Annotated in this window: 96 protein-coding genes, 6 tRNA genes and 1 pseudogene (2 of these 103 cut by a window edge); 51 read left to right on the top strand and 52 right to left on the bottom strand. The window is 41.0% G+C overall.

Annotated features, from left to right (window positions below; translation table 11 throughout):
- The 4 genes and pseudogenes from carA to NLF92_RS14250 form a co-directional block, all read left to right on the top strand.
- On the top strand, positions 1–669 hold the 3' portion of the coding sequence (gene carA, locus NLF92_RS01780) for a glutamine-hydrolyzing carbamoyl-phosphate synthase small subunit (RefSeq protein ID WP_254098225.1). It extends 465 nt beyond the left edge of the window; the window shows 669 of its 1,134 coding nt (coding positions 466–1,134); its start codon lies beyond the left edge, outside the window; it ends in the stop codon at positions 667–669.
- Positions 670–678: 9 nt separating this feature from the next.
- Positions 679–3,900, top strand: coding sequence for a carbamoyl-phosphate synthase large subunit (gene carB, locus NLF92_RS01775; RefSeq protein ID WP_254098223.1), 3,222 nt, complete (start codon positions 679–681; stop codon positions 3,898–3,900).
- Between the two features lie 123 nt (positions 3,901–4,023).
- Positions 4,024–4,500: a transcription elongation factor GreA gene (greA, locus tag NLF92_RS01770; RefSeq protein ID WP_254098221.1), complete on the top strand. Its 477-nt coding sequence runs from the start codon at positions 4,024–4,026 to the stop codon at positions 4,498–4,500.
- A 37-nt stretch (positions 4,501–4,537) separates the two neighbouring features.
- Positions 4,538–4,687 (top strand): annotated as a pseudogene (locus NLF92_RS14250) (MFS transporter); the annotation flags it as partial.
- A gap of 302 nt (positions 4,688–4,989) precedes the next feature.
- On the opposite strand, the gene NLF92_RS01760 reads toward NLF92_RS14250, so the two are convergent.
- From NLF92_RS01760 to miaB, 7 genes are all read right to left on the bottom strand, one after another.
- Positions 4,990–6,642: a SulP family inorganic anion transporter gene (locus NLF92_RS01760; protein ID WP_254098323.1), complete on the bottom strand. Its 1,653-nt coding sequence runs from the start codon at positions 6,640–6,642 to the stop codon at positions 4,990–4,992.
- Between the two features lie 138 nt (positions 6,643–6,780).
- The gene (locus tag NLF92_RS01755) at positions 6,781–8,079 is read right to left on the bottom strand and encodes a Xaa-Pro dipeptidase (RefSeq protein WP_254098219.1); all 1,299 of its coding nucleotides are present in this window, start codon (positions 8,077–8,079) and stop codon (positions 6,781–6,783) included.
- A 25-nt stretch (positions 8,080–8,104) separates the two neighbouring features.
- Positions 8,105–9,703 carry an apolipoprotein N-acyltransferase gene (lnt, locus tag NLF92_RS01750; protein ID WP_254098217.1) on the bottom strand — a complete coding sequence of 533 codons (1,599 nt, stop codon included), beginning with the start codon at positions 9,701–9,703 and terminating at the stop codon, positions 8,105–8,107.
- A 5-nt stretch (positions 9,704–9,708) separates the two neighbouring features.
- On the bottom strand, positions 9,709–10,566 hold the full coding sequence (gene corC / locus NLF92_RS01745; protein ID WP_254098215.1) for a CNNM family magnesium/cobalt transport protein CorC: 858 nt from the start codon (positions 10,564–10,566) through the stop codon (positions 9,709–9,711).
- A gap of 42 nt (positions 10,567–10,608) precedes the next feature.
- Positions 10,609–11,085 carry an rRNA maturation RNase YbeY gene (gene ybeY, locus NLF92_RS01740; RefSeq protein ID WP_254098213.1) on the bottom strand — a complete coding sequence of 159 codons (477 nt, stop codon included), beginning with the start codon at positions 11,083–11,085 and terminating at the stop codon, positions 10,609–10,611.
- A complete protein-coding gene (locus tag NLF92_RS01735; protein ID WP_254098211.1) occupies positions 11,085–12,155 on the bottom strand; it encodes a PhoH family protein in 1,071 nt (356 codons plus the stop codon). Before NLF92_RS01735 ends, ybeY begins: the two co-directional genes overlap by 1 nt.
- 89 nt (positions 12,156–12,244) lie before the next feature.
- Positions 12,245–13,663 (bottom strand): tRNA (N6-isopentenyl adenosine(37)-C2)-methylthiotransferase MiaB, encoded by a 1,419-nt coding sequence (gene miaB / locus NLF92_RS01730; RefSeq protein WP_254098209.1) that lies wholly within the window; start codon positions 13,661–13,663, stop codon positions 12,245–12,247.
- A 154-nt stretch (positions 13,664–13,817) separates the two neighbouring features.
- On the opposite strand from miaB, the gene NLF92_RS01725 reads away from it, so the two are divergent.
- On the top strand, positions 13,818–15,023 hold the full coding sequence (locus tag NLF92_RS01725; RefSeq protein ID WP_254098207.1) for an FAD-dependent monooxygenase: 1,206 nt from the start codon (positions 13,818–13,820) through the stop codon (positions 15,021–15,023).
- Positions 15,024–15,026: 3 nt separating this feature from the next.
- The gene (locus NLF92_RS01720) at positions 15,027–15,206 is read left to right on the top strand and encodes a hypothetical protein (RefSeq protein ID WP_254098205.1); all 180 of its coding nucleotides are present in this window, start codon (positions 15,027–15,029) and stop codon (positions 15,204–15,206) included.
- A 143-nt stretch (positions 15,207–15,349) separates the two neighbouring features.
- Here the strand turns inward: NLF92_RS01720 and NLF92_RS01715 are convergent, their stop codons facing one another.
- From NLF92_RS01715 to NLF92_RS01680, 8 genes are all read right to left on the bottom strand, one after another.
- Positions 15,350–16,819 carry an alanine/glycine:cation symporter family protein gene (locus NLF92_RS01715; RefSeq protein ID WP_254098203.1) on the bottom strand — a complete coding sequence of 490 codons (1,470 nt, stop codon included), beginning with the start codon at positions 16,817–16,819 and terminating at the stop codon, positions 15,350–15,352.
- 169 nt (positions 16,820–16,988) lie between these two features.
- A tRNA-Gln gene (locus NLF92_RS01710) sits at positions 16,989–17,064 on the bottom strand.
- A 25-nt stretch (positions 17,065–17,089) separates the two neighbouring features.
- Positions 17,090–17,165: transfer RNA gene (locus NLF92_RS01705), tRNA-Gln, on the bottom strand.
- Positions 17,166–17,169: 4 nt separating this feature from the next.
- A tRNA-Leu gene (locus NLF92_RS01700) sits at positions 17,170–17,254 on the bottom strand.
- 38 nt (positions 17,255–17,292) lie between these two features.
- Positions 17,293–17,369, bottom strand: a tRNA-Met gene (locus NLF92_RS01695).
- Positions 17,370–17,653: 284 nt separating this feature from the next.
- Positions 17,654–18,745: a redox-regulated ATPase YchF gene (ychF, locus tag NLF92_RS01690; protein ID WP_254098201.1), complete on the bottom strand. Its 1,092-nt coding sequence runs from the start codon at positions 18,743–18,745 to the stop codon at positions 17,654–17,656.
- 15 nt (positions 18,746–18,760) lie between these two features.
- Positions 18,761–19,345, bottom strand: coding sequence for an aminoacyl-tRNA hydrolase (gene pth / locus NLF92_RS01685; RefSeq protein WP_254098199.1), 585 nt, complete (start codon positions 19,343–19,345; stop codon positions 18,761–18,763).
- A gap of 5 nt (positions 19,346–19,350) precedes the next feature.
- Positions 19,351–19,980 (bottom strand): 50S ribosomal protein L25/general stress protein Ctc, encoded by a 630-nt coding sequence (locus NLF92_RS01680; RefSeq protein WP_254098197.1) that lies wholly within the window; start codon positions 19,978–19,980, stop codon positions 19,351–19,353.
- A 721-nt stretch (positions 19,981–20,701) separates the two neighbouring features.
- Between NLF92_RS01680 and NLF92_RS01675 the strand changes: the two genes are divergently transcribed.
- Complete coding sequence (locus NLF92_RS01675; RefSeq protein WP_254098195.1) at positions 20,702–22,237, top strand: TonB-dependent receptor domain-containing protein; 1,536 nt, start codon at positions 20,702–20,704, stop codon at positions 22,235–22,237.
- A gap of 243 nt (positions 22,238–22,480) precedes the next feature.
- Here NLF92_RS01675 and NLF92_RS01670 read toward each other — a convergent pair whose 3' ends face one another.
- From NLF92_RS01670 to NLF92_RS01655, 4 genes are all read right to left on the bottom strand, one after another.
- On the bottom strand, positions 22,481–23,434 hold the full coding sequence (locus tag NLF92_RS01670; protein ID WP_254098193.1) for a ribose-phosphate pyrophosphokinase: 954 nt from the start codon (positions 23,432–23,434) through the stop codon (positions 22,481–22,483).
- A gap of 39 nt (positions 23,435–23,473) precedes the next feature.
- Positions 23,474–23,549, bottom strand: a tRNA-Gln gene (locus tag NLF92_RS01665).
- 4 nt (positions 23,550–23,553) lie between these two features.
- Positions 23,554–24,477, bottom strand: a complete 924-nt coding sequence (gene ispE, locus NLF92_RS01660) for a 4-(cytidine 5'-diphospho)-2-C-methyl-D-erythritol kinase (protein WP_254098191.1) — start codon at positions 24,475–24,477, stop codon at positions 23,554–23,556.
- 12 nt (positions 24,478–24,489) lie between these two features.
- Positions 24,490–25,119, bottom strand: a complete 630-nt coding sequence (locus tag NLF92_RS01655; RefSeq protein WP_254098189.1) for an outer membrane lipoprotein LolB — start codon at positions 25,117–25,119, stop codon at positions 24,490–24,492.
- A 159-nt stretch (positions 25,120–25,278) separates the two neighbouring features.
- On the opposite strand from NLF92_RS01655, the gene hemA reads away from it, so the two are divergent.
- From hemA to kdsA, 5 genes are read left to right on the top strand one after another with little or no spacing between them, the layout of a single operon-like run.
- Positions 25,279–26,550: a glutamyl-tRNA reductase gene (gene hemA, locus NLF92_RS01650; RefSeq protein ID WP_254098184.1), complete on the top strand. Its 1,272-nt coding sequence runs from the start codon at positions 25,279–25,281 to the stop codon at positions 26,548–26,550.
- A gap of 15 nt (positions 26,551–26,565) precedes the next feature.
- Entirely contained in the window at positions 26,566–27,651 is a 1,086-nt protein-coding gene (gene prfA, locus NLF92_RS01645) for a peptide chain release factor 1 (protein ID WP_254098183.1), read from the top strand.
- 5 nt (positions 27,652–27,656) lie between these two features.
- Positions 27,657–28,565 carry a peptide chain release factor N(5)-glutamine methyltransferase gene (gene prmC / locus NLF92_RS01640; protein WP_254098182.1) on the top strand — a complete coding sequence of 303 codons (909 nt, stop codon included), beginning with the start codon at positions 27,657–27,659 and terminating at the stop codon, positions 28,563–28,565.
- 27 nt (positions 28,566–28,592) lie between these two features.
- The gene (locus NLF92_RS01635) at positions 28,593–28,958 is read left to right on the top strand and encodes a SirB2 family protein (RefSeq protein ID WP_254098181.1); all 366 of its coding nucleotides are present in this window, start codon (positions 28,593–28,595) and stop codon (positions 28,956–28,958) included.
- A gap of 15 nt (positions 28,959–28,973) precedes the next feature.
- Positions 28,974–29,819: a 3-deoxy-8-phosphooctulonate synthase gene (gene kdsA, locus NLF92_RS01630; protein ID WP_254098180.1), complete on the top strand. Its 846-nt coding sequence runs from the start codon at positions 28,974–28,976 to the stop codon at positions 29,817–29,819.
- Positions 29,820–29,884: 65 nt separating this feature from the next.
- Here the strand turns inward: kdsA and NLF92_RS01625 are convergent, their stop codons facing one another.
- Entirely contained in the window at positions 29,885–30,181 is a 297-nt protein-coding gene (locus NLF92_RS01625) for a hypothetical protein (protein WP_254098179.1), read from the bottom strand.
- Positions 30,182–30,382: 201 nt separating this feature from the next.
- Between NLF92_RS01625 and NLF92_RS01620 the strand changes: the two genes are divergently transcribed.
- From NLF92_RS01620 to fusA, 4 genes are all read left to right on the top strand, one after another.
- Entirely contained in the window at positions 30,383–31,285 is a 903-nt protein-coding gene (locus NLF92_RS01620) for a transcriptional regulator GcvA (RefSeq protein ID WP_254098177.1), read from the top strand.
- Positions 31,278–31,733 carry a DUF423 domain-containing protein gene (locus NLF92_RS01615; RefSeq protein ID WP_254098175.1) on the top strand — a complete coding sequence of 152 codons (456 nt, stop codon included), beginning with the start codon at positions 31,278–31,280 and terminating at the stop codon, positions 31,731–31,733. Before NLF92_RS01620 ends, NLF92_RS01615 begins: the two co-directional genes overlap by 8 nt.
- Positions 31,734–31,738: 5 nt before the next feature.
- Positions 31,739–32,845 (top strand): 23S rRNA (cytidine(2498)-2'-O)-methyltransferase RlmM, encoded by a 1,107-nt coding sequence (gene rlmM, locus NLF92_RS01610; protein WP_254098173.1) that lies wholly within the window; start codon positions 31,739–31,741, stop codon positions 32,843–32,845.
- A gap of 192 nt (positions 32,846–33,037) precedes the next feature.
- Positions 33,038–35,125 (top strand): elongation factor G, encoded by a 2,088-nt coding sequence (gene fusA, locus NLF92_RS01605; protein ID WP_254098171.1) that lies wholly within the window; start codon positions 33,038–33,040, stop codon positions 35,123–35,125.
- Between the two features lie 77 nt (positions 35,126–35,202).
- Here the strand turns inward: fusA and NLF92_RS01600 are convergent, their stop codons facing one another.
- Genes NLF92_RS01600 through NLF92_RS01590 form a run of 3 tightly spaced genes read right to left on the bottom strand, consistent with a single transcriptional unit; the run spans position 35,203 to position 39,355 of the window.
- A complete protein-coding gene (locus tag NLF92_RS01600; protein ID WP_254098169.1) occupies positions 35,203–37,395 on the bottom strand; it encodes a transglutaminase TgpA family protein in 2,193 nt (730 codons plus the stop codon).
- Between the two features lies 1 nt (position 37,396).
- Entirely contained in the window at positions 37,397–38,416 is a 1,020-nt protein-coding gene (locus NLF92_RS01595; protein WP_254098167.1) for a DUF58 domain-containing protein, read from the bottom strand.
- Between the two features lie 12 nt (positions 38,417–38,428).
- Positions 38,429–39,355 carry an AAA family ATPase gene (locus NLF92_RS01590; protein ID WP_254098166.1) on the bottom strand — a complete coding sequence of 309 codons (927 nt, stop codon included), beginning with the start codon at positions 39,353–39,355 and terminating at the stop codon, positions 38,429–38,431.
- A 190-nt stretch (positions 39,356–39,545) separates the two neighbouring features.
- Here NLF92_RS01590 and pgm point away from each other — a divergent pair, with 190 nt between their 5' ends.
- From pgm to NLF92_RS01565, 5 genes are all read left to right on the top strand, one after another.
- Complete coding sequence (pgm, locus tag NLF92_RS01585) at positions 39,546–41,183, top strand: phosphoglucomutase (alpha-D-glucose-1,6-bisphosphate-dependent) (protein ID WP_254098321.1); 1,638 nt, start codon at positions 39,546–39,548, stop codon at positions 41,181–41,183.
- 212 nt (positions 41,184–41,395) lie between these two features.
- Entirely contained in the window at positions 41,396–43,852 is a 2,457-nt protein-coding gene (locus tag NLF92_RS01580) for a glycogen/starch/alpha-glucan phosphorylase (protein ID WP_254098163.1), read from the top strand.
- A 112-nt stretch (positions 43,853–43,964) separates the two neighbouring features.
- On the top strand, positions 43,965–45,023 hold the full coding sequence (gene astE, locus NLF92_RS01575) for a succinylglutamate desuccinylase (protein ID WP_254098162.1): 1,059 nt from the start codon (positions 43,965–43,967) through the stop codon (positions 45,021–45,023).
- Positions 45,024–45,045: 22 nt separating this feature from the next.
- Positions 45,046–45,477: an HIT domain-containing protein gene (locus tag NLF92_RS01570; protein WP_254098160.1), complete on the top strand. Its 432-nt coding sequence runs from the start codon at positions 45,046–45,048 to the stop codon at positions 45,475–45,477.
- A 44-nt stretch (positions 45,478–45,521) separates the two neighbouring features.
- On the top strand, positions 45,522–45,842 hold the full coding sequence (locus NLF92_RS01565; RefSeq protein WP_254098159.1) for a heavy metal-binding domain-containing protein: 321 nt from the start codon (positions 45,522–45,524) through the stop codon (positions 45,840–45,842).
- 106 nt (positions 45,843–45,948) lie between these two features.
- Here the strand turns inward: NLF92_RS01565 and NLF92_RS01560 are convergent, their stop codons facing one another.
- From NLF92_RS01560 to NLF92_RS01545, 4 genes are read right to left on the bottom strand one after another with little or no spacing between them, the layout of a single operon-like run.
- Positions 45,949–46,164, bottom strand: coding sequence for a DUF2897 family protein (locus NLF92_RS01560; RefSeq protein WP_254098157.1), 216 nt, complete (start codon positions 46,162–46,164; stop codon positions 45,949–45,951).
- Positions 46,165–46,184: 20 nt separating this feature from the next.
- Complete coding sequence (locus tag NLF92_RS01555; protein ID WP_254098155.1) at positions 46,185–46,874, bottom strand: M15 family metallopeptidase; 690 nt, start codon at positions 46,872–46,874, stop codon at positions 46,185–46,187.
- A gap of 4 nt (positions 46,875–46,878) precedes the next feature.
- Positions 46,879–48,033, bottom strand: a complete 1,155-nt coding sequence (gene dapE, locus NLF92_RS01550; protein ID WP_254098153.1) for a succinyl-diaminopimelate desuccinylase — start codon at positions 48,031–48,033, stop codon at positions 46,879–46,881.
- Positions 48,030–48,389, bottom strand: coding sequence for a Spx/MgsR family RNA polymerase-binding regulatory protein (locus tag NLF92_RS01545; protein ID WP_254098151.1), 360 nt, complete (start codon positions 48,387–48,389; stop codon positions 48,030–48,032). The genes dapE and NLF92_RS01545 overlap by 4 nt, the downstream gene beginning before the upstream one ends.
- A 542-nt stretch (positions 48,390–48,931) precedes the next feature.
- On the opposite strand from NLF92_RS01545, the gene NLF92_RS01540 reads away from it, so the two are divergent.
- The 3 genes from NLF92_RS01540 (at position 48,932) to NLF92_RS01530 (ending at position 51,074) form a co-directional block, all read left to right on the top strand.
- Positions 48,932–49,993 carry a patatin-like phospholipase family protein gene (locus tag NLF92_RS01540; protein ID WP_254098149.1) on the top strand — a complete coding sequence of 354 codons (1,062 nt, stop codon included), beginning with the start codon at positions 48,932–48,934 and terminating at the stop codon, positions 49,991–49,993.
- A 79-nt stretch (positions 49,994–50,072) separates the two neighbouring features.
- A tRNA-Val gene (locus tag NLF92_RS01535) sits at positions 50,073–50,149 on the top strand.
- 406 nt (positions 50,150–50,555) lie between these two features.
- On the top strand, positions 50,556–51,074 hold the full coding sequence (locus tag NLF92_RS01530; RefSeq protein WP_254098147.1) for a hypothetical protein: 519 nt from the start codon (positions 50,556–50,558) through the stop codon (positions 51,072–51,074).
- A 4-nt stretch (positions 51,075–51,078) separates the two neighbouring features.
- On the opposite strand, the gene NLF92_RS01525 is transcribed toward NLF92_RS01530, so the two are convergent.
- Both NLF92_RS01525 and NLF92_RS01520 read right to left on the bottom strand, forming a co-directional pair.
- Complete coding sequence (locus tag NLF92_RS01525) at positions 51,079–52,038, bottom strand: DUF3080 family protein (RefSeq protein WP_254098145.1); 960 nt, start codon at positions 52,036–52,038, stop codon at positions 51,079–51,081.
- A gap of 74 nt (positions 52,039–52,112) precedes the next feature.
- Complete coding sequence (locus NLF92_RS01520; RefSeq protein ID WP_254098143.1) at positions 52,113–52,679, bottom strand: SRPBCC family protein; 567 nt, start codon at positions 52,677–52,679, stop codon at positions 52,113–52,115.
- Between the two features lie 310 nt (positions 52,680–52,989).
- On the opposite strand from NLF92_RS01520, the gene thrS reads away from it, so the two are divergent.
- From thrS to nagZ, 9 genes are all read left to right on the top strand, one after another.
- Positions 52,990–54,906, top strand: a complete 1,917-nt coding sequence (gene thrS, locus NLF92_RS01515; RefSeq protein ID WP_254098141.1) for a threonine--tRNA ligase — start codon at positions 52,990–52,992, stop codon at positions 54,904–54,906.
- Positions 54,907–54,926: 20 nt separating this feature from the next.
- Positions 54,927–55,466: a translation initiation factor IF-3 gene (infC, locus tag NLF92_RS01510; protein WP_254098319.1), complete on the top strand. Its 540-nt coding sequence runs from the start codon at positions 54,927–54,929 to the stop codon at positions 55,464–55,466.
- A gap of 111 nt (positions 55,467–55,577) precedes the next feature.
- Positions 55,578–55,775, top strand: coding sequence for a 50S ribosomal protein L35 (gene rpmI, locus NLF92_RS01505; protein ID WP_254098139.1), 198 nt, complete (start codon positions 55,578–55,580; stop codon positions 55,773–55,775).
- A gap of 16 nt (positions 55,776–55,791) precedes the next feature.
- Complete coding sequence (gene rplT, locus NLF92_RS01500; RefSeq protein ID WP_254098137.1) at positions 55,792–56,148, top strand: 50S ribosomal protein L20; 357 nt, start codon at positions 55,792–55,794, stop codon at positions 56,146–56,148.
- A gap of 160 nt (positions 56,149–56,308) precedes the next feature.
- A complete protein-coding gene (gene pheS, locus NLF92_RS01495; protein WP_432420200.1) occupies positions 56,309–57,292 on the top strand; it encodes a phenylalanine--tRNA ligase subunit alpha in 984 nt (327 codons plus the stop codon).
- Positions 57,293–57,303: 11 nt separating this feature from the next.
- A complete protein-coding gene (pheT, locus tag NLF92_RS01490) occupies positions 57,304–59,688 on the top strand; it encodes a phenylalanine--tRNA ligase subunit beta (RefSeq protein WP_254098133.1) in 2,385 nt (794 codons plus the stop codon).
- A gap of 4 nt (positions 59,689–59,692) precedes the next feature.
- Complete coding sequence (locus tag NLF92_RS01485) at positions 59,693–59,992, top strand: integration host factor subunit alpha (RefSeq protein ID WP_254098131.1); 300 nt, start codon at positions 59,693–59,695, stop codon at positions 59,990–59,992.
- 43 nt (positions 59,993–60,035) lie between these two features.
- Positions 60,036–60,617: a hypothetical protein gene (locus NLF92_RS01480; RefSeq protein ID WP_254098129.1), complete on the top strand. Its 582-nt coding sequence runs from the start codon at positions 60,036–60,038 to the stop codon at positions 60,615–60,617.
- A gap of 112 nt (positions 60,618–60,729) precedes the next feature.
- Positions 60,730–61,740, top strand: a complete 1,011-nt coding sequence (gene nagZ / locus NLF92_RS01475) for a beta-N-acetylhexosaminidase (RefSeq protein WP_254098127.1) — start codon at positions 60,730–60,732, stop codon at positions 61,738–61,740.
- A gap of 18 nt (positions 61,741–61,758) precedes the next feature.
- On the opposite strand, the gene NLF92_RS01470 is transcribed toward nagZ, so the two are convergent.
- Genes NLF92_RS01470 through NLF92_RS01455 form a run of 4 tightly spaced genes read right to left on the bottom strand, consistent with a single transcriptional unit; the run spans position 61,759 to position 67,589 of the window.
- Positions 61,759–62,307 carry a cob(I)yrinic acid a,c-diamide adenosyltransferase gene (locus tag NLF92_RS01470; RefSeq protein WP_254098125.1) on the bottom strand — a complete coding sequence of 183 codons (549 nt, stop codon included), beginning with the start codon at positions 62,305–62,307 and terminating at the stop codon, positions 61,759–61,761.
- Between the two features lie 4 nt (positions 62,308–62,311).
- The gene (locus NLF92_RS01465) at positions 62,312–63,463 is read right to left on the bottom strand and encodes a CsiV family protein (RefSeq protein ID WP_254098123.1); all 1,152 of its coding nucleotides are present in this window, start codon (positions 63,461–63,463) and stop codon (positions 62,312–62,314) included.
- On the bottom strand, positions 63,460–66,954 hold the full coding sequence (gene mfd, locus NLF92_RS01460) for a transcription-repair coupling factor (protein WP_254098121.1): 3,495 nt from the start codon (positions 66,952–66,954) through the stop codon (positions 63,460–63,462). Before mfd ends, NLF92_RS01465 begins: the two co-directional genes overlap by 4 nt.
- A 14-nt stretch (positions 66,955–66,968) precedes the next feature.
- On the bottom strand, positions 66,969–67,589 hold the full coding sequence (locus NLF92_RS01455; RefSeq protein WP_254098119.1) for a PilZ domain-containing protein: 621 nt from the start codon (positions 67,587–67,589) through the stop codon (positions 66,969–66,971).
- Positions 67,590–67,665: 76 nt separating this feature from the next.
- Here NLF92_RS01455 and NLF92_RS01450 point away from each other — a divergent pair, with 76 nt between their 5' ends.
- The gene (locus NLF92_RS01450; protein ID WP_254098117.1) at positions 67,666–68,856 is read left to right on the top strand and encodes an FtsX-like permease family protein; all 1,191 of its coding nucleotides are present in this window, start codon (positions 67,666–67,668) and stop codon (positions 68,854–68,856) included.
- Between the two features lie 32 nt (positions 68,857–68,888).
- Complete coding sequence (locus NLF92_RS01445; RefSeq protein ID WP_254098115.1) at positions 68,889–69,443, top strand: phosphoribosyltransferase; 555 nt, start codon at positions 68,889–68,891, stop codon at positions 69,441–69,443.
- 242 nt (positions 69,444–69,685) lie between these two features.
- On the opposite strand, the gene NLF92_RS01440 is transcribed toward NLF92_RS01445, so the two are convergent.
- A complete protein-coding gene (locus tag NLF92_RS01440) occupies positions 69,686–70,333 on the bottom strand; it encodes an energy-coupling factor ABC transporter permease (protein WP_254098113.1) in 648 nt (215 codons plus the stop codon).
- A 149-nt stretch (positions 70,334–70,482) separates the two neighbouring features.
- Here NLF92_RS01440 and NLF92_RS01435 point away from each other — a divergent pair, with 149 nt between their 5' ends.
- Positions 70,483–72,213, top strand: coding sequence for an aminotransferase class V-fold PLP-dependent enzyme (locus NLF92_RS01435; RefSeq protein WP_254098111.1), 1,731 nt, complete (start codon positions 70,483–70,485; stop codon positions 72,211–72,213).
- Here NLF92_RS01435 and NLF92_RS01430 read toward each other — a convergent pair.
- Positions 72,158–73,480 (bottom strand): glycosyltransferase, encoded by a 1,323-nt coding sequence (locus NLF92_RS01430; protein WP_254098109.1) that lies wholly within the window; start codon positions 73,478–73,480, stop codon positions 72,158–72,160. The two genes, NLF92_RS01435 and NLF92_RS01430, sit on opposite strands and share 56 nt — an antisense overlap.
- Positions 73,481–73,557: 77 nt before the next feature.
- On the opposite strand from NLF92_RS01430, the gene NLF92_RS01425 reads away from it, so the two are divergent.
- Positions 73,558–74,610, top strand: a complete 1,053-nt coding sequence (locus NLF92_RS01425) for a 2-dehydropantoate 2-reductase (protein WP_254098107.1) — start codon at positions 73,558–73,560, stop codon at positions 74,608–74,610.
- A 205-nt stretch (positions 74,611–74,815) separates the two neighbouring features.
- Entirely contained in the window at positions 74,816–75,667 is an 852-nt protein-coding gene (locus NLF92_RS01420; protein ID WP_254098105.1) for an HDOD domain-containing protein, read from the top strand.
- Here the strand turns inward: NLF92_RS01420 and NLF92_RS01415 are convergent, their stop codons facing one another.
- Entirely contained in the window at positions 75,668–76,474 is an 807-nt protein-coding gene (locus NLF92_RS01415; RefSeq protein WP_254098103.1) for a thioesterase family protein, read from the bottom strand.
- Between the two features lie 175 nt (positions 76,475–76,649).
- Between NLF92_RS01415 and NLF92_RS01410 the strand changes: the two genes are divergently transcribed.
- Complete coding sequence (locus tag NLF92_RS01410) at positions 76,650–77,474, top strand: alpha/beta hydrolase (RefSeq protein WP_254098101.1); 825 nt, start codon at positions 76,650–76,652, stop codon at positions 77,472–77,474.
- A gap of 151 nt (positions 77,475–77,625) precedes the next feature.
- Here the strand turns inward: NLF92_RS01410 and glgC are convergent, their stop codons facing one another.
- The 7 genes from glgC to NLF92_RS01375 all read right to left on the bottom strand — a co-directional run bounded on the left by glgC (position 77,626) and on the right by NLF92_RS01375 (position 86,169).
- Positions 77,626–78,879, bottom strand: a complete 1,254-nt coding sequence (glgC, locus tag NLF92_RS01405; protein ID WP_254098099.1) for a glucose-1-phosphate adenylyltransferase — start codon at positions 78,877–78,879, stop codon at positions 77,626–77,628.
- 194 nt (positions 78,880–79,073) lie between these two features.
- Positions 79,074–79,979 (bottom strand): hydroxymethylglutaryl-CoA lyase, encoded by a 906-nt coding sequence (locus NLF92_RS01400; RefSeq protein WP_254098097.1) that lies wholly within the window; start codon positions 79,977–79,979, stop codon positions 79,074–79,076.
- Between the two features lie 8 nt (positions 79,980–79,987).
- Complete coding sequence (locus NLF92_RS01395) at positions 79,988–82,072, bottom strand: acetyl-CoA carboxylase biotin carboxylase subunit (protein WP_254098095.1); 2,085 nt, start codon at positions 82,070–82,072, stop codon at positions 79,988–79,990.
- On the bottom strand, positions 82,069–82,869 hold the full coding sequence (locus NLF92_RS01390; protein ID WP_254098093.1) for an enoyl-CoA hydratase-related protein: 801 nt from the start codon (positions 82,867–82,869) through the stop codon (positions 82,069–82,071). The genes NLF92_RS01395 and NLF92_RS01390 overlap by 4 nt, the downstream gene beginning before the upstream one ends.
- A gap of 56 nt (positions 82,870–82,925) precedes the next feature.
- Positions 82,926–84,533 (bottom strand): carboxyl transferase domain-containing protein, encoded by a 1,608-nt coding sequence (locus NLF92_RS01385; protein ID WP_254098091.1) that lies wholly within the window; start codon positions 84,531–84,533, stop codon positions 82,926–82,928.
- A gap of 9 nt (positions 84,534–84,542) precedes the next feature.
- A complete protein-coding gene (locus NLF92_RS01380) occupies positions 84,543–85,712 on the bottom strand; it encodes an isovaleryl-CoA dehydrogenase (RefSeq protein WP_254098089.1) in 1,170 nt (389 codons plus the stop codon).
- A gap of 13 nt (positions 85,713–85,725) precedes the next feature.
- Positions 85,726–86,169, bottom strand: coding sequence for a MerR family transcriptional regulator (locus NLF92_RS01375; protein ID WP_254098087.1), 444 nt, complete (start codon positions 86,167–86,169; stop codon positions 85,726–85,728).
- A 121-nt stretch (positions 86,170–86,290) separates the two neighbouring features.
- Between NLF92_RS01375 and NLF92_RS01370 the strand changes: the two genes are divergently transcribed.
- Together NLF92_RS01370 and NLF92_RS01365 are read left to right on the top strand one after the other, a co-directional pair.
- Positions 86,291–87,505 (top strand): thiolase family protein, encoded by a 1,215-nt coding sequence (locus tag NLF92_RS01370; protein WP_254098085.1) that lies wholly within the window; start codon positions 86,291–86,293, stop codon positions 87,503–87,505.
- A 97-nt stretch (positions 87,506–87,602) separates the two neighbouring features.
- A complete protein-coding gene (locus NLF92_RS01365; RefSeq protein ID WP_254098083.1) occupies positions 87,603–89,078 on the top strand; it encodes a sensor histidine kinase in 1,476 nt (491 codons plus the stop codon).
- A gap of 6 nt (positions 89,079–89,084) precedes the next feature.
- Here the strand turns inward: NLF92_RS01365 and NLF92_RS01360 are convergent, their stop codons facing one another.
- Positions 89,085–90,554 (bottom strand): tryptophan halogenase family protein, encoded by a 1,470-nt coding sequence (locus NLF92_RS01360; protein WP_254098081.1) that lies wholly within the window; start codon positions 90,552–90,554, stop codon positions 89,085–89,087.
- A 157-nt stretch (positions 90,555–90,711) separates the two neighbouring features.
- Between NLF92_RS01360 and NLF92_RS01355 the strand changes: the two genes are divergently transcribed.
- Both NLF92_RS01355 and NLF92_RS01350 read left to right on the top strand, forming a co-directional pair.
- Entirely contained in the window at positions 90,712–92,217 is a 1,506-nt protein-coding gene (locus tag NLF92_RS01355; protein WP_254098079.1) for an MFS transporter, read from the top strand.
- A 101-nt stretch (positions 92,218–92,318) separates the two neighbouring features.
- Positions 92,319–93,977: an alpha-amylase family glycosyl hydrolase gene (locus tag NLF92_RS01350; RefSeq protein WP_432420199.1), complete on the top strand. Its 1,659-nt coding sequence runs from the start codon at positions 92,319–92,321 to the stop codon at positions 93,975–93,977.
- A 32-nt stretch (positions 93,978–94,009) separates the two neighbouring features.
- Here NLF92_RS01350 and NLF92_RS01345 read toward each other — a convergent pair whose 3' ends face one another.
- Positions 94,010–95,026, bottom strand: coding sequence for a LacI family DNA-binding transcriptional regulator (locus tag NLF92_RS01345; protein WP_254098075.1), 1,017 nt, complete (start codon positions 95,024–95,026; stop codon positions 94,010–94,012).
- Positions 95,027–95,178: 152 nt separating this feature from the next.
- Between NLF92_RS01345 and glnS the strand changes: the two genes are divergently transcribed.
- Complete coding sequence (gene glnS, locus NLF92_RS01340) at positions 95,179–96,837, top strand: glutamine--tRNA ligase (protein ID WP_254098073.1); 1,659 nt, start codon at positions 95,179–95,181, stop codon at positions 96,835–96,837.
- Between the two features lie 109 nt (positions 96,838–96,946).
- Here glnS and NLF92_RS01335 read toward each other — a convergent pair whose 3' ends face one another.
- Entirely contained in the window at positions 96,947–97,696 is a 750-nt protein-coding gene (locus tag NLF92_RS01335; protein WP_254098071.1) for a YciK family oxidoreductase, read from the bottom strand.
- A gap of 249 nt (positions 97,697–97,945) precedes the next feature.
- On the opposite strand from NLF92_RS01335, the gene NLF92_RS01330 reads away from it, so the two are divergent.
- The 3 genes from NLF92_RS01330 to sohB all read left to right on the top strand — a co-directional run bounded on the left by NLF92_RS01330 (position 97,946) and on the right by sohB (position 104,645).
- A complete protein-coding gene (locus NLF92_RS01330) occupies positions 97,946–100,555 on the top strand; it encodes a VolA/Pla-1 family phospholipase (protein WP_254098069.1) in 2,610 nt (869 codons plus the stop codon).
- A gap of 194 nt (positions 100,556–100,749) precedes the next feature.
- Positions 100,750–103,329: an acylase gene (locus tag NLF92_RS01325; RefSeq protein WP_254098067.1), complete on the top strand. Its 2,580-nt coding sequence runs from the start codon at positions 100,750–100,752 to the stop codon at positions 103,327–103,329.
- Between the two features lie 125 nt (positions 103,330–103,454).
- A complete protein-coding gene (gene sohB, locus NLF92_RS01320) occupies positions 103,455–104,645 on the top strand; it encodes a protease SohB (protein WP_254098065.1) in 1,191 nt (396 codons plus the stop codon).
- Between the two features lie 188 nt (positions 104,646–104,833).
- Here the strand turns inward: sohB and NLF92_RS01315 are convergent, their stop codons facing one another.
- Positions 104,834–105,172, bottom strand: coding sequence for a hypothetical protein (locus tag NLF92_RS01315; protein WP_254098063.1), 339 nt, complete (start codon positions 105,170–105,172; stop codon positions 104,834–104,836).
- 96 nt (positions 105,173–105,268) lie between these two features.
- Between NLF92_RS01315 and NLF92_RS01310 the strand changes: the two genes are divergently transcribed.
- Both NLF92_RS01310 and NLF92_RS01305 read left to right on the top strand, forming a co-directional pair.
- On the top strand, positions 105,269–106,021 hold the full coding sequence (locus NLF92_RS01310) for a Nif3-like dinuclear metal center hexameric protein (protein WP_254098061.1): 753 nt from the start codon (positions 105,269–105,271) through the stop codon (positions 106,019–106,021).
- Positions 106,021–106,773, top strand: coding sequence for a methyltransferase domain-containing protein (locus tag NLF92_RS01305; RefSeq protein ID WP_254098055.1), 753 nt, complete (start codon positions 106,021–106,023; stop codon positions 106,771–106,773). Before NLF92_RS01310 ends, NLF92_RS01305 begins: the two co-directional genes overlap by 1 nt.
- On the opposite strand, the gene NLF92_RS01300 is transcribed toward NLF92_RS01305, so the two are convergent.
- Entirely contained in the window at positions 106,770–107,255 is a 486-nt protein-coding gene (locus NLF92_RS01300) for a glutathione peroxidase (RefSeq protein ID WP_254098053.1), read from the bottom strand. The two genes, NLF92_RS01305 and NLF92_RS01300, sit on opposite strands and share 4 nt — an antisense overlap.
- A gap of 82 nt (positions 107,256–107,337) precedes the next feature.
- Here NLF92_RS01300 and NLF92_RS01295 point away from each other — a divergent pair, with 82 nt between their 5' ends.
- Positions 107,338–108,204, top strand: coding sequence for an NAD(P)-dependent oxidoreductase (locus NLF92_RS01295; protein ID WP_254098051.1), 867 nt, complete (start codon positions 107,338–107,340; stop codon positions 108,202–108,204).
- Between the two features lies 1 nt (position 108,205).
- Here the strand turns inward: NLF92_RS01295 and NLF92_RS01290 are convergent, their stop codons facing one another.
- Genes NLF92_RS01290 through NLF92_RS01275 form a run of 4 tightly spaced genes read right to left on the bottom strand, consistent with a single transcriptional unit; the run spans position 108,206 to position 112,960 of the window.
- Complete coding sequence (locus NLF92_RS01290; protein ID WP_254098049.1) at positions 108,206–109,963, bottom strand: sugar phosphorylase; 1,758 nt, start codon at positions 109,961–109,963, stop codon at positions 108,206–108,208.
- A 57-nt stretch (positions 109,964–110,020) separates the two neighbouring features.
- The gene (locus tag NLF92_RS01285; RefSeq protein WP_254098047.1) at positions 110,021–111,247 is read right to left on the bottom strand and encodes a glycosyltransferase family protein; all 1,227 of its coding nucleotides are present in this window, start codon (positions 111,245–111,247) and stop codon (positions 110,021–110,023) included.
- 19 nt (positions 111,248–111,266) lie between these two features.
- Complete coding sequence (locus NLF92_RS01280; RefSeq protein WP_254098045.1) at positions 111,267–112,097, bottom strand: HAD-IIB family hydrolase; 831 nt, start codon at positions 112,095–112,097, stop codon at positions 111,267–111,269.
- Positions 112,097–112,960 (bottom strand): kinase, encoded by an 864-nt coding sequence (locus NLF92_RS01275; RefSeq protein ID WP_254098043.1) that lies wholly within the window; start codon positions 112,958–112,960, stop codon positions 112,097–112,099. The genes NLF92_RS01280 and NLF92_RS01275 overlap by 1 nt, the downstream gene beginning before the upstream one ends.
- Positions 112,961–113,220: 260 nt before the next feature.
- Between NLF92_RS01275 and NLF92_RS01270 the strand changes: the two genes are divergently transcribed.
- A protein-coding gene (locus tag NLF92_RS01270; RefSeq protein ID WP_008126957.1) for a Tn3-like element ISKox2 family transposase crosses the window boundary here: on the top strand, positions 113,221–115,343 show its 5' portion. Its footprint extends 862 nt past the window's final position; 2,123 of the gene's 2,985 nt are visible here — the first part of the coding sequence; its start codon is at positions 113,221–113,223; its stop codon lies beyond the right edge, outside the window.

The following is a 115,343-nucleotide window of genomic DNA, read 5'->3' as shown; positions in this document are numbered from 1 at the left end:
TTAGATCTAGCCAAAGAAGTGACTTGCACAGAGATCCATAATTGGAATGACAGTGTGTGGAATTTAGGCGAAGGCTATGTCACTGATGTAAGCGAATTACCGCATCATGTCGTGGCTTATGACTTTGGTGCAAAAAGTAATATTTTGAGAATGTTGGTTGCCAGAGGGTGTCGCTTAACGATTGTACCAGCACAAACTTCTGCAGAAGAGGTTCTAGCCTTAAACCCCGATGGTATCTTTTTATCCAATGGTCCTGGCGACCCAGAACCATGTACTTATGCGATTGCCGCCATTCAGACGTTTTTAGAAAAAGGCTTACCTATTTTTGGTATTTGCTTAGGTCATCAATTACTTGCCTTGGCGAGTGGTGCAAAAACAGAAAAAATGAAATTTGGTCACCATGGTGCAAACCACCCAGTAAAAGATTTGAGCGCAAATGTGGTTATGATCACATCACAAAACCATGGTTTTGCAGTACAAGAGTCTTCTTTACCTGAGAATATTGAGGTGACGCATATTTCTTTATTCGATAAATCTCTACAAGGGATTCATTTGACGGATAAACCTGCATTTGGCTTCCAAGGTCACCCTGAAGCGAGCCCAGGTCCACACGATGCGGCCAATTTATTTGACCACTTTATTGAACTTATCGAACAACACAAGCAATAGGAAAGAAGAATGCCAAAGCGTACTGACATACAAAGTGTCCTTATATTAGGTGCAGGTCCTATTGTAATTGGACAAGCCTGTGAGTTTGATTACTCCGGTGCACAAGCATGTAAAGCACTACGTGAAGAAGGTTATAGAGTTATCTTAGTGAACTCTAACCCCGCGACTATCATGACCGACCCAGAAATGGCTGATGCTACTTACATTGAGCCTATTCATTGGGAAGTCGTCGAAAAGATTATTGAAAAAGAACGTCCTGATGTTGTACTACCAACGATGGGCGGACAAACCGCATTAAACTGTGCGCTTGATTTAGATAAACATGGTGTCCTTGCCAAATACAATGTCGAGCTTATCGGTGCGACAGCGGATGCCATCGACAAAGCCGAAGATCGCGAACGCTTTGATAAAGCGATGAAAGCCATCGGCCTGGAATGTCCTCGAGCTGAAATAGCACACTCCATGACGGAAGCTCACGATGTTTTATCTCGTATAGGTTTCCCATGTATAATACGTCCTTCTTTTACCATGGGTGGCTCCGGTGGTGGTATTGCTTATAACATTGATGAATTCAATGAAATCTGTACTCGTGGATTAGATTTATCACCTACCTCAGAACTCCTCATTGACGAATCATTGATTGGCTGGAAAGAATACGAGATGGAAGTTGTGCGCGATAAAGCGGATAACTGTATCATTGTTTGTACTATTGAAAACTTTGACGCTATGGGTGTTCACACTGGCGATTCCATCACGGTTGCACCAGCACAAACGCTGACTGACAAAGAATTCCAGATTATGCGTAACGCTGCTATGGCAGTTTTACGTGAGATTGGTGTCGAAACAGGGGGCTCTAACGTACAGTTTGGTGTATGTCCTAAAACGGGGCGCTTAGTCATTATTGAAATGAACCCACGAGTTTCTCGTTCCTCTGCATTAGCCTCAAAAGCGACGGGTTTCCCAATCGCAAAGGTGGCAGCTAAATTAGCAGTTGGTTATACCTTGGATGAACTAGCCAATGATATTACTGGCGGTTTAACGCCAGCATCATTTGAACCTGCTATTGATTATGTGGTTACCAAAATTCCACGTTTTAACTTCGAAAAATTTGCCGGCGCTAACGATCGCTTAACGACCCAAATGAAGTCTGTGGGTGAGGTGATGGCAATTGGCCGTAACCAACAAGAGTCTTTACAAAAAGCCTTGCGTGGCCTTGAAGTAGGGATGAGTGGTTTAAATCCAATCGTTGATTTAAATGACCCAGAAGCAAAAAACAAAATCATGTATGAATTACGTGAACCAGGTGCTGAACGTATCTGGTACATCGGTGACGCATTTAGAATGGGCATGTCGGTCGACGAGGTGTTTGAATTAACAAATGTTGACCGTTGGTACTTAGTGCAGTTAGAAGATATTGTTTTGGCTGAACATAAAGTAGCAGAACTCGGTCTTGCTGGTATTGATGCTGACTTTATGCGCAGTCTGAAGCGTAAAGGTTTCTCTGACTTGAGATTAGCAGAACTTGCTGGTGTAGCAGAAGATAGTGTACGTGCTGCGCGTGAAGCTTTTTCAGTGTTACCTGTCTACAAGCGCGTAGATACCTGTGCTGCTGAGTTCTCTACTTCTACTGCTTACATGTACTCTACTTATGATGAAGAGTGTGAAGCACAGCCTTCTGACAAAGATAAAATCATGGTTCTCGGTGGCGGTCCAAACCGTATTGGTCAAGGTATCGAATTTGATTATTGCTGTGTGCATGCAGCCTTAGCGATGCGTGAAGATGGTTACGAAACGATCATGGTAAACTGTAACCCAGAAACCGTATCTACTGACTATGATACATCTGATCGCTTGTATTTTGAGCCAGTGACGTTAGAAGACGTACTAGAAATTGTGCGTATCGAGAAGCCTAAAGGCGTTATCGTGCAGTATGGTGGCCAAACGCCACTTAAATTAGCACGTGCCTTAGAAGCTAACGGTGTACCGATCATTGGTACGTCTCCAGATGCGATTGATCGTGCCGAAGATCGTGAACGTTTCCAACAGTTGGTTGACAAATTAGCTCTGAAGCAACCGGCTAACGCAACGGTAAGTAATATGGAAGAAGCCTTAGCCCAAGCCGAAGTGATTGGCTTCCCGTTAGTTGTTCGTCCTTCCTATGTACTTGGTGGTCGAGCGATGGAAATTGTGTATGACCTCAAAGACTTGAAACGTTACTTAAATGATGCGGTAAAAGTTTCCAATGACTCTCCGGTCCTCTTGGATCGTTTCTTAGATGATGCGATTGAGATTGATATCGATGCTATCTGTGATGGCACAGATGTAGTTATCGGTGGAATTATGGAACATATAGAACAAGCTGGCGTGCACTCTGGTGACTCTGCTTGTTCATTACCCCCATACTCTTTAACTCCTGAAATCCAAGACGTAATGCGTAAGCAAGTTAAAGATATGGCTTTAGAGTTGGGTGTTGTGGGTCTAATGAATACTCAGTTTGCGGTCAAAGATAACGAAGTGTATCTGATCGAAGTGAATCCGCGTGCTGCTCGTACGGTACCATTTGTTTCGAAAGCGACAGGTCGTGCTTGTGCTAAAATTGGTGCGCGTGTCATGGCTGGACAGTCATTACTTGACCAAGGCATTACAAATGAAATTATTCCGCCGTTCTTCTCTGTAAAAGAAGTGGTGTTACCTTTTGCGAAGTTCCAAGGTGTCGACCCACTATTAGGGCCAGAAATGCGCTCTACGGGCGAAGTAATGGGTGTGGGTGAAACATTTGAAGAAGCGTATGCTAAAGCTAATTTAGGCGCTAGCTCACCATTGCCGACAGGAGGTAAAGCATTACTTTCCGTCAGGAATAATGACAAAGTACGTTTGGTTGAATTAGCTAAGTTAATGCTTGATAAGGGCTTTGAATTAGAAGCTACTCGAGGCACTGCTACGGCATTGTATGATGCTGGGATACACGGTGTGACAGTTGTCAATAAAGTATCAGAAGGTCGCCCCAACATTGTTGATGCATTAAAAAATGGCGAATATGCTTATGTGGTTAACACCACAGAAGGGCGTCAAGCGATTACCGATTCTGTCTACATTCGTAAAGAAGCTTTGTTAAACAAAGCGACTTATACCACTACGTTAAATGCAGCATTTGCTACCATCTTGTCTAAAGAAGCAGATGATCGTGCACGTGTAACTTCTGTCCAAGATTTACATAAACGCATGAATTAAGTGACAAGGCATATAATTCCTTTTATTATATGCTTATATTTTTTAAAAACGCGCAACTACGGCGCGTTTTTATATTTCTGTGAACCAAAAATTCTGTGAATCAAAATTTAACAGGGAACACATATGACACAATATCCAATGACGGCTCAAGGTGCAGAAATGCTGAGAGTTGAGCTTAATGAATTAAAATCAGTGCGTCGTCCACAAATCATTGCGTCGATTGCTGAAGCGCGAGAGCATGGCGATTTAAAGGAGAATGCGGAGTATCATGCTGCGCGTGAACAACAAAGTTTTTGTGAAGGACGTATTCAAGATATCGAAGCTAAACTATCAAATGCGCAGATTATTGACGTCACCAAGATGGAAAATACGGGGAAGATTATTTTTGGCACTACAGTAACGATTTTAAATTGTGATACGGACGAAGAAATCACCTATCGTATTGTGGGTGATGATGAAGCCGATATTAAAAATAAACTGATTTCTGTCAATTCACCTATTGCTAGAGGGTTAATTGGTAAAATGGTTGATGATGTTGCAAACATTCAGACACCTGCTGGAGTCATTGAGTTTGAAATCATTGACGTTCAATATATCTAAAACCTTACCTAAAACACCTGAGTATTTTCTTTTAGCCATGACCTTTATCATGGCTCTTGTCTTTGCCACATGGCAGGTACTACTCAACAACTTTGTCATTGAAAAAGCCGCATTTACGGGCAGAGAAATAGGGATATTGCAAAGCTTACGTGAAATCCCAGGCTTTTTAGCTTTTACTGCCATTTATTGGCGCTGCATTTGCTATGTGCTCACTGATCTTAGCGTATTGCATACCACTCAGACCGGTTATAGGAAATGAATTTGCATGGTCAAAATTGTCTTAACGATAGCCAGTAGACAAATTTCAAGTTCTTGACAATGAAGGTTGGGTTAAGGTCAATTCCTGACTATGCTAACGGTAAAACTCTTGAATTAGCCTCACAGTTATTGTCTCACAGCAACTATTTCACAGCGTGAAAAAATATACCGTTTGCCTATCCCGCCAATCAGTGACAATAACCTTCTACATCATCTCCTTTTTTGTCATCTTTATTTTTCGGGTTCCAACGCACCTAATGCCATTTCCAGTGCAGCAGTTCGAGATGACGTGAAGTTTTCATCACGCAAACGCGTTTCTAGTCCTAATTTTTGAAACTTTTCTTTGGCTAGGACTGTTTTTACCACCACAAACACTTTTTTATCCAAATCTAACGCTTCTTCAATTACATTCTCAAGCGATAACGTAATGGTATCGTCCAATATAGAAACATGGCTGATGTCAATAATCACCACATCGTGGTTGTTGATGTTTTTGCGCTCACGGGCGAGGGCTTTTGATACACCAAATATCATGGCACCGGAGAGATAGAAAAATAAGACTCTTCCTTGGGCCTGGTTTAACAAACGACGTTGTTCGCGGTTTAACGGGATTTGGTCATCTACATCTGACATCGCTTTGATATTATTGGATTGTGCAGCCGATAATTTTTCTATGGTAATAACATTAGCAATAAAGACACCGATACCAACAGCAACAATGAGATCGACAAAAACGGTAAGCAATAATACTGCATACATAATCAACGTTGAATGGCGAGATACTAAGTGCGCTCGTTTGATGAAACTCCAGTCGAGTATATCGACACCTACTTTAACGGCAATACCAGCGAGCACTGCTAGTGGGATTTCTTCAATCAGGGAAGCAGCGCCAAATACGGCTACAAACAAAACTACCACTCTGGCGACACCAGATAAAGCTGTGCGTCCACCTGATTGGATATTCACCACTGTACCCATAGTTGCACCTGCACCAGGCAAACCACCAAACAGCCCTGATACAATGTTGCCTAGACCTTGTCCGACTAGTTCTTTGTTGGAGTTGTGTTCTGTACGAGTCAAGTTATCAGCGATCACCGAGGTTAACATCGAATCAATACAACCTAACATCCCCAAAACTAAAGCATCTATCAGCATCGTTTGTAACTGAGCTTGTGTAAAATGAGGCAAGATCATAGAAGGTAGTGACACATCTATTTCACCGATCCGCTGCACAGGCATATGACTTAACACCAGTAATGATATGATACTGATTGCGATTAATGCGATGAGCTGTGGTGGAACGTTCTTTTTTACCTTCTCAGGAGTATAAAACAAAATGCCTAAGGTCATAGCAAACAGCACAAACTCATACCATTTAATATTACCTAACAAGTTGGGTAACTCACTGAGAGTTCCAATCACTCCTCCAGCAGGTGCAGATTGTCCCAGTGCAGGAGCTAGTTGGAGAATAATCAAAATGACCCCAATGCCTGACATAAAACCGGAAACTACGGAATAGGGCATAAGGGTGATATATTTCCCTAATCTCAAAAAACCAAAACCAATTTGGAATACACCGGCAAGCATAACAACCGTAAATGCCATGGCGAGACCATTTTCAGGGTTATTTGCAATCATAGCGCTAATAACCGCGGTCATTACCACTGTCATAGGTCCTGTTGGTTCAGAAATAAGTGTGGATGTACCACCAAATAACGAAGCAAACAAACCAATCAGAATTGCACCGTACAACCCAGCTTCGGCACCAGCACCAGAGGCAACACCAAACGTCAGAGCAAGAGGAAGAGAAACAATAGCAGCGGTCAGGCCACCTAGCATGTCGCCTTTGAGATTAGCGAAGGAAAGTTTATTTAGAGCTAGCATAGTAATCGTGGATTTCTCTAGGTAATTAAGCACTAATTTTGCGTATTGTTTCAAGTGTTTATCCTAAGATCAACACCGACCACCTATACGACTCGAGTATTATAAAAAAGCCTACCAAAGGGTAGGCTGTTTACGGTGTTATTCTTGAATAATCACACCATCTTTAATGATGATGTCAACATTTTCCAAGATTGAAATATCTTCGATAACATTACCTTTAACGGCTAAAATATCAGCAAGTTTCCCCGGTGTGACACTGCCTATGAGATGTTCTTTTTGGAGCAGTCTAGCGGGTTCAATTGTCGCTGTTTGTAATGTTTGCATGGGCGTCATACCGAACTTAACCATGCGAGAAAGTTGTTTTGCGTTATTGCCATGAGGATATACACCAGCATCAGAGCCGAATACCATTTTGGCTCCCGCTTTTAATGCTTGGTTAAAACTTTCTCTCTGGCGTTTGCCAACTGTCCGTTCTTTGGCGAGAGATTCTTCGAGGATACCAGCTTTTTCTCCTTCACCTAGGATATATTCAGTCACATAGATATCCATTGATAAATATGTGCCCATTTTGACGGCTAAATCTATCGCTTCAGCATCCAAAAAACTACCATGTTCAATGGAATCAACACCCGCTTTGATAGCGGCTTTGATCCCATTGGTCCCATGCGCATGCGCCGCTACAGTGAGCCCCCTAAGATGCGCTTCTGCAATTAAGGCTTGCATTTCCGTATCGGTAAACTGTTGCGCACCGACTTTCGTTCCCTTTGATAATACGCCACCTGTCGCGCAAAATTTAATGACGTCAGCACCGTATTTGATGTTTTGACGCACTTTGGTTTTTACAGCCCAAGGACCATCTGCTACGCCTTCACTGGTGACTGCGTACTCAAAAGGGAGTAAATTATTATCACAGTGACCGCCTGTTACTCCGATGGATGGGCCTGAAACAAACATACGCGGGCCCAAGACATCGCCTTCGTTGATTGCATCACGTAATGCGACATCCGCATATCCTGGAGCCCCAACATTTCTGACTGTAGTAAATCCTGCTAAAAGCGTTGCTTTAGCATTTTTAACGCCCGTAATGGCGCTTCGCGGAGTAGAACGAGTCAAGCGTCGATAACCATGTACATTAGCATCAGAGGTTAAATGCACATGCATATCCATCAGACCCGGTAACAAGGAATACCCAGGTAACGCTAGTACCTTGTCAGCATCAGTAGGTATGCTTTTGGCCGACTGTGGACCTACCCAGGTAAACTTGCCATCCTCGATGATCACCATCGGTTGAGTAATCTCAGTACCTGCCTCGACATCGATTAAGCGATCTGCAGTCAGTACAATTTTCTCAGCATAGGCACCATGAGTTGCACTAAGCCCTATCCAGAGACAAGCATAGCTTAGCCATTTTTTTGTTTTAGTTAGTTGCTTATTCATATTCATCCTAAGGGGTAAATTATCTTTATGATTGCATGTTTTGTGCTAAATGTTGACGTATAAATATCCAAACCAAGCTACCCAACACAGCGCTCAATAAGTACACAATGAATACACTATTACCGTATATTCTGTAAGGGGTTGCGTATTGTGTCAACGTCAATTCATGCTCTAGAGTGGCTGTTGTAAATTGCGGAAGTTGTACTTCTATTTCACCTAGGGCATTAATAATTCCTGTAATGCCATTATTCGTTGCCCGCACGACAGGTAAACCAAATTCTTTTGCTCTGACTTGGGCAATGTGCATGTGTTGTATTGGTCCAGCTGAGTCACCGAACCAAGCATCATTACTCACCGTAATAATCATATCAGTTTGTGCGGTGATATTCGCTCGAATTTGCCTAGGAAATACAATTTCAAAACAAATGGCTGGTAACAGATGGAGGTTGTTAGCTAGGAGATTGGGTTGGATGTATTCCCCACGGGTAAACGAGGACATAGGTAAATCAAAGATAGGAGCTAACCCTCTCAGCCACTGCTCCATTGGAATAAACTCACCTATGGGTAATAAATGGTGTTTGGCAAAGCGATTTTTATTACCATAATAATATTCGCCTAATTTACCACTATCATTTTGCGGACCCAGCACAATCAGGTTGTTATGGATCTGCGCGGTACGGATATCATAATTTACAATACCTGTTATGAGTGCTGTCTGGGTGTTTGTCGCCATATCATTGAGAGTGAAAAGCTCGCTTTGTGCAAAGTATTCCAGTTTTGGAATGGCTGCTTCAGGCCATACAATCAGATCGTTTTGCCACAAAGCATCAGTCAGTTCGATATACTTGTTTATGGTACGTTCATCTTCTTCTGGCAACCAACGTAAATTTTGTGGAATATTTCCTTGGACCAAAGCAATGTTAATTGTTTCTGGTGGTTCTGTGGAGCTTTGCTTAGCGTCATCAAAACTCACGAATAAGCCAAGGGGATAAAGCAAAGGCAAACACAACAACAAAGAGGTCGCGGGAAGTCTGCACTTTGTATTTGTAACCCCGGACTTTATTTGAGTATAAAAATACACAGGTAAGAAAGCCACAAACATTAATAACGCAGCTAAACCTGTTTCACCCACGAGTGAAAAAGTCACGTTTAACATAGTATTGTATTGGGTATAGCCCAGTCCAAGCCAAGGAAATCCCGTTAGTACCCAAGAACGGCACCATTCCGTAAAAAGCCAAAATAATGGAATCAAGAGTAGGGTGGTTATATCTGGTAGTTTTGTTTTTCGTGAACGACTGACTAACCAAGCAAATAGTGCGGGATAAAGTGCCAGATACGCACACAGTACTAACATCATTAACAACGAGACCAGCAAAGGTACACCGCCATAATCAGCTATACTAACGTGAACCCAACTAATACCAACGCCAAACCAACTTAAGCCAAATAAAAAACCTGTCATAAATGGTGTTTTAGATAACCAAGTACATACCGCAAATGGGATTAATAAAAGGATTACGATGCTATTTAGATAAGGGACCGTATAGGATAATCCAAGTAAAGCACCAGAGCAGAGTAAAGGAACAAGTTGTCTGTTGATGCTTAACTTAGAGGTCTGAGTCATTATTGTTAGGCAGACTCTGGAATAGTGACTTTTAATTGTAATAAACGGCGTTTATCAGAGTGGGTGATTTTAAATTCAAAGCCATTAATTTTAATTTTTTCGCCAGTTTCAGGCATATGACCAAATCCTTTTAAAACTATACCGCCAATGGTATCAGCTTCTTCGGTTTTGAAATCAGATTCAAAAAAACTATTAAAATCTTCAACTTCAGTTAATGCTTTGACTGAATAGGTATGTTTATTTAGAGGACGGATCCCATCAATGGCATTTTCTTCTTCGTCGTGTTCATCTTCGATCTCACCTACGATGAGTTCCAAAATATCTTCAATCGTGACAAGTCCAGAGACACCACCATATTCGTCAACGACTATCGCCATATGATAACGCTGTTGGCGGAATTCTTTCAGTAGAATATCGACTCTCTTGGATTCTGGAACGATAACCGCTTCACGTAGAATATCTTTTAATTCCAAGGTGCGACTGTTGTCAAAACCGTAAGCGAGTAAATCTTTAGCCAGCAAAATGCCTTCAATGTGGTCTTTGTCTTCGCTGATCACTGGGAATCTGGAGTGAGCTGAAGATATCACTTGGGGTAGGAACTCACTGACATCAGCATCGACATTAATGGTAATCATTTGGGCACGAGGGATCATGATTTCACGTACTTTAATGTTGTTGACGCTAATTACGCCTTCAATCATTTCTCGTGTTTGTGGATCGATGATTTCATTTTGTTGTGCTTCGGAGATAACATCAACTAATTCTTCGGTGTTTTGCGGCTCTGGATTAAAGGTATCTTTTATTTTATCGATCCAACCTTTAGGTGCAGAACCGTTACTAGAGTGGGGATTGTCGTCGCTCATAACTCTTCTTTTATTGTTTAAAAAATAATCACAAGTAGTAAATTAATGATCTTGATACGGATCGTCAATACTTAATTGTGCTAAAAGCGTAATTTCATGTTGTTCCATGATTTCGGCCTCATCATCATCTATATGGTCAAAACCTAGCAAATGCAAGGTGCCATGCACACATAAATGAATATAGTGATGGTCTAAGGGCTTATTTTGTTGTTTTGCCTCAGCAACAATCACACTGTGGCATAGTACTAAATCACCCAACAGATCACTAGGGATGAAATCTGGTAATTCAGCAGGAAATGATAGGACATTGGTCGGTTTATCTTTATCTCGATAACATGCATTTAATGCCTGTGATTCGCTTTCATCTACAAAACGCAGTGTCACTTCGCCTTTGTTATTATTGAATGTTTGGCAAACCAAAGAAATCGCTTGTTGTAATACCTCTAGACTGGGGATATCAGTCAATCCTAAGGGGTTTTGGATATCTATAGTAACTGCTGTTGTGTGATTGGTTGTCACTAGTGTTTATCCGATGGCGCGGCAGCTAATCGAGCTTGTTTTTCAGCTTCTTCTTTGCGTTTTTTTTCCGCTTTTAACTTCTCTTGCTCTGCATCATGCGCTTCATATGCTTGAACTATTCGCGCAACAACTGGATGTCTTACCACGTCATGAGCATTAAAGAAGTTGAAAGATATATCATCAACCCTTTGTAAAACTTCAATACTGTGACGTAAACCGGAACGCACACCACGAGGTAGATCAACTTGAGTAATATCCCCAGTAATCACTGCTCTAGAGTTAAAACCAATTCGAGTTAAAAACATTTTCATTTGTTCTGTCGTGGTATTTTGGCTTTCATCTAAAATGATAAAGGCATCATTGAGTGTCCGACCTCGCATATACGCCAAAGGAGCAATTTCAATGACATTGCGTTCAATGAGTTTTTCAACCGTTTCAAACCCTAACATCTCAAACAATGCATCATATAAAGGGCGTAAGTATGGATCGACTTTTTGGGATAAATCGCCGGGTAAAAATCCCAGTTTCTCACCGGCTTCTACAGCGGGCCTAGTGAGCAGTATACGACGTATTTCTTGACGTTCCAGTGCATCCACCGCGCAAGCTACCGCTAGATAAGTTTTGCCCGTTCCAGCAGGGCCTATACCAAAAGTGATGTCGTGATTGATAATGTTTGCGACATATTCGGCTTGGTTGGGGTTACGTGGTTTGACGATACCGCGTTTGGTTTTGATGTGAACTTGTTTGCCATACGGGTTACTATCGGCTGTTTCCGTTTGGTCAAGGACATTGGCTTCTTGGATAGATAAATGTACTTGTTCCGGTGTCAGTTCAGGGATTGCACCTCTGACCGGGGCTGTTTCTACATATAAACTTTGTAATAAACTGACTGTATTGATCGCTGCTTTTTTTTCACCTAACACTTTAAAATGATTATTATGATAGGTAATTTCTACACCTAAACGACGTTCTAATTGTTTGATATTGTTATCAAATGGACCACATAGACTCACTAAACGTTTGTTATCATCAGGGACCAGTAGAATTTCATTAGTGTCTAATTTGCTCAAAAAAGCATTCCTTATGTATTTTCAATTTTATTATAGTACAACGTATAGCAGCGTAGCGACAAACTGACACTGCTTGATTAAATACGTGATTAAGGGGTGACAATCTGCACGCCAAGGTTGTCATTTTTTTTCGCTAAAATAGATTGTGGTGATACGGCGATCCGTAACCCCATATCCGCCTCTCGTCGCACAACATTGCCGCGCAGTGAATTGCTAAAGACATCACTAATGTGGATATCGACAAACTCGCCTATCATGTCTGGCGTACCTTCGAAATTAACCACACGGTTATTTTCAGTACGTCCAGATAACTCCATTGGATTTTTTTTCGAAGGACCTTCTACTAATACTCGCTGTTCGGTATCAAGCATATTTCGTGCAATACGTTGTGCTGATTGGTTGATACGGTCTTGTAAAATGTATAGGCGTTCTTTTTTCTCTTCTTCGCTAACGTCATCCGGTAAGTCTGATGCTGGCGTACCTGGTCTAGCAGAGTAAATAAAGCTAAAGCTTAAATCGTACTCAATGTCGTTAATTAATTTCATGGTATCTGCAAAATCTTCTTTTGATTCACCTGGAAAGCCGATAATGAAATCAGAAGACATCGCTAAATTAGGTCGAACTTTGCGTAGACGACGGATTTTGGATTTATACTCGAGTGCTGTATGACCGCGTTTCATGAGATTCAAAATACGGTCTGAACCGCTTTGTACCGGCAGGTGTAAGTGATCAACTAACTCTGGAATCGAAGCATAAGCGTCAATAATATCGTCTGTAAATTCAACAGGGTGAGAGGTCGTGTAACGGATCCTGTCAATACCATCTATTGAAGCTATCAGCTCTAAAAGTTCTGCAAATCGACATATGCTACCGTCGTGGTGCGGGCCACGGAAAGCATTGACATTTTGCCCCAACAAGTTAACTTCTCTGACACCTTGCTCAGCAAGCTGTGCAACTTCTAGAAGTACATCATCTACCGGACGAGAGACCTCTTCGCCACGAGTGTAAGGAACAACACAAAACGTACAGTATTTGGAACAACCTTCCATGATGGACACAAAAGCGGTAGGGCCTTCGGCACGTGGTTCAGGTAAACGGTCAAACTTTTCAATTTCAGGAAACGATACATCAACCACGCTTTTTTCACCGCCTTTAATGTCTTTGATCATCTCTGGCAAACGATGCAGTGTTTGTGGACCGAATATAATATCTACATACGGTGCACGTTGACGGATATGGGCGCCTTCTTGAGAGGCAACACAACCCCCAACACCAATAATCAGTTCTGGCTTATCCTTTTTAAGGTTTTTCCAGCGTCCTAATTGATGAAAGACTTTTTCTTGGGCTTTTTCACGAATAGAGCATGTGTTGAGTAAAATAACATCAGCATCCTCGGCTTCTTCTGCGAGAGTATATCCATGGGTTGCGTCTAAAAGATCTGCCATTTTCTCTGAGTCATACTCATTCATCTGGCAGCCCCAAGTTTTGATATATAATTTTTGGCTCATACGTGCAAAATGCCTATGTTGAAACGTTAATTAACAATTCTTCAATTTTACTCTTTATTGAATCTAAAGACTAGTATTGCGCAACATTCTAGTGTCACGCATAATGTTGAATATATTCAGAATAAGATTGCCGCAATAAACATCGAGTAAAACTATGAGCCAAAAGACAAAATCTTCAAATACGACTAAACCAGCCATATCAGCTGAATATGTCGTAGTGGGAGGTGGTATGGTGGGTTCAGCAATGGCGCTTGGATTAGCCAAACAAGGTAAACAGGTGGTTTTAATCGAAGCGTTTCCGGCAAGAGAATTTGCCATTGACCAAGCCCCTGATTTACGAATGTCCGCCTTGGCTTTAGCAAGTGTCCAATTATTGGACAATTTGGGAGCTTGGGAGCATATTGCAGCTCTTCGAGTTCAGTCATATAACGCTTTATCGGTGTGGGATAAACCTTGGGCAAAGACGGTGTTTCATGCACATGAAGTCAAGCAAACTCGTTTGGGGTATTTTGTTGAGAATCGCATCACTCAATTGGGTTTGACACAGGCCTTAACCGATTATTCCAATGTGACTATTTTGCACACCAAAGTAGATAGAGCAGACACTCTTGAAGGGTGGGTTTATTGTGAGGACGGTAGTGTTGTCAATGCTGAATGGATTATTGCCGCAGATGGGGTGCATTCGGCTATCCGTAAACAAGCAGGGATTGGCACTGTTGCCTGGGATTATGAGCAACAAGCGCTAGGTATTTCAATTACATCAACTTATGCCGATGAACACACTGCTCAGCTAGCCCAAGGTATGACTTGGCAGGCATTTACTCCTGACGGGCCACAAGCATTTTTGCCGATGCATAATAATCATGCAAGTTTGGTTTGGTATCATCATCCTCAGCGCATAGCCGAGTTAAAAGCATTAGAACCAGCGGCCTTAAAAACTGAAATTTGCGCATCGTTTTCATCTTATCTTCAGGAACAAGTCGTCGATTTTACTGTCTTAGATAAAGCGAGTTTTGGATTAATGCGAATGCATGCCAAACGCTATATACAAGATAAAGTGATTCTGATCGGTGATGCTGCCCATAGTATTAACCCACTCGCGGGACAAGGTGTGAATCTGGGTTTTGCTGATGTAGCTTGCTTATTGGCAACAATTGAGCAGAAACGTCCGTTGGCTCGTGCTTATGAACTTCCGAGAAAACACGCGAACTTACAAATGATGACGGCTATGGATACGCTTTATCATTTATTTTCAAATCGTAATCCGCTCTTGAGTACATTACGCAATACTGGATTATTCCTTGCTGACAAAGGTGGAGCAGCCAAACAGGCAGTGATTAAAAAGGCAATGGGTGTATAGTTTATGACAATATTTATAATTATTGGTATTTTGTTTGTTGCCTTGGTGGTGATAATTCCATTGTTGGAGAAATCTGGTGCGCGTGTTTCTGATAAAACGACAAGTAAACTGGGGAAATGGTTTATGCCTTTGATTGGGGTAATGCTGGTCGTGCAATTAGTGATGATGATGTTTAGGAGTTAATCCTGAGTACTAATGACTTTTACAAATAGTAATCATCAATAAATGGTCAATCATCGTTCAATAAACAATATATTAATAAACAATAGCGCTGGCCTGATATAAGAGACCAGCGGTATTGTTTAAGTAAGTGATTTTTTAAAGCACTATTTATGGCTACTACCGACATCGCCTTGGGTATCCCAAATGCCGGTTTCTGTTTCACCTTGAATAATGCAGTCACCCTCTCTATAGGTCATGTCTGACTTATTTTCTAGACGCTTAACATAGTCTTTGGTCAACGCTACTATGGTGGGTGTCATCCACAAGATTGCAAACATATTGATCACTGTCATCAGACCCAAAGCCATATCTGCAGCTGCCCAAACCTTTGGTAAAGCTGCCATTGAGCCCCACAAAATCATGAGTAAATAACCTAGTGTATACAAACTACGGCCGACTTTATTATCGAGCTTAAACATATGTAAATTACTTTCACCGTAAGCGTAGTTTGCTACAACGGAGGTAAATGCAAATAAAGCGATAGCTGCAGCCACGAAATCACTACCCATATCACCTAAATGAAACTCCATTGCTGATTGGGTAAGGCGAATACCTTCCATTTGTTCACCAGCTGAGCCACCTGCGAGCAAAATGATAAATGCCGTCGCTGTACACAATACCATAGTGTCTACAAATACCCCTAGCATTTGGACGAATCCTTGAGATGCAGGGTGGTTGGGGTAGGGAGTCGCTGAGGCAGCCGCATGAGGCACACTACCTGAGCCTGCTTCGTTGGAATACAAGCCACGTTGTACCCCATTTGCAATGGCTGCTCCAAAAGTGCCGGCTACAGCTTCTTGCAAACCAAATGCTTGTAACACAATATCTGACAAAACAGTCGGGAGCATGTCAATATTAATCACGGTGATGACTAATGCTATTAGGACATAACTCACTCCCATAAATGGGACAATCCATTGAGCGAAGTTAGCAATAGCCCTTAATCCACCGACAACAATAAGTGCTGCAAGAATAATAATGACTAAGCCTGAGTACAGTGTATCAATGCCATAAGCATTGTTTAATGCGTCAGTGATGGTATTTGCTTGGACAGCGCTGAAAATAAAACCATAGCCCATAAACAAACACAGTGAAAAGAGTACCGCTAACCAACGTTTTTTTAATCCTTGTTGAATGTAATATGCAGGGCCACCACGATATTCACCATTGGAATCTTTGACTTTATACAACTGACCTAAAACACTCTCGGCGTAGCCTGTTGCCATACCCAAAAAGGCAATGACCCACATCCAAAAAATAGCTCCAGCGCCACCTAGGGAAATAGCAACGGCTACACCTGCTAGATTACCGGTACCAACTCGAGCGGAGAGGGAGGTGCATAATGCCTGAAACGATGATATCCCTGCTTTATCTGAGGCAGTTGAATTGCGCATAATAGAGAACATATGGCGAAAGTATTTTACTTGGAGAAAGCCTAAACGGACGGTAAAAAAGATCCCGCCAATCAACAACAGATAAATTAAAACTTTACCTTCGCCCCATAAAATATTGTTGATAAATCCAATAGTACTTACTACTAGATGATCTAGACCAGATAACAATGTATCTATCATGTAGAAACTCTTTTCGTTGCTGACAAATTAATAAGGGGTAGTTTAAGGTAAAAATACAAATAGATCATTGCTTTAGTGTTTATTGCTACGATTAATGCACAAATGTATTGTGCAAAAGGGGCACGATTCAAATACGCAAAAAGATGGTATGAAAATGGATGAAAATGTATGGCTGGGGTAGCAGGACTCGAACCTACGGATGGCGGGATCAAAACCCGCTGCCTTACCAACTTGGCTATACCCCAACAGGGAAGATACATTGTAATAAGATGGCTGGGGTAGCAGGACTCGAACCTACGGATGGCGGGATCAAAACCCGCTGCCTTACCAACTTGGCTATACCCCAACAATGGTGCGGAAGGAGAGACTTGAACTCTCACGCCGTGAAGCACTGGAACCTAAATCCAGCGTGTCTACCAATTCCACCACTCCCGCATTTCTTATTACGCATTACTTTTAGTGGTAAAAAGTAATGGTGGCTACGGCGAGATTCGAACTTGCGACCCCATCATTATGAGTGATGTGCTCTAACCAGCTGAGCTACGTAGCCATACTTGTCTGGGTTGCCCCAATCGAAGTGGTGCGTATTATGTATATAAGAAGAGCCTTCGTCAAACGTTTTTTGTGAAAAACAGCATAATTGCTGTATATTTCATCAAGGGCTCTGTTTTATGTACTTTTTAACACCAATTAAGAGCTAACAGCAAAAGAAAATATGATGCACAGCTCTAATTCTTGACACTTTATTCTTATGAAAATAAAGCATAAAAAAAGGGCTGAAATTTTAGTTCAGCCCTTTTTTGTGTCAGATATTAAATACTCAGAAGTCATATCCTAGACATTAAAACGGAAATGAATCACATCACCATCTTTTACAATATAGTCTTTACCTTCAAGACGCCACTTACCGGCATCCTTAGCGCCTTGCTCGCCATTTCCTGCAATATAATCATCATAGGCAATGACTTCGGCACGAATAAATCCTTTTTCAAAGTCAGTGTGAATTTTACCGGCTGCTTGTGGTGCCGTCGATCCTACAGGGTAAGTCCAAGCTCGCACTTCTTTTACTCCGGCTGTGAAATATGTTTCTAATGTTAATAGATTATAGCCAGAACGAATAACTCGGTTTAAGCCTGGTTCTTCAAGGCCCATTTCATCCAAAAACTCTGCCTTGTCGGCATCATCTAATTCAGAAATTTCTGATTCTATCGCCGCACATACAGCAACTACGACAGCATTTTCTTTAGCCGCAATATCTTTGACTTGGTCAAGATAAGGATTATCTGTAAATCCATCTTCATTGACATTGGCTACATACATAGTCGGCTTTAATGTCAGGAAGTGCATGTATTGTATAGCTGCGAGTTCTTCTTTTTCTAAAGGTAATGCACGTAGCAATAGACCTTCATCTAGATGGGGTTTAATTTTCTCTAATACTTTTAATTCGTATTTGGCTTCGCTATCGCCACCTTTAGCTTTTTTGCTAACGCGTAGTATCGCTTTTTCAGCAGTGTCTAAATCGGCTAACGCTAATTCAGTATTGATTACATCAATATCTTCTGCAGGATTGACTTTACCTGCAACGTGAACAATATTCTCATCATCAAAACAACGAACAACATGACCTATTGCATCCGTTTCACGAATGTTAGCCAAGAATTTATTGCCTAAACCTTCGCCTTTTGACGCGCCTTCTACGAGACCGGCAATATCTACGAACTCCATGGTGGTAGGCAAAATTTTCTGTGGATTCACAATTGCAGCCAATGCATCCAAACGTGGGTCAGGAACAGGGACAACGCCAGTATTAGGTTCAATAGTACAAAAAGGGAAGTTAGCAGCTTCGATCCCCGCTTTTGTTAATGCATTAAACAATGTTGATTTGCCAACGTTGGGTAAACCCACTATGCCACATTTGAAACCCATAATAATGTCCTAGAATTATTCAGCCGAAAAGCTATGCAAACGTTGTTGCGCAGCAATTAGGTCCTCTTTGATTAATATTTCTGTAGCCCTGATACTTTCATCAATGGCTGCGTCGATTTTTTCTTGTTCGTTTTTTGGGGCTTTGCCCAGTACATGTCCGGTAACTCGGCTTTTGTGACCTGGATGGCCGATACCAATCCGCAGTCTCAAAAAGTCTTTTTGATTACCGAGTGCCGCCACAGTATCTTTGATACCGTTTTGACTCGAACTACCTCCGACTTTGAACTTTGCAATACCCGGTGGTAAGTCAAGTTCATCGAAAGCTACTAAAATGTTTGCTACCTCAATCTTGTAAAAATTTGCTATGGCTGCCACAGCCTTACCACTTTTATTCATAAAAGTCGTAGGGAAGAGTAGACGTACATCTTGACCAGCTATGCGTGTGCGGCCAGTTAGGCCAAAGAATTTACTTTCAGGAGAGAGTGAACACGAATAAGCTCGTGCTAAAGAAGAAACAAACATTTCACCAGCGTTGTGGCGAGTGTTTTGATATTCGGGGCCTGGATTACCCAAGCCCACGATAAGACGGATGTCAGTCAACGATATTACTCGCTGTCTGCTTCACCTTCAGCAGCTTCATCTGCTGCTTTCACTTTAGCTGCTTTTATTGTAACAACAGCTAAGTCGTGTGACTCACCTTTGGCAAGTTCAACTGAAGATACACCTTCAGGGAACGTTACATCTGATAAATGTAATGTTTGACCTAGGGCAACATTAGTTAAATCAACTTCGATGAACTCAGGTAAGTTACCAGGTAAACACGCAACATCGATTTCGTTGATGTGGTGTTCAGCGTGGCCACCTTCAGTTTTGATTGCTGGTGCTGTATCTTCATTGATGAAGTGAACAGGAACTGTAGTGTGGATTGCTTTAGAAGCATCTACACGTAAAAAGTCAACGTGTAAGATTTTTGGCTTGTATGGGTGGCGTTGCATATCTTTAACGATAGCATCAACTTTTTCACCAGCAATATCAAGAGTTAAAACGTGTGAATAAAACGCTTCAAATTCTTGTGCTTGAACAAGTTTGTTGTGTGCTAATGTAACAGATACTGGCTCTTTGTCCGCACCGTATACGATCGCTGGAACTTTGTCTTCACGACGTAGGCGGCGGCTCGCACCTTTCCCTAAATCCGTTCTGACTTCTGCTTCTAAATGAAAGATTGCTTCAGACATAATAATGTCTCCAAAAAAATATTAAAAAGAGTTGGTTTTTGCGACCAAAACCAACATGTATGTTAGAAAGACTAACACCCTGTATTTCAAGGGCGACGAAGTTTAGCATTGGCACTATTGTGATGCAAATTATTGTTCTTAAAACGCAGAGAAATTACCCAGTCTTACAACTTTTTGCGAGAGTAATATAAGTTTTATTTATATAAAGCATTTGTTTTTGTGTTTACATTGATTTTGTTCTATTTTAATCTTGCATACGTATTCATTCAGTTACAAATTTCAAATTGCTCAATAAACATTGCTAAACAGTACAAATCTTGCGCTGCAATGTTAGAAAGATTAATACAGAAACAACAATAAACACAATTATAAAGATACAATAAAAAGAATATCAATTTAAGATATCAATATCGACACACCTTAGAATAAACTGCCATGTTGCCGACGCTATGTTCGAACAAGTGGTATGAGTTACTAGATAAATTACAGACATAAAAATTAACACTTAAACTTTCTATTTGTTTTCTTTGGGAGCAATGGTTTCTTAAATGTTACTGCTGAAATCAAAGAAGTCGACGGTACGGTTCGGTCTGTTGTTCGTAATGATGTCCAAGGGTTAATTGATAATGGCTACTACAGCCCAGATATCCAATTTTCTAACATCAATGGCTACACTAATGAAGTCCCTCAGTATTGGGGACAACCTGACGTCAACGATGATGTGAAATTATTTGTTAACTCTGCATTTGAAATCAATGACAATACTGAAGCTTACTTCTTTGGTAACTACGCACAGCGTACGGTTCAAGGTGGTTTCTTCTTCCGTAACCCGACTAACCGTGGTGGTGTTTATCGAGGTCCTCTGGTTAACCCAACCACTGGTTTACCCTCTGATGCTGATGATGCTGTTGCTTCAGTTCGCGTTGGTGATTTAGATGGTTTAGGCCAAGGCGGTAATTGTATCTCAGGTATTCCTCTTGAAAACGGTGTGCCAAACCCTGCTTTCTTGGCACAAGTCGTTGCTGATGCTAACTGCTTTAGTTTCTTAGAAACCATTCCACTAGGATTTGTACCGCGTTTTGGTGGTGAAAACGAAGATGTATCATTTACATTTGGTGTCCGTGGTTTGCTTGATGTGGGTACTGGCTTAGATTACGATTTCAGTGTGCAACGTGGTTCAAACCGCAGTGACTTTGCTATCAGTAATACGGTAAATGCCTCTTTAGGTCCAGATACGCCGCGTAACTTTACGCCAGGTGGTCAAGAGCAAACTGAAACGCTAGTCAACGCAAGCTTTGTCTATAACGTTGATGTTGGTTTTGAATCTGACTTGTCGGTAGCCTTTGGTGCTGAATACCGTAAAGAAGAATTTGATTTATTTGCTGGTGATCCAGCGTCTTATGCTTTAGGTCCATTGGCTGATCAAGGTTTCTCATCAAGCTCTAACGGCTTTGGTGGTTTCCCAGCAGATACTTCAGCTTCACAAGATTCAAACGCTATATATGTTGATTTAGAAGCCGATGTATCTGAAAACTTAACATTACAAACTGCCGTACGTTACGAAGATTTTAGCCAGTTTGGTGATACTACTGACTTTAAACTTGCTGGTATTTATCACGTATCTGATTCAGTGCGTATTCGTAGTGCTTATTCTACAGGTTTCCACGCACCAACTGCTGGCCAAGCAAACATTACTAATGTAACTACACAAAACGTCAATGGTGTGTTGATAGACCAAGGTACGTTACCTTTGTTCTCTTCAGCAGGACAATTAGCCGCTGATTTTATTGAGTTAGATGGTAACGGTCGTCCAACATTGGGCCCAGAAGAAGCAGAAAACTTCTCAATTGGTGCTGCATTTGATCTCGGTGATACAAGCTGGACTATCGATTATTACACCATTGAATTAACGGATCGTGTTGCAGCAATCGAAGATTTACTACCTAACTTACGTGCAAACGTATCTTGGGCACATAGTCAAGGTGACTACAACACATTGGTTCGTGCTAATTATTACGGTGGTTGGGATGATACTGGTAATGGTGTCAACGGTATCAGTTCGGCAGTGCTCGTCGATGTATCAGTATCTTATCAGTTAAACGAAAACACGCGTTTAGTTGCAGGTATTGATAACGTATTTGATACATATCCAGATAAAAACCCAAGTGCTGGTAGCTTAGGTCAGCTTTATTCTGAAGCATCTCCATTTGGTTTTAATGGGGGTACTTGGTACCTACAAGCACGTTATACATACTAAATCAGTATGTTAGACGAAAACCGCCGCTCTTAGTGGCGGTTTTTTTATGGGAGAAATACAGAAGATTAGATTGTTAATCCAATCATGGCTACATTTAGCAATGTTAAGATTGCAAAAGCGTACCAGTGCTATGTGTCAGTTATTGCTAAGAATCAAATTATTTATCGACACTGCATATTGTTTTTTTACAAATAAAAAAGGAGGCTAAAGCCTCCTTTTGTCTCATCCTAAACGTATGGGTTTCTAGCTTTCTGAGCCAAACATTGCAGAAATAGATTCTTCGTTAGAAATACGACGAATCGTCTCAGCCAACATATCTGATAAAGTTAGTTGCTTGACTTTACTCACTTTCTGCATCTTTTCACATAAAGGAATACTGTCAGTAACAATAATCTCGTCAATGACCGATGCTTCTAGATTTTCCGGTGCACGACCTGAAAAAATAGCATGTGTAGCATAGGCAAAGACGCGACGAGCACCGTGGTCTTTTAAAGCTTCTGCAGCTTTGGCTAGCGTACCACCGGTATCAATCATGTCATCGACAATGATACAGTCGCGATCTTTAACGTCACCAATAATATTCATGACTTTGGCTACGTTTGCCTTGGGGCGACGTTTATCAATAATCGCTAAGTCGATATCGTCTAGTAATTTTGCTGTTGCACGCGCTCTCACTACACCACCGATATCTGGTGAAACAACCACCGGGTCGTGGAAATCACGTTTTTGCATATCAGCCAATAAAATTGGAGTACCAAACGCGTTGTCTACTGGGACATCAAAGAATCCTTGAATTTGTTCTGCGTGTAAGTCGATAGTCAAGACACGGTCAACACCTACATTAGATAGGAAATCAGCCACAACTTTTGCGGTAATTGGCACACGTGCTGACCGTACACGACGATCTTGACGGGCATAACCAAAATAGGGAATAACCGCAGTAATCCGGCCAGCCGAGGCGCGTCTTAGGGCATCGATCATGACGATCAATTCCATTAGGTTATCATTAGTAGGGGCACAAGTAGATTGAATGATGAATACATCAGAACCACGAACATTTTCATGTATTTCTACAGAAATTTCTCCGTCGCTAAAACGACTGACAGTGGCATTACCTAGTTTTGTGTATAAGCGTTCAGCTACTTTATTAGCTAGCTCTGGGACCGCATTACCGGCGAAAATCTTCATGTCTGGCACAGGTAGTTTCCTTAGTGCGAAGGTTTATTATAAAAGATATGGCTGGGGTAGCAGGACTCGAACCTACGGATGGCGGGATCAAAACCCGCTGCCTTACCAACTTGGCTATACCCCAATTGTTAATCCTTGTCCCGAACGTCAAATATGGTCTTTATTTTTGTCAGCAGTGGTGATTCTGCTACACCTTTTGCAACAAATGCAGTGGTGTTATTGTCCAATATTTGTCGGTGTTTGAGTAATTCTAACACCTCAAGTGCAGTTTCTTCCTTGTCAAAAACGGCGAAAATACAAGCACCGGTTCCCGTCATTCTCGACGGTGCGTAGTGTAACAAGTGCTGTAATAAATATGCAACCTTAGGATACAAGTTTACGACTAATTCCTGACAATCATTTCGGGTATTAGCAAAATTATAGTGTGTAAAATCGATTTTCGCGGTATTTCTCGGCAAATTTTCATGCGAGAAAATCGTTTTTGTGGAAATGTGTTCATTTGGATGAACAACTAAATAGTATTGTTCTGATTCAGCACTATTGGGTACTGGGAAAAAATGTTCACCGACGCCTTCGGCAAAGGTAGTTTTACCGTTAATAAATACCGGCACGTCAGCCCCTAAGGACAATCCTAGTTGTGCCAACTCTGCCAATGAATAATGACATTCCCATAAATGATTCAAGACAACTAGCGTCGTTGCTGCATTGGTTGAACCGCCACCTAAACCGCCGCCCATGGGAAGTGTTTTATCGATATTAATAGCCACACCGCAAAGATTACCTAGACCATCTTCTGTGGCTTTTTTGTATAAGGCCTGTGCGGCTTTGACAATCAAATTGTCACACGATAATACATCTTTAAACGGTGTTAATAATTGAATTTCATCATCAGCATTAGGGGAAAATTGTAAGGAATCTCCATGATCCAGCATTTGAAATAAGGATTGTAGTTCGTGATAACCATCCGCACGTTGTCCGGTTATATGTAAAAATAAATTTAGTTTTGCAGGACTAGGCCATATTTCGTGTTGATAACGTGCTAATAAGCTCATGCAAGATTTCTCTTATAACCATTCTTTAATTTTGATACGAATACTCTGTTTGATATCACCGTCAACATCTACGGTAATTGAAAAAGGTAATGTTAGTTGACCGACATTCCGGTAGTCTTTGTAAGTAATAGAGACACTTTGAGGACAGCTAAATTGTGGGCAAAAAGGAGTAAATGTTTTGACCTTGCCTGTGACATACGAAGATTCATACATCGTAATGTCGCCCTGGCTAGGGTTCAAGTCAGCCTTAAACCATGAATTTAACTCGTCTAACGGTAACCACCATCCAGTGAGCTCAAAAAGTAAAACCTGTGGTGCTGAATTCGTGTAGGACTTCTCGCTTGTGGTAATCGTGATACCTTGCTTATCGCGTTTGGCGGTGAATACATTAATCCCTAAAAAAGTATTTACGGTCAGCTTATAATCTTCATTGTTTTGTTGCCAATAAAAATACGCAGATTGTTTTTTGGTAGGCTGAATAACAGCCAAGCGTCCATTGACCTGAAAAGTAGTTAACTCAGAGATGTTGGCAGTCGTGGTTAGACTTTTTGATGTTACAGTGGTGCATCCCGATTGCAGCAGTAAAGCTATAAGCAGTACAACGTTGCATAGGTATTTATAAAGTTGGAATGCACGAGGCAAAATAAACCTTCTTAACAATCAAAATTGTTCGTTGGTGTGATTTTTTAATATTGTATAACTCGAACAATCATCCTGTCTATGAGAAATACCTGTGCGTTAACCTTTTAATCAGGCAGGCTTTTTCGTACAATGCACCCGAATTAATTATGAACATGACGCATGACGATAATTGCCTTTGGCATTAACCACAATACCGCATCGGTTGACCTTAGAGAAAAGGTTGCTTTTACGCCAGACTCGTTGGCGGATGCTTTTGCGAGTTTAAAAAATATTCCAGACGTCAGTGGTTCCGTTGTCTTATCAACGTGTAATAGAACAGAGATCTATCTAGAAGCTGATGATAGTGCCAACAGTAACTTTGTTTATGAATGGTTAGCGAATTTTCATCAAATAGATGAGTACGATGTAAAAAAACACGCTTATTTGCATGAAAATGGACAAGCTTTAGAGCATATAATGAAAGTTGCTAGTGGACTCGATTCACTGATCTTAGGTGAGCCACAAATCTTGGGTCAGGTCAAACAAGCAGTGAGCGATGCTCGACATCATGCTGCTTTGACAAATGAGTTTCATAAGGTTTTTGAACACACGTTTCAGGTTGCTAAACGCGTTCGCAATGAAACCGAAATCGGGGCAAACGCCGTCTCTGTAGCTTTTGCAGCGGTTCAGTTAGCCAAGCAAATTTTTTCTCCCTTGCACAAAGCAAACGTTTTATTAGTGGGTGCGGGTGAAACCATCGAGTTAGTCGCCAAGCATTTACACGAACAAGGTGCAGTAAATATTGATGTAGCGAACCGCACTTTAGCAAAGGCTCAAGACATAGCACAAAAGTTTAATGGTCATGCGATTACTTTGAATCAACTTCCTTCACACCTGGCTTCTGCTGATATCGTAATAAGTTCAACGGCTTCTCAATTGCCAATTATTGGCAAGGGTATGGTTGAACACGCTTTGACCGAACGCAAACACAAACCCATGTTAATGGTTGATATAGCTGTACCTCGTGATATCGAAGGTGAAGTCGGGCACTTAGATGAAATCTATTTATACACTGTTGATGATTTACAGCAGATAGTACAAGAGAATTTAGCAAACCGTGAACAAGCGGCACTTGAAGCGTTAGATTTAATAAAAGTGCAAATTAGCCAGTATGAACAATGGCAACAGAGTCAAGCTTCTGTGGATATTGTAAAGGGCTATCGCGAAGCGAACCAACACGTTCGCGATAAACTTTTGGCAAAGTGCAAACAACAAATAGCGGACGGGCAAGATATAGACCAAGCACTTGATGAGTTTTCGTATAAGTTAACAAATCAATTAAGTCATGCACCAACCAAAATTTTAAGTCAGCTGATTGCCCAAGGTGATCCGGCGGTGTTAAACCTTTTAAAAGCAGTTTTGGGAACTAAACCCGATGCAAGCTCCAATTAAGATCTTAGGAAAACGATGAAACAGTCAGTTGTTGTAAAATTAGAAATGCTGGTAGAACGCTTTGAAGAAGTCCAGGCTTTGTTAAGTGATCCAGAAGTAATTGGTAATCAAGATAAATTTAAAGCACTGTCTAAAGAGTATGCCCAACTAGAAGATGTTGTTAAGCACTTTAGGCAATATCAGCAAGCGGTAGAGGATATTGTTTCTGCTCAAGAAATGCTCAAAGAAGATGATGCTGAAATGCGTGAGATGGCCCAAGAGGAGCTAAAAGCCGCTAAAACGACAGTAGAAGAGCTTGAGCAAACGCTACAGATTTTATTACTGCCCAAAGACCCTAACGATGATAGCAACTGTTTCTTAGAAATTCGAGCCGGCGCGGGAGGTGATGAGGCGGCTATTTTTGCCGGTGACTTGTATCGCATGTATTCACGTTATGCAGAAACCAAAGGTTGGCGTGTCGAGCAAGTTTCTGCGAATGAAGGCGAACACGGTGGGTATAAAGAAGTGATTGCCAATATTATTGGTGACGGCGCTTTTGGAGTACTGAAGTTTGAATCAGGTGGTCATCGTGTACAACGTGTTCCAGAAACAGAAAGCCAAGGCCGTATTCACACCTCTGCCTGTACGGTTGCGGTGCTTGCCGAAGTACCGGAGTCTGAAGCTATTGATATCAATCCAGCGGACTTACGCATTGATACCTTTAGGGCATCAGGTGCGGGTGGTCAGCACGTTAATAAAACGGATTCAGCTATTCGTATTACCCATATACCGTCTGGTTTAGTGGTTGAATGTCAAGATGAACGTTCACAGCATAAAAACCGTGCGAAGGCGATGTCTGTATTACAGTCTCGTTTAAATAACATTGAAGAAGAAAAACGTGCTGCAGAAGAAGCAAGTACACGTAAAAGTCTAGTTGGAAGTGGTGATCGCTCAGAGCGGATCCGTACTTACAATTATCCACAAGGGCGAGTGACTGATCACCGCATCAACCTAACATTGTACAAGTTAGATGATGTTGTAGCAGGCGATGTTGATGCTTTATTAGAACCGATTCGTCAAGAACACCAAGCTGATCTCCTTGCCCAATTATCAGGCGATTAAGCTTCTTGACTAACATACCTATGGCGCCAGACGCTCAGTGTCCAACTATTGGCCAAGCACTAGAGTGGGGAACACAAGAGTGCGAAGTATTAAAAAGTACGCATAGTGGCGCTCAAACGCAATACACTGACCAAGATGCTAAAACGGATACTCGGATTTTACTTTGTGCAGCACTTGACGTTTCCACCGCGTATTTATTCACTTGGTCAGACAAGCAGATTGCTGCAGACGCATGGCAACAATTTCAAACCTGGATAAATGTCCGAAAAACGGGTCAACCCGTTGCCTATATTTTGGGTAAACAGGCCTTTTATGATAGTGAGTTTCTCGTTGCGCCTTGCACTTTAATTCCTCGTCCTGAAACTGAGATCCTTGTAGACCTAGCGCTTGAAAAACACCGCTTAGCTGCTGGCCCTTGTCTTGATCTGGGGACGGGAACCGGGGCGATAGGCCTGTCTATAGCCATAGCTGAGCCAACCATACGTGTTGTTGCAGTAGATTTTGTTGAGGAAGCAGTGAAGCTTGCAAAATCGAACCAAGAAAGGTTACGCGTAGCTAATTTTGAGGTCTTTCAGAGTGACTGGTTTGCTACTGTTACGGGAAAATTCGCCGTGATTGTTAGTAATCCTCCTTATGTTGAACCGGATAGCCCTTATTTGCAAATTGGAGATATTGTGCACGAGCCAATGACTGCACTTACCGCAGTAGATAATGGCCTTGCTGATATAAAAACAATCATTACCGAAGCTCCTCAATATTTATTAAAGGATGGTTGGTTATTGTTAGAACATGGTCAACACCAAGGTCCAGCGATACAAACTGTTTTTGCTCAAAATAACTTTTCACATATCACTACAATATGCGATTATGCTGGGCAACCTAGAATTACTTACGCTCAATATGAATTCATTTAAAATAACAAAAAAGGCTTTTTTATGTACATGATGTTTAAACATTTACACCTGACAGCGCTTGGTTTATCACTGGTGTTAGTCACATTGCAGTTTATTGCGCATACATTTGATATGAAATTCAAAGATGCAAAGTGGTTAAAAATTCTACCGCATATTGTTTATACTGTTTTGCTTGGCTCAGCGATAGGATTGTGTGTAGTGCTTGAGCAATACCCCTTTGTCCACGACTGGGTGACGAGCAAGCTTATTGGTTTAGTGTTATATGTGTTGATGGCAACCTTGATTATCAAATGGGCTAGAAATAACGCTATGCGCGTCGTTGGTTTTATTGGGGCTTTGACGTGGGTCATGATCACGGTGCAAGTTGCCTTTTCCAAAACGCCATTATTTTAATTATTAGAGAATTTTATGATAACAGCATGCAAAGTAGGGCAACATACAGTTGCTAATGACCAGCCTTTCGTACTTTTTGGTGGAATGAATGTACTGGAGTCTCGTGATTTAGCATTACAAATTGCAGAACACTATGTCGCGGTGACTGAAAAGCTTGGGATCCCATATGTGTTTAAAGCTTCTTTTGACAAAGCTAATCGCTCGTCAGTACATTCCTATCGCGGTCCAGGCTTAGAGGAAGGTTTGCGTATTTTTGAAGAAATTAAGCAAACATTTAACGTCCCGATTATTACTGACGTGCACGAACCATATCAAGCTGCGCCGGTTGCAGAGGTTGTTGATGTTATTCAGTTACCCGCATTTTTGGCACGTCAGACCGATTTGGTGGTAGCGATGGCGCAAACTAACGCTGTTATCAATGTGAAAAAGCCGCAGTTTTTAGCTGCCCATGAAATGCGTCATATTATTAAAAAGTTTGCTGAAGCCGGTAATGAAAACGTTCTGTTGTGTGAACGAGGTTCATGTTATGGCTACAACAACTTAGTGGTTGATATGCTTGGCATGGACGAAATGAAAACGATGGCTCCTGTTATTTTTGATGCAACCCATGCCTTACAAAAACCTGGTGGTCGTGAGTCATCCGCAGATGGGCGTAGAGCACAAGCAGCTCAATTAGCCAGAAGTGGTATGGCACTTGGGTTGGCAGGATTATTTATTGAGGCGCATCCAGAACCTAATGAGGCGAAATGCGATGGTCCTTGTGCGCTACAGTTAGACAAACTAGAGCCTTACTTAGCGCAGATGCAAGCGGTAGATGAGTTAGTTAAATCATTCCCGCCATTGGATACTTCTGCGGATTGATATTTATGGCTAAAAAGTAGGCGTCAACAGCGTTTGCATTTAATATGGACACGCTGTTGCCTGGTTTATTCTGAGATGCCTGGAATGATTTTTTCGCTTGCCTCTGCTTGTACTAATTGTTGCTCAGCTAAAGCAAGCTTTGGTAATGTTTCTTCCTTTTCTTTTTGCAGGTGATGCTTTACATCACTCATGGCGTCAGCCACTGTGGTTGCGATGATGGTTTGGATTTCTTGCGCATTCAATGTTTCATTGTTATTTACTAATATGGCTTGTGCATTCGCGCTAAAGATAAATGCAGCGACGCTAACCATGGGTATCATTCTTTTTTTGCTTGCAATTTTCTTTGGTTTTACTGGTTTCATTACTTTTCTCATTTCAATATGTTGATGGAGCTTTGCCCCTACAAATCTCATGGCCTAGCTTAACTACTGTGATGTGCCAGTCCATGTGGCGCATGATAGGGTGTTTTTTGAACAATATGAAATGAAAAGAATTATCACTTTATCATAAAAAAAACTAATGTTAGTATGATTGTTATGTCATTGTTAAATAGGTGTAATTGAATGCGTAAAAGATACCCTCCGTTAAACGCTTTACGTGCTTTTGAAGCTGCTGCTAAGCATTTGTCTTTTACCAAAGCTGCCGATGAATTGTTTGTGACCCAGGCGGCAATTAGTCATCAAATTAAGTTATTAGAAGACTATTTGCATATGAAGTTGTTTTTGCGAAAAAATAGGACCCTTCTATTGACCGAGGAAGGTCAGGCCTATTACTTAGATATAAAAGAAATTTTTGCGCATATTCACGATGCTACTGAGAAGTTGATGTCAAAAGGGGCAAAAGGTGCTATTACCATTGGTATGCCAGCCAGTTTTGCTAGCCAATGGCTGGTACCCAGAATTAATTTATTTACAGCCTTGTATCCAGATATCGATGTGCGGATAAAAGCCGTAGATTTTGATGAAAATTATCTAGATGAATCGATTGATGTTGCTGTTTATTATGGGCGAGGGCGCTGGGCTAATTTACATTCTACAAAATTACAAACGGAAACGTTAACGCCCCTATGTTCGCCATTATTATTACAAGGTGAGAAAGCGTTGAACTGTTTAGATGATCTAGCGAAACATACCTTACTGCACGATGCGTCAAGATCAGTGTGGAAGCAATGGTTATCGCATTTTAAACTCACACATATTAATGTGAATCAAGGTCCTATTTTTAGTCACTCCATGTTAGTGCTACAAGCCGCCGCACTTGGTCAGGGTATCGCCTTGGGGAATACCTTGTTAGCTAAACCCGACTTGGATTCAGGGCGACTTATAGCACCGTTTGCAGAGTCTTACGATGCCAAAGACGGTTTTTATTTGGTTTCTGAAGCGGCGTTTGCTGACCAAGAAAAAATTACCATCTTCAGAGAGTGGATTGTGCAGCAAATAGAAAGCGAGGAACATGCCAATGCCTAGTGCTCTATTCGCCCATACTCTCTTAAACAGCAAAGCTTGGTCTATTGCCGGCATGGCCATTAGTGCTATTTATGGATTGTCATACCTTTTGCTCAGTGCCTGGTCTACCCACAACCCCATGGATACTGTGGTTGCCCAAAAAAGTATCGAGATAGCATTACATACACAGATTATTCATGCATTAGCTATATTAGTTTTAGGTGCTATTTCGTTTGTTCCGGTTCTTAACAGATATGCAAAATATTTTGTTTGGGTGCAATACTTTTGGATCCTTGGTGTCATCTTGTTTAATGGGATGATTTACTTGAAGCATCTAATGGGTATTACCGATTTTGGCATGTTAACCCCTTTAGGTGGTTTTTTGTTGATAGTAGGCTGGGTATTGTTGTTTGGCGTATTTGTCTCTCTCTTTTTTACAATCAAGCGTTACCATGCGACAGAAGGTTAAAATAAATGAAGATACTTGGGTTGTTATGTTATTGTCGAGCGGGTTACGAACAAAATTTAGCGCAAGAGTTGGAACATGCAACGGCCGCACAGGGCATATTTGGTTATGCTAGTGTAAAGCTAAATACCGGTGCGGTTTATTTTCAATTTTACACACCTGATGAATTGGCTCATTGTGAACAAAAAGTCCGTTTTGTAGATTTGATGTTTGCGCGGCAATTGGTATTTGTCTTTGCCCATTTACCACAACTCAACAGAACGGATCGTTTGACTGATTTCGCCGAAGTTTTACAAGGTGATGAATTTGGCACATTTACATCGGCTGTGGTTGAACATGCAGATACCGAAGACGGTAAGACCTTAGCGAAGTTTTGTCGAAAATTCGCTGTACCACTACGACAAATGTTAAGAGCCAAGGGGGTACTCCAAAATAAAACGGTAAAAGCCAAAAATTCTCAGCAAAATATTGTTGGCAAATGCATGCATACATTTTTTGTAGAGGGTGACCATGCTTACCTTGGGGTCAGTGTCCCGAGCAATCGCAGCCGCTTTGAAAATGGTATCTACCGCTTGAAATTTCCACCTGATGCGCCTTCGCGTTCAACGCTGAAATTAGAAGAAGCTATACGGTATTTTTTATCTCCTGATGAACAACAGACATTATTAGCTGAGCATACCACTGCGGTTGATTTAGGTGCTTGTCCAGGTGGATGGACTTATCAACTCGTGCAACGCAAGATGCAAGTAGAAGCGGTGGATAATGGGGCAATGGACGAGCGCCTAATGGCCACTGGTTTAGTGGACTACTTTGCCGCAGATGGTTTTAAATATACACCACAATATGGCAAGGTAAATTGGCTGGTTTGCGATATGATTGAGCAACCGGATAAAGTGGCGAATTTAATGACTCATTGGCTAGTTAATGGGCTATGTGAACATACCATTTTTAATCTAAAGTTGCCCATGAAACAACGTTTCACAGCTATGCAAGAAGCACTAACGCACATCGAGGCGAAATTACAAGAACAGCAAATGCATTATCGTATTGCAGCAAAGCATCTTTATCACAATCGCGATGAAGTAACGGTATGTATTGTGACTGAATCCATGTAATTTGGACAAATATAGCCTGGTTAATGCCGGTGAATAGTTTGCTTAAAAATCCTTGTATGCGCTTATCAGAGAATGCCTGTTTATTAATACACGATGAGTTTTTCAAGTTATTACAAAAAAAACTATCAAATACCCCCTTAAATGCTATATAATCCGCCCGATTTTTTTATGAACCAATTAAAAGTGAATACAATGTCTGATTTAGCTCATTACAGAAATATTGGTATTTTTGCTCACGTTGACGCGGGTAAAACAACCACTACAGAACGAATCTTGAAACTTACTGGTCAAATTCACAAGACTGGTGAAGTACACGACGGTGAATCTACTACTGATTTCATGGAACAAGAAGCGGAGCGTGGTATTACTATCCAGTCAGCTGCCGTAACATGTTTCTGGAAAGATCACAGATTCAACGTTATCGATACTCCTGGACACGTTGACTTTACAGTTGAAGTTTACCGTTCATTAAAAGTATTGGATGGTGGTATTGGTGTATTCTGTGGTTCTGGTGGTGTTGAACCACAATCAGAAACTAACTGGCGTTATGCTAATGAATCTGAAGTTGCTCGTATCATCTTCGTTAACAAATTAGACCGTATGGGTGCTGATTTTTATCGTGTTGTTAAACAAACTCAAGATGTACTTGCCGCAAATCCACTAGTGATGGTGTTGCCAATTGGTATTGAAGATGAGTTCGTGGGTGTTGTTGACCTACTTACACGTAAAGCTTATGTTTGGGATGACACTGGTCTTCCTGAAAACTACTCTATCGAAGATGTTCCAGCTGATATGGTTGACAAGGTCGAAGAGTATCGCGAAATGCTTATCGAAACTGCCGTTGAGCAAGATGACGACCTAATGATGGCCTATATGGATGGTGAAGAACCATCTCTTGAAGACATCAAACGTTGTATCCGTAAAGGTACACGTACAATGGACTTCTTCCCAACATATTGTGGTTCTGCATTCAAAAACAAAGGTGTTCAATTAGTTCTTGATGCTGTTGTTGATTACTTACCAAGCCCAACAGAAGTTGACCCTCAGCCACTGACTGATGAAGAAGGTGAGCCTACAGGACGTCATGCTATCGTATCTGCTGATGAAACATTCAAAGCATTAGCGTTTAAAATCACTGATGATCGTTTTGGTGCTCTTACTTTCGTACGTATTTACTCAGGAACGCTCAAGAAAGGCGACACAATCCTAAATGCAGCGACAGGTAAAACTGAGCGTATTGGTCGTATGTGTGAAATGCAAGCTGATGACCGCAACGAGTTAGATAAAGCGCAAGCTGGTGATATCATTGCGATCGTGGGTATGAAGAGTAATGTACAAACAGGTCACACTTTATGTGATCCTAAAGACCCAGTTATCCTAGAAGCGATGGTGTTCCCGGAGCCAGTAATCTCAATTTCTGTTAAACCTAAAGACAAAGGTTCAACTGAGAAAATGGGTATTGCAATTGGTAAAATGGTTGCAGAAGATCCAACATTCCGTGTTGAAACTGATGAAGATTCAGGTGAAACCATCTTATCCGGTATGGGTGAATTACACTTAGATATCAAAGTTGATATCTTGAAGCGTACATATGGTGTTGAATTAGAAGTTGGTCAACCTCAGGTTGCTTATCGTGAAACAATCACTCAAGAAGTTGAAGATTCTTACACGCACAAGAAACAATCTGGTGGTTCTGGTCAGTTTGGTAAGATTGATTACCGTATCAAGCCAGGTGAGCCGAACAGTGGTTTCACTTTCAAATCTGTTGTTGTGGGCGGTAACGTTCCTAAAGAATTCTTCCCAGCTATTGAAAAAGGCTTTAGTGGCATGATGGAAGAGGGCGTTTTAGCTGGCTTCCCTGTGTTAGATGTTGAAGTTGAATTATTCGACGGTGGATTCCACGCAGTTGATTCATCAGCAGTTGCTTTCGAAATTGCAGCGAAAGGTGCATTCCGTCAATCAATTCCTAAGGCTGGCCCTCAGTTGATTGAGCCAATCATGAAAGTTGACGTATTTACACCAGACGATCACGTTGGTGATGTTATCGGTGACTTGAACCGTCGTCGCGGTATGATAAAAGACCAAGAAGCTGGTGCAACTGGTGTGCGAGTTAAGGCTGATATCCCACTTTCAGAAATGTTTGGTTATATCGGTCACTTACGTACTATGACATCTGGCCGTGGTCAGTTCTCAATGGAGTTCTCACATTACAACCCTTGTCCACAAAACGTGGCAGAGGCTGTAATCGAAGAAGTTCGTGCACGTAAAGCTGAAAGCTAAGTTTGAAATAGCTACAGATAAAACAGTTACTAAAAACCTACTCTTTGAGTAGGTTTTTTTTTATAAAAATAACCTGCTCAGTGTCGATGTTGTTTGAGATATTGCTGCAATGCTTGCACATGCAAACGAAGTTCATTGTGCCCTATATGCGCCTTGTGTTCCTCATGACTTTTACGCATATACAAGTGACTTACAATTAGCTGAGTAATCGGGGACATGTGTTTAGCTAAGTCTGTATTTTTACCTTCCAACCATGACTGAAATCCTGTGGGAGGTAATTTTTGTATTTGAACATCTAAGGTCGGGTACTGTTGTAGACAAAGTTTTTTTGCTTTTACATATTGTTTTAACACTTTATCGGGTTGCGATTTCTGTCTCAACCCACTATAGAAGTAAATTGCGAATATACCGGCCATCACTCCTAGGAACAAAAAACCTCGAGTTATGGAGTCGTTTATCCCTAATTTTTTTAGGATATCGTCAAATAAATCCCCGTCCGTATTTTGATTGAACCTTGCGATTTCTTTTTCCCATCCAAACTCCAAATGATTCAGCCAGGATGAAAATTGTTGAGAAAAACCAACTTTACTATAATAATCCCAATCAAAAATTGAGGTGTCTTTGGCTGGGCTCTGTGTAAGTGCGTCACGTAATCCGGCACTAATCCGTGTTGGGGCAATCGTCGCTGTAGGATCTAATCGTATCCATCCTTGTTCACTATTGTAGGTTTCTACCCAAGCATGCGCATCATATTGATAGACCGACAAGGAATTATCATCTAAAAGTTCTCCCCCTTGGTATCCTGCTACTAAACGGGTTGGGTAACCCGCTAGTCTTAAAACATACCCTAGCGCACTGGCATAGTGAGAGCAAAACCCGCTTTTTACATCAAATAGGAAGGTATCAATCACATCGTTTGGCATCAATTCAGGCTCCAATGTATAACGAAAGTTTTCTGCTAATAAATAAGCGTCAAACGCTGCTATTAAACTGGCTCTGTCAGTATGAATTTTGCTTAATTCTTTCACCCATGCTTGGGTTCTGGGGTTACTTATCTTGGTCAATGTGGATTGGTGTTGAACAGTGCTATCTAAATTCTCTGTATCATTTACGGCATTGGGGGCATGAAAATTATCTGGGAGTTGAAGATATCTTGCCACATCTAGGTTGTGTTCTTTGAGAGGATAATGCAACACACTTTCCACGCGATAAAATCCGACAGCGTTGATTGGGTATTGGCTATGGACGGCAAAATCAGCAGTGGGGAAAAACGTTTGTTGGGTCCCCTCAGAGTGCACCTTGAAAGGTCTATCAAGACTCACTGCATAATGTGATTGGTTCTTTTGTAATTGAATACTGTATGTGACCTTTCTTATTTTTCCCAAGCTTTTATTGCTGGAATTAATGACATTTTCTTTTTTGGGGGCCAGCGTTGATGTTTTAGAGACGATGGTTTGTTGGGCTTTTTGTTGGTTACTAACAAACCACTTCACGCCATCAAATGCATCCACACTTAAACTACGCCAATACCGCTCGTGGTAATGTGGCACAGCAGAAGCTTCTGTAAACGTAGCAATAAACGCAAGCTCATTCGATTGCCCCAGTTTCGCAATATCGCCAGGTTTAATCGTATCAGTCAGTCCTGTAGTATCTTGTTTAGGCAATGGCATGTGCCACAAAGCAGGTAAAGTGGGGATAGCGAAAAATAATAGCAGAGCAATGGGCAGGGCCTGTAAACAGATCAGGACTACTTTTTTATTCATCTTTGCTAGGTTTTGTTTTGGTGCAAAGTGCGCGGCTAACGTTAAAAACAATAAGAAAAGCACCGTAATATATAACAATAGATGCAGAAGATCAGAGTGAAAAACGAATCCAATACCTAATAAGAATACTAGGCTTAATAAAATCGCTTGGAGATCCTTTTGTGTATGCAGCACCATTATTTTGAGACTACTCGCTAACACGAGCATATTGATCATCGTCTCTAATAGTGCCATTTTCGTGCTGGCATATATTAAAAAACCTCCTGCTAGAACAGCAATAATATTGAGCATTGTTGCACTAGGTACATGCTGATATAAACCTAAATATAAAAGAAATCGCAGAATCACAGCCAAGACACTGGGTAACAGGATCCAGATAGAAATCGCTTCATATAACGTTGCGATTAAAATAGTGAAGCATAGGGTGATGAGCAAAAAACTAATGTTTTGAGCTGCACTTCTAGGTTTGTTTGCTATCGACTCGCCAAAGGTATTAGGTGTATACATTTTAATGCTTCCCCAAAATACTTTGTGCGGTTTTGGGGAAACTTGCTAGTGCAGCTAGGCATTGCTCTTGATGTTCTTCCCCCTGACCAGGCTTGATGTGTACATGCGGTAAAAATAACCCGTATACAATATTGTTTTGTTGGCAATAATTAATCTGATAACTTAACTGTCCTAGGGCTTTTTCTATAGGCGTATCAATAGGGAGATGTAAATAGCCTTTGGGGTTCACATACCCACTAAATTCTTTCGTCATCATTTGGCCTGTCCGAGCCATTTGTTTCCAAGCCACTGAGTGTAAAGAATCGCCGATTTGGTATTTGTTTAATCCGGCAAATTCTTCATGTTGTTCATTCATTTTGCCCGATAATGACGAACTGTTTATATCAGAATGTAATTGAGGTATTTCATCCATGTGTAATTTACTCGCAATAGGGCTAGGGTACACAGTTATTAATTGGACAAACTGTAAATGCGTCCAACACCTAAACAGTCCTAATGGATAATCACATTGCAAAGTCATTCGGGGTAAGACGTAAATCCCTCTCGTTTGGGTAAAATATCTGACATTCGCGATATTTTCAGCGTCATCTAATTCGATAGATTGATAGCGAATCTTTTGCTTGGTTTGGGTTTGCATGAAGTTAATCCACAAAGTACCGCGAGCAGGTGTGCCTGTTTTACTAGGTAAAATATGCAAAGGAATAGCCGCAGTGGTCCCAGCAAAAATGGGTTTTATCATTCCTAAAGATACATAGAGACGGGAAAAATTGAGATAGCTAGCAAACATGTGAACAATAAATAAACTCAATAAAAAAAAGCTTAATAAACGCAGGATATTACTTTGGTAGTTTGTTGCGATTAAGAAAATAAAAATGGTGACACATAAGAACAGGTAACCAAATACAGTAGGTAAAATAAAGATAGATTGATTATCCAGTTGAAACGTATCCGCTTTAGGGATGCGCTTATTCAACCACGCCAAATGTTGCTTTTGAACAAACTGCCTGAGGGCATGCATCATTTTAGATTACCATTACACAGCTTTAGCCAGGAGAGGATCAATCGCATCTATTAATAACTCACTAAGCATTTGCTCATCGCTGAGTTCGGTCAGTCCTGAACGCAGACGATGTTCAGCTACACTAGGTAACACCGCTTGCACATCCTCGGGGATCACAAAATCCCGTCCTTCAAGAAAAGCCCAAGCTTTGGCTGCTCGTAACAACCCTTTGATGGCACGTGGGGATAGAGCGTTGGGAAATTCAGGTTGAGTCCGAGTGTGAGTGGCTAATCGTAAAATATAATCCAGCACCGCATCAGAAACATACATTTCGCGCACTTTTTTCTGAGCTTGTTGAAGCTCTACAATAGTTAGAGCGGTGGTCGCCGTCGCTCGATTATCATCATATTGTTCGAGCAACATACGTTTTTCGGCGGCATTGCTTGGATAACCAAGTTGGATACGCATCAAAAATCGGTCTAATTGAGATTCCGGTAAAGGGTAGGTGCCACTTTGAAAAGATGGATTTTGAGTCGCAATGACAAAGAAAGGCTGAGGGAGTGCATATGTGTCGCCATCGATACTGACTTGTTTTTCTTCCATAGCTTCTAATAATGCTGATTGGCTTTTCGGGCTGGCGCGATTAATTTCGTCAGCCAAAACTAATTGATTAAAAATAGGCCCTTTGTGTAATTTAAATGAATGTGTCGCCTGTTCAAAAATGGAGACTCCCAGAACGTCCGCTGGCAGCAAGTCTGAGGTAAATTGGATCCGAGTATCGGCCATACCAAATACCGCAGCAAGTGCATGAGATAAAGTGGTTTTGCCCATGCCAGGTAAATCTTCAATCAATAAATGACCATTCGCGAGTAAACAAGTGATGGCTAATTGAATTTGTTGTTCTTTGCCCAATAAAGCTTGGCCAATGTTATCAATCGCGCTACGGAAAGCAGGTTGCATTCTGTATCCTCTAAAACTTTATCTTAAGCATAGTTAAATATCTTGCTCAATGCGTATAAAAACGACTTAACAGGTATATCTAACAATTTTATATAACCAATAATATCGACACATTAGTCACAAAAATGAGATGAAAACCATTTTAAATATCAGGTACAATAAGATGAGTTTATTTACCAAGGACATGGCAATGGCGTTACACCCTCGTGCAGGCAAACCAGCAACAAACACCGATTTAATTAATATTCCACATCTGATCAGTGCGTATTACACGCTATCTCCAAATGTCTCAGAGCCAACACAGGCAGTTACTTTTGGTACATCAGGCCATCGTGGGAGTGCATTGAATACGTCATTTAATGACGCTCATATTGCGGCAATAGCACAAGCTTTAGCTGAGTATAGAGTCGCAGAAAAGATCACAGGACCTTGTTTCATAGGTATTGATACTCATGCTTTGTCAGTTCCTGCATTACACACAACACTAGAAGTACTGATTGCGAATAAAGTCTCAGTCGTTTTACAGGCAAATGGTGATTACACGCCAACACCTGTGATTTCACGAATGATATTACAACATAATGCACAGCAGTCTGATTTAGCCGACGGTGTAGTGATTACGCCTTCACACAACCCCCCACAAGATGGCGGGTTCAAATACAATGCTACGCACGGTGGTCCAGCAGATACTGCAGCGACACAAGCTATCCAAAACCGAGCTAATGCACTCCTTGCAGAGCAAAATACAGCCGTACAGCGCATCTCACTAAAAGAAGCACTACAGTCTGAACTACTGATTGAAGCTGACTTTGCCCAAGATTATATTGATGATTTGTGTAATGTTATTGATATGGCAGCAATTAAAGAAGCGAAGTTAGCCATAGGTGTTGATCCACTTGGTGGAGCAGGGACCCGATATTGGTCAATGATTGCCCAGACGTACGATTTAAATATTACTGTGATTGATGACACGATCGATCCTACTTTTCGATTTATGCATCTAGATAAAGACGGACAAATTCGTATGGATTGTTCTTCTCCTTATGCCATGGCTGGATTATTAGAACACAAAGACAAATATGAACTAGCTTTTGGCAACGATGCCGATTTTGACCGCCATGGTATTGTTACACCCACTCACGGACTGTTAAATCCTAATCACTACTTAGCGGTTGCCATTGATTATGTGTTAACACATAGACCCGAATGGGCGAAAGATCTAAAAATCGGAAAAACATTGGTCTCTAGCAGTATGATTGATCGCGTTGTTGCGCATCGTGAACGTGAATTGGCGGAAATGCCGGTTGGCTTTAAGTGGTTCGTCTCTGGGTTACTTGATCAAACCATCGGTTTTGCTGGTGAGGAAAGTGCGGGAGGTATTTTTCTAAGGCGTGACGGAAGTCCATGGGCAACAGATAAAGACGGTTTTATTTTGTGCTTATTAGCAGCAGAGATAACGGCTAAAACAGGGCTTAACCCAGGCCAGTATTATGCTAAGTTGACCGAACAGTTTGGTACACCATATTACAAACGCATAGATGTAGCTGCGACATTGGAGCAAAAGTCTTCCCTGGCAAAAATGGACACCTCTGTTATCACTGCCACGCATATCGCAGGCGAACCCATTACAGCAATGCAAACTCATGCGCCTGGCAATAATGCTGCTATTGGTGGCCTTAAAGTGTCAACTGAGAACGGTTGGTTCGCTGCGCGACCCTCTGGTACTGAAAATGTTTACAAAATTTATGCTGAAAGTTTTGTGAATGAGGCACATTTAGACGCTTTACTAACAGAAGCACAGGCACTCGTTACCGAAGTTATTAGCTAAAAATCGTCAAACAAGTTGTTTCGGTGTCATTTTTTTGATGCTGAAACAAGGATTTGTTAAGTTACTGGTTAAATATGTTAATGGAACGTTAAAAAGTGAGGTTTTGAATTCGTATTCATTGTTTTTCTTTAGTTATTTAACGTTTATTTAACACAAAGTCTGTATTTCCTCTGTTAAACTAATTCCGACTTTAAGATTTAAGGAATTTTTTCATGGCAGGTTTGACCCCTTCATTAAACAAAGCAGAGTTTAAAGCCTCTGTTATTCGTCATCTTCACAGTACACTCGGTACGGACGAGAATAAAGCTAATAATCACGCATGGTGGAAAGCAACTAGTGCAGCAGTTCAAGAACTGGTGTTAGAAGGTTTGCGCAAAACACAAAAAACACACTATATGAATGATACTCGTGCGGTTCATTATTTGTCTGCTGAATTTTTAATGGGACGTTTATTATCAAATAATATGCACAATTTCGGTGTTTTTACTGAAGCTGAAAAAGCGTTGAAAGAACTCGGCGTTAATCTAACTGACGTACTAGAAGAAGAGCCAGATATGGCATTAGGTAACGGTGGTTTAGGGCGTTTAGCTGCGTGTTATATTGATTCATTGGCGACTTTAGAACTACCCGCTATTGGTTATGGCTTACATTACGAACATGGTTTATTCCGTCAAGAAATCCAAAACGGTGAACAAATTGAACGTCCAGATAGTTGGCGTGATTATGGTAATCCATGGGAAATTTGTCGTCCTGAATCCATTCAAGAGATCCCATTATATGGTTACGTAGAAACGAAGTACGGTGCCAATGGAGGGATCCAAAAAGAATGGCATCCTGCAATGATTGTTAAAGGTGTGCCTTGGGATATTCCGGTAGTAGGTTATTCTGGTAACACCGTAAATGTATTGCGTTTATGGCAGTCAGAAGCATCGGATTATTTCAACTGGGATGTATTCAACGCTGGCGGCTATGTGGATGCGCAACGCGAAAATGTTCAAGCCGAAACGATTTCTAAGGTGCTTTACCCGAATGATGAAACTGAAGCAGGTAAAGAGCTTCGTTTGATTCAGCAATATTTTTTCTGTGCATGTTCCTTAAAAGATATTATTCGTCGTTACAAACGTGCTCATGGTGATGATTGGTCGCGTTTTGTTGACCAAGTTGTGATTCAACTCAACGACACGCATCCTGCTATTGCGATTCCTGAACTAATGCGTATTTTGGTTGATCGCGCTGAGTTGGACTGGGATAGCGCATGGTCTATTTGTACCCAAGTATTCGCATACACTAATCATACGCTATTACCAGAAGCGTTAGAAAAGTGGCCAGTACGTATGATTGAAAAGATCTTACCAAGACATATTGAAATTATTTACGAAATTAACCACCGCTTTTTATCGGAAGTTGAGAAAACATGGCCGGGTGATAATGCCATGAAAGCAAAACTATCTATTATCGAAGAAGCCGATGAAAAAATGGTACGCATGGGTAATTTATCGGTTATTGGTTCTTTTGCAGTAAATGGGGTAGCGCAGATCCACTCTGAGTTAGTCAAGAAAAACTTGTTCCCAGAGTTTGAAGAAATGTGGCCAGGTAAATTAACAAATGTAACTAATGGGATCACCCCTCGACGTTGGTTAAAGGCTTGTAACCCTAAGCTTTCTGCATTGATTGACAAAAAGGTTGGAGCTGATTGGCCGTTACATTTGAATAAATTAACGGGTTTGGCGAAACACGCCAACAATAAGACGTTCCAAAAACAATTTATGAAAGTGAAGCAAGAAAACAAAATTGCATTAGCGCAAGAGATTGAAGCACTCACCGGTATCAAAGTGAGTACAAAAGCAATTTTTGATATTCAAATTAAACGTCTGCATGAGTACAAACGTCAACATTTAAACTTATTACATATCTTAGCCTTGTACCGTCGTTTGTTAGAAAACCCTGATTATGATATGCATCCACGAGTTTTTATTTTTGGCGCTAAAGCTGCACCAGGGTATAAACTCGCAAAGGATATTATTTACGCGATAAATGCCGTTGCTGAAAAAATTAATGCTGATTCACGTGTGAACAACAAATTACAGGTCGTTTTTTTACCGAACTATCGTGTTTCGTTAGCTGAAAAAATGATCCCGGCAGCAGATGTTTCCGAGCAAATATCTACAGCAGGTAAAGAAGCATCGGGAACAGGTAATATGAAACTGTCTCTCAACGGTGCTTTAACGATTGGTACACTAGATGGTGCCAATATTGAAATTGCGGAAGAAGTGGGTGATGACAACATCTTTATCTTTGGTTTAACAGTTGATGAAGTCGCTGATCTTAAAGCATCTGGTTACAACCCTTATGATTATTACTACCAAAACCCTGAGTTAAAAGCGGTCATTGATTGGTTGGACACTGATTACTTTACTCCAGGTAAACCTGGTGCTCTGTCTTCAATTAAGCATAGCTTATTAGATGGTGGTGATCCTTATCTTTGTTTAGCGGATTTTGCAAGTTATGCTGATGCACATTCACGTTTAGACGCTGCGTACCGTGATCAACAAGAATGGGCTAAAATGGCCATCTTAAATACGGCGCATATGGGTAAATTTACTTCGGATCGTTCTATTCAAGATTATGTCGAAAATATCTGGAAACTAGCGCCTTGCTCAGTGAAGTAACTGACACGGTTTTATCCATTAGAACATAAGTTGTATAATAAGAACCTGTATATTTCTGGATGTGAGATATACAGGTTTTTTGGTATAAGTAGAATAATAAAAAGGTTGATTAATGTCATTTTTACAACGTTCTAGAACGGCTAAGACGCTAGCATATGAAACATATTCGTTGGGCACACATACCAAAGTAACAGTGCATTGTGCAGGTGTTATTGAGTTTTCACCTCTTCAGCCAGTGCAGGAATTTGGGCAAGTTAAACCTACGAATCCTACCCGTATTAAATCCATTATTTATTCATGTGGTGTACATGGCAACGAAACCGCACCTATTGAGATATGTGATGCTTTAGTGACTGATATTTTAAATGAAACGGTCATCGTTAAACATCGAGTGATGATTCAATTCGCTAATCTACTCGCTATGGATATTGGTCAGCGTTTTGTTTCCGAGAATATGAATCGTTTGTTTAGTGGTATGCACTCGCACAGCGCAGATGATTCAATAGAAGCGCCAAGAGCAGCATTACTAGAACAGTTGACCTTCGACTTTTTTGCACGTGGTCCAGTTGGAGCAAAACGCTATCATTATGACTTGCATACGGCAATTCGAGCGGCTAAGTATCCTCGTTTTGTTGTTTACCCTTATCTAGATGGACGCTCTTATGATAAGGAACAAATATCCTGGTTAGCTGGGGCCGGGATCCAAGCAATCTTGCTCTCGGAATCACCCACAACGACATATTCATATTATTCTGCACATGTTTGTCAAGCTCATGCCTTTACCGTTGAGTTAGGGAAGGTACAACCTTTCGGTCAAAATGATATGAATGATTTCACATTAGCTCGAGACTTTCTGTTTAATTTGGTAATCAGTGAAGATTACGTGGCACCTGATGCTCCTATGCCTGTGTTATTTAGAATAAAGCAAGCCATCATGCGTAATCATAAGAATTTTAAATTACACTTTTCAGACGATACCCCCAACTTTACGGCTTTTGCCAAAGGAACAGTGTTGGCTAGTGAATTTGATGATACCCAACAAGAATTCATCGAATATACGGCTCAAATTGATAATGAGGCGATAGTTTTTCCAAACGCGGATGTCGCATTAGGACAACGAGCGTTATTGACCTTGGAAGCGATTGAGCCAACAGATATCCCCATCGACTAATTAACAAATATACAGGACAACCATGAGCTTTTGTTTAGATCAACGCTTACAAAACGATACAATTTTTCTTACTGATTTTTCTCTATGTCGCTTATTATTAATGAATGACAAGCAGTACCCTTGGCTTATTTTAGTGCCAAGAGTGGCAAATCTGACGGAAATGCACCAATTAGACCTACACCAAGTCACCTTGTATAATCAGGAGTCAATGGCGGTAAGTCAGTTTCTTGTGGATTGTTATGCACCGGAAACTCTTAATATAGCTGCACTTGGTAATATTGTAAGGCAATTACATGTCCATCATATTGCAAGATTTACATCAGATAAGGCATGGCCAAAACCTATCTGGGGATTATATGAATCTCAACCTTATTCTGATAGAGAGGTTTCAGAGATACGCCAGCAATGCTTGGCTAATGAAAGCATTAAACAGTTATTAGTAGCGCCTAAATAAAAGGCCGAAACCCACATTATTCATTAATCAATAAAGGACTAAACATGATTTTAACCACCACGCAAAATGTAGAAGGCAGAGAAGTTCAAGATTATCGAGGTATTGTTGTTGGAGAAGCCATTACAGGTGCAAATTTCGTTAAAGATATCTTTGCTTCTGTGCGAGATTTGGTTGGCGGTCGTTCAGGTGCTTATGAAAACGAACTGAATAATGCCCGTAAAATTGCGTTTAAAGAACTTGAAGAAGATGCAATGGCAATAGGCGCTGATGCGGTTATTGGTATAGATATTGACTATGAAGTCCTGGGCCAATCTAACGGAATGTTTTTAGTTTCCATCTCTGGTACAGCAGTTACATTTAAATAATTCAACACGCTGCGCCAAAAATACAAACTTGAAATAATGCGACAGTAGAGAGATTGGTCGCTTTTTACGTTATTGTAAATTAAAAACGATTAAGTAAAAAAACGAACTAGTAAAACCCCGAAGAGTCATCCTCTTTATTTTTTTCTTTTCTCTGTGTTTTTGGATCCAGCCCTTGTGCTTCTAAATGTGCTTTTTCAGCTGCTTTTCGTTCTTTATAAGAGTCAGGTAGCTGGAAACTTTTGCTATCTTTTAACAGCAGTACATTAGAAAAAATGACTGCTAGCACCCCAATAATAATTAATATGACCCAGCCAATACCCATGGTAATCCTTAAGCGTTTATTTAGATAAATACATAGCGTTGCAGGATATAATCAAACTGCGCCATTATGGTACTTTTTCCTTCGATATCTGATTTTTCAAGTATAGCATATAGGGCGTCTTGGGGATATTGTTCTAGTACCAGATTAGCGACAGGTGCATAACTTAAATGCCATGGTTCCACCCCAATACCCCCTTGGTCAATCGCATAAGGTTTGGTAAACCCATACTCTTGGGCATGTTCATTCAGCCAGTTAAATAACGTCCCACAAATCCCGTTTTCAGCATATTCAGAAGGAACTAATTGCAGTTTATGACCGGCCGCAGAGGTTGCTGCTTGGTCATATACATCAATATCTGTACCCCAATGGTGTCGAGACGCACCTGGTAGAGCAGACCAACGTAAAATGGCATGACATTTTTCAACGTCACTAAGCTCTGCCATATTTATTGGTACTTGATCGTCGTTGAGGACGGCTAATTCGCCTCGCCATTTTCTATTCCAAATGTGTAATTGACGTTCGAAGGAGCGAAAACTACTCACTATCTGACAATCTATGCCAGCAGCAAGGGCAGATTTTTGTAATGCTATAAATGCCGCTGCTGTATTTTTTTGCAAATACATATTCCCGGACTTATTGGCACTATCAATGGCCTCTAAACGAACCACGTGAGAGTTTGTACAGCCTATGATTTGCGCAGAGTTTAACATGTTTTTATTGGCCTAAAGAACGCACCAGAACACGGTAATAAATATCTTCTAAGATAATGAGATCGTCCGCTTTTACACATTCATTTAACTGGTGAATAGTAGCGTTCACTGGACCCAGTTCGACAACTTGAGCACCTGTAGGAGCTATAAAACGACCATCGGAAGTGCCACCTGCTGTTGATAATACGGTATCTAGCCCAGTGACATCTTTGATAGCTGCAACCGTGGCTTCGACTAAAACCCCTGAATCAGTTAAAAACGGAAGGCCGTTATAAGTCCAATCGATGTCATAGTCGAGTCCGTGCTTATCTAAAATCGCTAATGTACGTTCTTGTAATGATGCGAATGACTGTTCAGTGGAAAAACGAAAATTGAAACACACTTTACATTCACCAGGAATAACATTGCCTGCACCAGTACCCGCATGTATGTTGGAGATTTGAAAGCTGGTGGCGGGGAAAGCTGCGTTGCCCTTATCCCAGGTCGTGTTAGCGAGTTCGTTTATCGCAGCGCCAAACAAATGAACAGGATTTTTAGCCAAGTGGGGATAAGCGACATGCCCTTGTTTACCTTTGATGGTTAAGTCGCCCGTCAATGACCCTCTGCGCCCATATTTCACTACATCACCGACTGCAGCTGTAGAAGAGGGTTCACCCACGATACAATAATCAATTTTTTCACTTCTTGCTTCAAGAGTATCAATGACTTTGGTCGTTCCATTAATGAACGGACCTTCCTCATCAGATGTAATCAGATAGGCAATAGAACCTTTATGATCGGGATAGTCACGAACAAAACGTTCCGTGGCTGTAATCATAGCAGCAAGGCTACCTTTCATATCTGCTGCACCACGACCATAAATGTAACCATCATGGATTTCTGCAGCAAAAGGAGGGTAGGTCCACTGGTCTTCTGGCCCCGTCGGAACAACATCGGTATGACCTGCGAAACAAAACACAGGACCTTGGGTACCTTTGCGCGCCCACATATTGGTGGTGTCGTGAAAAACCATGGTTTCGATAGCAAAACCTAACGGACTTAGACGTTCAGCCATCATCGGTTGGCAATGCTTGTCTTCTGGCGTCACTGAAGGTTCACGGATAAGTGCTTGGCATAATTCGACAACAGAAATTGGGTGAGAGTTAGCGGATTTTTTCATGCGAAAAATGTCTCATAGTCAGAATCCTTAAAACCCACAATGGAACGTTTACCATGCGTTAAAATCGGACGTTTTATCATAGAACTATTCGCACAGAGTAGCGCAATGACTTGTGATACCGGTGTGGCTTCATCGTTTAATAATGTTTTTGTTTCATCATCTAACTTACGGTAAGTTGTGCCTCTTTTATTCATGACAATAGCAAGCCCATGTTCAGCGAGCATCTGCGTTAACCAATCAGCAGAGATGGTCTCTTTTTTGTAATCAAAAAAAGTGTATTCAATATTGTGATTGGCTAACCATGTCATGGCTTTTTTCATAGTGTCACAACTTTTTATACCGTAGAGGGTTGTCATAAATTTCACCTAAGTGTTTTTTTTCTGAATGTTATAAGCTTTATATTACTGTTTTTTAATAGATTAATTAACCTAAATTTCTAGGTTTTTTTCTGGGATTCTTGCGAAAAAATCGAATGAGTTATCTTTTTTTTCATGCTAAGAAAACTGCTTATTTTGTGTGCGATATATCCTACATATTAAATATCAGTTATCCACTAAACCTGTGGATAACTTTGTGCATATAATTTTTTTTAAGACTTTTGTATAAGAAAAATAAGGCTTTTTACTAAATTGTGTAAAAAATAACCTGTTAACAATTGATTAAAAACTTGATTTCCTTTGTAGGTATTGATTTTAAAGGGCTCTAAGGATTTCAATAGGATGTATTTTTCTTTTTTCTTAAAGTTTTAACAACAGCCATATTTGCTATTTCATTAAAAAAACATGCTTTTTGTTTAATAAATAAACATTGTGGATTAAAAAAATGAAATCTCCTACATTTTTGAACTATTTTCTATAAAATATGTAAGCAATATACCTTTCAATAAATGGTTTTTGTGATGTTAGATGTTTACGCTGGTGCTGAGGCTCAGGCAGTCATCAGAAAAAACGGCTTCCTGCCCGATAATTTTTCGGCAATGTTAGGCGCTTCTGGTGGACCAAAATGGTTTGTGCTCGCAGGATTGGATAGGGTGATTGTGCCAGAGTTCTTGAGCAGAGCGAATAACACGATTGATATTATTGGGACATCTGCGGGGGCTTTTCGTGCTGCTTGTCTTACACAAAATGACCCTAAGGCCGCTATCGACCGGTTGGCACATCATTATTCTAGAACGACATATTCGGAAAATCCGACTCCTACTGAAATTTCTGACAGTGCTCGTCATATTTTACGCGTCATGTTAGGTGAGCAGGGAGTTTCTGACATTCTTAATAATGCACAGTTCAAAGCGCATTTTATTACTGCAAGGTCAAAAGGGTTAGATAAATATCCAAACAAGTATGCCCAGATGATTGGGTTGCTTTGTAGTGCTGCATGTAACTCTCTTTCGCGAACCACTATCAGATCCTTTTACGAAAGAGTCACTTTTGGTGTGCGAGATTTAGACTTTTCTTGTCCTGCTGAACTTGGTAATACGTATGTAGCATTGAATCAAAATAATCTTGAAGATGCGTTAGTTGCGTCTGGATCTATCCCCATGGTCATGGATGGAGTAAAGGATATTAGTGATGCGCCACGAGGTATGTATAGAGATGGAGGCATTATCGATTATCACTTTGATTTTACCATCCAAGCTCCAGACTCCCCATCAGGTTTAGTCCTTTATCCACATTTTTATAAAAAACCGATTCCTGGTTGGTTTGATAAAGGTCTTAAATATCGCAAAACTCATCCATCGTCTTATGCAAATGTGGTGATGTTAGTACCCAGTGATAAATTTATCGCAAAGCTTCCTTTTGGCAAAATTTCTGATCGGAATGATTTTGTTAATCTGGATGCTGCAACACGCATAAAATATTGGCAAACGATTTTGAGTGAAACCGATCGTTTAGGGGAATTGTTTATGCAATGGTCAAGTTCTGGTGAGATAATCGACAAAATGCAAGATTTTCAGTTTTAAAATGAATTTATGCTTGATTCTTAGCGTCCAGATGACTATCATGCGCTCAGTTTTTAGGAATACTACTCCTAATATACATAGGACTATAGCTCAGTTGGTTAGAGCGCTACCTTGACATGGTAGAGGTCGGCAGTTCGAATCTGCCTAGTCCTACCAAATTCTTTAAATCTGCTTTATAGCAGGTTTTTTTTGCTGATACACTCAGCCATTAAAATCACAAGACACACCTAAAAGCTTAAATGCATCCCTACAAAACATCCATTAAAGCCACAACATCTTTCTAAAGCAATAACACCTTTATTACAAAGCTAGGTTATTACCAAGCAAAATAATCTGCATACTATTTTTGCAAGATTAAAGCTGGGTCTTCATCACAAATTTGTTAGGTCTATACAAGAAAATGACAGTCAGTTGCATAATGCTGCTTAATTCTTTTGACTAAAGTATAACAAAGCGTATAAAAATCAATGATTTCCTACAAAACATACCCTGTTCATTAGACGGCCTTATCAAATGCTATTTAGCAGACACTCCATATACTTATTAAGGTAAGGAGTTAATTATGCCAAATGAAACAAAATTGAAAGGTTTTTATTCAACTACGAGTCATAGCGTGTTTTTTGAGTTCTATTGTCCAAATACATTCTACAAAACAACAGTGCAGTTACCTAAATCACAAACACCAGATACTTTATTTGGACTGTTATCAAGTACCAGACCAGGGTTCTCTATCCAAGGGGCATTGTCTGATATGGAGCTAAAGCACAACATTAAAATTATTAATCAAATGACTTTAATTGAAGAGGCAACCAGTTTTGCTTTTATGCACTTTTATCAACATTGCGTCATTAACTATGTATTTTACAAAACACATCATACCTATGAAACACCGCTACTGCTTAATAACTTTACCGAACATATGGTCGAAGGTTGTTTAGTTGTTAATGTTTCTGATGTTGAGAAAAGTATCACTCAAATGGATTTCCAGGAAATCTTTGAGAGAGCTTGTTCCATTTTTCATGAAACTGGGAAATTTATCATTAATCACGCACAATTAACGAATAGTTATAAAGAAAAGTGAATAGTTAACTGCATTGTTCACGTATATTCTGCCATGCTTGCACATGTTGTTTTATCGTGTTTTGGTATTTCGTAAATTCATCATGGGTTTGGGTATGCCAATATGTTTTGACTGAGCTGGCTAGAAAAGGCTCATTAAGTAATTCTTCAATAAGCGGTTTAAACTGGTAATGGTAAGCATTTAACTGTCCGCCAATGGCTTGGATCTTATTTACAAAAAACATGTTTAAAATGTTATCTAATATTTCTGTTTTATCAGTTGTTTGTACTGAGCAGTTCATTTCAGTGGCATATTGATCAAGTGCAGTTGTGATAGCAGGTAACGTATTACTTATATATTGCTGAGTTCGCCACATAACCGCTAACAGCCTATATTTCTCGAGCGATTCCAAATGCGTTTCTAATTCTTCATATGACACTGATGTGTCATTAGCTAACGAACTTAAAAATTCTAAAGCTAATAAGGTTTCAGTAAATCCTTGGCTTGTTTTTGAGTCATTTGGTGCTAAAAATGCTCGACTAAATCCTGTACCTAGTCTTATTGCTTCAGAGTCTTGTAACAATTTCGCTCGCACCATAGAGATTTGTGATGTTTTATGCGAGGTTAAATCGGTCAGTTTTTGTTGTATCCGTGTTTCACTTTCGTCTACTTGTTCGGCACAAATAGCCAATGCGTTGAGAACATTGAGTTCATATACATAGCGTCTAGAAGGTGTTTCTACTTTACCTAAAGCGGTATTTCTTTGGGCAATTAAGGGGGCTAAAGGACAATTATTGATGGCATAAAATTCGGAAAGCTTTAATGTTTTGTCTGGTATCGTTAATACTCGCTCTGGCGCTTCTGGATAGCTAAGGGAAATTGCTGGTTGTCCGATGTCTATATCGATATTTATCACTCTGGTTATACGTTCTGCATAGTCTTGTGTGGCGGATTCTAATTCTGACTGACCGCTACAACCAAGCATAAATAAGCATATACATAACACACCAGTGAGTTTTGTGTTTGAGATAAAATTAAAATGGAGCATAGACAATCACACTATTGCAAACGATTACGTATTCTTTTAAACGTTTTTTCAGTTGATGAGATCAATAAATTTTCTGATAACCAAGTAGGGATCCAGCCACCAACAGTTGCCTCAGCTAAATAATTTAATTCGTACCACGGTCCAAATTGATGTGTCATGGACCACTGGGCTGAGACCCCTTTTAGTTTTAGTACGCCAGGGGTATTGGGGTATTGATCGGAAATATCAGTAATAAATATTGATAAATCTTGGGTCTCGGGATGAAAAATATGTTCTGAACGGGTATACATTTCTCTGTCTTTAGCTGGCCAAGGACTTGAAAAAACCGTATGCACATACCTAAATTGAGGTAACGATTTATCCAATATCGTAATTTTTTTACAAGATGCTAACCAACTACAATCTTGATCGGCGGCTTCTAAAAGTGCAAAAAAGGCCTGAGGATCTGCTTTTATATACATTTTTGCGTTGATTGCAAAATGCTGTTCAGAGACTTGCTTTACACTAATTAAAATCTTATTCGTTTCTGTACTCCGCCATTTTGCAGATGTGAAAGCATCGATTTTTTGCGCCTGCACTGAAAATGTTGGTAGTGAAAGGATCAATATGCTTAACAGCAGGTTTGTTTTAAATAATGTGTTATACGACCTAATACCTAACATGTTACATCTCTATTTTTGATTTGATGGACGTTTGTTGCACCATCATAAGCATACTCGTTATGCTTATGACTTAATTTGGCGTACGGTGTCACCTATAAGTATTGATTGCAAGCTGTACGGCAATATCTATATAATATGCGCTATTGTAGCACCTTGCGTTTTGGCAGGGTGTTTTTATTTGCACAAGTGGCACAACGTAGGTGTCACCACTGTTATAGGAAATTACATGCCTGTTATCACTCTGCCTGATGGTTCACAAAGAAGCTTTCCTGATGCTGTCTCTATTCTTGATGTCGCCAACGATATTGGTCCTGGCTTAGCCAAAGCGACTATTGCTGGCAAAATAAACGGTGTCTTGGCTGATGCTGTTGATTTAATAACTGAAGATGCACATTTGCAGATTATTACTGCTAAAGATGACGAAGGTTTAGAGATAATTCGTCATTCATGTGCACATTTAATTGGGCATGCAATTAAACAACTTTTTCCTGATGTCAAAATGGCTATTGGTCCGGTCATCGATAATGGTTTTTATTACGACGTTGACCTTGAGCATTCGTTAACCCAAGAAGATCTCGACAAGATTGAAAAGCGTATGCTTGAACTCGCCAAAACATCTTACAATGTTGTGAAGCAGGTAGGTTCCTGGCAAACGGCATATGATAAGTTTGCCGAACGTGGTGAGTCTTACAAAATGCAAATCCTTGATGAAAATATAGGTAAAGAAGAAACGCCAGCGTTATATGTGCATGAAGAATATGTGGACATGTGTCGTGGTCCTCACGTACCGAATATGCGTTTTTGTCAACATTTTAAAATCCAAAAGGTAGCTGGTGCATACTGGCGTGGTGATGCGGACAATAAAATGCTACAACGTATCTATGGTACTGCTTGGGCGGACAAAAAACAGCTAAAGGCGTATTTGAACCGCCTCGAAGAAGCCGAAAAGCGAGATCACCGTAAAATCGGGAAAACACTGGATTTATTCCATTGGCAAGAAGAAGCGCCAGGCATGGTATTTTGGCACAATGATGGTTGGACAATTTATACCGAGTTAGAAGCATACGTACGTAAAAAGTTACGTCAGTTTGCCTACCAGGAAGTAAAAGGTCCGTTGATGATGGATCGTGTTCTTTGGGAAAAATCTGGTCACTGGGATAAATATGCACAAAACATGTTTACCACAGAGTCTGAAAAACGTGAGTACGCGGTTAAACCAATGAACTGTCCTGGTCACGTACAAATTTTTAACCAAGGTCTAAAGTCTTACCGTGATTTACCATTGCGTATGGCTGAGTTTGGTTGTTGTCACCGCAATGAACCGTCAGGTGCATTACATGGTTTAATGCGAGTGCGCGGTTTTACTCAAGACGATGCCCATATTTTTTGTACTGAAGAACAAATACTTGATGAAGTCTCTGCTTGTATAAAAATGGTATATGAAACATACGCCACGTTTGGCTTTGAAAAAATTGTTGTCAAGTTATCGACTCGACCTGAACAGCGTGTTGGCAGTGATGAAATCTGGGATAAATCAGAAGCCGCTTTAGCTGAAGCCTTAACAGCAAATGACATAGAATTTGCTTATCAGCCAGGAGAGGGGGCTTTTTATGGTCCCAAGATTGAATTTACATTGTATGACTGTTTAGATCGTGCATGGCAGTGCGGTACGGTACAGCTAGACTTCTCAATGCCTGGACGTTTAGGCTCGACATACGTGGCGGAAGATGGCGAGCGTAAAGTACCGGTCATGATTCACCGAGCTATTTTGGGCTCATTAGAACGTTTTATTGGTATTTTAACCGAAGAATATGCCGGATTTTTCCCTACTTGGTTAGCACCCACCCAGGTAGTTGTTTTAAATATTACAGATAAACAGAGCGATTACTGTGAAAAAGTGGTAAAATCTTTGGCTGAAAGTGGAATTAGAGTCAAACCGGACTTGAGAAATGAGAAGATTGGCTTTAAAATCCGCGAACACACTTTGAAGCGTATTCCTTATATGTTAGTCATCGGCGATAAAGAAATGGAAGCTGGTGAAGTAGCAGTAAGGAACAGAAAGGGCGAAGACCTAGGGAAAATGCCATTGGCAGATTTCTTAGCTAAAGCCCAACAAGACATCGCAGATAAAGTACTTAATTAAATCTCTTGGAGGAATAGCTCATTAAAGGCGCTAATAATAAGGCTCAGAGCGATAAAGCTCGAATCAATGATGAAATCACAGTAAACGAAGTTCGTTTAGTGGGAAAAGATGGTGAACAAATCGGTGTTGTGTCTTTGAGTGAAGCTCAAGCATTGGCTGATCAGAATAGTCTGGATTTGGTAGAAATCAGTCCAAATGCCCAACCACCTGTCTGTAAAGTCATGGATTATGGGAAATTCCTTTTCGAGAAAAGCAAAGCTCTTAAAGAGCAAAAGAAAAAGCAAAAGCAAATTCAGGTCAAGGAGATTAAATTTCGCCCTGGCACTGATGAAGGCGATTACCAGGTCAAACTGCGCAACCTGCGTCGCTTTCTGGAGGCTGGTGATAAAGCTAAGGTCACAATCCGTTTTCGCGGACGTGAAATGGCTCACCAAGACATCGCAATTACTCTTTTAAAACGTGTTAGAGCGGATTTAGAAGAGCTTGCAAATTGTGAGTCCTTCCCCAATCGTGTTGAGGGAAGACAAATGATTATGGTGTTGGCCCCACACAAGAAGTAGTCTCGGTTTACAAGCTTATTAACTGCACATTAATAACACCGAACTGCAAATTTTAACCACCGATATATCTGCAAAATATTCGGTTTACTATAACAATGCGGAGTTTTAGCAATGCCTAAAATGAAATCCAACTCTGGAGCAGCTAAGCGTTTTCGTAAGACAGCGTCTGGTCGTTTCAAATCCAAGCAGTCTCACTTACGTCACATTTTGACGAAGAAGAGTACTAAGCGTAAACGCCATTTACGTGGCAAAAAATTAGTTCATGTTTCGGATACTAAGCTTATCCAACGCATGTTACCTTACGTTTAAGACAGGAGACTGAATCATGGCTAGAGTAAAACGCGGCGTAGTAGCTCGCGCTCGTCATAAAAAAGTATTAAAGCAGGCCAAAGGTTATTACGGTGCACGTTCACGTGTTTATCGCGTAGCTGTACAGGCAGTAACTAAAGCTGGTCAATATGCATATCGTGACCGTCGTCAAAGAAAACGTCAATTCCGTCAATTATGGATTGCACGTATCAATGCGGCATCACGTCAAAATGGTTTATCGTATAGCCGTTTCATTAACGGTTTAAAGAAAGCGTCTGTTGAAATTGATCGTAAGATCCTTGCCGACATCGCAGTTCACGATAAAGTTGCTTTTAGCGCATTAGTCGAAACGGCTAAGGGTGCATTAGCATAAATTTTAAGCAAGTTTAAGTTTTTGGGAAACGGTGAGTAGGATACTCACCGTTTTTTTTTATGTATCCATCCAAAATCTCTTTTTTCCCTGTGAATTCAATCTATTATTCGTGTAAAATAATGCGATTAATTTGATTAAACATCCACTTCCATTCGGGGATATCATGGATTTAGAAACTATTCTCAATCAAGCAATAGCTAAGATTGAAACTGCGCAAGATGTTGCTACATTAGAAGCCGTTCGTGTTGATTACATGGGTAAAAAAGGTAAGTTAACTGACCTGTTAAAAGGGTTAGGAAAGTTATCAAACGAAGAGCGCCCTTTGGCTGGCCAAAAAATTAATTTAGCTAAACAAACCATTCAAGGGCGGTTAAGTACCAAAATTGAAGCTTTAAAGTTAGCCGAGATGAATGCCAAACTCGCGGCAGAATCGGTCGATGTAACGTTACCAAGTAACGCCCAAAATATCGGTAATTTGCACCCGGTTTCTAGAACGATTGCCCGGATCGAACATTTCTTTGGTGAGTTAGGATTTGCCACTAAAACTGGTCCTGAGATTGAAGATGGTTTTCATAACTTTGACGCGTTAAATATCCCTAAAAACCATCCGGCTCGAGCAGATCACGATACGTTTTATTTTAATCCAGATATGATGTTACGCACCCAAACCTCGGGTGTACAAATTCGTACCATGGAAGCAGAAAAACCACCATTGCGAATTATCTCTCCGGGTCGTGTATACCGCAATGACTACGATCAAACGCATACACCCATGTTCCACCAAGTGGAAGGTTTGATGGTTGATAAAAATGTTTCATTCACCGAATTGAAAGGCATCTTACACGACTTTTTACAGCACTTTTTTGAACAAGACTTGCAGGTCCGTTTCCGTCCTTCATATTTCCCATTTACAGAACCTTCTGCGGAAGTCGATGTCATGGGCGAGAATGGGAAATGGCTTGAAGTATTAGGCTGTGGCATGGTGCATCCAAATGTACTCCGATCTGTTGGCATCGACCCCGAAGAATACACAGGTTTCGCTTTTGGTATGGGGGTTGAGCGTTTAACAATGTTGCGTTATGGCGTCAACGATTTACGCGCATTTTTTGAAAACGATTTACGTTTTCTCAAACAGTTCAATTAAGGAGTTTTGCTATGATTTTTTCCGAAAAGTGGTTACGTGAATGGGTTAACCCAGCAATTGATACGCAAACTCTTGCAGAACAAATAAGTATGGCAGGTCTTGAAGTAGACGGACTTGAACCTGTCGCAGGTGAATTTAGTGGGGTTCTCGTAGGCCATGTGGTTGAATGCGGACAGCACCCTGATGCAGATAAATTAAGAGTGACCAAGATTGATGTTGGTGCAGATGAGTTGTTAGATATTGTTTGCGGAGCTCCAAACTGTCGTCAAGGTCTGAAAGTGGCAGTGGCGTGTGTTGGTGCGGTTCTACCTGGTAATTTCAAAATTAAAAAAGCCAAGTTGCGCGGTCAGCCATCATTTGGGATGTTATGTAGCTTCTCTGAACTGGGTATAAGTGATGAGCATGATGGTATTTTAGAATTACCTGCTGATGCCCCCATTGGTGCAGATTTGCGTGATTACTTAGACTTAAATGATACTGCTATTGAAATCGATCTTACACCAAACCGTGCCGATTGTTTGGGTTTACGTGGGGTAGCTAGAGAAGTTGGTGTGTTAAATAAACTGGCCGTAAATGCACCTGAAATCTCTGCAGTGCCAGCATCTATTACTGATACGCAACCAGTTGTTTTAGAAGCTCCGGAAGCCTGTCCTCGCTATGTTAGTCGTATCATAAAAAATGTTGATTTATCTATCTCGTCACCGTTATGGCTCACTGAAAAACTGCGTCGTTCAGGGATCCGTTCCATCGATCCAGTTGTCGATGTGACGAACTATGTCTTATTAGAATTAGGGCATCCAATGCACGCATTTGATGCAAACAGTATTGCTGGTGATATTCATGTTCGTTTGGCCAAACCGGAAGAAAAACTGGTTTTATTAGATGAGAACGAAGTGACGATTCAACCGAATACCCTTGTTATTGCTGATACAGAAAAACCGCTAGCGTTAGCGGGTATCTTCGGTGGTTTAGCTTCTGGGGTGACGAGCAGCACTACAGACATTGTATTAGAAAGTGCGTTTTTTGCCCGAGATGCGATTTTGGGTAAAGCACGTCAGTATGGTTTACACACCGATGCATCACATCGCTATGAAAGAGGGGTTGACCCAAGTTTACAAGAGACGGCGATGGAACGTGCAACGGCATTACTGACGGATATTGTAGGTGGTGAAGTAGGGCCGATATTGGTCACAGAAAACCAAGAGTTTGTGCCACAACCTAAAAATGTCACGTTACGTAAAGCGCGCTTGGAGAAAGTGATTGGTATAGAGTTCGCTGCTGATGTTGTTACTGAAATCTTAGAAAGACTCGGTTTTAGTCTTTCGTATACCAATGAAAGCTGGTCTGTTTCTATACCCACCTATCGTTTTGATATCAGTATTGAAGAAGATTTGATTGAAGAAGTCGCTAGAGTCTACGGTTATAATGAGATCCCTAATGCTGCACCTTTTGCTTCCTTAGCCATGTTACCCAGCAGTGAAAGTACTTTGGATTTAGGTACCCTTAAACAAGTCTTGTTACAGCAGGGCTACGATGAAGCGATTACATATTCATTTGTTGATCCTAAAAAGCAGTCAGCGCTATTTACAGAAATTGAGGCATTTGTTTTACCTCATCCAATTGCTAGTGATATGTCAGCAATGCGGGTGAGTTTATTAACAGGCCTTATCGATACCGTTAGTTACAATCAAAAACGTAAACAACCACGTGTACGTATTTTCGAAACGGGTTTAACATTTTTACCAGATAGTGCATCAGCTAATGGTGTTGCCCAAATTCCTGTTATTTCAGGCGTTGTTTGTGGTACTGAAAAATCTGAATCGTGGGCCGGAATCTCGCCTGTTGATTTCTTTACTGTAAAAGGCGATGTGGAACGGTTGATTAGTTTAACAGGGATGTCTGCTCAATTTACTTTCCAACGTTCATCCGCCGCTTTCTTACATCCTGGTCAAGGTGCTGATATTTGTTTTAATGGAGAAATTGTTGGCTTTGTGGGTGCTTTACACCCTCAGTTTAAGAAACTCTTCGGACTACAAGCAAATGTGTTTGTCTTTGAACTTGCCCAATCTGTTTTACTTGAACGTGTTTTACCTCGAGCTAAAATAATTTCTAAATATCCGACTAACAGACGAGATATCGCTGTTGTAGTTAAAGATGAAGTTAGTTATGCTGATATAATTACAACAGTCAATAAAGTTGGCGTAAATCAATTAGTTGACCTAACATTGTTTGATATATATACAGGTGAGGGCATTGCTGAAGGTGAGAAAAGTTTGGCAATGGCATTGACCTTTTCAGATCCTGAAAAAACACTTGAAGAAGCTGAGATACAAGCTTGTGTGGATAAAGTGATTTCGGGCTTACAAGATACATTGGATGCTACCTTAAGAGATTAGAAATATGGCTTTAACCAAAGCGGAAATGGCAGAACATCTTTTTGATAAGTTTGGTTTAAATAAAAAAGACTCGAAAGACCTTGTTGAGGCATTTTTCGAAGAAATTAAGTGTTGTCTCGAGGCTGGAGAACAGGTCAAGTTATCTGGTTTTGGTAACTTTGATTTGCGCACCAAGAAGGAGCGCCCTGGTCGTAACCCTAAAACTGGCGAAGATATCCCTATCAAAGCAAGGCGGGTGGTGACATTTAAGCCGGGTCAAAAACTCAAATCTAGAGTGGAAACTGCTCCAGCAGTTAAGGACTAATCTTCTGTCTAAGTTGTTGGGAAAAACATTAAAGAGGTACCTTATGGTACTTCTTTTGTTTTTGGTCATGGCACTTTTGGCCATTGCGACGCGTTTGTATTTGTTGACTGATTCACAGCAAGTTGCTACGACCCAATATGCAAATACGCATGTTGTTACACTGGATACTCTATTAGATGTCGAGGAAGTCAGACTCACTGCTTTAACTGCATATATATATGATACTCCATCTGAACTGATTCCTTTGCAAGCAAAATTGTTAGACACTGCCAAACAGTTGAGCATGTCCTCTGCTGATATAGCATTTATTAATTCTCCACGTTTACTGACTTATTTGAAATTTAGAGCGGCTCGTGAATGTTTTGAATTTGCAGTGGATGAGGCTTATCAAAATCTCGGTGTATTTGCTTCAGTTAAAGTACAATATCCTGAGGCGAGTGATTTATTTGCCTCAGCGGAAGCCTTATTTGTTAAAAGAGACGCGATTTTACAAGACATTGCTTTGGAAATTGCTGAACAGGAGCAACAAACACTACATCATACCCATATAGAAAAGGCTCAGGCAATTTGGCTCGCTAGAGCAAATAGAAACATTTCTCATCCGTGTAAGACGAGCACTAGATAGACATATCTGAACTCTCGAATTAATGAGGTTTTTTATGTTCATTGCGCCTGGGTGGCGGCAATATAAGGTATAATCATACCAATCAAAGATTTACCATTTAATAGGTATTTTTATGCATCCAATCATGCTCGATGTTGCTGGCTACGAACTTACTAATGAAGAACGTGAGGTTTTAGCTCACCCCTTAGTTGGCGGCGTCATTTTATTTGCTCGTAATTTTTATGATCCCGAGCAATTACAGTACCTGACTCAACAGATAAGGTCTGCCTGTCCTCATGATCTTTTATTAGCCGTTGATCAGGAAGGTGGTCGTGTGCAGCGATTTACAAAGGGATTTACTGCGATCCCCGCGATGCGCACAATTAAAGAGTCACCAGAATCAGAACAGCTTGCTTTTGATTGCGGTAAGGTGATTGCGACAGAATGCTTAGCGTATGGTGTTGATTTGACCTTTGCGCCAGTCCTTGATTTGGATGGTATTTCACAAGTTATTCAGTGTCGCAGCTTTTCTCATGATCCCGAGCAACTAGTGATTTTGGCAACGGCATTTATAGATGGGCTTAGTCGTTTACAAATGGGGGCGATCGGTAAGCATTTTCCTGGACATGGTAATGTTCTGGCAGATTCTCACATAGCAATCCCAGTTGACCCGCGTCCTTCTGAGGTTATCTTTGGTCATGATATGGCTATTTTTATTAAGCTGATGCGAGCTAATCGATTAGCAGGTATCATGCCTGCACACGTGGTATACCCAGATGTTGATGACCTCCCTGCAGGATTTTCAACGACGTGGTTACAAGATATTGTTCGCCGTCGCTACGCGTTTAATGGCGTTATCTTTTCTGATGATTTATCAATGCATGCGGCGACCCAAGGTGGAACGATGCTAGAACGAGTACAAATGGCGTTGGCTGCTGGCTGTGATATGACACTCATATGTAATGCTCCTGAAGAGGCTATTCATGTGTTGGATAATTTGGGTCATACCGAAAAGCACATCGCTACATATTCAACTAAAGTGAATTCGTTACTCGCTAATCCGTTCTTGAATAGTACTGACATTATGCAAACCACTGAATACAAAGACGCCGTAGCAAACATTCAACGTACAGCAGAGGTTTAATCGCCGTTTAAGTATCCTTTAAATTTCTGTATCGTCGATGCCACTATGATGATTGGCCCAACGAGCAAAGACAAACAAAGTGTCTGATAAGCGGTTTATGTATTGTAAAGCAACAGGATCGCACTCATGTTGACCGCTAAGTGCGACTAGCTCTCGTTCAGCTCTGCGCGCAACGGTACGACAAACATGTGATTGTGCTGCGATTAGAGAGCCACCCGGTAAAATGAATCGTGTCTGTACCGGTAAGACATTCGTCATAACGTCAATCAGGTCCTCAAGCCATTGCACTGAATGTTCACGTAATTGACTGCTATTGGATAAGGCAAAGCCCACATTGAATATGTCTTTTTGGATTTGTAACAATACGTGATGTATTGTGTCGCCATTGAGTTGTTGCAGTGGTATATCTGAGTCGCTGAGCTGCGCGATCAACAAACCTATATGCGAGTTTAATTCATCTAACGTGCCGTAGCATTGTAACAAAGCATCATCTTTGCGTTTACGTAACACCTCTGAGGCATAAACCTGAGTTTCACCTTGGTCCCCGGTTTTAGTATATATTTTCATGTGACTAATCCTGTAAGGCTGGTCGTTTATGCCGAGTTAAAGTAATAACAAGCCCAAAATAGGGATGGTCAAAATAATGAACTTGTTTGGAAATAATTCGGCGGCGTTGTTGAAATGGATGCAACGTTACCGTACCTGTATCTGGATTTTTGCTAGCGAATAACATATCTCCAACCACATGCAAATAAGGCACTCCACTGTAATATTTGATAAATACTTTGATCCCGCCATCTAGTTCATAAATCGGCGTATAGAGTTTGCTATCAGTAGATGCTTGTTCAGTATTGGTTGTGTAAGCCACGGTTTCAGGTGATGTTAAATTTTGTTTTATTATTCCGACTAGAGATGTGTTAACAACCTCATCAAGCTCAGAAGTCAATAACTTTTGCGTAACCATTTGTGCTGAGGATGGGTCAATCTGTTCAGAAGAAATGTCAACCAATGGTTCGTTTTGGGTGCCTATATCCGTTGTGAATAGGGTGGTAATAGGATGAGGCTCACCATGAGGACGCTCCTGTAAATTTGCACCAGCTTGTATACGATAAAATACGGCATTGTTCTCGCCTTCAGCGACCGGTTGCCGCCAAGCAACATGCAATAAAGGTGACATTGTCTTGTCCCAGCGTAAATCAGCGGACAAACTTGTCAGCGATAAAGATGATTTAGGCAAAAAATGAGGTTGGTTAGAACGGCTGGGAATATATCCATCATAGTAAACGGGCAGTACGTCATTGCTATTAATGTGTGTATTAATGGGTGCCCCAGTAGCATCGTATAACCACTCAACCAAGAAATCTATAAACGTGGGAGTCGGTTGACAAAAAGACGTCAGTGGACTTAGTTCTGGGCAAATAGGGAGGTGCTGTTGTATCAACCTGATATCAGGCTGTAAGAAGTCACTCATAAGAGCATAACCATACTCTAAATTAGTCACATGGTGTTGGGGAAATATCTCAGATTGTTTGGTATCAGCCTGACTATGCTTGACCACGAGCACCTCGACATCAAACCACCAGTCAGGGGCATCCTGAGCTGCTATCTCAAAAGTCATTCCTGAAAATAACGTGACTAGACTAATTAATATACATTGAGTATGGTATTTGAGGGCGTTAACTCCTCGTTTACTCGAAGCGGTATTTAATAAGTAATTGTTCAAGCGGTTAACCCTTCATCCATTAAACTTGCTAAAAGTTGTTCTACCCAGTCTACACGAGCTTGTGCGGTTTGACATTCTTTAACTACTTTCAAACGAGTAGGGCCATCAAACCGGTAAGTCGTGGGATGTTGTTGTATCATTTTTATTAAGTATCCTGGGTCAATACGTGCATCTTGCTTAAATTCGACCAAACCACCTTGGGCAGACGCTTCAATTTTTTTGATACCGATCATATCCGCCAACAATTTAAACTCGGTTACTTGGAACAGATGCTTGGCGGGTTCAGGTAATAAGCCAAAGCGATCAATTAATTCCACATGGAGTTCATCTATCTCATGCTTATCCTGACAAGATGCTAAACGTTTATATAAAGACAAACGAAGATTTATATCACCAATATATTTTTCTGGGAATAATGCCGGTATTTTTAATTCTATATCGGTCTGTTCTGCCACTGAGTAATCCAAATCCGGCTCTTTACCTGAACGGATAGCTGCAACAGCTTTATCGAGCATTTCCATGTATAGACTAAAACCAACCGATGCAATTTGGCCTGACTGTCCATCACCTAGTAATTCACCAGCCCCACGTATTTCTAGATCATGGGTGGCTAAGGCAAAACCAGAGCCAAGATCTTCTAATGAAGCGATGGCTTCTAAGCGTTTAATTGAATCTTTGGTCATGCGACGCGGATGTGGTGTTAATAGATACGCATAAGCTTGATGGTGTGAGCGACCCACACGACCGCGTAATTGGTGTAACTGCGCCAGTCCTAAATGATCGGCCCGATCCATAATTATCGTATTAGCAGAAGGAACATCGATACCTGTTTCTATGATCGTGGTGCACAAGAGTACGTTGTAGCGCTGATGATAAAAATCATCCATCACGCCTTCTAGTTCACGTTCACGCATTTGTCCATGACCAATCGCGATGCGAGCTTCAGGAACAATACCTTGTAATTCCTCTAAAGTACTGGCGATGGTATCAATATCATTATGTAAAAAATATACCTGACCACCCCTTAATATCTCACGCATAATAGCTTCGCGAATGATCTCTTGATTACGCTTGATAACAAATGTCTTGATGGGTAAGCGTTTAGCTGGAGGGGTAGCTATAATAGATAAATCCCGCATGCCACTCATCGCCATATTGAGTGTTCTTGGAATAGGGGTTGCTGTCAACGTGAGAATATCGACATCGTTGCGCAGTGCTTTGAATTTATCTTTTTGACGTACGCCAAAACGATGCTCTTCATCAATAATAACTAAACCTAAATCAGCAAATTTAATATCATTTTGTAGCAATTTATGCGTACCAACTACGATATCCACAGTACCTTCAGCGAGACCTGCCATAACACTCTTTTGGTTTTTGGTACTGACGAAACGAGACATGACTTGGATGTTAAAAGGCCAATCACTAAACCGGTTAACAAAGTTTTCAAAATGCTGTTGGGCAAGTAATGTTGTGGGTACCAAAATAGCAACTTGTTTACCGTGATGCGCAGCAATAAAAGCTGCGCGCATGGCGACCTCGGTTTTACCAAAACCAACATCACCGCAGACCAAGCGATCCATCGCGCTCGGCATGCCCATGTCATTGACCACAGCTGATATAGCCTGGGCTTGATCTGGTGTTTCTGCAAAAGGAAAGCTATCTGCAAACTTTTGGTATTCACTCCATTCAATAGCATGTGCATAACCGGGTTTTGCTGCGCGTTTGGCATATACATTGAGTAACTCTGCCGCAACATCACGCACTTTCTTGGCCGCTTTCTCTTTTGCTTTACTCCACGTATCTTTGCCTAAGGTATGCAGTGGTGCAGTATCGGGATCACCACCGCTATATCTTGATATTTGGTTAAGGTACGCAACTGGTACATATAATTTGGCACCTTTGGCATACTCAAGAGCGACAAATTCGGTGGTAATGCCACCGGCATCTAATGTTTGTAAACCTAGGAAGCGACCAACACCATGCTCCAAATGCACAACAGGCTGCCCTGTACTCAGTTCAGCAAGGTTGCGAATAATGGCACTTTCATCGGTTGCTTTGCGCTTATCACGACGCCGACGAGAGGATACTTGGTGACCTAACAACTGAGTTTCTGTAATAAAAATGACAGAGTCATCTTTGCCTTGTTGTACACAAAAGCTATGTTCAACACGACCCACTACAATACTGGTTAGATGGTCTTTGTAATCAGGGAAGTGGGCAATGGGTTGTGGAGAATAAGGCGTTTTTCTTAATAATTGTAACAGGTTCTCTTGGCGTCCCTGAGTTTCTGCACAAAACACAATACGAGTCGATGCTTTTTGTTTTTTTATAAAATTGGTCAAAGCCTGAGCTGGTATTTTTTTGGAGGCATCTAAAGCAATGTCTAGGACGGGTTCAATATTATAATTCGTCCTACCACCTTTACTGGGGAGTGTGCCTGCGTCCAAGGCGACTCTAGGCCATTGTTTGCATTGTGCAAAAAGGGTTTCCACAGGTGTGTACAATGTAGCGGGTGGTAATAAAGGTCGAACAGGATTGTATCGATATTGTTCGTAACGATGATTGATATCATCCCAAAAACGATTGGCAGCAAACTCGATATCACCGTGCATTAGTAACAAAGTGTTGTCATGAAGATAATCAAATATCGTGGCTGTTGTGTTGAAAAATAAGGGTAAATAATACTCAACACCACCAGGCATAGTGCCTTTGGTAATTTGATAAAACACTGATTCTTTGGAGTTATTTTCATCAAAGGTATCTAAAAATGCGTCGCGAAATTGTTTTCGAGCGTTTTGGTCAGTAGGGAACTCTCGAGCAGGCAGTAACTTAATTTCGGTCACTTTCGCTTCAGAGCGTTGGTCGCTAGTGTTAAAAAAGCTAATGCTGTCGATTTCGTCATCAAATAAATCAATTCTGAAGGGCTTATCAGAACCCATAGGAAATAGATCTATGATACTGCCGCGGACACTAAATTCACTATGCGTCATTACTTGGTTAACATGTAAGTAACCAGCTTGTTCTAACTGTCTGCGAAAACTATCAATATCAAGCGTTTGGCCGGTTTTCAAAAATAATACATATTGGGCCAGATATTCTACTGGGGCTAACCTTTGCATCGCGGTATTAACCGGCACAATAATGACTTTAGGATTGTGGTTGGTCAGTTCAAATAAGGTTTCTAAACGTTGTGAAACGATATCTTGATGCGGTGAAAAATGGTCATATGGGAGCGTTTCCCAATCGGGGAAAAGCTGGATCTGACTGGTGTTTGCACTCTCCCCTAAAAAAAATAGTATCTCTTGCTCTAGGCGCTGCGCAGAGGGGCTATCTGCAGTCAGTAAGAGGATGGGGCGTTCATCTTGTTGTATGGCATTAGCTATCGCAAGTGCGCTACTTGAACCGGCAAGGTTACCCCAACTTAAGGCTTGTGGTTTAGCAGTATCAGCTTTAGCTTTGGGACGAGTAGGGGAAAATATATTAGCCATAGAAATGGAAGTTCTCAGTCAGTTTGTTTACGTGCGCGGAGTTGTTTGGTTTGTAAATGCATTGTACAACGTACCAATGTTTCTTGGTCGTCTTCACGAATGGCGTTAAATAGCAAGGCTATATTATACCCGGAACTATCTGGTTTGGGATCACATGAAATCACTTCAGCATAACAAAAAACCGCCGCCGCTTCTTCTTGAATAAATAACTTCACTTCGGCATAAGTGCCTAATTCAACAGGAGTAAGATGCGTAAATGCAACACCAGCACCACCAATTTTATCACTCATAAAGCGCCGAGCAGGATCATCTTGCTGCTGCAATATATGAGACATCATCAAATCCACTTTACGCGATTGTAGCGTTAAGTATGCGCTAAGGGCTACACCTGCTTCCCCAAGGCTAGGGATTGGGCGTAAAGCGGTTTGTTGGAGTGCCGCAGCTTCATTTGCAATCAAAAAAGCATCAGGCATTGTCCGCAACAACAATGCTTCATCAGGTTCTGGATGGGTGGTATCTAACCATCGTACATTCATTGCGACAGGATATGCGAGCATGAAAAACGCAGCATATTCATTTCGTTTATCTTCAAGTGATACTTTAGGTATGGGTGTTACATCGTTATTTGTAGTCATAACAAACCTTACTCCTTGTCAGTGTGTTTAATTATAACGTATTATGTTGGATATCTACACGGCAGACTGATGTTTTATGATCCCTATATCGGCACGGATTGGCTTTCGCTATAGCCACACGAAAAACAGTAACAGTTTTGTAGCATTTATTAATTTCTTCTCGGTGTTAGGCTTGAGTTTGGGCATACTGGCCCTGATAGTCGTCCTTTCGGTCATGAATGGACTAGAACAACAACTAAAAGAACGCGTGTTAGGTGTTGTGCCTCATATCGTACTGTCATCTGCTACACCACAAGTTACCTTAGATAAACTGGCTCAGCATAAAGAGATCCGGGCGAGATCTTCTTTTGTGACTACCCAAGCCTTGATTCAAACACCTGGAGAGTTAAATGGAGTGATGTTACAAGGTATTCCAAATGCCAGTGGGCCCTCCTTGTTCCCATTGTTGCGACAATTAGATACGTTACAACCCAGACAGTATAATATTGTCCTTGGCTTGGCTTTGGCTCGTAAATTAAATGTGGAAGTAGGCGATAGTATTCGTGTATTGATCCCATCCGTAAGTCGCTTTACACCACTTGGACAGGTACCAGTGCAGAGACGAGTGACTGTATCAGGTGTATTTAGTTTGCAATCCAGTGCTGATACAGAAATGGCATTTATGGCACTTGCTGATGTTCAACGTCTCAGTCAGCAACGTGAGCCTCAAACTCGATTGTTTTTGTATGATGCTTTTGCGTTTGAACACGTTTTAGCTGACAGCCTATCAGACAGTGAGATGGATTATGTCACGGCGACGTGGCGCTCGGTACAAGGTCCTTTATTTGATGCGGTGAAAATGGAAAAAAACATGATGGGTATGATGCTATTGTTAGTTATTGCTGTAGCCGCATTCAACGTCATTTCTGCATTGGTGATGGTTGTGACTGAAAAACAATCAGATATAGCTATTCTCCAGACTCAAGGTTTCACGCGAAGTCAGATAGTCCAAGTCTTTATGTTTAACGGTGTATTTAATAGCCTGAAAGGGACAATTTTGGGCACCGTTTTGGGCATTACTGCTGTGTATTTATTAAATCCATTGTTAATTTTTTTCCAAGTACCTATCGCATTGGCTGTAACCGGAGACCCGATCCCTGTATTAATCGCACCATGGCAAATTTTTGGTATTGTTGTCATTGCCATTTTGTTGTGCCTGTTAGCGACTATTCCTTCAGCACTTAAAGCGTTAAAAGTGACACCTGCTACTCATCTAAAGTATGATTAACATATTAATTCTTTTCAGCCAGGATATCCCTAATGGATAAATACTTTATTTCGGCACAAGAGCTTCTAGAAGACTCTTTTCGTTTAGCACATCAAGTCTATGAAAGTGGCTTTAGACCCGAGTTTATTATTGGTATTTGGCGTGGTGGTGCCCCAATTGGTATTGCGGTACAAGAATATTTCGAATACAAGGAGACTGCCACAGATCATATTGCGGTTAGAACATCCTCATACTATGGCATTGGTCAACAATCTAGGGAAATAAAAGTGCACGGCCTGCACTATCTTATTGAAAATGCCAATGCAACAGATAAGTTGTTAATTGTTGATGATGTATTTGATTCAGGTCGCTCTGTAGAGGCATTGTTAAAACAAATCAAACAACAAATGCGCAACAATACGCCTAAATCAATAAAGGTGGCGTGCCCTTGGTATAAACCACAAAATAATAAAACATCCATTACCCCTGATTATTTTATTAAAGAAACAGATGAATGGATTGTATTCCCTCATGAAGTCACGGGGCTTAGCAAAGAAGAAATTCGCTCAGGGAAGTCTGATTTAGCCAATATCTTAGACTTACTTTGACACTTTTCCGTTAGCTTAGTGTTCAGCTCAGTGTGAGTTTGCCCAAAGGGAAGGTGACAAGAAAAAGTCCAAGACAGTACGCAGGGCAGACCTATAGATGCAGGGCAGACATATAGCCTGTTGCACAGCGCTGATACGCAATTATAGATGCAATTAAAAACCTCTATGTATGTATCTTGGAGGTTTCTTTTTACATCAGTCTAAACCCTGAATTTCAGCATCTACAAAAACTTGCGTAGTGCTTATGTTTCAGGATCAAGAAAGCTTTCGTCGTTCCATGTATATACCCAATGTGGTTTATAAATAATCAGCAAGGTCATTGTCATACCATTCAACATGGCTTCTGGAAATAATAACAATGGGATAAGGACTTCATAATTATCCACGACGATTTGCCAAGAATGGAGGCCATTCAATGCATAAAAACCACCTAAAAGTCCCATTTTTACTGCAATGATTAGTGCACCTGGGAAAAAACTACACAAAAATACGTAAACAAATAAATGCCTTGGTACCCGATGAAAAGCAAAGCTATAAATTGCGTAGGTCAACATAATCGGGAGCATCGCACCAAATAAGCCATTAGCACCAAACATGGACCATGTTTCTTTGCCCACAACCGTCAATGCTAGCAATACAATACCCGTCACAAGAATGGCATAACGAAAGCCCAAAGTTAGCGTTAACGCGCTTAACCACAGGAAGTGTACATGTAAACCCTCATATATTCCTGCGCGAAAAGTCCACAAAAAAAATAGTGCGGCAGTAGAACCAAAGATCAAGTGCTGTACATGTTTTTGGGTTACCAAATATGCCCAGTTTATTTGTTTACAGACATAAAAAAATATCCCGAGATAGAGCATGAGGCTGAACATTTCTAGATCGGTCATGATCGTTAATTTTCCATATACATTTGATGAAAGAGACTTGCCTATGAGCAAAATTTGATGGTAGCAACGAAAGAGAGTGTACCATTAGATTAATTTGGATTTAAGGCACAAGCATGCGAAAATTGCATTACTCAAACCTAGACTAACCGATGACTATGATCCGTGACGATTTTCCATTTTTTCATGCAAAAAATGACATTGTTTATTTAGACAATGCTGCCACCACACATAAGCCTCAGTGTGTGATTGATAGTGTTATGACTAGTCTAGTGTCGGATAATACCAATGTGCATCGTTCATCCTATGGTTTAGCAAGTCGGGTCACCGATAAATTTGAAGACGCTCGAATGACGCTTGCTGATTTTTTACACGCCGATGATCCACAATCCATCATATGGACCAAAGGGGCGACAGACAGTATAAATTTATTGGCTTTGAGTTTACAACAAAACCCTAGCATGCTCGTTGGTACAGAAATTTTACTACTAGAGAGTGAACATCATGCTAATCTATTACCTTGGCAACGCTTAGCCCAACAGTTGGGGTTACGCGTAACCTACCATGGTATTGATAAAAATGGTGATATTGACTTTTTTGCACTGAGTGAAAAAATCTCTGAGGATACCGCATTAGTTGCATTTGCCCATGTCTCAAATGCTTTGGGTGTGGTGTTTCCGGCTGCCGAAATCTGCGCAAAAGCTCGTCAGTGTAAAGCCCTAACGGTAGTTGACGGCACTCAAGCTTTGGCACATTTTCCCGTCTCGGTGACTCGTTTGGGGTGCGATATGTATGTGGCGAGTGGTCATAAAATGTTTGCCCCAATGGGGATTGGTTTTTGTTATGTAGCACCGAACATTTTATCTGAATTACCACCCGTCCAACTCGGTGGAGAAATGGTACAACAGGTCACATTAGCACACAGCACCTGGCAGACTGGTGCTTTGAAATTTGAAGCCGGGACGCCAAATGTTCCTGGGGTACTAGCGCTCGCTAAAGCAGTAGAATATATTGCTGAACATCGTAGTGAAATAGAGCACCAAGAATCGTTACTGTATCAATATACGCTTGGTGAGTTTCGCAAACGCCCTGAAGTACGTTTATTAAGCACTCATTCAGAGCCTAAGTCTCATGTGCCGGTATTTAGTTTTACCGTCCAGGATATCGATGCTTACGATCTTTTGCGTATCTTAGACGAAGTAAAGATTGCGCTAAGAGTAGGGCACCATTGTGCGATGCCATTAAATCAAGCATTGGGTATTACGGGATCATGCCGTATTTCATTGTGTGCGTATAATACATTATCAGAGGTTGAATATTTTTTTACACATCTAGACCGAGCGCTTGCTTTGTTAGGCAGTCCAGCTGTTGAGTTTCATCCAATACCCATGCCGGAGTCGCAAGAAGCAGCCCAGTACAAAAACACAGGGCAAAGCAGCAAAGCAACACAGACGCCAGCAGCACCGCAGGGCAATTCTTTCGTAAATGAACATTTTCATTTACCCCTTGAAAGCAAGTTTGCCCCAGGTCTGTCGTATGAACAGGTCTTGCGTTTGTTAATGTTGGCAAGTAAAGATTGTCCATTGTTAGATGACAGTTTACGAACTGCACAGCACCATGTAGCGGGGTGTGAAGTCGATGTGTGGTTAGCACAGGACCCACAAACCTCCTTTTGGCAAGGTTACGCCAGTAGTAAAATAGTGAGAGGTTTGCTAGCCATATTGCTAGAAAAAGCAAATCATGATTTGGCTACAGGAGTGAGCTCGCAACAAGCACCACCTTGTGACTTGACGACATACTTACACAACTTAGGTATTTTGCGTCAACTTAGTCAGTCTCGGGTGGAAGGTCTGCATCACGTAATTGCTCGATTGTCTGCTTAGCTTCAATCCACTGGGACATGAATCGGGTGGCTCGATATTGAGTTTGCTCGAGCATCTTTTGCATAAACAAGGGAGCTCTATGCGTATTCAGATCCTGCGTGACAGTTTGGATTTTGTTTTTTAATGCCGCACTGTGTGTCGTATACACAAAGTCATTTTCTAGTATTTGCTGGCCTTTTACTTGCTCTGTCAACCATTTGTCCTCATCTGCATATAACGCAACCGCCTGCTCAGCAAAATTCTCATAATCGTTGAGGGTTAGTAATGAATGTGCGGTGACGTCTGTAGAAATACCTTCCCAAGCGATATCAGAGCCGACACAAGGCGTGCCTACTCTCAGTGAATCAAAAATTTTGCCTTTTAGACCAGCACCGAAGCGTAGGGGAACAAGGTGCACGCGTGCTTCTTGGATAGTGGCTTGGGCATCTTTGGCCCAGCCAGATATTAATAGTCCTTGTTTGGGGTTATGGAATTGTTGCGCTTTTTCAGGTGTATAAGCTCCATATATACGACACTTTGCCTGCGGTAATTGCTTTCTAATTAGCGGCCAAAGGTGTTTGGCGAGTATTTGGACGGCATCCCAATTAGGCGCATGACGATAATTACCAATAAACACAAAGTCTTTGCGCTTATCGATGGCCCTTGGAGTACCGAGCTCAGCACCATCATTGGCCATCAAGAAAGGACAATAATGGAGTATGTTCTTGGGTAAGCCATAATAAGTATGTAATAACGCCACTTCAGCTTGTGAAATGATCAAGTTGATATCACAACGCCACATACTAGCAATTTCGCGCACTGCGAAGTCTGAGTTGAGACACCCTTGGAAAGGTCCAGGCCCAGCATTAATCTCTAATAAACTAGGGATATCGACGGCTTGTTCCGGGTGTTTTTTCACTATCTGATGGCGTAAATAACGCAGGGAATGAAAATCTTCGGTATCTAGAATTAAACATGTATTTGGCGCCACTTTTTTGATTCGCCATGAAAACTGTTCTTCAATCATAAACCGATCAAATACTGCTATTTCTGGCTGTAACTGTGCGATAAGTTGGTCAAAACTACTGTCATTTAACACGATCTCATGAACTACACATCCTAGCTCATCAAGCCCTTCACTGTTCTCTGAACGCTGAGCAGTAGAGGCAAAATGTATGATATAGCCTAACTGTTTTAACTCGGACAGCAAACTCAACAAATGTTGGCCAGCCGCTGAACTTCTTGGCTCAGGCCATACAGTACCAATAATAAACGCAATGGGTGCCATATTTTCCTCTTGCAACTTGTCTATGAAAACGAATAGACGTAGCATGTTAGGTATTATAATAAGAAGAGTATATTAGCATGAGGCAGCAACATTTAGTATTTGGAACCGGGCTGATTGGGTCATATCTTTGCGCACATCTTGTGCGTGCTAATTATCCTACTCGTGCACTGGGTCGCCCTAGTTTTGCTCAACATTTCAACCAAAGTTTGACCATTTCTGATTATGCCGATACCTCCTGGGAGGTAGCACTTCCCCCACATACATTTACGGCTGATATTACGACATTGAAACAAAATTTTGATGTGGTCTGGGTAACAGTAAAGTGTACTAGTCTAGAGGCTATTATTCCTGACTTACAAAAAGTCGTTGGCCCCAATACCCTGATTTTGATGTGTCAAAATGGGGTAGGTTCTCATCAGCTTATCGAAGCGGTTTTTCCGCAAAATAAGGTACTGCGGATAATGTTTCCCTTTAATGTGGTTAGTGCACAGTTAGGTGAGTTCAAACGCAGTTCATCTGGAACGATTGCTTTTGAAAAAATTACGCGCACCCAAGCGGACAACCCAGGATTGAAAGAGAGTCTACTATTAGCACAGATTGGACAGGCTTTGCATTGTGCTACTTTTCCAGTAGCTATGTGCAAAGATATGGATGCGTTGTTATGGGCAAAAATACAATTAAACCTGACTAATTCGGTGAATGCTTTAGCTAATTTGCCTTTGCAAGCGATGCTCCTTGATTCTGGGTATCGCAGAATCGTCGCGGATATGATGCAAGAACATGTCAAAGTGTGTCGTGTGGCTGGTATTTCTTTGCCTAAAATAACGACTGTACCCGCAGCTCTAGTACCATATGTTTTAAAACTACCAACACGGATTTTTACTAAGGTGGCTAAATCAATGGTCGCTATAGATCCTCAAGCTCGTCTCTCAATGTGGTGGGATTTGGAGTATCGCAGGACGACTGAAATTGACTTTATCAACGGTTCTACTCTACGTCTGGCACAAGAACACCACGTAGCTGTACCTGTTAATACCGCTGTTTATCAAAGTTTGAAACAAGCGGAGCAGGACCGCATTTCAGGCAAGCCTAGGGTACAATACACGCCCGAACAAATTCTCCAGAAGTAAACTCTCCAGAAGTAAAAATAGTCTTCGCTGAGTAAACAACCCAGCCTGTACAAAATCATATTAACATCGGCAGATTTAATGATAGTTATATAAAACTATACGTGCTTGCAGAATTTAATTCGTCAGTTCTTATGCAAAAATCTAGTTTTTGTTCTATACCCTATGTAGGTCATTTCTCTCACTCTTTACATAGGTTTAATTCTTCATGAATAAAGCAGCCATTGCATACGCTACATTTGCCCAAGATGTGTTTGTTTTACCTGCAGCGGTGCATAAAATTCAGTCACTCATAGATGATGAAACTGCATCCATGGACGATTTTGCCTCGGTTGTAAAATTTGATCCTGTGTTATCCGCACAGCTTTTAAAAATTGTGAATAGCCCATTGTACAATTTCCGCAACCCCGTAGATTCTGTTTCCAAGGCCATAAAGATCTTAGGAACCAAAGCCGTTTATGATTTAGCGATTGGGTACGGTGTGAGTGCTGCGTTTAATGAGTTAGATGGTAATACTATTGATTTAGAGCGCTTTTGGGAGTATTCGGTAAGAACGGCTTTATTCGCGCAGTATTGGGCACAACGTTTGGCATTACATGAACCTGAACGCTTTTTCACAGCAGGGTTGTTACACAATATTGGTGAACTGGTGGTCGTGCGCAAAACGCCTGAAAAAGCACATCAATGCAATCGATTTACGATTAACGAGCAACCATGGGAGCGCCAAGAAGCTATTTTAGGTTATACCTACAAAGATATTACCTTACAGTTATTAAAAGTGTGGGATTTACCAGAAAGCATTATCGACTGCATTAAACCGATACATGATTCACCGCAAACCATTGGTTCAATTGATAGTAAAGTGATGCAATTGTCTTATCATCAGGCGTTGTTGGAATCTCACCCCTTGTTTATTAACGACATTACAGAACTGCCTGAACAATATGCACTTTCACTCGGTTTAAGCGCGAACGCATTAGAAGCATCGTTGGAAAATAACCGCTTCCGTTTGTTAACGGTGGTAAGTTTATTTACTCCTGACGGATACGTATCTATTTAGTTAATCAAATACAGCAATTGTCTGTCTAGATAGAGCGAGTAATCGACCTTGCTTGTCCCAGACATGCATTTCAACTGCGCTGTAACCATCTTTAGCATGTACTGATTGATCATCAAATGCCACCCAATCTTGCATATCTAAGGATGGCAAAGGATGAATGAATTCGAGGTTCCAGTTGATCGTACTAGCCGGTGCGGGCCACTTCAACATCTGCAAGACAGTGGGCGGGGTGGCATCTAACAGCCCCACTAAAGCAACATCGTTCATCTTCCCTTCGGTATTTTTATGCCGAAACCATCCTTGATAAAAATCAGTTTTGCGTCCTGTAAATGGGATCCCACCACCGAGAATAGCTAAATCAAAATTCTTTAAAAATTTTGGAGTCACTTTCGGTATTTGTGGAATAAAGCTTTTTTTATTTGGAGCACCTAAGGTTAAAGGAGGCGCATTGTTGATGGTAATTTTAGACTCGCGATCACGCACAAAACACGCTTGCAACAAAGTACATGTTTTTTCAGCCTGTCTACCAAATGCTAACCATTGTGAGACATTTTTACCCGTTCGTACTTCTTGTACTTCAATCTCAATAGGCTCGTCGGTTAACATCGGGCCAACAAAGTTGGTGTTGATGTTTTTAACTTGATACTCAGGATTAACTTGTTTTTTTATCGCATGAAATAGGAGCGCAGCGGACAAACCACCATAAACCGTGCGGCCTTGCGACCATAGCTTGGGTATGGTTAATGGGTTTTCCGTAGGGTTGTGTAAATAGTTGTCACAAGCATCGATGATTTCGTTAAAGTTCATTTCGTTTCTACTGGTACGACAAGATGACTGTGAGTATATCTGCTCCATTACGCAATGCAATAAACCTGAATTAAATTCTTGGATTTAATTATAAATAGACACTTATTCACCGCATGAATTGGTAAGTTTTGGCTAAGCCGGTAAAATATCTGAAAATCTCAGAAGTGGAGCAGCAGTGTCTCTTATTAATTTTGTTCATGCTAATGGTATTGTCGCAACCGCATATGGTGAATTTTTTAAGCATCTGGCGTCACCGGTTCTAGCTAAACATCAATACGCTCATCATCCGGCATATCCTCTGAACGATCAATGGTCTAATCAAGTTTTAGAACTCATACATTATATTGAAACACATTGTAAAGCGCCTATTGTTGGAATGGGGCATAGTTTTGGTGCTGTGCTCACTTATAAAGCGGCGTGTTTACGTCCAGAACTCTTTAAAGCGGTCATTATGTGTGATCCACCGTTATTAGTGGGATGGGGGGGACACTTGTTTGGTTTAGCCAAGAAAACCCGCTTTATCGATAAAGTGACACCGGCGAAAATATCCTTAGCCAGAAAAAAACAATGGTCTAAGGATGTCAATATAGCCCAGTATTTTGCAACAAAACGATTCTTCAAAGATATTCAAGACGAGTCTGTTTATCAATATGCCCTAGGCATTACTCAGTTATCTGCGGTTACGCAACCAACATCCACAAATGCAGATGCGTCGGCAAAGACTAACAATCAATATCAACTTACGTATGATCCCTATATAGAGGCAAATACTTTTCGCACCATACCGCATGATGTTGCCAAGTTTTATGGACAAATAAAAGTACCAGGGTTGTTACTTACAGGAAGCGCTACAGATGTCACATTTCCTATTTTTCAAAGACATTTTCTAAAAGGCAATGTGAAATTTGAACATGTAGAGTTACCTGGTGGTCACATGTTTGTGTTAGAACAACCGAAACTGACCGCGCAACATATTAACGATTTTTTACAGCGTTTGTGACTTACCTGACGATGTAGGAATCTCTGTTAACATTTTGTGTTAGCTGGATTTGGATAATTTTGCCTGCAAAAAAACAAGCCCCACGAAAGATATTCTTTGGTGGGGCCTGACTGTAAAAAGAAAACAATTTAGGTGCAAAAATGTAAAATGATTATTTGATTTTCGCCAACATATCTGGAGTGACTAACACGACACCTGACTCAGATACTCTAAAACCTCGAGCACGGTCTTGTTCATGGTCGATACCTATTTCCATCCCTTCGGGGATGATACAACCACGATCTAAGACCACTTTTTTGATTTTACAATGACGGCCAATTTCAACATTCGGTAAAATGACAGCTTCTTCAATATGTGAGTATGAATGTACGCGCACGTTTGAAAAACACAGACTTTGTTTTAGGTGTGAGCCAGAAATGATACACCCACCTGAAACGACTGAGTTTACTGCTTCACCGCGACGACCTTCTTTATCCCAAACAAATTTTGCTGGAGGGAGTTGCTCTTGGTAGGTCCAAATTGGCCATTCAGCATCATATAAATTCAGAGCTGGGACGGGTTCAACTAATTCCATATTGGCCTGCCAGAAACTATCAATTGTCCCTACATCGCGCCAGTAATTGTTCTTTTCACCGTTACCAAACTCGAAAGCATTAACTTTTTGATGTTTGATAATTTCGGGAATGATATCTTTGCCAAAATCACGTTGAGAATGTGCATTTTCTTTATCTTTTTCAAGCTGCTCGAATAAAAACTCAGTATCGAAAATATAATTGCCCATGGATGCTAAACAATTTTCAGGATCGTCAGCTAATGGCGTAGGGAATTCTGGCTTTTCGGTAAAGTCAGTCACCATAGAGTTTTCATCTATCGCCATAACCCCAAAAGCACCTGCAGCTTCACTGCAAGGAACGCGCATGCAACTTACCGTCATTTTTGCACCTGACTCGACGTGCTTTGCGAGCATATTACCGTAGTCCATGCGGTAAATATGATCACCAGACAGGATCATGACATACTTTGGTAACTCATCACGAATAATATCAATATTTTGATATACAGCATCGGCAGTCCCTTGATACCAATCTTCAGAAAAACGTTGCGAGGCAGGGAGGATCTCAATAGATTCACCTAACTCTTTTTTAAAATGGCCCCAACCACGAACAATGTGTCTGATTAACGAGTGCGACTTGTATTGCGATAAGATACCAACACGACGAATGCCTGAATTAATACAGTTCGATAATGGGAAATCAATAATTCTAAATTTACCACCAAAATAAACAGCAGGCTTAGCGCGCCAATCGGTCAACTCATGAAGACGAGAACCACGTCCGCCAGCTAAAATTAACGCGTAGGTATCACGTGTTAAATTACTGATGTAACGGGGGCTTGAATGAGGCATGAAAAAATCCTTTTAATAATGAAATGTAGACAGTTAACAGTATTTGACAAGCGACTTAACAAATCAGCATGTTACCTTCTCCTTTTAACTGCTTGTATAATAACCAGTTATACTAAAGTTGTAAATCGCTTGTTCACAAAACAGAAAAATTCTTGTGCGATATATACTCTAATCTATGTAGGGTGTGCTATTATCTAGAGCGCTAGACTAACCAAAGAATGGGGCTGTTTTTGCAGTTTTTGGGAGATGTTTTTACCTGCGGTAACTAATTTTGCCAAATCAATGCCCGTGTCAATACCCATACCATGACACATATACACCACATCTTCGGTGGCGATATTACCACTAGCACCTTTGGCATACGGACAACCACCTAATCCCGCCGTAGCAGTGTCGATAGTAGTAATACCCATTTGTAAGGCGATCAAAATATTGGCGAGTGCTTGCCCATAAGTGTTATGAAAATGCACAGCAACATTTTCAATAGGCACTAACTCAAGTATCTTGTCCAAAAGCTTTTGCGTCGCTAGAGGCGTCCCAACACCGATGGTATCTCCCAAAGAAATTTGATAACAGCCCATATCATGGAGTGCTTTTACCACATTAAGCACGTCTTTAATCGGCACATCACCTTGGTATGGGCAACCTAACACCGTTGATACGTAACCTCTAACCGGTATATTGTGTTGCTGTGCCAGTGCAACTACGGGCTGAAAACGCAAAAGACTTTCTGCAACAGAGCAGTTAATGTTGGTTTGACTAAACCGCTCAGACGCTGCACCAAAAATTGCAATTTCATCAACACCTGCAGCTAAAGCTTCTTCTAGACCACGGAGATTAGGTGTTAATCCCGAAAAAGTGACATCTGTTGTTTTTGGTAGGGCTTGACAAACCGCCACAGAATTTGCCATTTGTGGCACCCATTTGGGAGAAACAAAACTACCCACTTCTATATTTTTCAGACCTGCCAGTATTAATTCCTGAATAAAAGTGACTTTATCTTCGACGGACAATAAAGTGGCTTCATTTTGTAACCCATCTCGAGGGCCGACTTCGAAGATATTAACTTTTCTGGGATAGGTAGATGAAGTACGTGACATGAGTGCTCCTATTCGCTTTGTGTAGTTGGCGAAAATGACAGGACTGTTGCGCCACCACTGACCAAGTCACCTGGAGCAAAAAAGTACTCAGTAACTTTACCGTCGCACGGTGCTTTTAAATTGTGCTCCATTTTCATCGCTTCTATGATCATTAAGACATCACCTTTTTTTACTTCAGCAGGTGCATCCACAGTTTGGCTAACCACTGTGCCATTCATTGGCGCTACAAAATTATTGGCAGTGTTATCCGATGTGTTTTGCCCTAGATCAACCGCAGGAAAAATGAGCTTGTGTTGTTGGCCCTCCACCCACATTGTTAAGTGACTTAGAACATCAGGAAGCATGGGAGTCAGTTCTAGAGGAGTCGTGTTCGTTGGTTCAGAATGAGGGCTAGGTTGTTCTAAATAGTAGGGGACGACGAGTGTTTTATCACCGAATTTTCCTCGCCATTGATTTTCTAAACAGCTAAAAGTAGCCATATGAACTGGTGTGTCACTCCCCCAAACCCAGGCATTGAGTGTTTGGTTGGTTTGTACTGGCGTCAGTGTTATCTGAGACCGAGACTGTGTAGATGCACATCCACTTTTATCCCGTTGTACATCAAAAGAAACCTTAGTGGTAGATAGGTTGCGCCAATGAGCAGGAATATCCCTAGTGCAATGCGCAAAACTTTGCTCAAGTCGAGTTTGTAAAATGATACAACCCAAGGCTAGGATACTGTCTTCAGAAGTCTCATTGGGTTGTGCTAGTACATCTTTTAGGTCGTCAATAAAATGCGTAGAAACCTGCCCAGTTATAAATTCACGTTGTTGGAGAATGTTTTGTAAATACGCAATATTAGTATCGAGCCCCGCTATGTAGTAATCAGCTAATCCTTGTTGTAAACGCGTTATTGCGGTATTGCGCTGTGTACCATATGCAATGAGTTTGCTGATCATCGGATCGTAAAATACTGATACCTCATCACCTTGCGTAACACCACTATCAACTCTTAAATAAGTATTGACTGACGGTTCTTGATAAAACGCTAATGTGCCAGAAGAGGGTAAAAACTCCTTGTCAGGGGTTTCAGCATAAATGCGAACTTCAATGGCATGTCCTTGGCGTGGGATATCATCTTGTTGTAATGGCAGTGGTTCACCGTTTGCTACTTGTATTTGCCAAGCGACAAGATCTTGTTGGGTAATCATCTCAGTCACAGGATGCTCAACTTGTAAACGAGTATTCATCTCCATGAAGTAAAAGTTTTCGTCTTTATCTAATAAAAACTCAACCGTACCGGCTCCAACATATGAGATTGCTTGTGCTGCTGCCAAAGCAGCTTTACCCATTGCTGTGCGAGTGGCGTCAGATAGTCCCGGAGCAGGGGCTTCTTCAACTATTTTTTGATAACGACGTTGTATACTACAATCTCTATCATGCAAATACACACCGTTACCTTGGGTATCACAAAACACCTGAATTTCAATGTGTCTAGGTTGCATGATATATTTTTCAAGTAACATTTCGTCATTACTAAAGTTTTGTAATGCTTCTCTTTTGGCCGCAGCTAGTCCGGCCATAAACTCATCTTCCGCGTGGAGAATTCGCATACCTTTGCCACCGCCACCTGCCACAGCTTTGAGTAACACAGGGAAACCAATATCTTGGGCTCGTTTTAACAAAAACATAGGCTCTTGGTTGGTCCCGTGATACCCCTTAACTAACGGAACGCCAGCCTGTTCCATAATCTCTTTGGCTGCACTTTTTGAGCCCATTTGACGAATCGCTGCTGCTGATGGGCCAATGAAAATAATATTCTGTTCGGCACAGGCTTCTGCAAAATCAGCATTTTCCGAAAGAAACCCATATCCAGGATGTATGGCGTCCACTTTTTCTGCAACCGCCAGTGCGATAATGTTTGCTTGATCTAGGTAAGATTGGGCTGGTTGTGCAGGTCCAATATGAAACGCAGAATCTGCTAATTTAACATGTTGAGCTTGGGCATCAACGGTGCTGTATATAGCGATTGTTTTGATGCCTAACGCTTTTGCTGTTCTGATAATGCGACAAGCAATTTCTCCCCGGTTAGCGACTAAAATTGTTTTTATCACGCTTTGTCTCCCTGTTTGATCCATGGTGGCGGAGCTTTATCGAAAAACGCTTTTAGGCCGGCTTGGCCTTCATCAGAAACACGTAAAGTGGCAATGGTGTGTGCAGTTTTGTCCCTAAGTGCATCATCTATACTGGCATTGCTACATAAACTGATGAGGTTTTTGGTCGCCGTCATGGCTTGTGGGCCATTGGCTAAAAACTTCTGAATAAAACTTTCTGTAACGGAGTCTAAATTTTCTGCACTGGTCACTTCACTCACCAAACCTATAGCAGAAGCCGTAGTCGCATCAAACACTTCGGCCGATAACATATAACGCTCGGCATGGCGTGGTCCAATAGCAGCGATGACAAATGGAGCAATAGTGGCAGGGGCTAAACCTAATTTAACCTCGCTGAGACAAAACTGACTCGCTTGGTTACTCACGACAATATTACAACAAGCCAATAAACCAATGGCTCCGCCAAAAACGCTACCTTGCACTTTAGCAATAGTGGGCTTGGGACAGGCTTTTAATAAATGCATTAATGCAGAGAGTTGTAATGCATCTTGATGATTGTCTGCATATGTGTAATCAACCATTCGTTGCATCCAATGCAAATTAGCACCTGCACTGAAGGTCTGCCCAGTGCTTTGCAGCACGAGTACACGCACTTTGTGATCACTTCCTGCTGCTTTGATCCCCGTGATTAAAAGTTGGATCATTGCATCATCAAATGCGTTATGGGTGGCCTCTTGATTCAGGGTTAAATAAGCAACACCCGAGGTTAAAACTTCATAAGTGACTGGTCTAGACATAAAACTCTTTTTCCAAATAAATATTCATTAAATGATGTATTGCCACAGCAAGCCAGTTACATTCTAAACACCCCGAAACGACTTTCTTCAACGGGAGCGTTCAAACTGATGTGCAAGCTCATGGCTAAGACAGTTCGAGTATCCGCTGGGTCAATCACGCCATCATCCCAACATCTTGCCGATGCATAAAACGGATGACCTTGGTGTTCATAATCCTCGATAATCGGCGCTTTAAAAGATGCCAATTGTGCATCGGACAGCGGCGTATTTTGTGCGGTGAGTTGATCTTGCTTGAGTTGTGCCAGAACCCCTGCAGCTTGTTCACCTCCCATGACCGATATACGTGCATTAGGCCACATAAATAAAAATCTCGGGTCATAGGCACGACCACACATCCCATAATTACCAGCACCAAAACTGCCACCAATTAACACGGTGATTTTAGGTACTTTGGCACAAGCCACTGCCGTCACCATTTTCGCACCATGCTTGGCTATGCCTCCAGCTTCATATTGCTGACCAACCATGAAACCCGTAATGTTCTGTAAAAATATGAGTGGTATTTTGCGTTGTGCACACAATTCAATAAAGTGGGCGCCTTTGAGTGCTGATTCTGAAAATAAGATCCCATTATTCGCAACAATACCAACTTGAAAGCCATCGATACGAGCGAAACCGGTGACGAGTGTAGGACCAAATCGAGCTTTAAACTCAGCAAACTCGGAGCCATCAACCAAGCGCGCAATAACCTCGCGTACATCATAACTGTGCTTATTGTCAGCAGGGATCACACCATATATCTCTTTGGTTGAGTACAGGGGGGGGCGACTTGCATTACGGTCAATATAAGTGGGCAAAGGGCGCTGTAGGTTCGCTACGACATCACGTGCAATGTGTAATGCATGGTGATCGTTGTTGGCCAAATGATCCACGACACCTGACACTTTGGTGTGGACATCGCCACCTCCTAATGCTTCAGCTGATACGACCTCACCAGTAGCCGCTTTCACCAATGGTGGCCCGCCTAAAAAGATCGTACCTTGTTCCTTGACGATTATCGATTCATCAGCCATAGCCGGCACATAAGCACCGCCAGCTGTACAAGAGCCCATGACAACTGCAATCTGAGGGATATTTTGTGCAGATAGGTTCGCTTGGTTATAAAAAATACGCCCAAAATCATCCTTATCTGGAAATACTTCATCTTGTCGAGGTAAGTTGGCACCACCCGAATCCACTAAATAAATACATGGCAGGTGATTTTGTAAAGCGATCTCTTGGGCTCTAAGGTGTTTCTTTACGGTTAAAGGATAGTAGGTACCTCCTTTGACAGTCGCATCGTTAGCGACAATCATACACAGTGTCCGATTAACTTGACCGATGCCTGCGACCACACCAGCACAAGGTACTTCTTCATCATACACGTGCAATGCTGCAAGTTGACTGATTTCCAAAAACGCTGCTCCCGGATCAAGTAACTTTGTAATCCTATCTCTTACGAGCAATTTTCCACGAGCGATATGCTTTTCTCGTGCTGCACTATGCCCACCTTGAGTAACCTTGGCAACGACGTCTTTTAACTCACGAACACTGTCCGACATTGCGGTAAAGTTGGTTTTAAATGTCGCACTTTGCGTATTAATCTGACTGGTTATAATTGGCATTTAAGTTCCTTACTTGGACTCATTAAATAATTCACGACCAATCAGCATTCGACGGATCTCTGAAGTCCCTGCACCTATCTCGTATAACTTAGCATCACGTAGTAAACGTCCTGTTGGATACTCGTTAATGTAGCCATTCCCACCGAGCAGTTGAATGGCATCTAACGCCATTTTGGTAGCGAGTTCTGCTGAATATAAAATCGCTCCAGCAGCATCTTTCCGAGTTGTTTCTCCTCTGTCACAAGAGCGTGCTACCGCATAAATATATGCTCGTGCAGCATTCATTTGTGTATACATATCCGCAACTTTCCCTTGCACTAATTGGAACTCACCAATCGCTTTGCCAAACTGTTCGCGATCATGAATGTAAGGGACCACAACATCCATACAGGCTTGCATAATACCAAGTGGTCCACCTGATAAAACCAAACGTTCGTAATCTAAACCTGACATTAATACGGCGACACCACCGCCTTCTTTGCCCAAGATTTGGTTTTTATGGATGCGGCAATCAGCAAATACTAATTCACATGTATTGGAAGAACGCATGCCTAACTTGTCAAGTTTTTGTGCTTGGCTGAATCCTGGGGTATCTTGTTCTACAATAAAGGCCGTAATCCCTTTAGAGCCCGCATTCACATCTGTTTTTGCGTAAATCACAAAAGTATGCGCATCCGGACCATTCGTGATCCACATTTTGTTACCGTTGAGAATAAAATAGTCACCGTCTTTTTTGGCGCTCAGTTTCATACTTACGACATCCGATCCGGCATTCGGTTCGGACATAGCAAGGGCCCCAATGTGTTCACCAGAAACAAGTTTTGGGAGGTATTGTTCACGCTGAGCTGGGTTTCCGTTTTTAAAAATTTGATTAACACACAGGTTTGAGTGAGCACCATAACTCAGTCCTATTCCAGCTGAGGCACGTGAAATTTCTTCCATAGCAACGGTATGTGCAAGATATCCCATATTTGCCCCGCCATAATGTTCACTGACAGTAATCCCTAGTAAACCTAATTCTCCCATTTTTTGCCAAAGTGGGAGGGGAAATTGGTTATCAGTATCAGCCTGTGCGGCCAATGGTGCTATTTCTGCTTGAGCGAACTGATATACCGTATCTCTTAACATATCAATCTCTTCACCAAGACCAAAATTTAGGTTGGGATAGGGGGTATGCATAATCAATATCCTGTTAGTTAGTCTGTGCTTTTAAGGCATTTAATTCATCAAGTTCTTCTTGACAGCGTGCTTCCACATCGTCTAATTCATCCAATAACGATTGGATATCTTGTAACTGTTGATGTAAGACTTCTCTTTTTTGCTGGGTAAGTTCGAGCATCTTACTAAGTTGTTTAGTGGAATTGTGATCTTGGTCATACATGGCGAATAAGGTTTTAATTTCAGCCAAAGAAAAACCTAGACGTTTGCCCCTTAGTATTAATTTTAGGCGCACTCTATCTTTGGCATAATAAATACGTTGTTGGCCAGACCGCGCAGGGTGCAATAAACCTTGTTCTTCATAAAAGCGAATGGTGCGATGGGTCACTAAAAACTCTTTGGCTAAAGTACTAATACTAATGGTGGCATTTTTATCATCAATGTGAATAGCGCCATTGGATTGTATTGAATGTTGCATACGGGAACAGTCCTTATAATTTCATAACAAATAATTTACATCAGCTTTACGTTAACGTAAAGTAAAAATACGTAAACGTATAAATTCTGTCGATAGCAAATTTTTCCATTGGAGTGTCGCCATGCAACCTGACCGTAATTCAAAAGAAAATACACAAGTTAATCCGCAAGAAGATATTTTGATTGTGAGAGCCAAAAGGACACCTATAGGCTCATTTCTTGGAGACCTTGCATCGTTACCAGCTACTACATTGGGGGCTTATGCTGTCAAAGCGGTCACTTCAGGTATTGCTGCAAAAACGGTTGATGAAGTCATTATGGGCTGTGTACTATCAGCAGGACTGTCACAGGCACCAGCTAGACAAGTGGCGCTTGGCGCAAATCTGCCTTATGCGACGGGTGCACAAACCATAAATAAAGTATGTGGTTCAGGCTTAAAAGCCGTAATGACTGCATATGATACGATTAAAGCAGGTTCTGCCAAATGTATTGTCGCCGGTGGCATGGAATCTATGAGTCAAGCCCCATTTTTATTGCCCAAAGGTCGTACAGGGCAAAAATTAGGTCATATGGCCATGCTTGACCATATGCTGTGTGATGGATTAGAAAATGCTTATGATGGAAAGGCGATGGGGGTGTTTGCCCAACAATCTGCTGAGGCCCTCAAATTCAGTCGTACCGATATGGATGCATTTGCTCTTACCTCTCTAAACCGTGCTCAAACGGCACAAGCAAATGACTATTTTGCGAATGAAATAACTCCAATACCTGTATTAGTCAATGGTAAAGAGATGTTAATAACGGCAGATCAAAATCCCAAATACGCTAAACCAGAAAAAATACCACACCTAAAACCTGCATTTTCCAGTGATGGCACTATCACTGCGGCGAATGCATCTTCCATTTCGGATGGTGCTGCCGCTGTTTTAGTGATGTCAGAAAAAGCAGCAGCTGAACATGCAGTAACTGCCTTAGCTAAGATTGTCGGTCATGCAACTTATGGCTTGGCACCCGCTGAATTTACGATTGCTCCCATTGGTGCCATCGAAAAATTATTGCAGCAATTACAATGGTCAGTGGATGATGTGGATTTATGGGAAATCAATGAAGCTTTTGCCATGGTGACAATGGCAACGCAAAATGCGTTAAACATCCCTAGTGAAAAAGTGAATATATCGGGAGGCGCGTGTGCATTAGGGCATCCTATTGGGGCATCTGGCACGCGTATTTTGGTCACCTTGATACATAATTTACGCCGGACTAAAGCCCAGCGAGGGGTTGCCAGCTTGTGTATTGGAGGGGGAGAAGCTGTGGCCTTAGCAGTAGAAATCATTTAAGAGAACCCTAAGCCAGTCGATATAAATTGGCAATGAGATATTTTCAACGTAAGATAAGTCTTTCTTTAATCTCGTACAAATTTAAATGGAGCTAAATTTGTCTGATTCGACAACCATTGATAAACAAATAGCTTTGCTGGAACGGCGACTGGCGCGTGAAAAAAGCGCACGCTTACAAGCCGAAGAGTTGCTTGTCGAAAAATCACGTGAAATTTATCATTCCAATATAAAGCTTAAAGAAACCCTAGCCGAGTCAGAACGAAAACGTGATGAGTTAGCGTTTTTATTAAATTCGAGCTCTTCCATTTCCATCTCTGAAAACACCGAAAATTTGCTCTCGCACGTGACCGAACTCAGTGCAAATTTTCTTCATGCAGAGTTTGCGGTAGCATCCGTTCAACTCAATACAGCAATGCAATTTGATGTACACACTCCGGTATATAGCAGTCATAAAAAATGGCATTCGCAAAAACACATCATCCAAGCAATCAATACTGTCTTAGCCGAACATCATTTTAATAATGATTGGCAAGTAGTACCTTTTAATGTTGCTCAGTCAGGCTTGTTAGATGTGGAACTCGTGATCCGAAAAAAAGTGTTAGACAACGAAAGTTGCTTACTGTCTTGTTTTATTTTGAGCAATAAAAACTATTCGGACGATACATTTAATGCGTTGACTATCATTCAACGTCAGTTACGTACTTTATTGATAGCACGTAAGACGGGTCAGAATATGAATGCTGAGCAATTTGACGTTTCAGGCATCCAAGAACAATTAGACAAAGCGAAAAAAATGCTAATGCAATCTGAAAAAATGACGCTGTTAGGGCAACTTTCAGCGGGTATTGCACATGAAATTAATAATCCAGTAGGATTTGTTCGTTCCAATATGGAAGTACTCGCTGATTACATCCAAGATATCAATCATTTCATAGTGGCTCAGACTCAGATTGTTAAAAATCCAGATTTAATGCGTGAAATAGAGAATATTAAACAGCAATACGATATTGACTTCATTCTCGATGATATTTCTGACATTGTCTCTTCTAATTTGGATGGCGTAGATCGGATCTCGGAAATTGTCCAAGGTCTAAAAACATTTTCACACCAAGGAGATAAACAGTTCTCCAAAGTGGATCTAAGCGAAGTAATTGCAGGCGCATTACTGGTCGCCAAAAACGAATTGAAATATAAACATACGATAGTTAATGACACTGAAAATATGGACTTGCTCATCATGGGCAAATTAGGGCAGTTACAACAAGTCTTTATTAACTTATTTGTCAATGCTGCCCAAGCTATGCCAGATGGTGGTGAGATCCGTATAAAAGCCACGACCAAAGATGACTCAGTTTGTATTACAGTATCGGATACTGGGTGTGGTATGAGTGAATCCACCAAGCAGCAATTATTTACACCGTTTTACACGACCAAGCCAGTTGGTGAGGGGACTGGATTAGGTTTATCTATTTCTATTGGTATTATTGAAGCCCACTCAGGCAGTATAGATGTCCGTTCCGAGATAAATAAAGGGACTACGTTTACGCTATCCTTTCCCATCTACGTCAAATAAGTCATGTTAGGCAAACAAAGCACATTGCTCATGTAAAAAACGTGCTACTTCTTGAACGGTTGTATTGTCATTTTGCCATTGCGCAAGATGTGAATCCTGATAAGTATGATAACCCGATAGTAAACAATACCAGCTGATACTGGGGTAATATGCCGCCAAGCCCTGTTCTTGTAACAGTTGTTGTAGGTCACCATTACTCGCCCAGCACGCCATTATTTTATTTAATGATGGGGTAGGTTTCACGGTACTCCGACAATCCTCCCAATAACGTGAATCTGTTCGCTGGTTTAACACATAGTGACCCGTTATGTAATCTTTTACTCCCAAAAACCGTTGCTTTATCACCTCGTTAAATTGGTTTTGATGCCGCGTTGTAAAATTTCCCGCAGTAAAGGCCCCGATAAATTGGGTGACAGTCTCTTGTACTAGATGTAATGCTGTCGCTTCTAAAGGCTCAATAAAGCCTTGAGCTAAACCCACGCCAACACAATTACCAGACCAATGTTGGGCCACTTGACCAACCCGCATTTTAATGCGGCGAAAAGAGGCCGTATTAGGGTCTAGTCCCAAATGCTCACAAAATTCCGTTTCAGCCTCAGCAAAACTTTTGTAGTGACTGGAAAATACATAACCGTTACCAATTCGACTTTGTAAAGGGATCCGCCAAGCCCAGCCAGCTGATAACGCTGTGGCTTCGGTTTGTCCAAGCTCCTGGCCCTGACAAGGTGTTGGAGTTGCAATTGCACTATCGTTGTATAAGTGATCGGCAAATGATTCAAAAGGTACGTGCAAAGTTTTTTGTAATAAAATACTGTTAAACCCTGAACAGTCAAAAAACCAATCTGCTGTGATTGTGGTGTTATCGGTGGTGGTTAACGATAGAATATTGCCGTGTTCAGCCTGCGCAGATGCGATGGTGGCACTCATTGTTTCGATACCTTGGTCTTCACCATGGCGTTTGAGATATGCCCCGAGTTTATAAGAGTCAAAATGATAGCCGTAGCTAACAGCAGGAAGCGCAGTAGAAGGATTTTTGAGTTTTGGGGTTTTATTCGCTGTCGCAAGGTAGGTTGCTAAAAAATAACGATCAGGGTGTGGTGCAGCTGGTTGACCGGAACGCAAGTAATGTGTCGCACCTAAAAATGCTTTAGCGCTGTGCCCATCGGTACTAGCAGGAAAGGGATGAAAGTAAGTATTAGGGGCCTCTTTATGTTCTGTCCAAGCATTAAATCGGATCCCGTATTTGTACGTCGCATCACACTGAGGCATCCACTGTTGCTCGGTTATCCCTAAAAGATCAAAAAACACTTTTAATTGGGGAGTGGAACCTTCACCAACACCAATAATACCAATTTCTGGAGATTCAATAACAAGTACTTTAAAACCATGTTTAGCTAGTTGTAAATGGAGTAAGTTCGCTGTCATCCAACCCGCAGTGCCGCCGCCTAAAATGACAATAGTCTGTTGTTTGCTCATTTACGCTACCTAATGTGTTTGGCGTTATTAACCTGATAATACTGTGTTATTGGCATAGTTCCAACAAACTCACAGGGGTGAATACGTATGCATATATTTGTTCCGGTTACTAAACCTGTTTACTATATAAAAAAAACTATAAAGGAGGCATTAACCAATGTCTACACAAACATCTGCAAGCGATCCCATTGCGGTCAATAACTCAAAGGTTGTGGTACAACCGACTTTATCATTTTGGCAAGTGTGGAATGTGAGTTTTGGTTTTCTTGGCGTGCAGTTTGGCTTTGCCTTACAAAATGCAAATGTGAGTCGCATATTATCGGATTTAGGTGCAGATCTTCACTCTTTATCATTATTTTGGTTAGTCGCACCTATTATGGGGTTATTAGTACAACCGTTAGTAGGCTCAGCTTCAGATCGTACCTGGAACCGAATAGGTAGACGTAAACCGTTCATTTTGTTTGGTGCATTGGCTGCTGGAATCGGCATGTTACTTATGCCAAATGCTCCTTTGTTCGTGGCATTTATGGCACCAATGTTATTTGGTGCATTAATGCTTGCACTGATGGATGCCTCGTTTAATGTATGCTTTCAACCCTTCCGCTCACTGGTATCCGATATGGTACCACCCAAACAACGTAATATTGGCTACTCCATCCAGTCATTGTTGATCAACATTGGGGCTATAGTGGGCTCTATTTTACCATTTTTACTCACTAATATTATTGGTTTAGAGAATACAGCTAAACAAGGAGAGGTGGCTCCATCGGTCATTTGGGCTTTTTATATAGGAGCAACTGTTTTATTGGGTAGCGTACTGTGGACCGTATTCCGAACCAAAGAATATGCGCCAGATAAATACTATGCGTACAAGGGGATTGATGCACAAGCTGTAGCTGCTGAACAAGCCGAATCCAAAAAGCTTACCCAACGTTTGCAAGGGTTTTGGCAGTTAATGTTAACAATGCCAAAAACGATGAAACAACTCGCTGTCGTACAATTTTTTTCATGGTTTGCATTATTTATTATGTGGGTTTATACCATGCCGGCTATCACGCAAAATACATGGGGTTTGGATGCGCAGTGGTTTGATCCTGATTACCTGAATAGTTTAGCTGTCATTCCCCCTCATATTATTGAAGCAAAAGGTGCTGCAGGAGATTGGGTTGGGATCCTATTTGCTGCTTACTCTGTTTTTGCTGCATTATTTTCCATTGTATTAGCCAAAATTGCAGACAAATTAGGACGCAAATTAATATATGCATCAGCACTTTTACTCGGCGGTTTGTCATATGCGAGTTTTAGTTTATTCACTGACACCACGCCAACTTCGGTAAATCTGCTTATTACTGAAGTTGTTGTACCTGCAGGTGCAGTCGGTTTATTTATTCCAATGATTGGAGTGGGAGTCGCTTGGGCTGCAATTTTAGCTATGCCCTATGCTATGCTTGCAGGGTCATTACCAGCTGAAAAAACCGGTGTGTACATGGGGATCTTTAATTTTACGATCGCCGCTCCTCAGATTGTTTCAGGGCTATTTTCTGGCTGGATCTTGGCGAGTGTATTTGCTAATGAAGCGATCAATATTATTATCCTTGCCGGAGTAGCTATGATCTTTGGCGCCATTTCCGTCTATTTTGTTGATGATAAAAATACTCAATAATCGTAGATTTAACTTTTAATTTAAAGGACGACTAAATGCCACAATTCAACCCAAAAAATATATTCAAGCCATCTAAAGCGGCATTTTCTCTAAAATTTGCTATGAGCATTGGATTATTACAACTTACTGGTTGCGCTGCGACAACAGCCACTGGTGAGCAACCCGATGTTTATGCTCCTGAATATTTTTATGGTACCAAGGAAGCATTTGCCAAAGAAGCGATTTATTTCATCATGACAGACCGGTTTGTTGATGGTGATCCCAGTAATAATTACCCTGATCAAGGGGGGGATTATCCAACATTTAATATTCGCCTAGAAGGCCCCGACGGCAAACATGCTAATGTCGGTTATATGGGAGGTGATTTCCAGGGTATTATCAACAATATAGATTACCTCAAAGAATTGGGTATGACATCAGTATGGCTTACTCCCGTGGTCGATAATCCTGACCAAGCTTTTGCTGGAGGCGAAGAAATTTATTACGGGGGAGCTTTTAAGGACGGCAATAAAACCGGGTATCACGGTTATTGGGCGAGTAACTTTTACAAAGAAGATGAGCATTTAGTATCTAACAACTTAAATTATAAAAATTTGACAGCTAGCCTTTCTGATAATGGCATCAAAGTGATTTTAGATGTTGTGGCTAATCATGGCTCGCCATCATTCTCTATGCCCATTGACCAACCTAAATTTGGTGAAATATACGATGCCCAAGGTAATCTCGTTGCTGATCACCAAAATTTAGCGCCAGAGGCACTTGATCCTAATAACTCGTTGCATGACTTTTTTCGAAAAACTCCGGATATTATGCAACTGTCGAACCTAGATGACACTGCTCCAGAGGTGATTGATTATTTAGTTGATTCTTATCTACATTGGATAGAGCAGGGCGCAGCTGCTTTTCGTATCGACACGATAAAGCACGTTCCGCACCGTTTTTGGAAAATCATGGCGGATAGGATCCGAGCTGAGCATCCAGATTTTTTTATGTTTGCTGAAAGCTACGATTACAATGCCAATTTTATAGCGCAACATACACTCCCCAAAAATGGTCAGATTTCTGTTCTCGATTTTCCTGGACAAAAAGCCCTTACAACTGTGTTTGAAAACCCAGAAAGTGACTTTGCAGAATTAGCGGATTATCTCCATTTGACCCACGGTCCATACCATAATGTATATGATTTAACGACTTTTTATGATAATCATGATATGCGTCGTATGAATGCTAATGATGCCGGTTTTATCAATGCACACAACTGGTTATTTACTACCAGAGGTATTCCAGTGATTTATCAAGGTTCAGAATTTGCTTATATGAAAGGCACTGCTGAGCACGAGGGAAATCGTAACTATATCGGCCAAGAACGTCTTGACCAAGGGCGTGAACATATTATTTTTAAGCATTTAGCGCAGATTGCTCAAGTGAGAAAAGTCACTCCAGCATTGCAATCGGGTTTACAAGTGAATCAGAAGCTAGCAGGGGACCAAGCGGTATTTTTCCGAGTGTTACAAACTGCACAAACGCAACAAATTGCCTTGGTTTTATTAAACAAAGCGGATGTGCCACATGATTTCTCAATTGCGGAGATGTTACAACCTGGTCTATGGCAGGAGCAACTTTCCGGCACAACTAAAAGCATTGCAGACACTTTAGATACAACTGTCTCTGCCAATGGTGTACAAGTTTGGGTATTAAATGAAGTAGTAGCCAATCCAGCATTGTTAGATGCACTTCGTCACGCTATGGCATATAAATAAAACCGGTTAAAAGTAGTTAAATACGCAGCTGTTTAACTACTTTTTCGAATGACTAATTCTGTGGGTAAAAGCATATCTGAGGCGGTTTCCCCTTCAATAAGTCGCAATAATTTATCGACTAACACTTTTCCTGCTTTTTGAGTATCTTGTTTGACTGTCGTTAATGGCGGATTCGTGAATTCACTGACCGGGATATTATCAAAACCCACAACTGCAATATCATTTGGGCAGATAAGCCCCTTGGCTTGCATTGCTCGTTGTACTCCGATGGCAATCAAATCACTGGCACATACAATAGCATCGGGAAGTGTACCTTCTTCAAGCAGCATTTCTGTAGCTTCTTCACCCGCCTCTAAGGTAAAAATTGCGTCGAATTGGCCGATAAATTGATCGATAAGATTATGCTGAATAAGAGCATTTTCCATACCTTGAAAACGAGCCATGAACTCAGGAGCACCAGAATCAGCAACACCGATAAACGCAAAACGTTTGCGGCCACGTTTGATCAAATGTTCGGTTACCAGATAACCACCTTGGTAATTGTGGCAGCCTACCGAGATCCCCGGGTGATTTGGATCATGTGCGCCCCAACGCACAAAATGTGTTTCTTGTTTTTCGAGTTGTTCAAGTTTTGACTGATAGTCTAAATAATCACCGTAGCCCAATAAAATAATACCATCAGCCTTGTTTGAATCTTCGTATTCAGCATGCCAGTCATCTTGTAAGTTTTGAAACGATACCAATAGGTCGTAACCTGCAGTGGAACAAGCTTTTGTGATTGAACCCAGCATAGAAATAAAAAATGGATTAATTTGAGAATCATCTGAAGAAGGATCTTCAAACAACAGCAATGCAATGGTTTTGGAGCGCTGAGTTCTTAAACTACTGGCGTTTTTATCAACTTTATAATTTAACTCGTTGGCAATCCGTTGGACCTTTTCACGTGTTTCCGCGTTTACCAATGGGGAATTGCTTAATGCGCGGGATACCGTTGACTGAGAAACCCCTGCCATGTGAGCTATATCAAAAGAGGTGGGTTTACTTTTCATTAGCACAGCCTATCTAATTATTATGCGTTGACTATACAAGGTTTATGCATAAACACAATAAATTATGCAAAGCGTGTAAGTACTATATACCACAGAAGATATAGTGGTATAATTAAACAAACAAAATTGCCTAAAAAAACAAGGAATTCTATATGAGTGATGATTTAGCACCGCGCCCAAGTAACTTTATCCGTCAAATTATTGATAAAGATCTGGCTCAAGGTGTTCATCAATCAGTCCAAACGCGTTTCCCACCAGAACCTAATGGATATCTGCATATTGGTCATGCAAAATCGATATGTCTAAATTTTGGTATTGCTAAGGATTATTCTGGCCAATGTAACCTGCGTTTTGATGATACGAATCCAGAAAAAGAAGATATTGATTACGTAAATTCTATTATGGAAGATGTGTCATGGTTAGGATTTTCTTGGGATGGTGATGTTCGTTATTCATCTAATTATTTTGACGCATTATATGATTTTGCCCATGAATTAATCAGTAAAGGCTTGGCTTATGTGGATTTTTCTAGTCAAGAAACTATGCGTGAATTGCGCGGAACTTTGACGCAACCTGGTCAAAACTCACCTTATCGCGATACCAGTATTGCTGAAAATACCGAGTTATTTAACAAAATGAAAGCAGGTGAGTTTGACGAAGGTGAATGTTGTTTGCGTGCCAAAATTGATATGGCATCCCCTTTCATGTGTATGCGAGATCCCGTTTTATATCGCGTAAAATTTGCCCATCATCACCAAACAGGTGACGCATGGTGTATTTATCCAATGTACGATTTTACGCACTGTATTTCTGATGCTTTAGAAGGGATTACACATTCTTTGTGTACGCTTGAGTTTCAGGATAATCGTCGTTTATACGACTGGGTGATTGAGAATATCAGCATTGAAACTACTCCTAGGCAATATGAATTTTCACGTTTAAACCTAGAATATACGGTGTTATCGAAGCGTAAATTGATTGATTTAGTGGAACAAAAACATGTTGCGGGTTGGGATGACCCGCGTATGCCAACGATTGCTGGATTGCGCCGCCGCGGTTACACACCTGCAGCGATTCGCGAGTTTTGTCTGCGCATCGGTGTCACTAAAATGGATAATTTGGTAGAAATGGGGATGCTAGAGGCGTGTATTCGTGATGATCTAAATGTCAACGCGCCACGAGCTATGGCGGTATTAGATCCGATAAAGTTAGTGATCGAAAATTTCCCTGAGGGTGAAACACAAATATTACAAGCTCCGAATCATCCTTCAGATGAAAGTATGGGAACACGTGAGATCCCATTTACTCGTGAAATATATATCGAAGCAGAAGATTTTCGTGAAAGCGCGAATAAAAAGTTTAAACGTTTAGTGATAGATAAAGAAGTCCGTTTACGTAATGCTTTTTACGTCAAAGCGAATTCAGTAGATAAAGATGCTGATGGTAATATCACGACGGTTTATTGTACTTACGATCCAGATACCTTGGGGCAAGATCCTGCGGATGGTCGCAAGGCCAAAGGCGTTATTCACTGGGTCAGTGCTGAACATGCAGTACCAGCTCAAATTTGTTTATATGATCGTTTATTCACAGTACCTAATCCTGCTGCTCAAGATGATTATCTTAGTACGCTAAACCCAGAATCCTGTGTAGTTAAAAAGGGGGTGGTTGAACCATCTTTGGGCGATGCACAAGTCGGTGTCGGTATACAGTTTGAAAGAACAGGATATTTTACACGCGATAAAGATACCTCAGTACTGAGATTTAATCGTACTGTTGGGTTACGCGATACTTGGGAAAACAAGGCCTAGATAGTTCGAAATTATTTAGACCTAGATAACGGGTACTCAGCATGGAAGTTCGCTTGGCAATGAGCGTTCTTCCATTTTTTTAAGCGGTTACGGTTTTTGCTAAGGCCTTTTACTTAGACTGACAATCAATGCTTTGTCCATTCACTGTTTTGGATGCATCGGCCATTAAGTAAATATAATATGGCATGATCTCAATCGCTGGTGTGACATTTGCCGATTTTTCGGCAGGAAATGCTTTGGCTCGCATATCGGTCTGAGTCGCCCCAGGGTTGATGCAATTAACCCGTATCGTACTATTTTTATACTCATCAGCCAGAACCTGCATCATACCTTCTGTAGCAAATTTAGAAATACTATACGTTCCCCAATACGCTCTACCAGTTCTACCCACACTAGATGTTGTAAAAATCAAGGACGCAGAGGGCGCCTTTTGTAACACAGGTAATAAAGCTTGAGTCATATGGAATTGACTATTTAGATTCACTTGCATGACTTCATTAAACTCATCTACTTCTATTTGTGTAAAAGGGCATAAGTTACCTAAAACACCTGCGTTGAACAGTACGCCGTCAAGCTGACCATATTGGTCAATTAACATTGCCGCCATATCTTGATAATTTTTAGGGGTAGCACCTTGCATATCCAATGGAATAATCCCTGGTTCCAGTCCCCCTTGGGCAACAATTTCATCGTAGGTTTCTTCCAAATATTGCACCGTTTTACCCAGAAGAATTAATTCTGCGCCTTGGGCAGCGTAAGAAAGAGCGGCTTGCTTACCAATACCACGACCGGCACCTGTAATCAGTATTTTTTTGCCTGTCAAACATAGAGAAGATAAAGTAGGGAGTTCTAAAGCCACAATTGTTCCGTTGAAATTAAATATACAATGTGCACATTATAAAAATGAAACGCGTTAACGACTAGCTTTATTTTGGAAAATCAAGTCTTTGTCAGTGAATCAGTAAAAAGATGTTACATATCGTTAACAAACCTTTGCAAATTTACTTTAAAGGCAATAGACTTGAGCTAAGGCTAACTGGTCTAAACACTTTTGCGTAATTGCAAGTGTGCCAAAAAATAACAACAAAACGACTCTTAGGGAGATACAATGAAAAAACTGTTTATCAGTTCCAGTATTGCGACAGCTCTTGCACTTGCTGGTTGCGGCGGTGGTGAAACAATTTCAGATTTACAAGCTGAGACACCACAAGTATCGCCAGCATCCAGAGTTCTTTTCGACCCTGCTAATGGGAATCTAAATATTCCTAATGATTTATTAATGTTACCGGGCGATGACGGTTTTTTTGATTATACATTGAACATACCCGTTGCTGATCCAAGTGACTTTTCGGATCCGCAAAATGCATTAAATGTCTTAGACGGTTGGTCAACCAATCAACCATTCGTGATTGAGGTTATTACTCCACCTGGAGTTGGATTAGATGCAGCGACATTATCTTCAGGTGTGCATTTATTTGAAGCCACTTTGGGCTTAGATCAGTCTGATCCAGTCTGTGCAGCTATTCCAATACCTTCTGCTGGTTGTAAAATTGGTGACAAATTACAATTCGGTGTGGATTATGTAGTCCAGTTATTAGACTCTGACACTATATCCTTTATTCCGTTGCGTCCACTTAAACCAGCGCAAGGTCATATGTTAGTCATTACAGAAGACTTGATGGATACTGCTGGTAATCCCGTACAAGGTTCTACTACATGGAATCTAGTACGCCAAAATATCGCAACGGCTCCATTAGCATCTGAGTCACAATTAAGTCTCCAAGGCCTAGTTAATACCTATATTGATTCACTTGCTACCGCAGGTCTTGCACGTGATGAGATTTCTTATGCGGCAGCCTTTACTACGCAATCTACGTCAAACGTCTTAGATACGATTAAGAAAGTGATGGTTGGTGAGTTTGCTGCGCGTGCTGCAGCTGGCGACCCTACTGCAGGAACGGCACTTCCTGCGATTGTAGCTACCGATGTGCCAGTTGCACCTAATGCAATGGAAGCCCTCGGTTTAGTGAGTGATGAAGCCGTAGCGGGTGCTGTAGCACAGGGTATAGCAGGTTTACCTGAGGCAGTTGCTCCATTGGTGCCATTTATTCAAGCCACTGATTTCAGTGCGATGAAAACGTGTGCTGGATTATTAACTTCTGCCGCAGGTGGCTTTGGCAGCCAAGTGCCTGAAATTAATGAATTTGCAGCTGGTCTTGCGACAGGTATTCTAGGGCAGGGAGCCGGTCCTTTCTGCGCAGCTAAACGCGCCCAAGCCTCGATTAGTTTACCGCATTATTTAGCTATACCTCGTGCGAATAATCCGTTGGCGCCTGTGACAGAATTTATGACAGCTGCTTGTGATAGTGGCATTGTCTTAGCAGGGTTTGCAGGTCTTCCTGCAGAAGTTCAAGCTACTTACTCACCAGGTCCCAATGATGCTTCTTGTCAGGCGGTTGGTTTACGCGACCTAAGAAACGATGCAGGCACGCTAGATCGTGACCGTAACTTGACTAAGTTTAGTCCTGTACCACAGCCTAAAGGTGGTGATAACGGTAATATGACATTAGATGTCCAAATCACTGTCCCAGATCCTGTAGCCGCAGGTGCACTTGGTTTTACTATTGCTGAACCAGATGCAGGTTGGCCGGTAGCAATTCTTTATCATGGTATTACCCGTCAAAAAGAAGATATGTTAGCAATTACTGGTACTTTATCACTTGCCGGTATTGCAACAATTGCTATTGACCATCCATTACACGGTTCTCGTGGTTACGATTTAGATGGCGATAATGTCGATGATCTTAATGCAACGACAGTTTCTGCAACGCATTATATGAATTTACAAACATTGCCAACGGCCAAAGCTAACCTTACTCAGTCGGTTTCTGACTTGTTAGGTTTACGTCTTGGCTTGAACGCTGTGGTAGATACAACTGCCTCTAGTATGGTGAATTTAGATGCCACCAACGTTTCTATTATGGGCGTATCCTTAGGTGGTATTACGGGTGGTAATTTTGCCGCTGTTGCCAATACGTCAATGGGTGGTGATTTAGCTGCACTTGATGGTATGTTTGCAGTCAATGCTGCAGCTTTAGAATCACCAGGAGCTGGAACAGCAGCATTTTTGTTAGAGTCAGCTAGCTTTGGTCCTTTAATTAAGTCTTTATTACTGGAACAGGCTAGCCCAGAGTTTGCGAATTTAGTGGCTACGACATATCCAGATGGTGCGACTGAAGATCAGAAAAGTGCCTTGGTTGCTCCTTTCTTTGCTCAATTATCTGATGCTCAGGTAGCTGCGATTAATGGTGTTTTCAGTCAGTTTTCTTTTGCTGCTCAGACCTCGTTAGACGCTGCGGATCCAATCAGTTATGTAGCTACCTTAGGTGCCAATACACCGACACTAGTGCAAACTGTAGTAGGTAATGGTGCTGAGAACTTACCAGATCAGGTTATTCCAGTGTCAACAGCGTTCCCATTAGCTGGTCAGGATGCATATGTAGAACAAGCTGGATTAGTGCAAGCTTCTTCTACCATTGCTCCACAAGCAGATGCAATTAAAGCATACGTATTATTTAATGAAGGTGCTCATGGTTCTTCATTAAGCCCAGCCTCTAGTGCTGCAACGACAGCTGAGATGCAGATGCAAATTGCTGCATTTTTAGCATCCAAAGGTAGAACATTACCCATCACAAATACGAGTATTATTGTGAACTAAACGCCAAAGTTTTCATAGCTTAGCGGTAAAGCCCCTAAGTAAAGTGCCCCTAATCATTGGACACTTTATTTAGGGGCTTTTTTTTGGTTTGTGTTTAATTATGCCTTTACACATCATATTGGTGTATAAATGTAAATTATTTGTAAATTACTTTTGCGTAAGCTATGTTTGAGAAGAATCAAATGGAGTGAGATATGAATAAAAACAATTCAGTTACCCTACAGACAAAACCAGTTTTAAAACCCACCTTAATTGCCCTTGCCTGCGCTACTTCTATATTTTTAGGGGGTTGTAATGGAGACCCTGTTGCAGCTTTACCTCCTACAACAGTCCCACCAGAAATGCCAGTAGTGCCGAGTGACCCTTTACCCGCTTTTGATAACGATGGCGCTTTGCAGGCCAATATCCGCTGGACGACCTATGGTGTACCGCATATTACAGCTGATAATGTGGAGAGCATGGCCTTTGGTGTTGGTTATGCTTTTGCTAATGACAATATTTGTGTATTAGCCGATCAGATCATAAAGTTTAATTCCGAACGCGCTAAATATTATGGACCAGATGAGGTGCCAGGTAGCGGAGATTCCGCTCATATCATTAATGATTTTGGCTATTTGACAGTCGGTATCAAAGAGTATGCTATGTCAGGTATGGCCTCTTTATCTGCAAATACACGTGCCATGTTATCTGGCTATACGCAAGGGTATAATAAATATCTAAATGATACCGGAGTCGCCAATATAGACCCGAGTTGTGCCAATCAACCTTGGGTACAAGCAATTACGGAACAAGATTTGTTAACTTATGCACTAGGCATTGCTCTTTTGCCAGGGGCTGCTAATTTTTTACCTGCTATGTTTGCTGCCGCGCCTCCAGGAGAGTCATTTTTACCTTATCCAGTGGCAATGGCTAAAACAAATAATTCAGAAAAAGTACTCAGACCGAACACACAGATTCCATTTACCATTAACCCAGAGATTACTGTACCAAAAATGAATGCTAAAGATTTGGGTTCAAATGGATGGGGGCTAGGTTCTGATATGACTGAAAATGGTATGGGGATGGTGTTAGCTAACCCTCATTTTCCACACACTGGAAATTTACGTTTTTGGCAATTTCATACGACGATCCCTGGTTATCTGAACGTTATGGGCGGGTCATTAATGGGGGTTCCTGGTGCGGTTAATATTGGTTTTAATGAGAACGTAGCATGGACTCATACATTTAGCACGGCAGAACATTTTGTTTTGTATCAGTTAAGTATTGATCCTAATGATCAAACTGCAAAAAGTCATTTGGTGGATGGTCAAAAACGGACCATTTTTGCCAAAGAGCTAGCCATTGATGTAGCGACAGGGCCCAGCACTTCAATGCGCTTGGGTAAAACAGCGTATTACACCAATTATGGTCCTATGGTGACCATCCCCGGGAACTTTGATTGGAATGAGACCAATGCGTTTGCTATTAAAGATGCAAATTTACCAAACTTTGACATTGTTGATCATTGGTTTGCTATGAACCTCTCCAGTAACATGGAAGAGTTTAAGCAAGCGTTTAAAGATTATGACGGCGTTATCTTTAATAACACTATGGCAGCATCAAAAAATGGCGAAGTGTTTTATATCGATGACTCTACTGTACCAGGTTTAACGAATACAGCGATTAATCAACTCACCACTAATCCACTTCTCGTTGCTACTCGCGCTGCTGCTGGGTTTACTGTTTTACCAGGATTTATTTCTCAAATGGATTTTGTTGGACCTGTACCTTATGCTGAAGCGCCAAAATATGAAGGTACTGACTATGTTCAGAACTCAAATGACAGCTTTTGGTTAACTAACTTAGACAATCCAATCACAGGCGTCTCTCCACTATTTGGGAGAGTGGATAATGAACAGTCACTGCGGTCACGTATGGCTCATTCTTTACTCGCAACAGCTGCTGGTGCTGATGGTCTATTTAATCCTCAAGAAGTCGAAGAAGCATTGCTTGGTAATCAAAGTTATCTAGCCGATAGTGTCTTAGATGATTTAGTTGCCGCATGTAGTGCTAGAGAGTCTACACCTGTCGTTGTAAATGGGACCAGTGTTGATATTTCTGCAGGCTGTGCAGCGTTAGCGTTGTGGGACGGTCGCATGAATACCGATAGTACTGCTGCCCATTTGTTCAGAGAGTTTGCGTTTGCATTTCGTCTTGCGCCGCAATGGGTGAATCCTTTTGACGCTACGGATCCTGCTAATACACCTAATACACTAGACGTTAATGAGACAACTATGCAACAGTTGGCACAAGCTATATTGAATGTTCAAACAGCGGGAATTGCTTTAGATGCTACCCTAGGAGAGGTGCAGTTTGTCGAACGTAGTACGTCTGCTGGTCTGCCAACAGGTACGAAACTCCCATGGGGTGGAGCGCACAATGTCGAAGGTGGATTTAATGTTTTCGATACAGATATTGGTAACAATGGTACTTTATTGCCTCGTCATGAATACGCGACACTACCTAATACGCGCTTATCTGCTGAGGGAGAAGGGTATCATATTACTTACGGCAGCAGTTGGATGACAGTTGTTAACTTTACAGAAAATGGTCCACAAGCACGAGGTTTACTGAGTTATTCACAGTCGCATGATGTGAACTCTCAACACTATTTGGATCAAACCTTATTATATTCTGCTCAACCAACATTACGTCCAATGTTTTTCGCAGAAGCTGATATTGCAGCCAATGTTGTCATGGAAATGGATATTTCTACCTCTGCCACGGCACAATAACGAGCTTAGCCGTAAAGTAATTTACGTTACGTTACAAACTTTGTATGTAAACCCGTTTAAAATATTTTTTAAACGGGTTTTTTCGTTTAGACTATTAACGTAAATCTAGGTATATGGAGTATAGATTGGAATTTTTTTACGAATACGGCTTATTTTTGGCTAAAGCATTAACTGTTGTTATTGCATTAATAATTACATTAGTTGCTATGATCTCAATAGCCATGAAACAATCAGGGAATACCACTGAAAAAGGACAGTTAGAGTTTGTTTCACTCAGTGATAGTTATGCTGAACTGAAGCAATATGGCAAAAGAAGCTTATTATCAGATACCGAGCTCAAAGCGTTTGATAAGCAAGAAAAAGCGCGTGTAAAAGCGGAGAAAAAAGCGGCCAAAAAAGCTTCAAAAAAAGGTGAAGTTGGTCAAGATAAATCGCCAGAATCATCATTTAACAGTGTGTCTTCGGCAGAATCTTCTTCGGCAAAAAAATCAGAAGCATGCAGTGAAATAGCAGGAAACCAGCTGCAAGGAGTTAATGCTAATATCGGTACCAATAGACATTCATCACACAATGTTTTCGTAATTGATTTTACTGGTTCTATGCAAGCAGATGAAGTGGAAGCTTTGCGCAGGGAAGTGACAGCTATTTTATCTGTTGCAACTACCGAAGACGAAGTGGTAGTTCGTCTGGAAAGTGGTGGTGGTGTAGTTCACGGGTATGGACTAGCAGCTGCACAACTACAACGTATCAAAGATGCTAAAATAAAATTGACTGTGACGATTGATAAAGTAGCAGCCAGTGGTGGATATATGATGGCCTGTGTTGCTGATGACGTTATTTGTGCCAATTTTGCCATCATTGGCTCAATAGGTGTTGTCGCGCAAGTTCCAAATATTCATAAGTTGTTAAAGAAAAATGATGTGGATATAGAAATGCATACTGCTGGGGAATACAAGCGCACGTTAACGATGTTAGGTGAAAATACTGATGAAGGGCGTGCTAAATTTAAAGCCGAACTCGAAGCGGTACATGTTATGTTTAAAGATTTTGTTGTGCAAAATAGACCTGATTTAAATATTAATGAAGTCGCTACCGGTGAATACTGGTATGGACTAGAAGCGTTAAAAAAAGGTTTAGTTGATAAGTTATCTACTTCTGATGATGTTCTATTAGAATTGAATCAAACTCATAAGGTTTATCGAGTGAAATATGTCGAAAAGAAAAACCTGGCTGAAAAATTAGGTTTTGCGGCAGAAGGTGCTGTTTTACGTATCTTTCATAAGATTATGTCTAGTTCAACTAAACCTAACTATTAAGCAAAGTAACGCCGGCCTGAAATAAGGACATAGCAGAATTCAGGCCATTGCCTACGCACATTCAACATGTAAACAATGTATATGAACTTTATGCTGCAAACAAACATTGTGAATGTAGTTCTTATCAAACCGTCCAATCAACACACTATTTCTGACTTTGTTGAATGTGATGTATTTATTAAGAACGTTTAACGAGGGGGACGGTTACCCGGTGTTGCATTCAAAACATTTTCTTGCCACCAATCTTTCACTGAAAACCCTGAAGTTTTGGCCGCTTTTGGAGATTTTTTCGCACTCTTCTTAGTTGTTGCTGGCTTTTTAACCGGTGCTTTTTCCACCTTAGGCGCAGTGCTTTTAGTATCCGATAACTCTGAAGTCATTTCTGCTAATGTGACTAAACGAACATTTTTACCACCATCAACACTGTACCAGCCACCTTTTGCTTCGATAGTGGGGGCCTTTCCATTAGCTGAAGTATATGCTTGGGTAAACTGCTCAATTACTTGGTCTTTGTCTAATTTACTCATAAGAATGATGAAACCTTCAATAAATGTTAATTTATATGAGTTTTATAACCCTTTTTGTTAAAATTGTCTAATTCGGTCATTTAGAGTAATTAATGTATGCAACGTGATGATTTAATAAGCGCCCTAGACTCGCACCTTTCATGCGGTTTGATAAAGGATTACTGCCCCAACGGATTACAAATTGAAGGTACCATTGATGTACAAAAAATAACCACTGGGGTGACTGCATCACAAGCATTAATTGATGCTGCAATAGCGAATAAATCTGATATGTTATTAGTGCATCATGGCTATTTTTGGAAGGGTGAATCTGCTGTCATTACAGGGATGAAACAACGTCGAATAAAATCTTTACTCGATAACAATATTAATTTAGTGGCTTATCATTTACCTTTAGATATCCACTCTGAACTTGGTAATAATGCTCAATTAGCGGGTCTTCTCGGGCTTGAAAACGTACAAGATTTACCAGTTTCTCCGCAAGGTATTGTTAAAATGGGAGAATTGGCTAAGCCACTCTCTTTACAAGATTTTACTGAACATGTAGAAGCATGTTTGGCTCGGCCACCCTTATCTGAAGGTCATACCAATCGCTTAATCCAGAAAGTCGCTTTATGTACTGGCGGAGGTCAAAATTATATAGAGCAAGCGGCACAAGCTGGAGCTGATCTATTCCTGACCGGCGAAGTGTCAGAGCAGACCATTCATTTTGCTAGAGAAAATGATATTGCGTTTATTGCCGCTGGTCATCACGCAACTGAAAGATATGGTGTCAAAGCATTGGGTGAATATATTGCCCGTGAATTTTCACTTTCGGTGGAGTTTATTGACATAGATAATCCTGCCTAATGACACATGATCGCAACTTTGATGGCCTCAGTGATAAATTCGCCAAAAATATTTATGGGACGACAAAAGGCCGTTTGCGCCATGAATTACTTATTTATCATTTACAAAGCAACGGTATCCTATCGGATTTAGGTAACAAAGCTGTGATAGATGTTGGGTGTGGGTTAGGCCATATGTGTCACTCTTTGGCGCAGTTCGGGGCAAGCCCACTTGGTATAGATATTTCAGAGGAAAGTATCCAGCAAAACTTACAAAATCCGCTGTTGCAAGATTGTGACTTTAAGGTAGCAAGTTTTCACGACATCTCAGATAGGTTTGATTTGGTGGTCTGTCACGCCATGTTGGAATGGGTCAAAGACCCTTTAGCAGCACTAGAAAAAATGACACAGCTCTGTGTAAAACGAGGAGTGCTCTCGCTTTCTTTTTTTTCAGAAGAAGCGCATCGTTATACCAATATGGTGTACGGTAATTTTGATTATGTCGCAAGGGGCTTGCAAACTAAAAGTAAGGTCAAATTAAATCCACAAGCGCCTGTCAGTTACCAACGTGTTTTGCATTGGCTTAACGCTCAAGATGAACTTGAGGTAGTGCAGACTGCAGGCATTCGTTGTGTACATGATAATATGCGGCATGTAGAACAACAGGAACAAAAATATGCTGAACTATTAGCCGCAGAAAAGCAGTACGGTGTACTAGAGCCCTATAAGTTTATGGGCAGGTATTTCCATATCATTGTGCGCAAGATTACTTAGTCAGCTAATAGTTTTTCGATGTCTTTACGGATCTGTTCAGGTTTGGTTGTTGGCGCATAGCGTTTGACAACTTCTCCCGACTTGTTGACTAAAAACTTTGTAAAGTTCCATTTGATCCCTTCAGAACCAAAAATCCCTTTAGCTGAGGACTTCATGAACTTATATAAAGGAGCTGCACCATCGCCATTTACTTCTATCTTGCTAAATAATGGAAAACTGACACTAAATCTCGTTGTACAAAACTCTACAATTTCTGCATCGTTGCCGGGTTCCTGTTTACCAAATTGATCACATGGAAACGCTAATACTGAGAAGCCTTGTTCCGCATATTCATCTTGTAATGCTTGTAAGCCATCATATTGAGGAGTGAACCCACATTTGCTAGCAGTATTAACAATTAATAACACTTTGTCTTTAAATTGTGCAAAATCATGCTCTTCACCAGAGGCGAGTGGCATTGTGAAATCGTAAATTGTAGCCATCTTTTTTCTGCCTTATGTTTTTCATTATTATTACTGTTATTATTACTTTAATATGGGTTTTAAAGTTTAAATAAAGGGCATGATGAGTATAAATATTACATTTTTAGGCTTAGGGGTTATGGGATATCCCATGGCAGGGCATTTAGTCAAAGCAGGGCATAATGTCACTGTTTATAATCGTACTGCGGCAAAAGCCGATGCTTGGGTTGCACAATTCGGTGGTAGCTCTGCTGAAACACCTAAAACGGCTGTTGCGGATGCCGATATTATATGCATGTGCTTGGGTAATGATGACGATGTTCGTAGTGTTGTATATGGCGCTAATGGAATATTAGCTGGGGCATCTGAGTCCGCTTTAGTCATTGATCATACAACCGCTTCTGAAGAATTGGCTAAAGAGCTTGGGTTAGCGTTCTCTAAACAATCTGTTGGATTTATTGATGCGCCTGTTTCGGGTGGTCAAGCAGGTGCCCAGAACGGTATGTTGACTGTTATGTGTGGTGGACAACCCAGCGATTTTGCTAAAGCCGAGCCAGCGCTAAGTGCGTACGCAAAACAATTTCAATTGATCGGTGCCGTTGGTGCTGGGCAATTGGCCAAAATGATGAATCAAATTTGTATTGCTGGCATCGTACAAGGACTTGCAGAAGCGTTACACTTTGGTGAAAAAGCAGGATTAGATCGCAATAAAGTAGTCGATGTTATTAGTCAAGGAGCTGCCCAATCTTGGCAAATGGACAATCGTGCCAAGACCATGATTGACGGGCAATACGATTTCGGTTTCGCGGTGGATTGGATGCGCAAAGATTTAGGTATTGCACTAGATGCGGCTCGAACCAATGGGGCTACATTGGCATTGACCGCACTCGTTGATCAGTATTACGCAGACATACAGAAAATGTCAGGTGGTAGACAGGATACTTCCAGCCTTCTGCGACGTTTACGCTAATTTAAGTATTCGTAATCCAAACTGTTTGATAAGGCATTAGCTGAATATTCACTTTATCTTCATCTAATGTCTCAGCAGACAATAAATCGTACCATTTTTGCGTATTGACCAAATTGATATCCTGCACGTTAACACTTTGCTTCTGGTTAGTAATGTTACTGATACAAAAGATACTTTGTTGCCGATCAATACTTTGTCGCCAAAAACCAAAAATATGCTTGCCAAGTTGCAAAGTAAATTGTGTCGCATTGGGGTGAAATGCTCGTTGTTTACTGCGTAGACGCAATAACTTATCTATTTGGGTATACACTAAATGATGGGGTGAACTTGGGTTTGACAATTCTGTGGTTAACTTCGAAAAATCCCATTGATGGCGATTAATACAACGGTTTTGCCCTGAATTCTCCGCTCTAGCCAAATCATTTGGTGTGCCTATTAAACTATGAATATACAACCCAGGGATACCTTCTAAACCAAACATAATGGTATGAGCACAGATAAATCGGGCAATTTGCCAGTCATCGGTTCCGGCATGTGTTGTGCCACAGGCAGAAAATAAAGCAATATTTATTTCATAAGCACTTTGGGAACCATCAGGTAATGTTCGCCAGTTGATACGAGCATCTTGAGATTGACAAGATGTAATCAAAGCATCTTTTTGGGCTGAGCTTAATAAATTCTCAACGGGGCGCAATCCAATACCATCATGGGATGCAATAAAATTAAAATAGGTCGTACCGTTTTGTGCAGGTGGCATGGCCATTTGCCAACGCGTGATTGCAGAACTGTCACCTGACATTAAAGTATGCAGTAGTAAGGGAGGTAGAGCAAAGTTGTAAATGGCATGCGCTTCGTTTGCATTCCCAAAGTATTGTAAATTTTCGTGATTAGGAATATTGGTTTCCGTAATCACGACAGCATCATGACAAGCATGCTCTATTAAAAGACGATAAATTTTTATAATAGTGTGTGTATTAGGATGATTGATACATGAAGTACCTAATTCCTTCCACAAAAAAGCCACAGCATCTAAACGGAATAACTTCGCACCATTATTCAAATAAAATGCAATTATTTTCGCAAACTCCAGTAACACCATGGGATGCGAGAAATCAAAATCTACTTGGTCGTGAGAAAACGTACACCACACATGTTTTTCACCTTCTACTGTAGATGTACTGCGTAACAATGGACTGGTGCGAGGTCTTGTTACAGCAGAGTAGTCGCCTTCGGGAGAGGCAGTATAAAACATGTGCTGACCTTGGCCTTGGGCATTGATAAACTCTTGGAACCATTGAGAACGTGACGAACAATGATTAATCACCAAATCAAACATCAAATTTTTTAATTGTGCAAGAGCGTGAATATCACTCCATTCACCATGCGACTCGTTGACGCTCATATAGTTAATTACAGAAAATCCATCGTCGGAACTATACGGATAAAAAGGCAATATATGAATATCTGAAATATTGTCTTGGCAGTACCTATCAATAAAATCATGGAGGGTATGTAACGGTTTAACGTCCTCCTCCAATAAAGAATCGGCATAAGTAATTAATACTGAGCGTGTTTCATCCCAGTGGTTTTTGTGTGGTGGCGGACTGTTTTCCTGTTTTGTAGGAGTTAAACCCATAGCTGTAATCAAATCATCAGCAAATTCTTGATGTGTTTGGTAATGTTGTTTTTGGAGCATATCTGAGTCATATACCAGCCTCAGATAATGTGTGATTTGTTCTTTTAAGGAAACATTATTCATACTTCTACCTTACGTTTCATACAGTAACGCTGATTGTGAAATGGGTTGTGACGCTGGTTATAACCCCATGAATTCTTGATGGTCTAACTCTACGGCTTCGTACAATTCATCTAGCACTGAGGGACGGGCACTCACAACTCGGTTCCAACTGGGGATGAAAGGCGTTTCCATAGGATTGTCCAAAAAGCTCTGACCCGCTTTCATGATGTTTTGAGCAAACATCTCTACTGCTTTTTCTTCACTGTGAATATCAAGCGTGAGACCGTTCATGAGGGCATCGTTATGGTAGGTTTCAATAAAATCCAGTGCAATTCTAAAGTAAGTCGCTTTGATGGAGCGAAACATCTCGGTGCTAAAGGTATGTCCTTGTGTTGCCAGTTTTCTAAATAAGGCTTTGGTAATGTCAATTGACATCTTAGACAACCCACCTTGGTCGTTTTGTAGTGAGAGGTCTTGATGTTTGTGATCATAAAAACGTGCGATATCGGCTTGGCATAAACGGTTATTTGCATAGTTACGATGCATTTCAGATAAAACACCTATTTCAAGTCCCCAATCTGAAGGGATCCGAATATCATTGAGTACATCTCTTCGAAATGAGAACTCTCCCGCTAATGGATAACGAAATGAGTCCATAAATTCAATATATTCATTATCTCCTAACGTCCGTTTTAAAGCTCTGAGAAGAGGAGTGACTAATAAACGGGATACTCGACCATTGATTTTGCCATCGGCAACACGGGCATAAAATCCTTTACAAAACTCATAATTAAATTGTGGATTAGCGACAGGGTAAATTAAGCGAGCCAATAAGGAACGGTCGTAAGTTAAAATATCACAGTCGTGTAATGCAACCGATTCGGCTTTTTTAGAAGCTAAAACATAACCCATGCAGTACCAGACATTACGACCTTTACCTAGTTCAGTGGGTGCCAAATTCAACGCTTGTAATTTTTGGTCTAGTGCCTGCAATCTAGGCCCATCATTCCACAATATTCTATGGTGCTGTGGTAATTTACTAAAGAACGTTTTGGCTTTTTGAAACTCTGTTTGTGATGAGCGATCTAACCCAATAATAATTTGGCTGAGATAGGGGACTGCTGCTAACTCTTGAATAATATTAGGTAAAGCAATGCCCTCTAACTCACTGTATAACGACGGGAGAATCAATGCCATGGGACGAGTTTTGCTAAATTTAACTAATTCAGCTTCCATCTCTTCAATAGGACGTTCATCTAAGTTATGTAAAGTAGTAATAATACCGTTTTGATAAAAATCGGTCATAAGATTCCTTAAATTGTAATTATTTAGTACAAATATCTAAAATGGCTCGGTTCCAGCCAGCAGGCCCCTCTAATTTAGTCTTAATAATATTTTGAGTTTTATGCAAAGGGGGGAAATCATAGGCTGGAGATTTAACTTGGACGGCTATATCCGCATTTTCTAATAATGGGATATCATTCATACCATCCCCAAGTCCGATAGTTTGAATCAGTCCACGGCTGACTGATTTAAATAAGGTAGTAAGCCAGTCTTGGGCTATGCCTTTGTTGGTTGTGCCGTTGATATGTAAAAAACGACCGCCTTGAATCGGTACTGCACCAACCTGTTTTATCTCGTCGATAAATAACTGTTTTTCAGCCTCTGTACCTAACCAAAATAACGGTTCTCCGTATTGTCTTTGTTGAGCTTGTCGTGCTTGTTCGTGATCGAGTCCTGTCAGCGCCACAATCTCATCTACGGGTGTTTGTGATAAAGCTTTATAAAGTGAATGCCAACGTGGCATCTGTTCGAGTATTCTTTGCCAATGGGTATTTGGTAAAGCGAATATCTTGACTAGATAATCTGCTGTATCCGAACACTCGTATTGGTCGATACATGCATCCACATCAAGCCCCAAATTACGTGCAAATGTTTTCGGAATAAAAATAGCGGCACCATTTTCAATAATAAACGGCGTTTGCAAATCCAATTTATCTTGCAAAATTCTTACCTCTTGGAAGGTTTTACTGGTATTGAAAATAACGGGAATGTTCGCAACTGCGCATTGCTGTAAAGCTGGCAAAGCTGCCGCATAACTATATGTGTTGTGGTCTAATAAAGTACCATCCAAGTCAGTGTAAATAATTTTCATTAGGATTTACTCTCATGAGAAATGATGTTTCTATTTTTATCTAAGTGATAAATTTCCTGTGCATGTGTTGGCGTGTAAAGCAGACTGTGTTCGGTCAATCTTTGATAATGCTGGATAAAATAAGACAGTTGCTCATCGTTCATAAATGGCTGTTCTGGTGCGTTAGAAACTAATAATTGTTCTTGTTGTTTGCGCCATGCAAAAATGGTGGCAAAAGATGGAGCCTGTAACATCCATAATTGATCGATATAAGCAAACCATTCTTGATATGAGTTGAGTTGATCATTAACAAATATGCGCCATTTTTTATCTTTATCAAACTGACTTTCTAAGTTGTTGACAGGATGACTGAGTTGATGCGTTAACTGAGGCGGACAGCCAACACACCATCCTTCAAAAATCACAATATCAACAGGTCCCACGATGCTTTGCCACTCATTTTGTGGCGCGATATCATCCTGAAGTTTGTTAAAACGTGGGATGTCACAGGGCCGCCCATTTTGCAAAGCAGTAAATACACGCAGTGCTTGGGCCAGATCATGCGTCCCTGGAACACCACGTGTTTTTAACAGCGGATGTACATTTTTAGCCAGTGTTTCGCGTGCCTTTTTACTGAGGTAAAAATCGTCTATGGATACGATAATGACTTGTAAATGTGACGTGTTCTCTATTGTGACTTTGAGCCATTCAGCTAAAGTGCTTTTACCAGAACCTTGTGCACCATTGATACCAAGAAATAATGGTTGTGTATCATTTTGGTGCAACAAAGCATTTGTTAATGCAGGTCGAAACCAGCGTTCTGCATAAGCTAAGTAATTGTTATTTAATTTATTTTTATGAATGAAGTCTAAATAATGAGACATAAAACACGACTGCTTAAATATAAGTAATTAAACTGTTTCAAGCTTTATGCCACATTATTCTTTTTGCGTGTGTTTATCAAAAATTTGCGAGAAAACCCCGTGATCAGAGTGACAGCGATGTCGGGGTTCTAGGGATTTTCCCCTCTAAAGTAACATAAATCGCCATACTCACCATATTTAAAGGCATACAAAGGTGGGTTACTTCTCCAAAGTATGGCAAATTATGAGGTTAACAACCCCTTAAACTTAATTTAATTCCTATGGCTATAAAAAACGAACTATCAATTCTTACCAAAGCTGAGCAGCTTGATCTATATTCTCCGCCGCTATTATCACTTGAACAACAACGATTGTATTTTACGCCAAACGAGATCGAGTTAACAGAGTTGAAAAGTATTCGCCTAAGGAACCACCGATGCTATTTCATTGCGTTATTAGGGTATTTTAAGTCTAAGCCTGTGATTCTTTCACCTAGCTTTAACCTCATCTTTGACGATATGCAGTTTATTTCAACGCAAGTTCAAGGAGGCAAAGGGATCAGGCCTTTCAGCATTAATAAGATGCAGCGTGACCGTATATATCAAAGAATACTGAGGTTATTAAACTATCAGAAATGGGACGAAAGTCTGCACTTTGCGCCGCTGTACGAACATCTTGTTATGGTCGGCAAAGCTTGGCTTGAGCCTCGTTATCTATTCGATGCAGCCGCTGAATATCTAGCAACGCATAGAATTGCCATCCCTAAATATACTGTCTTACAAAAGCTTATCAGTCGTGTTATCCAACAGGTCAAGAAGGCGTTAAATAATAAGCTTCGTATTCATGTTTCATCTGAACTACACGGATTTCTAAATACTATTATCGATGACAAAGATGGGCTCTCCTTAAGCCAGCTTCGAGCCGGTGCAAAAAGCGTTATGGTGACAGAGCTAAAAAAAGAACTGACGGTGTATCATCAGTTACAGCCTTATACAAGACAGATTGATAATGCTGTTAAGGGCTTAGCCTTATCGTCTAAAAACCAACAACACTTCGGTGAAATGGTGGATTATTATGGCAGTAAACTAAAACGCTTTAAGCGTCCACAGCAACACCTATGGTTGCTGTGTTTTCTGACTCAACGCATACGGCAAAGCCTAGAGCGATTGGCTGATGGGTTTATTCATCATATCCGTAAACAACAAGAAGCTGCGCATGCGTTTGCCCAACAGGCAGTGTTTGACTCATGGAGGTCAGCTGCAGACAATGTCACCAAAGCCGCAGAATTACTGCATCTGTTTGTTGATGACAGTATCGACGATAATCAACCATTTGCAACGGTTAGGCAACAAGCATTAAGTGTAATGAATAACCAAGATATAGAAACGCTATGCCTGTACTTAAAAAAGCAAAAACGCACGGTAGAAGAATATCAATGGCAATATTATGATGATCAAAACGGGTTAATTGAGCAGTTATTAAGGCCCGTGTTTCTATGTCTTGAATGCCAAGCAGGTAAAGGCTCAGAAGCATTAGTGACCCAGCTCAAAACCACAAAAACAGAACTATTAGCAGGTAATACATTGCAAACAATGGATAGTACACTTATCCAACAAAAACATCGTCCATGGTTAATTAACAAGGATGTTGTTCATCCACAGCGATACGAATGGTTGCTTTACCGTCAACTGGCTTCTCGGCTTAATGGTCGAATTTACTTATCAAACGTCACTAAATATCGTGCGCTAGAAGACGACTTAATTGCATCGTCAATACAGCCTGATCTATTGGCATCATCAACATTGGAAAAGCTAAAGCAGCCGATTCAGAAGCTACTGCAAGTAAAACAAATACGCTTAACAACATCCCTAGAAGATGTTGCTCGTCACATTGATAATGGTGATAACCGCAATGTGATCATGAAGAGCCGAAGTGGCACACGATGGCGACTGCCAGTTAAAGGCTCCCAATCACTTGTCAACAACCCTTTCTTTAAACAAATGATCCCCGTCAGTATTGCTGATGTGTTGCGTTATGTTGAACAAGAAACCAACTTTATGCAATGCTTCGCACACGTGCTGCCAATACAAAAACAAGTAGGCGCCAATCAGGATGATTTATTGGCTATTCTAATTGCGAATGCGACACATCGCGGCGTATATGGGATGGCACAAATATCTGATCGCAGTTATGAGCATCTAAGCACTATACAAGCTAATTATATTAGGCCTGAAACCTTGCAAGAGGCTAGTGATATCATCAATAACGCAGTAGCGGCACTCCCTATTTTCCGCCACTATCACATCCAAGAAGACGTCCTGCACGCCAGTACCGATGGGCAAAAATTTGAAACTCACCTTGAGACTTTTAAAACTCGCTACTCCTCGAAATACTTCGGCACCAA

It is taken from the genome of Opacimonas viscosa, assembly GCF_024199005.1.
GTDB classification, from domain to species: Bacteria; Pseudomonadota; Gammaproteobacteria; order Enterobacterales; family Alteromonadaceae; genus Opacimonas; species Opacimonas viscosa.
Note: the sequence above shows the minus strand (reverse complement) of the source record. Positions and strands in the feature narration are given on the sequence as shown.

Bases quoted from the DNA above. Each gene is read 5' to 3' on its own strand.
- carB (WP_254098223.1), top strand. From the start codon at position 679: ATGCCAAAGCGTACTGACATACAAAGTGTCCTTATATTAGGTGCAGGT.
- greA (WP_254098221.1), top strand. From the start codon at position 4,024: ATGACACAATATCCAATGACGGCTCAAGGTGCAGAAATGCTGAGAGTT.
- NLF92_RS01760 (WP_254098323.1), bottom strand. From the start codon at position 6,642: ATGCTAGCTCTAAATAAACTTTCCTTCGCTAATCTCAAAGGCGACATG.
- NLF92_RS01755 (WP_254098219.1), bottom strand. From the start codon at position 8,079: ATGAATAAGCAACTAACTAAAACAAAAAAATGGCTAAGCTATGCTTGT.
- lnt (WP_254098217.1), bottom strand. From the start codon at position 9,703: ATGACTCAGACCTCTAAGTTAAGCATCAACAGACAACTTGTTCCTTTA.
- corC (WP_254098215.1), bottom strand. From the start codon at position 10,566: ATGAGCGACGACAATCCCCACTCTAGTAACGGTTCTGCACCTAAAGGT.
- miaB (WP_254098209.1), bottom strand. From the start codon at position 13,663: ATGAGCCAAAAATTATATATCAAAACTTGGGGCTGCCAGATGAATGAG.
- NLF92_RS01725 (WP_254098207.1), top strand. From the start codon at position 13,818: ATGAGCCAAAAGACAAAATCTTCAAATACGACTAAACCAGCCATATCA.
- NLF92_RS01720 (WP_254098205.1), top strand. From the start codon at position 15,027: ATGACAATATTTATAATTATTGGTATTTTGTTTGTTGCCTTGGTGGTG.
- NLF92_RS01715 (WP_254098203.1), bottom strand. From the start codon at position 16,819: ATGATAGATACATTGTTATCTGGTCTAGATCATCTAGTAGTAAGTACT.
- ychF (WP_254098201.1), bottom strand. From the start codon at position 18,745: ATGGGTTTCAAATGTGGCATAGTGGGTTTACCCAACGTTGGCAAATCA.
- NLF92_RS01680 (WP_254098197.1), bottom strand. From the start codon at position 19,980: ATGTCTGAAGCAATCTTTCATTTAGAAGCAGAAGTCAGAACGGATTTA.
- ispE (WP_254098191.1), bottom strand. From the start codon at position 24,477: ATGAGCTTATTAGCACGTTATCAACACGAAATATGGCCTAGTCCTGCA.
- hemA (WP_254098184.1), top strand. From the start codon at position 25,279: ATGACGATAATTGCCTTTGGCATTAACCACAATACCGCATCGGTTGAC.
- prfA (WP_254098183.1), top strand. From the start codon at position 26,566: ATGAAACAGTCAGTTGTTGTAAAATTAGAAATGCTGGTAGAACGCTTT.
- NLF92_RS01635 (WP_254098181.1), top strand. From the start codon at position 28,593: ATGATGTTTAAACATTTACACCTGACAGCGCTTGGTTTATCACTGGTG.
- kdsA (WP_254098180.1), top strand. From the start codon at position 28,974: ATGATAACAGCATGCAAAGTAGGGCAACATACAGTTGCTAATGACCAG.
- NLF92_RS01625 (WP_254098179.1), bottom strand. From the start codon at position 30,181: ATGAAACCAGTAAAACCAAAGAAAATTGCAAGCAAAAAAAGAATGATA.
- NLF92_RS01620 (WP_254098177.1), top strand. From the start codon at position 30,383: ATGCGTAAAAGATACCCTCCGTTAAACGCTTTACGTGCTTTTGAAGCT.
- NLF92_RS01615 (WP_254098175.1), top strand. From the start codon at position 31,278: ATGCCTAGTGCTCTATTCGCCCATACTCTCTTAAACAGCAAAGCTTGG.
- rlmM (WP_254098173.1), top strand. From the start codon at position 31,739: ATGAAGATACTTGGGTTGTTATGTTATTGTCGAGCGGGTTACGAACAA.
- fusA (WP_254098171.1), top strand. From the start codon at position 33,038: ATGTCTGATTTAGCTCATTACAGAAATATTGGTATTTTTGCTCACGTT.
- NLF92_RS01600 (WP_254098169.1), bottom strand. From the start codon at position 37,395: ATGTATACACCTAATACCTTTGGCGAGTCGATAGCAAACAAACCTAGA.
- NLF92_RS01595 (WP_254098167.1), bottom strand. From the start codon at position 38,416: ATGATGCATGCCCTCAGGCAGTTTGTTCAAAAGCAACATTTGGCGTGG.
- NLF92_RS01590 (WP_254098166.1), bottom strand. From the start codon at position 39,355: ATGCAACCTGCTTTCCGTAGCGCGATTGATAACATTGGCCAAGCTTTA.
- pgm (WP_254098321.1), top strand. From the start codon at position 39,546: ATGGCGTTACACCCTCGTGCAGGCAAACCAGCAACAAACACCGATTTA.
- NLF92_RS01580 (WP_254098163.1), top strand. From the start codon at position 41,396: ATGGCAGGTTTGACCCCTTCATTAAACAAAGCAGAGTTTAAAGCCTCT.
- astE (WP_254098162.1), top strand. From the start codon at position 43,965: ATGTCATTTTTACAACGTTCTAGAACGGCTAAGACGCTAGCATATGAA.
- NLF92_RS01570 (WP_254098160.1), top strand. From the start codon at position 45,046: ATGAGCTTTTGTTTAGATCAACGCTTACAAAACGATACAATTTTTCTT.
- NLF92_RS01565 (WP_254098159.1), top strand. From the start codon at position 45,522: ATGATTTTAACCACCACGCAAAATGTAGAAGGCAGAGAAGTTCAAGAT.
- NLF92_RS01560 (WP_254098157.1), bottom strand. From the start codon at position 46,164: ATGGGTATTGGCTGGGTCATATTAATTATTATTGGGGTGCTAGCAGTC.
- NLF92_RS01555 (WP_254098155.1), bottom strand. From the start codon at position 46,874: ATGTTAAACTCTGCGCAAATCATAGGCTGTACAAACTCTCACGTGGTT.
- dapE (WP_254098153.1), bottom strand. From the start codon at position 48,033: ATGAAAAAATCCGCTAACTCTCACCCAATTTCTGTTGTCGAATTATGC.
- NLF92_RS01545 (WP_254098151.1), bottom strand. From the start codon at position 48,389: ATGACAACCCTCTACGGTATAAAAAGTTGTGACACTATGAAAAAAGCC.
- NLF92_RS01540 (WP_254098149.1), top strand. From the start codon at position 48,932: ATGTTAGATGTTTACGCTGGTGCTGAGGCTCAGGCAGTCATCAGAAAA.
- NLF92_RS01530 (WP_254098147.1), top strand. From the start codon at position 50,556: ATGCCAAATGAAACAAAATTGAAAGGTTTTTATTCAACTACGAGTCAT.
- NLF92_RS01525 (WP_254098145.1), bottom strand. From the start codon at position 52,038: ATGCTTGGTTGTAGCGGTCAGTCAGAATTAGAATCCGCCACACAAGAC.
- thrS (WP_254098141.1), top strand. From the start codon at position 52,990: ATGCCTGTTATCACTCTGCCTGATGGTTCACAAAGAAGCTTTCCTGAT.
- rpmI (WP_254098139.1), top strand. From the start codon at position 55,578: ATGCCTAAAATGAAATCCAACTCTGGAGCAGCTAAGCGTTTTCGTAAG.
- rplT (WP_254098137.1), top strand. From the start codon at position 55,792: ATGGCTAGAGTAAAACGCGGCGTAGTAGCTCGCGCTCGTCATAAAAAA.
- pheT (WP_254098133.1), top strand. From the start codon at position 57,304: ATGATTTTTTCCGAAAAGTGGTTACGTGAATGGGTTAACCCAGCAATT.
- NLF92_RS01485 (WP_254098131.1), top strand. From the start codon at position 59,693: ATGGCTTTAACCAAAGCGGAAATGGCAGAACATCTTTTTGATAAGTTT.
- NLF92_RS01480 (WP_254098129.1), top strand. From the start codon at position 60,036: ATGGTACTTCTTTTGTTTTTGGTCATGGCACTTTTGGCCATTGCGACG.
- nagZ (WP_254098127.1), top strand. From the start codon at position 60,730: ATGCATCCAATCATGCTCGATGTTGCTGGCTACGAACTTACTAATGAA.
- NLF92_RS01470 (WP_254098125.1), bottom strand. From the start codon at position 62,307: ATGAAAATATATACTAAAACCGGGGACCAAGGTGAAACTCAGGTTTAT.
- mfd (WP_254098121.1), bottom strand. From the start codon at position 66,954: ATGGCTAATATATTTTCCCCTACTCGTCCCAAAGCTAAAGCTGATACT.
- NLF92_RS01455 (WP_254098119.1), bottom strand. From the start codon at position 67,589: ATGACTACAAATAACGATGTAACACCCATACCTAAAGTATCACTTGAA.
- NLF92_RS01450 (WP_254098117.1), top strand. From the start codon at position 67,666: ATGATCCCTATATCGGCACGGATTGGCTTTCGCTATAGCCACACGAAA.
- NLF92_RS01445 (WP_254098115.1), top strand. From the start codon at position 68,889: ATGGATAAATACTTTATTTCGGCACAAGAGCTTCTAGAAGACTCTTTT.
- NLF92_RS01440 (WP_254098113.1), bottom strand. From the start codon at position 70,333: ATGACCGATCTAGAAATGTTCAGCCTCATGCTCTATCTCGGGATATTT.
- NLF92_RS01435 (WP_254098111.1), top strand. From the start codon at position 70,483: ATGACTATGATCCGTGACGATTTTCCATTTTTTCATGCAAAAAATGAC.
- NLF92_RS01430 (WP_254098109.1), bottom strand. From the start codon at position 73,480: ATGGCACCCATTGCGTTTATTATTGGTACTGTATGGCCTGAGCCAAGA.
- NLF92_RS01425 (WP_254098107.1), top strand. From the start codon at position 73,558: ATGAGGCAGCAACATTTAGTATTTGGAACCGGGCTGATTGGGTCATAT.
- NLF92_RS01420 (WP_254098105.1), top strand. From the start codon at position 74,816: ATGAATAAAGCAGCCATTGCATACGCTACATTTGCCCAAGATGTGTTT.
- NLF92_RS01415 (WP_254098103.1), bottom strand. From the start codon at position 76,474: ATGAACTTTAACGAAATCATCGATGCTTGTGACAACTATTTACACAAC.
- glgC (WP_254098099.1), bottom strand. From the start codon at position 78,879: ATGCCTCATTCAAGCCCCCGTTACATCAGTAATTTAACACGTGATACC.
- NLF92_RS01400 (WP_254098097.1), bottom strand. From the start codon at position 79,979: ATGTCACGTACTTCATCTACCTATCCCAGAAAAGTTAATATCTTCGAA.
- NLF92_RS01390 (WP_254098093.1), bottom strand. From the start codon at position 82,869: ATGTCTAGACCAGTCACTTATGAAGTTTTAACCTCGGGTGTTGCTTAT.
- NLF92_RS01385 (WP_254098091.1), bottom strand. From the start codon at position 84,533: ATGCCAATTATAACCAGTCAGATTAATACGCAAAGTGCGACATTTAAA.
- NLF92_RS01380 (WP_254098089.1), bottom strand. From the start codon at position 85,712: ATGCATACCCCCTATCCCAACCTAAATTTTGGTCTTGGTGAAGAGATT.
- NLF92_RS01375 (WP_254098087.1), bottom strand. From the start codon at position 86,169: ATGCAACATTCAATACAATCCAATGGCGCTATTCACATTGATGATAAA.
- NLF92_RS01370 (WP_254098085.1), top strand. From the start codon at position 86,291: ATGCAACCTGACCGTAATTCAAAAGAAAATACACAAGTTAATCCGCAA.
- NLF92_RS01360 (WP_254098081.1), bottom strand. From the start codon at position 90,554: ATGAGCAAACAACAGACTATTGTCATTTTAGGCGGCGGCACTGCGGGT.
- NLF92_RS01355 (WP_254098079.1), top strand. From the start codon at position 90,712: ATGTCTACACAAACATCTGCAAGCGATCCCATTGCGGTCAATAACTCA.
- NLF92_RS01350 (WP_432420199.1), top strand. From the start codon at position 92,319: ATGAGCATTGGATTATTACAACTTACTGGTTGCGCTGCGACAACAGCC.
- NLF92_RS01345 (WP_254098075.1), bottom strand. From the start codon at position 95,026: ATGAAAAGTAAACCCACCTCTTTTGATATAGCTCACATGGCAGGGGTT.
- glnS (WP_254098073.1), top strand. From the start codon at position 95,179: ATGAGTGATGATTTAGCACCGCGCCCAAGTAACTTTATCCGTCAAATT.
- NLF92_RS01330 (WP_254098069.1), top strand. From the start codon at position 97,946: ATGAAAAAACTGTTTATCAGTTCCAGTATTGCGACAGCTCTTGCACTT.
- NLF92_RS01325 (WP_254098067.1), top strand. From the start codon at position 100,750: ATGAATAAAAACAATTCAGTTACCCTACAGACAAAACCAGTTTTAAAA.
- NLF92_RS01315 (WP_254098063.1), bottom strand. From the start codon at position 105,172: ATGAGTAAATTAGACAAAGACCAAGTAATTGAGCAGTTTACCCAAGCA.
- NLF92_RS01310 (WP_254098061.1), top strand. From the start codon at position 105,269: ATGCAACGTGATGATTTAATAAGCGCCCTAGACTCGCACCTTTCATGC.
- NLF92_RS01305 (WP_254098055.1), top strand. From the start codon at position 106,021: ATGACACATGATCGCAACTTTGATGGCCTCAGTGATAAATTCGCCAAA.
- NLF92_RS01300 (WP_254098053.1), bottom strand. From the start codon at position 107,255: ATGGCTACAATTTACGATTTCACAATGCCACTCGCCTCTGGTGAAGAG.
- NLF92_RS01295 (WP_254098051.1), top strand. From the start codon at position 107,338: ATGAGTATAAATATTACATTTTTAGGCTTAGGGGTTATGGGATATCCC.
- NLF92_RS01290 (WP_254098049.1), bottom strand. From the start codon at position 109,963: ATGAATAATGTTTCCTTAAAAGAACAAATCACACATTATCTGAGGCTG.
- NLF92_RS01285 (WP_254098047.1), bottom strand. From the start codon at position 111,247: ATGACCGATTTTTATCAAAACGGTATTATTACTACTTTACATAACTTA.
- NLF92_RS01280 (WP_254098045.1), bottom strand. From the start codon at position 112,097: ATGAAAATTATTTACACTGACTTGGATGGTACTTTATTAGACCACAAC.
- NLF92_RS01275 (WP_254098043.1), bottom strand. From the start codon at position 112,960: ATGTCTCATTATTTAGACTTCATTCATAAAAATAAATTAAATAACAAT.